120 protein-coding genes, 6 tRNA genes, 1 other RNA gene and 1 riboswitch (2 of these 128 running past the window's edge) are annotated in these 113,935 nt (G+C 41.9%); of the genes, 39 read left to right on the top strand and 88 right to left on the bottom strand.

What is annotated here, in order from left to right; genetic code table 11:
- From SOI84_RS07495 to rpsL, 6 genes are all read right to left on the bottom strand, one after another.
- On the bottom strand, positions 1–85 hold the 5' portion of the coding sequence (locus tag SOI84_RS07495; protein ID WP_320673921.1) for an LON peptidase substrate-binding domain-containing protein. It extends 578 nt beyond the left edge of the window; the window shows 85 of its 663 coding nt (coding positions 1–85); it begins with the start codon at positions 83–85; its stop codon lies beyond the left edge, outside the window.
- Positions 86–143: 58 nt separating this feature from the next.
- A complete protein-coding gene (gene rpsJ / locus SOI84_RS07490; protein WP_320673920.1) occupies positions 144–464 on the bottom strand; it encodes a 30S ribosomal protein S10 in 321 nt (106 codons plus the stop codon).
- A 139-nt stretch (positions 465–603) separates the two neighbouring features.
- The gene (tuf, locus tag SOI84_RS07485; RefSeq protein ID WP_320673918.1) at positions 604–1,803 is read right to left on the bottom strand and encodes an elongation factor Tu; all 1,200 of its coding nucleotides are present in this window, start codon (positions 1,801–1,803) and stop codon (positions 604–606) included.
- Positions 1,804–1,845: 42 nt separating this feature from the next.
- Complete coding sequence (fusA, locus tag SOI84_RS07480; protein WP_320675422.1) at positions 1,846–3,921, bottom strand: elongation factor G; 2,076 nt, start codon at positions 3,919–3,921, stop codon at positions 1,846–1,848.
- Positions 3,922–4,015: 94 nt separating this feature from the next.
- Positions 4,016–4,486: a 30S ribosomal protein S7 gene (gene rpsG, locus SOI84_RS07475; protein WP_320673917.1), complete on the bottom strand. Its 471-nt coding sequence runs from the start codon at positions 4,484–4,486 to the stop codon at positions 4,016–4,018.
- Positions 4,487–4,552: 66 nt separating this feature from the next.
- Complete coding sequence (gene rpsL / locus SOI84_RS07470) at positions 4,553–4,927, bottom strand: 30S ribosomal protein S12 (protein ID WP_320673916.1); 375 nt, start codon at positions 4,925–4,927, stop codon at positions 4,553–4,555.
- Positions 4,928–5,483: 556 nt separating this feature from the next.
- On the opposite strand from rpsL, the gene gltB reads away from it, so the two are divergent.
- Positions 5,484–10,067 carry a glutamate synthase large subunit gene (gene gltB, locus SOI84_RS07465; RefSeq protein ID WP_320675419.1) on the top strand — a complete coding sequence of 1,528 codons (4,584 nt, stop codon included), beginning with the start codon at positions 5,484–5,486 and terminating at the stop codon, positions 10,065–10,067.
- A gap of 17 nt (positions 10,068–10,084) precedes the next feature.
- Positions 10,085–10,390, top strand: coding sequence for a YciI family protein (locus SOI84_RS07460; RefSeq protein ID WP_320673915.1), 306 nt, complete (start codon positions 10,085–10,087; stop codon positions 10,388–10,390).
- A gap of 6 nt (positions 10,391–10,396) precedes the next feature.
- Here SOI84_RS07460 and lipA read toward each other — a convergent pair whose 3' ends face one another.
- Positions 10,397–11,281, bottom strand: coding sequence for a lipoyl synthase (lipA, locus tag SOI84_RS07455; RefSeq protein ID WP_320673914.1), 885 nt, complete (start codon positions 11,279–11,281; stop codon positions 10,397–10,399).
- A gap of 69 nt (positions 11,282–11,350) precedes the next feature.
- On the opposite strand from lipA, the gene SOI84_RS07450 reads away from it, so the two are divergent.
- A tRNA-Pro gene (locus tag SOI84_RS07450) sits at positions 11,351–11,424 on the top strand.
- Positions 11,425–11,456: 32 nt separating this feature from the next.
- Here the strand turns inward: SOI84_RS07450 and cobJ are convergent.
- A complete protein-coding gene (gene cobJ, locus SOI84_RS07445) occupies positions 11,457–13,226 on the bottom strand; it encodes a precorrin-3B C(17)-methyltransferase (protein ID WP_320673913.1) in 1,770 nt (589 codons plus the stop codon).
- A 625-nt stretch (positions 13,227–13,851) separates the two neighbouring features.
- On the opposite strand from cobJ, the gene psaA reads away from it, so the two are divergent.
- Positions 13,852–16,128, top strand: coding sequence for a photosystem I core protein PsaA (psaA, locus tag SOI84_RS07440; protein WP_320673912.1), 2,277 nt, complete (start codon positions 13,852–13,854; stop codon positions 16,126–16,128).
- A 21-nt stretch (positions 16,129–16,149) separates the two neighbouring features.
- A complete protein-coding gene (psaB, locus tag SOI84_RS07435) occupies positions 16,150–18,378 on the top strand; it encodes a photosystem I core protein PsaB (protein ID WP_320673911.1) in 2,229 nt (742 codons plus the stop codon).
- A 342-nt stretch (positions 18,379–18,720) separates the two neighbouring features.
- Here psaB and SOI84_RS07430 read toward each other — a convergent pair whose 3' ends face one another.
- From SOI84_RS07430 to SOI84_RS07420, 3 genes are all read right to left on the bottom strand, one after another.
- Positions 18,721–18,858 carry a hypothetical protein gene (locus SOI84_RS07430; RefSeq protein WP_320673910.1) on the bottom strand — a complete coding sequence of 46 codons (138 nt, stop codon included), beginning with the start codon at positions 18,856–18,858 and terminating at the stop codon, positions 18,721–18,723.
- A 187-nt stretch (positions 18,859–19,045) separates the two neighbouring features.
- On the bottom strand, positions 19,046–19,645 hold the full coding sequence (locus tag SOI84_RS07425; RefSeq protein WP_320673909.1) for a photosystem I reaction center protein subunit XI: 600 nt from the start codon (positions 19,643–19,645) through the stop codon (positions 19,046–19,048).
- Between the two features lie 48 nt (positions 19,646–19,693).
- Positions 19,694–19,810 carry a photosystem I reaction center subunit VIII gene (locus SOI84_RS07420; protein WP_320673908.1) on the bottom strand — a complete coding sequence of 39 codons (117 nt, stop codon included), beginning with the start codon at positions 19,808–19,810 and terminating at the stop codon, positions 19,694–19,696.
- Positions 19,811–19,935: 125 nt separating this feature from the next.
- Here SOI84_RS07420 and SOI84_RS07415 point away from each other — a divergent pair, with 125 nt between their 5' ends.
- Complete coding sequence (locus SOI84_RS07415) at positions 19,936–20,409, top strand: HEAT repeat domain-containing protein (RefSeq protein WP_320673907.1); 474 nt, start codon at positions 19,936–19,938, stop codon at positions 20,407–20,409.
- Here the strand turns inward: SOI84_RS07415 and SOI84_RS07410 are convergent.
- Positions 20,367–21,329 (bottom strand): glycosyltransferase family 2 protein, encoded by a 963-nt coding sequence (locus SOI84_RS07410; protein WP_320673906.1) that lies wholly within the window; start codon positions 21,327–21,329, stop codon positions 20,367–20,369. The two genes, SOI84_RS07415 and SOI84_RS07410, sit on opposite strands and share 43 nt — an antisense overlap.
- Before the next feature lie 39 nt (positions 21,330–21,368).
- A complete protein-coding gene (locus SOI84_RS07405) occupies positions 21,369–22,121 on the bottom strand; it encodes a C40 family peptidase (protein ID WP_320673905.1) in 753 nt (250 codons plus the stop codon).
- 17 nt (positions 22,122–22,138) lie between these two features.
- Here SOI84_RS07405 and SOI84_RS07400 point away from each other — a divergent pair, with 17 nt between their 5' ends.
- Positions 22,139–23,029: a serine hydrolase gene (locus SOI84_RS07400; RefSeq protein ID WP_320675418.1), complete on the top strand. Its 891-nt coding sequence runs from the start codon at positions 22,139–22,141 to the stop codon at positions 23,027–23,029.
- Between the two features lie 935 nt (positions 23,030–23,964).
- Here the strand turns inward: SOI84_RS07400 and SOI84_RS07395 are convergent.
- Positions 23,965–24,573 (bottom strand): hypothetical protein, encoded by a 609-nt coding sequence (locus tag SOI84_RS07395; protein ID WP_320673904.1) that lies wholly within the window; start codon positions 24,571–24,573, stop codon positions 23,965–23,967.
- Between the two features lie 110 nt (positions 24,574–24,683).
- Positions 24,684–25,961 carry a hypothetical protein gene (locus tag SOI84_RS07390; protein ID WP_320673903.1) on the bottom strand — a complete coding sequence of 426 codons (1,278 nt, stop codon included), beginning with the start codon at positions 25,959–25,961 and terminating at the stop codon, positions 24,684–24,686.
- A gap of 235 nt (positions 25,962–26,196) precedes the next feature.
- Here SOI84_RS07390 and SOI84_RS07385 point away from each other — a divergent pair, with 235 nt between their 5' ends.
- On the top strand, positions 26,197–26,334 hold the full coding sequence (locus SOI84_RS07385; protein WP_320673902.1) for a hypothetical protein: 138 nt from the start codon (positions 26,197–26,199) through the stop codon (positions 26,332–26,334).
- Positions 26,335–26,429: 95 nt separating this feature from the next.
- Here the strand turns inward: SOI84_RS07385 and SOI84_RS07380 are convergent.
- Positions 26,430–26,518, bottom strand: a tRNA-Ser gene (locus SOI84_RS07380).
- A 59-nt stretch (positions 26,519–26,577) separates the two neighbouring features.
- On the bottom strand, positions 26,578–27,711 hold the full coding sequence (gene alr / locus SOI84_RS07375) for an alanine racemase (RefSeq protein WP_320673901.1): 1,134 nt from the start codon (positions 27,709–27,711) through the stop codon (positions 26,578–26,580).
- Positions 27,712–27,848: 137 nt separating this feature from the next.
- On the opposite strand from alr, the gene SOI84_RS07370 reads away from it, so the two are divergent.
- Entirely contained in the window at positions 27,849–28,355 is a 507-nt protein-coding gene (locus SOI84_RS07370) for an HNH endonuclease (RefSeq protein WP_320673900.1), read from the top strand.
- Positions 28,356–28,364: 9 nt separating this feature from the next.
- Here the strand turns inward: SOI84_RS07370 and prfA are convergent, their stop codons facing one another.
- The 30 genes from prfA to rplC all read right to left on the bottom strand — a co-directional run bounded on the left by prfA (position 28,365) and on the right by rplC (position 45,095).
- Positions 28,365–29,462, bottom strand: coding sequence for a peptide chain release factor 1 (gene prfA / locus SOI84_RS07365; protein WP_320673899.1), 1,098 nt, complete (start codon positions 29,460–29,462; stop codon positions 28,365–28,367).
- 48 nt (positions 29,463–29,510) lie between these two features.
- A complete protein-coding gene (gene rpmE / locus SOI84_RS07360; RefSeq protein WP_320673898.1) occupies positions 29,511–29,831 on the bottom strand; it encodes a 50S ribosomal protein L31 in 321 nt (106 codons plus the stop codon).
- Positions 29,832–29,868: 37 nt separating this feature from the next.
- On the bottom strand, positions 29,869–30,282 hold the full coding sequence (gene rpsI, locus SOI84_RS07355) for a 30S ribosomal protein S9 (RefSeq protein WP_320673897.1): 414 nt from the start codon (positions 30,280–30,282) through the stop codon (positions 29,869–29,871).
- Complete coding sequence (gene rplM, locus SOI84_RS07350) at positions 30,279–30,731, bottom strand: 50S ribosomal protein L13 (RefSeq protein WP_320673896.1); 453 nt, start codon at positions 30,729–30,731, stop codon at positions 30,279–30,281. Before rplM ends, rpsI begins: the two co-directional genes overlap by 4 nt.
- Positions 30,732–30,956: 225 nt before the next feature.
- Positions 30,957–31,817 carry a tRNA pseudouridine(38-40) synthase TruA gene (gene truA, locus SOI84_RS07345; RefSeq protein ID WP_320675417.1) on the bottom strand — a complete coding sequence of 287 codons (861 nt, stop codon included), beginning with the start codon at positions 31,815–31,817 and terminating at the stop codon, positions 30,957–30,959.
- Positions 31,818–31,870: 53 nt separating this feature from the next.
- Complete coding sequence (gene rplQ / locus SOI84_RS07340) at positions 31,871–32,221, bottom strand: 50S ribosomal protein L17 (RefSeq protein WP_320673895.1); 351 nt, start codon at positions 32,219–32,221, stop codon at positions 31,871–31,873.
- A 39-nt stretch (positions 32,222–32,260) separates the two neighbouring features.
- A complete protein-coding gene (locus SOI84_RS07335) occupies positions 32,261–33,199 on the bottom strand; it encodes a DNA-directed RNA polymerase subunit alpha (RefSeq protein ID WP_320673894.1) in 939 nt (312 codons plus the stop codon).
- A 51-nt stretch (positions 33,200–33,250) separates the two neighbouring features.
- Positions 33,251–33,643, bottom strand: a complete 393-nt coding sequence (gene rpsK / locus SOI84_RS07330; RefSeq protein WP_320673893.1) for a 30S ribosomal protein S11 — start codon at positions 33,641–33,643, stop codon at positions 33,251–33,253.
- A gap of 63 nt (positions 33,644–33,706) precedes the next feature.
- A complete protein-coding gene (rpsM, locus tag SOI84_RS07325) occupies positions 33,707–34,072 on the bottom strand; it encodes a 30S ribosomal protein S13 (protein WP_320673892.1) in 366 nt (121 codons plus the stop codon).
- Positions 34,073–34,171: 99 nt separating this feature from the next.
- Positions 34,172–34,285: a 50S ribosomal protein L36 gene (rpmJ, locus tag SOI84_RS07320; RefSeq protein ID WP_007100636.1), complete on the bottom strand. Its 114-nt coding sequence runs from the start codon at positions 34,283–34,285 to the stop codon at positions 34,172–34,174.
- Between the two features lie 46 nt (positions 34,286–34,331).
- Positions 34,332–34,886, bottom strand: coding sequence for an adenylate kinase (locus SOI84_RS07315; protein ID WP_320673891.1), 555 nt, complete (start codon positions 34,884–34,886; stop codon positions 34,332–34,334).
- A gap of 33 nt (positions 34,887–34,919) precedes the next feature.
- Complete coding sequence (gene secY / locus SOI84_RS07310; RefSeq protein WP_320673890.1) at positions 34,920–36,239, bottom strand: preprotein translocase subunit SecY; 1,320 nt, start codon at positions 36,237–36,239, stop codon at positions 34,920–34,922.
- Between the two features lie 108 nt (positions 36,240–36,347).
- Positions 36,348–36,800, bottom strand: a complete 453-nt coding sequence (gene rplO / locus SOI84_RS07305; protein ID WP_320673889.1) for a 50S ribosomal protein L15 — start codon at positions 36,798–36,800, stop codon at positions 36,348–36,350.
- A 5-nt stretch (positions 36,801–36,805) separates the two neighbouring features.
- Positions 36,806–37,453, bottom strand: coding sequence for a 30S ribosomal protein S5 (gene rpsE / locus SOI84_RS07300; protein ID WP_320673888.1), 648 nt, complete (start codon positions 37,451–37,453; stop codon positions 36,806–36,808).
- Between the two features lie 14 nt (positions 37,454–37,467).
- Positions 37,468–37,836, bottom strand: coding sequence for a 50S ribosomal protein L18 (gene rplR / locus SOI84_RS07295; RefSeq protein WP_320673887.1), 369 nt, complete (start codon positions 37,834–37,836; stop codon positions 37,468–37,470).
- 33 nt (positions 37,837–37,869) lie between these two features.
- Positions 37,870–38,409 (bottom strand): 50S ribosomal protein L6, encoded by a 540-nt coding sequence (gene rplF / locus SOI84_RS07290; protein ID WP_320673886.1) that lies wholly within the window; start codon positions 38,407–38,409, stop codon positions 37,870–37,872.
- Between the two features lie 16 nt (positions 38,410–38,425).
- Positions 38,426–38,827, bottom strand: a complete 402-nt coding sequence (gene rpsH, locus SOI84_RS07285; RefSeq protein ID WP_320673885.1) for a 30S ribosomal protein S8 — start codon at positions 38,825–38,827, stop codon at positions 38,426–38,428.
- A 20-nt stretch (positions 38,828–38,847) separates the two neighbouring features.
- Positions 38,848–39,387, bottom strand: a complete 540-nt coding sequence (rplE, locus tag SOI84_RS07280; RefSeq protein ID WP_320673884.1) for a 50S ribosomal protein L5 — start codon at positions 39,385–39,387, stop codon at positions 38,848–38,850.
- 107 nt (positions 39,388–39,494) lie between these two features.
- The gene (rplX, locus tag SOI84_RS07275; protein WP_320673883.1) at positions 39,495–39,851 is read right to left on the bottom strand and encodes a 50S ribosomal protein L24; all 357 of its coding nucleotides are present in this window, start codon (positions 39,849–39,851) and stop codon (positions 39,495–39,497) included.
- 1 nt (position 39,852) lies between these two features.
- A complete protein-coding gene (gene rplN / locus SOI84_RS07270; RefSeq protein WP_320673882.1) occupies positions 39,853–40,218 on the bottom strand; it encodes a 50S ribosomal protein L14 in 366 nt (121 codons plus the stop codon).
- Entirely contained in the window at positions 40,215–40,481 is a 267-nt protein-coding gene (rpsQ, locus tag SOI84_RS07265; protein WP_320673881.1) for a 30S ribosomal protein S17, read from the bottom strand. Before rpsQ ends, rplN begins: the two co-directional genes overlap by 4 nt.
- 16 nt (positions 40,482–40,497) lie before the next feature.
- Positions 40,498–40,710, bottom strand: coding sequence for a 50S ribosomal protein L29 (gene rpmC, locus SOI84_RS07260; RefSeq protein ID WP_320673880.1), 213 nt, complete (start codon positions 40,708–40,710; stop codon positions 40,498–40,500).
- A 2-nt stretch (positions 40,711–40,712) separates the two neighbouring features.
- Positions 40,713–41,189 (bottom strand): 50S ribosomal protein L16, encoded by a 477-nt coding sequence (gene rplP / locus SOI84_RS07255; RefSeq protein ID WP_320673879.1) that lies wholly within the window; start codon positions 41,187–41,189, stop codon positions 40,713–40,715.
- 15 nt (positions 41,190–41,204) lie between these two features.
- Positions 41,205–41,933 (bottom strand): 30S ribosomal protein S3, encoded by a 729-nt coding sequence (rpsC, locus tag SOI84_RS07250; RefSeq protein WP_320673878.1) that lies wholly within the window; start codon positions 41,931–41,933, stop codon positions 41,205–41,207.
- A gap of 20 nt (positions 41,934–41,953) precedes the next feature.
- On the bottom strand, positions 41,954–42,319 hold the full coding sequence (rplV, locus tag SOI84_RS07245) for a 50S ribosomal protein L22 (protein WP_320673877.1): 366 nt from the start codon (positions 42,317–42,319) through the stop codon (positions 41,954–41,956).
- Positions 42,320–42,323: 4 nt separating this feature from the next.
- Positions 42,324–42,599 (bottom strand): 30S ribosomal protein S19, encoded by a 276-nt coding sequence (gene rpsS / locus SOI84_RS07240; protein WP_320673876.1) that lies wholly within the window; start codon positions 42,597–42,599, stop codon positions 42,324–42,326.
- 35 nt (positions 42,600–42,634) lie between these two features.
- Entirely contained in the window at positions 42,635–43,498 is an 864-nt protein-coding gene (rplB, locus tag SOI84_RS07235; protein ID WP_320673875.1) for a 50S ribosomal protein L2, read from the bottom strand.
- Positions 43,499–43,508: 10 nt separating this feature from the next.
- A complete protein-coding gene (locus SOI84_RS07230; protein WP_320673874.1) occupies positions 43,509–43,811 on the bottom strand; it encodes a 50S ribosomal protein L23 in 303 nt (100 codons plus the stop codon).
- Positions 43,804–44,439 carry a 50S ribosomal protein L4 gene (rplD, locus tag SOI84_RS07225; protein ID WP_320675414.1) on the bottom strand — a complete coding sequence of 212 codons (636 nt, stop codon included), beginning with the start codon at positions 44,437–44,439 and terminating at the stop codon, positions 43,804–43,806. The genes SOI84_RS07230 and rplD overlap by 8 nt, the downstream gene beginning before the upstream one ends.
- Entirely contained in the window at positions 44,439–45,095 is a 657-nt protein-coding gene (gene rplC / locus SOI84_RS07220) for a 50S ribosomal protein L3 (protein WP_320673873.1), read from the bottom strand. Before rplC ends, rplD begins: the two co-directional genes overlap by 1 nt.
- A 407-nt stretch (positions 45,096–45,502) precedes the next feature.
- On the opposite strand from rplC, the gene SOI84_RS07215 reads away from it, so the two are divergent.
- The 5 genes from SOI84_RS07215 (at position 45,503) to recA (ending at position 49,335) form a co-directional block, all read left to right on the top strand.
- Entirely contained in the window at positions 45,503–45,964 is a 462-nt protein-coding gene (locus SOI84_RS07215) for an NAD(P)H-quinone oxidoreductase subunit N (protein ID WP_320673872.1), read from the top strand.
- A gap of 21 nt (positions 45,965–45,985) precedes the next feature.
- Positions 45,986–47,002 carry an LdpA C-terminal domain-containing domain gene (locus tag SOI84_RS07210; RefSeq protein ID WP_320673871.1) on the top strand — a complete coding sequence of 339 codons (1,017 nt, stop codon included), beginning with the start codon at positions 45,986–45,988 and terminating at the stop codon, positions 47,000–47,002.
- A 180-nt stretch (positions 47,003–47,182) separates the two neighbouring features.
- A tRNA-Gln gene (locus tag SOI84_RS07205) sits at positions 47,183–47,254 on the top strand.
- A 16-nt stretch (positions 47,255–47,270) separates the two neighbouring features.
- Complete coding sequence (locus tag SOI84_RS07200) at positions 47,271–48,047, top strand: HAD family hydrolase (protein WP_320673870.1); 777 nt, start codon at positions 47,271–47,273, stop codon at positions 48,045–48,047.
- Positions 48,048–48,195: 148 nt separating this feature from the next.
- Entirely contained in the window at positions 48,196–49,335 is a 1,140-nt protein-coding gene (gene recA, locus SOI84_RS07195; RefSeq protein WP_320673869.1) for a recombinase RecA, read from the top strand.
- A 69-nt stretch (positions 49,336–49,404) separates the two neighbouring features.
- Here the strand turns inward: recA and SOI84_RS07190 are convergent, their stop codons facing one another.
- Together SOI84_RS07190 and SOI84_RS07185 are read right to left on the bottom strand one after the other, a co-directional pair.
- Positions 49,405–49,647 (bottom strand): DUF2839 domain-containing protein, encoded by a 243-nt coding sequence (locus SOI84_RS07190; RefSeq protein ID WP_320673868.1) that lies wholly within the window; start codon positions 49,645–49,647, stop codon positions 49,405–49,407.
- Between the two features lie 41 nt (positions 49,648–49,688).
- Positions 49,689–51,107, bottom strand: coding sequence for a helicase (locus tag SOI84_RS07185; RefSeq protein ID WP_320673867.1), 1,419 nt, complete (start codon positions 51,105–51,107; stop codon positions 49,689–49,691).
- A gap of 111 nt (positions 51,108–51,218) precedes the next feature.
- On the opposite strand from SOI84_RS07185, the gene SOI84_RS07180 reads away from it, so the two are divergent.
- Positions 51,219–52,085 (top strand): prephenate/arogenate dehydrogenase, encoded by an 867-nt coding sequence (locus SOI84_RS07180; protein ID WP_320673866.1) that lies wholly within the window; start codon positions 51,219–51,221, stop codon positions 52,083–52,085.
- Between the two features lie 4 nt (positions 52,086–52,089).
- On the opposite strand, the gene crtD is transcribed toward SOI84_RS07180, so the two are convergent.
- Complete coding sequence (crtD, locus tag SOI84_RS07175; protein WP_320673865.1) at positions 52,090–53,604, bottom strand: C-3',4' desaturase CrtD; 1,515 nt, start codon at positions 53,602–53,604, stop codon at positions 52,090–52,092.
- A 34-nt stretch (positions 53,605–53,638) separates the two neighbouring features.
- On the opposite strand from crtD, the gene SOI84_RS07170 reads away from it, so the two are divergent.
- Positions 53,639–54,532: a fructosamine kinase family protein gene (locus SOI84_RS07170; RefSeq protein ID WP_320673864.1), complete on the top strand. Its 894-nt coding sequence runs from the start codon at positions 53,639–53,641 to the stop codon at positions 54,530–54,532.
- Positions 54,533–54,556: 24 nt separating this feature from the next.
- Here SOI84_RS07170 and SOI84_RS07165 read toward each other — a convergent pair whose 3' ends face one another.
- Positions 54,557–54,973: a CAAD domain-containing protein gene (locus SOI84_RS07165; protein WP_320673863.1), complete on the bottom strand. Its 417-nt coding sequence runs from the start codon at positions 54,971–54,973 to the stop codon at positions 54,557–54,559.
- Positions 54,974–54,987: 14 nt separating this feature from the next.
- On the opposite strand from SOI84_RS07165, the gene SOI84_RS07160 reads away from it, so the two are divergent.
- Positions 54,988–55,530 carry a M67 family metallopeptidase gene (locus tag SOI84_RS07160; protein ID WP_320673862.1) on the top strand — a complete coding sequence of 181 codons (543 nt, stop codon included), beginning with the start codon at positions 54,988–54,990 and terminating at the stop codon, positions 55,528–55,530.
- 20 nt (positions 55,531–55,550) lie between these two features.
- Entirely contained in the window at positions 55,551–56,717 is a 1,167-nt protein-coding gene (moeB, locus tag SOI84_RS07155) for a molybdopterin-synthase adenylyltransferase MoeB (protein ID WP_320673861.1), read from the top strand.
- Positions 56,718–56,740: 23 nt separating this feature from the next.
- On the opposite strand, the gene SOI84_RS07150 is transcribed toward moeB, so the two are convergent.
- Complete coding sequence (locus tag SOI84_RS07150; RefSeq protein ID WP_320673860.1) at positions 56,741–57,949, bottom strand: cob(I)yrinic acid a,c-diamide adenosyltransferase; 1,209 nt, start codon at positions 57,947–57,949, stop codon at positions 56,741–56,743.
- 68 nt (positions 57,950–58,017) lie between these two features.
- Between SOI84_RS07150 and larE the strand changes: the two genes are divergently transcribed.
- Positions 58,018–58,872 carry an ATP-dependent sacrificial sulfur transferase LarE gene (gene larE / locus SOI84_RS07145; RefSeq protein WP_320673859.1) on the top strand — a complete coding sequence of 285 codons (855 nt, stop codon included), beginning with the start codon at positions 58,018–58,020 and terminating at the stop codon, positions 58,870–58,872.
- A 71-nt stretch (positions 58,873–58,943) separates the two neighbouring features.
- Here the strand turns inward: larE and speD are convergent, their stop codons facing one another.
- Both speD and recF read right to left on the bottom strand, forming a co-directional pair.
- A complete protein-coding gene (gene speD, locus SOI84_RS07140) occupies positions 58,944–59,420 on the bottom strand; it encodes an adenosylmethionine decarboxylase (protein WP_320673858.1) in 477 nt (158 codons plus the stop codon).
- 26 nt (positions 59,421–59,446) lie between these two features.
- A complete protein-coding gene (recF, locus tag SOI84_RS07135) occupies positions 59,447–60,625 on the bottom strand; it encodes a DNA replication/repair protein RecF (RefSeq protein WP_320673857.1) in 1,179 nt (392 codons plus the stop codon).
- Between the two features lie 23 nt (positions 60,626–60,648).
- Between recF and SOI84_RS07130 the strand changes: the two genes are divergently transcribed.
- A tRNA-Arg gene (locus SOI84_RS07130) sits at positions 60,649–60,722 on the top strand.
- Between the two features lie 29 nt (positions 60,723–60,751).
- Here the strand turns inward: SOI84_RS07130 and SOI84_RS07125 are convergent.
- The 8 genes from SOI84_RS07125 to SOI84_RS07090 all read right to left on the bottom strand — a co-directional run bounded on the left by SOI84_RS07125 (position 60,752) and on the right by SOI84_RS07090 (position 71,249).
- A complete protein-coding gene (locus tag SOI84_RS07125) occupies positions 60,752–61,204 on the bottom strand; it encodes an N-acetyltransferase (protein WP_320673856.1) in 453 nt (150 codons plus the stop codon).
- 6 nt (positions 61,205–61,210) lie between these two features.
- Positions 61,211–64,237 (bottom strand): phosphoenolpyruvate carboxylase, encoded by a 3,027-nt coding sequence (ppc, locus tag SOI84_RS07120; protein WP_414153631.1) that lies wholly within the window; start codon positions 64,235–64,237, stop codon positions 61,211–61,213.
- 2 nt (positions 64,238–64,239) lie between these two features.
- Positions 64,240–65,379 carry a glutamate--cysteine ligase gene (gene gshA, locus SOI84_RS07115; RefSeq protein WP_320675412.1) on the bottom strand — a complete coding sequence of 380 codons (1,140 nt, stop codon included), beginning with the start codon at positions 65,377–65,379 and terminating at the stop codon, positions 64,240–64,242.
- A gap of 2 nt (positions 65,380–65,381) precedes the next feature.
- Positions 65,382–66,896: an anthranilate synthase component I family protein gene (locus SOI84_RS07110; RefSeq protein ID WP_320673854.1), complete on the bottom strand. Its 1,515-nt coding sequence runs from the start codon at positions 66,894–66,896 to the stop codon at positions 65,382–65,384.
- Positions 66,897–66,961: 65 nt separating this feature from the next.
- Positions 66,962–67,393 (bottom strand): photosystem I reaction center subunit II, encoded by a 432-nt coding sequence (locus SOI84_RS07105; RefSeq protein WP_320673853.1) that lies wholly within the window; start codon positions 67,391–67,393, stop codon positions 66,962–66,964.
- Positions 67,394–67,510: 117 nt separating this feature from the next.
- A complete protein-coding gene (locus tag SOI84_RS07100; RefSeq protein WP_320673852.1) occupies positions 67,511–68,851 on the bottom strand; it encodes a sensor histidine kinase in 1,341 nt (446 codons plus the stop codon).
- A gap of 35 nt (positions 68,852–68,886) precedes the next feature.
- On the bottom strand, positions 68,887–70,077 hold the full coding sequence (gene rodA, locus SOI84_RS07095) for a rod shape-determining protein RodA (RefSeq protein ID WP_320673851.1): 1,191 nt from the start codon (positions 70,075–70,077) through the stop codon (positions 68,887–68,889).
- Between the two features lie 86 nt (positions 70,078–70,163).
- Positions 70,164–71,249 carry an Mrp/NBP35 family ATP-binding protein gene (locus tag SOI84_RS07090; protein WP_320673850.1) on the bottom strand — a complete coding sequence of 362 codons (1,086 nt, stop codon included), beginning with the start codon at positions 71,247–71,249 and terminating at the stop codon, positions 70,164–70,166.
- A 219-nt stretch (positions 71,250–71,468) separates the two neighbouring features.
- On the opposite strand from SOI84_RS07090, the gene hemF reads away from it, so the two are divergent.
- Positions 71,469–72,488: an oxygen-dependent coproporphyrinogen oxidase gene (gene hemF, locus SOI84_RS07085; RefSeq protein WP_320675411.1), complete on the top strand. Its 1,020-nt coding sequence runs from the start codon at positions 71,469–71,471 to the stop codon at positions 72,486–72,488.
- Here the strand turns inward: hemF and SOI84_RS07080 are convergent.
- Positions 72,478–73,245, bottom strand: coding sequence for an N-acetylmuramoyl-L-alanine amidase (locus SOI84_RS07080; protein ID WP_320673849.1), 768 nt, complete (start codon positions 73,243–73,245; stop codon positions 72,478–72,480). The genes hemF and SOI84_RS07080 overlap by 11 nt on opposite strands.
- A 16-nt stretch (positions 73,246–73,261) precedes the next feature.
- A complete protein-coding gene (locus SOI84_RS07075; protein ID WP_320673848.1) occupies positions 73,262–73,816 on the bottom strand; it encodes a cofactor assembly of complex C subunit B in 555 nt (184 codons plus the stop codon).
- 279 nt (positions 73,817–74,095) lie between these two features.
- Here SOI84_RS07075 and SOI84_RS07070 point away from each other — a divergent pair, with 279 nt between their 5' ends.
- Positions 74,096–74,740 (top strand): ribonuclease D, encoded by a 645-nt coding sequence (locus tag SOI84_RS07070; RefSeq protein WP_320673847.1) that lies wholly within the window; start codon positions 74,096–74,098, stop codon positions 74,738–74,740.
- Positions 74,741–74,752: 12 nt separating this feature from the next.
- On the opposite strand, the gene SOI84_RS07065 is transcribed toward SOI84_RS07070, so the two are convergent.
- Together SOI84_RS07065 and SOI84_RS07060 are read right to left on the bottom strand one after the other, a co-directional pair.
- A complete protein-coding gene (locus tag SOI84_RS07065; protein WP_320673846.1) occupies positions 74,753–75,019 on the bottom strand; it encodes a hypothetical protein in 267 nt (88 codons plus the stop codon).
- A 56-nt stretch (positions 75,020–75,075) separates the two neighbouring features.
- Positions 75,076–76,335, bottom strand: a complete 1,260-nt coding sequence (locus SOI84_RS07060) for a lipid-A-disaccharide synthase-related protein (protein ID WP_320673845.1) — start codon at positions 76,333–76,335, stop codon at positions 75,076–75,078.
- Between the two features lie 15 nt (positions 76,336–76,350).
- On the opposite strand from SOI84_RS07060, the gene SOI84_RS07055 reads away from it, so the two are divergent.
- Both SOI84_RS07055 and SOI84_RS07050 read left to right on the top strand, forming a co-directional pair.
- Positions 76,351–76,421, top strand: a tRNA-Cys gene (locus tag SOI84_RS07055).
- 327 nt (positions 76,422–76,748) lie between these two features.
- Positions 76,749–77,294, top strand: coding sequence for a hypothetical protein (locus tag SOI84_RS07050; protein ID WP_320673844.1), 546 nt, complete (start codon positions 76,749–76,751; stop codon positions 77,292–77,294).
- 5 nt (positions 77,295–77,299) lie between these two features.
- Here the strand turns inward: SOI84_RS07050 and SOI84_RS07045 are convergent, their stop codons facing one another.
- Positions 77,300–77,839, bottom strand: coding sequence for a recombinase family protein (locus SOI84_RS07045; RefSeq protein ID WP_320673843.1), 540 nt, complete (start codon positions 77,837–77,839; stop codon positions 77,300–77,302).
- 430 nt (positions 77,840–78,269) lie between these two features.
- On the opposite strand from SOI84_RS07045, the gene SOI84_RS07040 reads away from it, so the two are divergent.
- Positions 78,270–78,497 carry a hypothetical protein gene (locus SOI84_RS07040; RefSeq protein WP_320673842.1) on the top strand — a complete coding sequence of 76 codons (228 nt, stop codon included), beginning with the start codon at positions 78,270–78,272 and terminating at the stop codon, positions 78,495–78,497.
- Positions 78,498–78,985: 488 nt separating this feature from the next.
- Here SOI84_RS07040 and SOI84_RS07035 read toward each other — a convergent pair whose 3' ends face one another.
- Positions 78,986–79,630 carry a histidine phosphotransferase gene (locus SOI84_RS07035; protein WP_320673841.1) on the bottom strand — a complete coding sequence of 215 codons (645 nt, stop codon included), beginning with the start codon at positions 79,628–79,630 and terminating at the stop codon, positions 78,986–78,988.
- Positions 79,631–79,783: 153 nt separating this feature from the next.
- Positions 79,784–80,818 (bottom strand): phosphoribosylformylglycinamidine cyclo-ligase, encoded by a 1,035-nt coding sequence (gene purM / locus SOI84_RS07030; RefSeq protein WP_320673840.1) that lies wholly within the window; start codon positions 80,816–80,818, stop codon positions 79,784–79,786.
- A gap of 281 nt (positions 80,819–81,099) precedes the next feature.
- Here purM and SOI84_RS07025 point away from each other — a divergent pair, with 281 nt between their 5' ends.
- A complete protein-coding gene (locus tag SOI84_RS07025; RefSeq protein WP_320675410.1) occupies positions 81,100–82,644 on the top strand; it encodes a bifunctional pantoate--beta-alanine ligase/(d)CMP kinase in 1,545 nt (514 codons plus the stop codon).
- Here the strand turns inward: SOI84_RS07025 and SOI84_RS07020 are convergent.
- The 5 genes from SOI84_RS07020 to SOI84_RS07000 form a co-directional block, all read right to left on the bottom strand.
- On the bottom strand, positions 82,634–83,113 hold the full coding sequence (locus tag SOI84_RS07020) for a low molecular weight protein-tyrosine-phosphatase (RefSeq protein ID WP_320673839.1): 480 nt from the start codon (positions 83,111–83,113) through the stop codon (positions 82,634–82,636). The two genes, SOI84_RS07025 and SOI84_RS07020, sit on opposite strands and share 11 nt — an antisense overlap.
- An 85-nt stretch (positions 83,114–83,198) precedes the next feature.
- On the bottom strand, positions 83,199–83,969 hold the full coding sequence (locus SOI84_RS07015; protein ID WP_320673838.1) for a phycoerythrobilin:ferredoxin oxidoreductase: 771 nt from the start codon (positions 83,967–83,969) through the stop codon (positions 83,199–83,201).
- A 12-nt stretch (positions 83,970–83,981) separates the two neighbouring features.
- Complete coding sequence (locus tag SOI84_RS07010) at positions 83,982–84,710, bottom strand: 15,16-dihydrobiliverdin:ferredoxin oxidoreductase (protein WP_320673837.1); 729 nt, start codon at positions 84,708–84,710, stop codon at positions 83,982–83,984.
- Positions 84,711–84,823: 113 nt separating this feature from the next.
- Complete coding sequence (locus SOI84_RS07005) at positions 84,824–85,540, bottom strand: heme oxygenase (biliverdin-producing) (RefSeq protein ID WP_320673836.1); 717 nt, start codon at positions 85,538–85,540, stop codon at positions 84,824–84,826.
- 86 nt (positions 85,541–85,626) lie between these two features.
- Positions 85,627–86,055 (bottom strand): hypothetical protein, encoded by a 429-nt coding sequence (locus SOI84_RS07000; protein ID WP_320673835.1) that lies wholly within the window; start codon positions 86,053–86,055, stop codon positions 85,627–85,629.
- A gap of 160 nt (positions 86,056–86,215) precedes the next feature.
- Between SOI84_RS07000 and SOI84_RS06995 the strand changes: the two genes are divergently transcribed.
- A complete protein-coding gene (locus tag SOI84_RS06995; protein WP_320673834.1) occupies positions 86,216–87,505 on the top strand; it encodes a ChbG/HpnK family deacetylase in 1,290 nt (429 codons plus the stop codon).
- 9 nt (positions 87,506–87,514) lie between these two features.
- Here SOI84_RS06995 and SOI84_RS06990 read toward each other — a convergent pair whose 3' ends face one another.
- Positions 87,515–88,492 carry a glycosyltransferase family 2 protein gene (locus SOI84_RS06990; RefSeq protein ID WP_320673833.1) on the bottom strand — a complete coding sequence of 326 codons (978 nt, stop codon included), beginning with the start codon at positions 88,490–88,492 and terminating at the stop codon, positions 87,515–87,517.
- 138 nt (positions 88,493–88,630) lie between these two features.
- Between SOI84_RS06990 and SOI84_RS06985 the strand changes: the two genes are divergently transcribed.
- Both SOI84_RS06985 and SOI84_RS06980 read left to right on the top strand, forming a co-directional pair.
- Positions 88,631–90,055: an NADP-dependent isocitrate dehydrogenase gene (locus SOI84_RS06985; RefSeq protein WP_320673832.1), complete on the top strand. Its 1,425-nt coding sequence runs from the start codon at positions 88,631–88,633 to the stop codon at positions 90,053–90,055.
- 177 nt (positions 90,056–90,232) lie between these two features.
- Positions 90,233–91,588: a (Fe-S)-binding protein gene (locus tag SOI84_RS06980; protein WP_320673831.1), complete on the top strand. Its 1,356-nt coding sequence runs from the start codon at positions 90,233–90,235 to the stop codon at positions 91,586–91,588.
- Here the strand turns inward: SOI84_RS06980 and SOI84_RS06975 are convergent.
- A complete protein-coding gene (locus SOI84_RS06975; RefSeq protein WP_320673830.1) occupies positions 91,553–92,908 on the bottom strand; it encodes a four-carbon acid sugar kinase family protein in 1,356 nt (451 codons plus the stop codon). The genes SOI84_RS06980 and SOI84_RS06975 overlap by 36 nt on opposite strands.
- Before the next feature lie 13 nt (positions 92,909–92,921).
- Between SOI84_RS06975 and SOI84_RS06970 the strand changes: the two genes are divergently transcribed.
- Positions 92,922–94,151, top strand: a complete 1,230-nt coding sequence (locus SOI84_RS06970; protein ID WP_320673829.1) for an FAD-binding oxidoreductase — start codon at positions 92,922–92,924, stop codon at positions 94,149–94,151.
- Here the strand turns inward: SOI84_RS06970 and SOI84_RS06965 are convergent, their stop codons facing one another.
- The 3 genes from SOI84_RS06965 to SOI84_RS06955 all read right to left on the bottom strand — a co-directional run bounded on the left by SOI84_RS06965 (position 94,152) and on the right by SOI84_RS06955 (position 97,451).
- Positions 94,152–95,000, bottom strand: a complete 849-nt coding sequence (locus tag SOI84_RS06965; RefSeq protein WP_320673828.1) for a galactose mutarotase — start codon at positions 94,998–95,000, stop codon at positions 94,152–94,154.
- Between the two features lie 38 nt (positions 95,001–95,038).
- A complete protein-coding gene (locus SOI84_RS06960; protein ID WP_320673827.1) occupies positions 95,039–95,989 on the bottom strand; it encodes an alpha/beta fold hydrolase in 951 nt (316 codons plus the stop codon).
- A gap of 88 nt (positions 95,990–96,077) precedes the next feature.
- A complete protein-coding gene (locus SOI84_RS06955) occupies positions 96,078–97,451 on the bottom strand; it encodes a cation:proton antiporter (protein WP_320673826.1) in 1,374 nt (457 codons plus the stop codon).
- A 244-nt stretch (positions 97,452–97,695) separates the two neighbouring features.
- Between SOI84_RS06955 and SOI84_RS06950 the strand changes: the two genes are divergently transcribed.
- Positions 97,696–100,218 (top strand): glycogen/starch/alpha-glucan phosphorylase, encoded by a 2,523-nt coding sequence (locus SOI84_RS06950; RefSeq protein ID WP_320673825.1) that lies wholly within the window; start codon positions 97,696–97,698, stop codon positions 100,216–100,218.
- A gap of 28 nt (positions 100,219–100,246) precedes the next feature.
- Here the strand turns inward: SOI84_RS06950 and SOI84_RS06945 are convergent, their stop codons facing one another.
- The 3 genes from SOI84_RS06945 to SOI84_RS06935 form a co-directional block, all read right to left on the bottom strand.
- Positions 100,247–100,702 carry a hypothetical protein gene (locus SOI84_RS06945; RefSeq protein ID WP_320673824.1) on the bottom strand — a complete coding sequence of 152 codons (456 nt, stop codon included), beginning with the start codon at positions 100,700–100,702 and terminating at the stop codon, positions 100,247–100,249.
- 36 nt (positions 100,703–100,738) lie between these two features.
- Positions 100,739–101,068, bottom strand: coding sequence for a hypothetical protein (locus SOI84_RS06940; protein WP_320673823.1), 330 nt, complete (start codon positions 101,066–101,068; stop codon positions 100,739–100,741).
- A 98-nt stretch (positions 101,069–101,166) separates the two neighbouring features.
- A tRNA-Arg gene (locus SOI84_RS06935) sits at positions 101,167–101,240 on the bottom strand.
- Between the two features lie 39 nt (positions 101,241–101,279).
- Between SOI84_RS06935 and rnpB the strand changes: the two genes are divergently transcribed.
- Positions 101,280–101,666: RNase P RNA component class A (rnpB, locus tag SOI84_RS06930), an RNA gene on the top strand.
- Positions 101,667–101,741: 75 nt separating this feature from the next.
- Positions 101,742–102,512 carry a ribonuclease III gene (gene rnc / locus SOI84_RS06925; RefSeq protein WP_320673822.1) on the top strand — a complete coding sequence of 257 codons (771 nt, stop codon included), beginning with the start codon at positions 101,742–101,744 and terminating at the stop codon, positions 102,510–102,512.
- A gap of 59 nt (positions 102,513–102,571) precedes the next feature.
- Here rnc and SOI84_RS06920 read toward each other — a convergent pair whose 3' ends face one another.
- Entirely contained in the window at positions 102,572–102,757 is a 186-nt protein-coding gene (locus SOI84_RS06920) for an NAD(P)H dehydrogenase subunit NdhS (RefSeq protein WP_320673821.1), read from the bottom strand.
- 51 nt (positions 102,758–102,808) lie between these two features.
- Here SOI84_RS06920 and rimM point away from each other — a divergent pair, with 51 nt between their 5' ends.
- On the top strand, positions 102,809–103,342 hold the full coding sequence (gene rimM / locus SOI84_RS06915; RefSeq protein WP_320673820.1) for a ribosome maturation factor RimM: 534 nt from the start codon (positions 102,809–102,811) through the stop codon (positions 103,340–103,342).
- 57 nt (positions 103,343–103,399) lie between these two features.
- Positions 103,400–104,854, top strand: a complete 1,455-nt coding sequence (locus tag SOI84_RS06910) for a mannose-1-phosphate guanylyltransferase/mannose-6-phosphate isomerase (protein WP_320673819.1) — start codon at positions 103,400–103,402, stop codon at positions 104,852–104,854.
- Between the two features lies 1 nt (position 104,855).
- On the opposite strand, the gene glmS is transcribed toward SOI84_RS06910, so the two are convergent.
- Together glmS and psaC are read right to left on the bottom strand one after the other, a co-directional pair.
- Positions 104,856–106,760, bottom strand: coding sequence for a glutamine--fructose-6-phosphate transaminase (isomerizing) (gene glmS, locus SOI84_RS06905; protein ID WP_320673818.1), 1,905 nt, complete (start codon positions 106,758–106,760; stop codon positions 104,856–104,858).
- 82 nt (positions 106,761–106,842) lie between these two features.
- The gene (gene psaC, locus SOI84_RS06900; RefSeq protein WP_320673817.1) at positions 106,843–107,088 is read right to left on the bottom strand and encodes a photosystem I iron-sulfur center protein PsaC; all 246 of its coding nucleotides are present in this window, start codon (positions 107,086–107,088) and stop codon (positions 106,843–106,845) included.
- A 138-nt stretch (positions 107,089–107,226) separates the two neighbouring features.
- Here psaC and acpP point away from each other — a divergent pair, with 138 nt between their 5' ends.
- The 4 genes from acpP to SOI84_RS06880 all read left to right on the top strand — a co-directional run bounded on the left by acpP (position 107,227) and on the right by SOI84_RS06880 (position 111,903).
- A complete protein-coding gene (gene acpP / locus SOI84_RS06895) occupies positions 107,227–107,469 on the top strand; it encodes an acyl carrier protein (protein ID WP_320673816.1) in 243 nt (80 codons plus the stop codon).
- Positions 107,470–107,477: 8 nt separating this feature from the next.
- Positions 107,478–108,725 (top strand): beta-ketoacyl-ACP synthase II, encoded by a 1,248-nt coding sequence (gene fabF / locus SOI84_RS06890; protein ID WP_320673815.1) that lies wholly within the window; start codon positions 107,478–107,480, stop codon positions 108,723–108,725.
- Between the two features lie 67 nt (positions 108,726–108,792).
- Positions 108,793–110,802 carry a transketolase gene (tkt, locus tag SOI84_RS06885; RefSeq protein ID WP_320673814.1) on the top strand — a complete coding sequence of 670 codons (2,010 nt, stop codon included), beginning with the start codon at positions 108,793–108,795 and terminating at the stop codon, positions 110,800–110,802.
- 123 nt (positions 110,803–110,925) lie between these two features.
- Positions 110,926–111,903, top strand: a complete 978-nt coding sequence (locus tag SOI84_RS06880; RefSeq protein WP_320673813.1) for a UDP-glucuronic acid decarboxylase family protein — start codon at positions 110,926–110,928, stop codon at positions 111,901–111,903.
- Between the two features lie 84 nt (positions 111,904–111,987).
- Here the strand turns inward: SOI84_RS06880 and thiC are convergent, their stop codons facing one another.
- From thiC to SOI84_RS06865, 3 genes are all read right to left on the bottom strand, one after another.
- Positions 111,988–113,388, bottom strand: a complete 1,401-nt coding sequence (gene thiC / locus SOI84_RS06875) for a phosphomethylpyrimidine synthase ThiC (RefSeq protein ID WP_320673812.1) — start codon at positions 113,386–113,388, stop codon at positions 111,988–111,990.
- A gap of 45 nt (positions 113,389–113,433) precedes the next feature.
- Positions 113,434–113,539, bottom strand: a riboswitch (TPP riboswitch).
- A gap of 140 nt (positions 113,540–113,679) precedes the next feature.
- Complete coding sequence (locus SOI84_RS06870) at positions 113,680–113,910, bottom strand: DUF3188 domain-containing protein (protein WP_320673811.1); 231 nt, start codon at positions 113,908–113,910, stop codon at positions 113,680–113,682.
- Between the two features lie 12 nt (positions 113,911–113,922).
- On the bottom strand, positions 113,923–113,935 hold the final stretch of the coding sequence (locus SOI84_RS06865; RefSeq protein ID WP_320673810.1) for an amidohydrolase. Its footprint extends 1,166 nt past the window's final position; the window shows 13 of its 1,179 coding nt (coding positions 1,167–1,179); its start codon lies beyond the right edge, outside the window; it ends in the stop codon at positions 113,923–113,925.

Raw genomic sequence — 113,935 nt, 5'->3', positions numbered from 1 at the left:
CATGAAGTGGTAGCACCTCCTCAGGGAAAAGAACCACATCAGGCAAAGGGAAAAGAGGCAATTCCCTCACTGAGAGGTCTGACACGGAAATCTGATTAAAGAGGCCTTAATGCTAGATAAATGATTGCCAAAGTGACTGATTTTCAAAGCTTAACTTCAATATCTACACCACTAGGGAGATCCAACTTCATTAGAGAGTCAATTGTTTTTGCCGAGGGGTTGTAAATATCAATTATCCTGCGATGAGTTCTTGTCTCAAAATGCTCCCTTGAGTCCTTATCTACATGCGGGGAACGAAGAACACAATATATTTTCCTTTTAGTTGGCAAAGGTATCGGCCCAATTGCAGTAGCTGCAGTATTGTCGGCTGTCTCAATAATCTTGTCGCAAGATAGATCAAGTCTTCGGCGATCAAATGCCTTGAGACGAATCCTGATCTTCTGCTGTGCTATTGCCGTTGACATGACGGGTCCTGGAGAATCCCCTATCAGGGGTAAGAAAATTAATTGTCTAGGTACTTGATCAACAAGGCCAACTAGTCAGCCTTGTTGATCACTATAAGAGATTCAGCACTCTAATAGAAATAAATGACGCTTTGATGCATCAAGCAAGAATCTTAGAAACGACTCCTGCACCGATTGTGCGGCCGCCTTCCCTAATTGCAAAACGCATATTCTTCTCAATGGCAACAGGACAAATTAACTCCCCTGTCATGTTGATACGGTCACCGGGCATCACCATTTCGACATTGCTGCCATCATCAGCAGTAAATGCTGTGATTTGACCTGTTACATCAGTTGTCCTGATATAGAACTGAGGACGATAGCCCGCAAAGAAAGGAGTATGGCGACCACCTTCTTCCTTCTTGAGAACATAAACTTCGCCTTCAAATTTTGTGTGAGGAGTAATCGAACCTTTCTTAACTAAAACCATTCCTCGCTCTATATCCTCTTTTTGAACACCTCTAAGTAATAAACCAACGTTGTCTCCAGCCATACCTTCCTCAAGGAGCTTTCGGAACATCTCAACACCAGTAACGGTAGTCACACGAGTGTCTTTAATACCTACGATTTCAACTTCCTCTCCAACCTTTACCTTTCCTCTTTCAATACGTCCAGTAGCGACTGTTCCCCGTCCAGTAATTGAGAAAACATCCTCTATAGCCATCAAGAACGGCTTATCAACCTCTCTTTCGGGCTCGGGTATTGACTCATCTACAGCCTTCATTAAGGCTTCAACCTTGCCTTCCCACTCAGAATCTCCTTCTAAAGCTTTAAGAGCAGATACTTGAACAACTGGGATATCATCCCCAGGAAAATCATAACTACTTAATAACTCGCGAATTTCCATTTCTACGAGCTCAATCATTTCCTCATCATCGACCATGTCGCATTTGTTCAATGCAACAACCAAAGAAGGAACACCAACCTGCTTAGCTAACAGTATGTGCTCTTTAGTCTGAGCCATAGCGCCATCTGTAGCAGCAACAACAATGATGGCTCCGTCCATCTGTGCGGCCCCTGTGATCATGTTCTTTACATAATCAGCATGCCCGGGACAGTCGACATGGGCATAGTGACGAGAATCAGTCTCGTATTCAACATGCGCTGTATTAATGGTGATACCACGTTCGCGCTCTTCAGGCGCTCCGTCGATATCTCCATAATCTTGTGCTTTGGCCTGTCCCTTCTTAGCTAGCACATTTGTTATTGCTGCTGTAAGGGTGGTTTTGCCATGATCAACATGACCAATAGTGCCAATGTTGACGTGAGGCTTGTTCCTCTCAAACTTCTCGCGAGCCATTTTGTTAAAGAATCGGGGGTTAAAAAAGTTGGGGTTTAAAGATCAGGAATTGCCCTGATTCTTAGAGATGATTGCTTCAGCCACATTACGAGGAACTTCCTCGTAATTGCTGAACTCCATTGAAAAGATGCCGCGACCCTGTGTCATTGATCGGAGCTGAGTGGCGTAGCCAAACATTTCGGCCAGAGGCACTTTGGCACCCACTTTAGACAGTCCATCGTCAATGGACTGTCCTTCCACCTGTCCTCGACGTGAGGATAGGTCCCCAATAATGGCACCAAGGAAGTCCTCTGGCACTTCCACTTCTACCTTCATCATTGGCTCCAGTAGTACTGGATTACATTTTTTGACTCCATCCTTGAAGGCCATTGAGCCAGCAATTTTAAAGGCCATTTCAGAAGAGTCGACGTCATGATAAGACCCGTCAACAAGCGTCACTTTGACATCTATCAAAGGATAGCCAGCAATTACGCCTGACTCAGAAGTCTCCTTCATGCCCGATTCCGCTGGCTTGATGTATTCCTTAGGGACAACACCTCCAACAATTTTATTGACGAACTCGAACCCTGAACCAGGCTCACCTGGTTCAACTTCAATCACAACATGTCCATATTGACCTTTTCCTCCTGTCTGACGAGCAAACTTGCCTTCACCAGATGAGCTAGCACGAATAGTTTCCCGGTAAGACACCTGAGGAGCTCCGATATTTGCTTCAACCTTGAACTCGCGCAACATTCGATCAACAAGAATTTCAAGATGCAGTTCTCCCATTCCTGCAATCACTGTCTGATTTGTCTCTGGATCAGTACTTACTCGGAAAGTTGGATCTTCTTCAGCTAGAGCAGTTAATGCTTTTGATAGTTTTTCCATATCGCCCTTGGTTTTGGGCTCAACAGCAACGGAAATCACTGGTTCTGGGATAAAGAGTGTCTCAAGGACAATCGGATCATCAGTTGTGCACAGAGTGTCACCTGTGGTCGTATTTTTTAAACCGAGTACAGCTCCAAGGTCACCTGCTCGAAGCTCATCTACTTCTTCGCGATCGTCAGCCTTTAGAACTATTAAGCGAGAAATCCTTTCCTTTTGATCTTTAGTTGAATTAAGTACATAGCTTCCTTTAGAAAGAACACCGGAATACATCCTCACAAATGTAAGTTTTCCATATGGATCGGACATAACCTTGAAGGCCAATGCACTAAAAGATGCATTGTCATCGGAAGGTCGCAAAGCCTCTTCACCATTTGGCAACAAGCCCTGGATAGGGGGGACATCAACAGGCGCAGGTAGATAATTGACTACCGCATCAAGTAGGAGTTGCACGCCCTTATTCTTGAAAGCTGAGCCACAAAGCATTGGAACCAAACCATGCTTCAAAACCCCTTCCCTAATACCAGCCTTAAGTTGTTCCTGAGTTAGTTCACCTGTCTCTAGAAAAGCCTCAATCAATTGTTCATCAGTCTCTGCTACTCCCTCCATCAATTTCCCACGCCACTCAGCCGCAATATCCTCCATTTCAGCTGGTATTGAAGTCTCCTCAATATCCTTGCCTAAATCATCTTTGTAGATAAAAGCTTTGTTCTGGACAAGATCAACAATCCCTTTGAGATCATTTTCAGCACCAATGGGAAGTTGAATTGGAACAGCATTAGCTTTGAGGCGATCCTTGATCTGTGCATGAACCTTCAGAAAATCTGCTCCTGTTCGATCCATTTTATTTACGAAGACCATCCTTGGAACCGAATACCGGTCGGCTTGACGCCAAACGGTTTCTGACTGTGGCTGAACTCCCCCAACCGCACAAAAAACAGCAATTACTCCATCAAGCACTCGCATCGAACGCTCGACTTCAATAGTGAAATCAACGTGACCTGGAGTATCAATAATGTTTATACGATGGTCATTCCAGGTTGTAGAGATGGCAGCAGCAGTAATCGTGATTCCACGCTCACGCTCTTGAGCCATCCAGTCTGTTACTGCTGCGCCATCATGGACTTCGCCCATTTTATGGACTACGCCCGAATAAAAAAGAATTCGTTCAGTGCAAGTAGTTTTGCCAGCATCAATATGGGCGGCAATACCTATATTTCTTACACGTTCCAGGGGAAAGGCGCGATCCACAAGAAACTCTCCGGGTTGAGGCATGAAAAGGCGGGTGAGACTCTACATGTCAGCCCTACATAAATGAAAGTTTCTCGGCATTATTACTAATGATTTAGTACCTGTAATGGGCAAAAGCTTTATTAGCCTCAGCCATCTTGTGGGTCTCTTCACGCTTCCGCACTGCACTACCAGCTTCATTAGCGGCATCAATCAGCTCATTAGCAAGTTTTTGAGCCATACTCCGCCCATTTCTAGATCTTGAGAAATTCACTAACCAACGCAAAGCCATAGCTGTGCCCCGTTCTTGTCTGACCTCCATAGGAACCTGATATGTAGCACCTCCAACTCGACGAGCCCTTACCTCAACTAAAGGGGTGGCATTTTTAACAGCAGTTTCAAATAGTTCTATTGGATCACTTCCAGTACGTTCGTTAATCAAGCCAAAAGCTTCTGAAAGAATTCTTTGAGCTGTGGATTTCTTTCCATGCTTCATCAACCTTGCAATCATCATTGTCGCAAGCCTGTTGTTGAACTGTGGGTCAGGAAGAACTGGTTTTTTTTCTGCTGCGTTTCTGCGTGACATAGTTGGCCAAAAAATTTGAGTGAAGAAACTAATAAAAAAGAAAAATCCCTAATAGATAAGATCAAGCTAACTTTTAGGTGATTTGGCACCGTACTTTGAGCGAGCCTGACGGCGATCTTTAACCCCTGCGGTATCTAGAGTGCCTCGAATAATGTGATATCTCACACCTGGAAGATCTTTAACTCTGCCACCTCTGATCAACACTACTGAGTGTTCTTGGAGGTTATGACCTATTCCTGGGATGTATGCCGTAACCTCAAAACCAGAAGTAAGCCTAACTCTTGCAACCTTTCTTAAGGCCGAATTAGGCTTTTTTGGAGTAGAGGTATAGACACGGGTACATACACCCCGTCTCTCAGGGCATGCTCTCAATGCTGGAGATTTTGTCTTTCTGGTCAGACGCTGTCTCTCAGTTCGAATTAGCTGTTGGATTGTTGGCATTTACGATAGTCATAGGGTCGGAACTCCGACCTCATATCACAATCAACCAGATTAGCTGTTCACCTGGCCAAACCAAATAAATCAGCTGCTTTATCTTGTGACCTTCTAAGCAAAAATCAAACTGATTTCGTTGTTTTTGAGCATCACGCTTCAAAACAGCGCGCATTGTGCCTGATAAAACAGCATGGGCAGGTTGCTTTGAAGATAAAAATTATTTGATTTCAAGCTCTTTTGCATTCCCAAACTACTTCGATGACTCATTCAATAAAAATAACCCGATGTAAAGATTTTTACAGTTGCTTAAGGAGGTGAACCGACTCTTAATGATGAAAAATCTTCGAAATGTCACTTCCAAGATTCAAGCCATCTTTAAAGTGTTACTGATAGAGATTGGTAGTTTCAAATAATCCTAGAAAATGCTCCACGATAGAAAGTGAATGGAGCAAACCATCTCGATCAAACTTATGGAGGTTCACTACTTAGGATCTTCCTTTGGTTCATTCATGAAGAAGTCCGCAAGCCTTTTTGGCGCAAGGAAAAAGCTCGGTTGAAGGTTATGTCTCAAGTTCCCATTCGCCCTAGTTGGCCTCACTGCGACACCAGCGCTCCAAAAGCAGTGGCTGGCGAGAAGGATTCCTGTGGAGTGGGGTTTTTAGCCAAAATCAATGGCGAAGCAAGTCATTGGTTACTAGAGCAAGCACTGCGAGGTCTGGAATGCATGGAACACAGAGGAGGGTGCGGTGGTGATAGCGATTCCGGAGATGGAGCCGGTTTACTTTGTGCAATCCCATGGAATTTTCTAAGTGAGGTATGGCCTGCAATAGAAAAAAACCGTAAATCTTATGGACTAGGCATGCTTTTCATGCCAAAAGATCCTTCTACAAGAGAGGAAGCTCACAAATTCTGCGAAGAAGAGGCAAGATCACTAGGACTAATACCAAAAGGGTGGAGAAAAGTCCCCGTAGACGAATCAAAGCTTGGCACCCTTGCAAAAGCAAATGTTCCAGCTATCGAACAATGGCTCTTGGAAGGACAATCATCAGTATCCCAAGATTCCTTAGAGGCAACTCTTTTTAGATTGAGAAGGCGTATTGGAAAACGAGCTAGAAAAATCTGGAATCATTTAGACACCGAACTCTATATAGCCTCTTTGAGTTGCCGAACCGTGGTTTACAAGGGAATGGTGCGTTCTTCAGTACTAGCACTGTTCTATGAGGACCTTCGAGATGAAAGGTTTGAAGTACCTTTTGCTGTCTATCACCGTCGCTTCAGCACCAACACACTTCCAAAATGGCCACTCGCTCAGCCAATGAGGCTGCTAGGTCACAACGGAGAAATAAACACTTTGCTTGGGAACTTGAACTGGGCAAGAGCTACTGAAGTAAATCTGGAAGAGGTTTGGGGAATGGACGCAAAAGACCTGCAACCAGTAGTAAATGACTCCTTCAGTGATTCAGCAAATCTCGATGCAACTCTAGAACTACTCGTTCGGAGTGGAAGGCCAATCACTGACAGCCTTCTAACTCTTGTTCCAGAAGCCTTCAGAGATCAACCAGAACTAACCGACAAGCCTGAAATTCAAGCTTTCTACGAATATTCTGCTTGCACCCAGGAACCCTGGGATGGGCCTGCATTACTTGTGTTTTCTGATGGGCGATATGTTGGAGCCACGCTCGATAGGAATGGACTTCGTCCTGCTCGTTATTGCATCACGAATGATGGCTTTGTAGTAATGGGATCAGAAGCAGGAGTGGTAGAACTTCAAGAAGACCAAATCATCGAAAAAGGTCGACTTGGTCCTGGCCAAATGCTCGCAGTTGATCTGGAAAACGCTCGACTTCTTAGGAACTGGGACGTAAAGCATGAAGTTGCGACTAGGAACCCTTATAGAGATTGGCTGACTAAACATCGGAAAACCCTACAAAAACAAGCCTGGGAAGACAAAAAAAATCTCAGCGAAATAGATGTCCTCCACCAGCAAACCGCTTTCGGATTCACCTCTGAAGATTTTGACCTGGTCATCGAATCAATGGCTGGCTCGGCAAAAGAACCTACTTTTTGTATGGGAGATGACATCCCACTAGCCGTCCTATCTAACAAACCACATATTCTTTATGACTACTTCAAGCAACGCTTTGCTCAAGTCACGAATCCACCAATTGATCCACTAAGAGAAAAACTAGTGATGAGTCTTGAGATGCATCTTGGGAAAAGACACTCACCACTCAAACCAAAGGAAGATGCCACAAAAGTTTTACATCTAAAAACACCAATTCTTAATGAAGGTGAACTTGAAGAGATATCCCGAAAAGGGATATCAACTAATACTATTTCCACACTCATCAGTGTGGAAAGAAGTAATAATTATTTTCAAAAAGAAATAGAAACGCTATGTAATAAGGCTGAAGAATATGTATTAAATGACACGCAAGTATTAATTCTTTCAGACAAAGGTGCTGATAAAAAAAATACTTATATCCCGCCCCTTCTTGCAGTTGGTGCAGTCCACCATCATTTACTTCGCAAAGGACTACGTCTAAAAACTTCAATAGTTGTTGAAACTGCACAGTGTTGGAACACCCATCACCTTGCTTGTCTTATTGGATATGGAGCAAGTGCAGTATGTCCATGGCTTACATGGGAAACGACCCGGCACTGGTGGAGCAAGCCTCGAACCCAAAAGCTCATGGAAAGTGGCAAAATAAAGTCCATAACCATTACCGAGGCTCAATCGAATTTGCGAAAAGCCTTAGAAGATGGACTGCGCAAAATCCTTTCTAAAATTGGTATATCAATGCTCTCGAGTTACCACGGAGCGCAAATTTTCGAAGCAATAGGAGTAGGAGCCGACCTAATAGGTCTAGCTTTCAAAGGCACAACAAGTCGAATTGCAGGAATCAGTCTTAATGACCTAGCCAATGAAACCCTGACATTTCATAAAAAAGCATTCCCAGAATTAGAACAAAACAAGCTTGAATTCATGGGGTTTGTGCAACATAGAACTGGTGGAGAGTTTCACCTAAATTCACCCGAAATTTCAAAAGCTCTCCATGCAGCAGTAAAACTAGGACCAAAATACGATCACTTTTCAACATATAAAACTTTACTAGAAGGCCGTCCAGCAACTGTTTTACGAGACCTTCTTACATTAAAACCTGTCTCTGAGCCACTACCACTAGATCAAATTGAAAGTGTCGAATCAATTTGCACGCGCTTTTGTACTGGTGGCATGAGCCTTGGTGCATTATCAAGAGAAGCTCACGAGGTACTTGCTGTAGCAATGAATCGGATTGGTGGCAAAAGTAATAGTGGGGAAGGAGGCGAAGATCCTCAAAGATTCAAACCACTCAATGATGTAGATAAAGAAAAACATTCTTCCACACTCCCAAATATCCATGGCTTACGTAATGGAGATACGGCTTGCTCTGCGATTAAACAAATTGCCTCTGGACGTTTCGGTGTTACTCCTGAATACCTGCGAAGCGGAAGACAATTAGAAATCAAGGTAGCTCAGGGGGCTAAACCCGGCGAGGGAGGCCAATTGCCTGGTCCAAAAGTAGATCCTTATATCGCCAAGCTACGCAACAGCAAACCAGGCGTAGCTCTTATCTCTCCTCCTCCACATCACGACATTTACTCAATTGAAGACCTTGCACAACTAATCCACGACCTTCATCAGGTTCATCCCGAAGCAAAAGTAAGTGTCAAACTAGTCGCTGAAATAGGTATTGGGACTATCGCTGCAGGAGTAGCTAAAGCCAATGCAGACGTCATACAAATCTCTGGTCATGATGGAGGCACAGGTGCATCACCGTTAAGCTCAATAAAACATGCTGGGGGGCCATGGGAACTCGGCCTAACAGAAGTGCACAGAGCTTTACTTGAGAATGGTCTTCGTGATCGTGTTTTACTTCGAGCTGATGGTGGACTAAAAACTGGCTGGGACGTTGTAATTGCTGCTCTACTTGGAGCAGAAGAATATGGGTTTGGCTCGATAGCAATGATTGCCGAAGGATGCATCATGGCACGAGTTTGTCATACAAATAACTGCCCTGTGGGTGTTGCTACCCAACAGGAGAAGTTGCGAAAGCGTTTCACAGGAATTCCAGAATATGTTGTAAATTTTTTCTTTTTTATAGCTGAAGAAGTAAGGCAAATAATGAGTGTATTGGGCGTTTCAAAAATAGAAGACTTAATTGGACGCACAGATTTCCTTGAACAACGAACGGTTGACTTATTGAAAACAAAATCGTTAGACCTTAGCTGCCTTCTTGGACCAATAAAGAAAGTTGAAAAATATGCCAATAGATCTTGGCTAATACATAGCGAAAAAGCCCATAATAATGGAGAAACACTTGAGGAAGAATTACTTAGAAATGTGCAATTAAATCAGGCTATTGAACAACAAAAAAGGATTACATTAACCATCCCAATCCTAAATACTGATCGAAGTGTCTGTGCAAGAATTGCAGGTGAAATTGCCTCTAAATATGGGAACAATGGTTTTAAAGGTGAATTAAATCTAAATTTCACTGGATCTGCAGGCCAAAGCTTTGGTGCTTTCCTCCTTAAAGGAATGAATATTTCTCTTATAGGAGAAGCCAATGACTATGTAGGGAAAGGTATGAATGGCGGTCGAATTAGTCTTACACCTTCATTTGAAAGAGCAAATAATGCTGATCAAGTAATCCTGGGCAATACCTGCCTATACGGTGCAACTGGTGGAGAGTTATTTGCTCTTGGCAGGGCTGGAGAACGCTTTGCAGTTAGAAATAGCGGAGCAGTTGCTGTTATTGAAGGCTCAGGTGATCATTGCTGTGAGTACATGACTGGCGGAGTTGTTGTTGTATTAGGGTCTACAGGTCGCAACATTGCCGCAGGCATGACAGGAGGAGTTGCATTCCTACTAGACGAAGATGGGAAAACTAATAAAAATGTAAATACAGAAATCGTTGAGGTTTACAATCTAATTACCAACAAACAAGAATTCATACTTAAAGAACTGCTTGAAAAACATCTACAAAATACTAATAGTCAAAAAACAAGTCTAATCATTAAGAATTGGCATCACTGGAAAAATAAATTTAAGGTTCTGGTGCCCCCAAGTGAAAAGGAAAACTTATGCTTAAATGACAAGTGACATTTAGTAAGTAAAAGATGCCTTGGTTCGCAAAAACTGAAACATTTACCAGATCTACAAGGGAGCTTTCCAGTCAGTCTCGAAGAAAACATATAGATATGCATATTATATGGATTAAAAGAATGCAATCAAAAGGAATCCAAATATATAGTGGTTACCTAACTGATCATAAGCAGACACCTGGAGGAGGAGGATTGCTAATATTTAAGGCAAAATCTTTTAGTGAAGCGAAAAAAATAATAGAAAAAGATCCTATGATAAGCGCAAAATTAGTCACATGGAAGTTACACGAATGGAATCTAATTGCTGGAGATAATCTGTAACTTAACCTACCTAGGGTTCTCTCTCATTAGTCTTTTAATCTGACCCGCATGGTAACTACTACGAGTCAAGGGTGAGCTAACTACCTGCAAGAAACCTAATTCCTTCTCACCATAGTCCTTGTAAAGCTGAAAAATCTTTGGAGGAACATATCTTTGAACCGGGAGATGCTTAGAGCTTGGTGAAAGATATTGCCCAAGAGTCACAATATCTACCCCTCTTCTTTTTAAATCTATCAAAACCTTGAAAACTTCATTATCCTTTTCACCTAAACCAACCATTAGCCCAGATTTAGTATAAATCTTATCAGAAGATTTCCTTACTTTCTCTAACAATTCCAATGATCGACTATAAACACCTTGTGGCCTGACACGACTATAAAGTCTTGGTATTGTTTCAATATTATGGTTCAGTACATCGGGTGAGATGTTCATAATTTTCGTTAACGCCTCCCAGTTACCGCATAAATCAGGTATTAGAAGTTCGATTGTGGTAATTGGTGATCTTTCCCGAATTATTTCAACACACCTAACAAACTGACTAGCACCACCATCGGAAAGGTCATCCCGATTTACGGAAGTAATAACTACATGACTAAGATTCAACCGAACGACAGCTTCTCCAACTCGCTCAGGTTCAGAAAAATCAATAGGGCGAGTGCTTTTATCAAAATCTATATCACAATAAGGACATGCTCGGGTACAACCTGGGCCCATTATTAAGAAAGTTGCAGTGCCACCTGCAAAGCATTCACCAATATTAGGGCAACTAGCTTCTTGGCAAACAGTATTTAAATGAAGATCTAAAAGTAAGTCTGAAACCTCGCCAATCCGTTGCTTTTGAGGAGCTTTAACCCTCAACCAGCTAGGTTTTTTAAATGCATTAGATCTCATAAATTAAACCTTAATCCAACTTGCCTACAGTTTTCCAGCCCTTATCAAAATCTTCTAGAATTAGCAGAACGGGATGTAGCGCAGCTTGGCAGCGCACTTCGTTCGGGACGAAGGGGCCGCAGGTTCGAATCCTGTCATCCCGATATGTCATAAAAAAAACAATACATTAGAAATGTTATTTATAGCCCCTTGGAGTAATCATTTGTCCATTTTCTTGCCTGCTTTCACTATTGCCAATAATTACAAGAGAAAGCATATCGACCTCCTCTACTGGGAGACTATCAAGAGTATATAAATGAACCTTTTCACCTTCTCTCCCTAGATTTCTAGCTAGTAATGCTGGAGTATTTGGGCTACGAAATTCCAATAAAAGATCAAATACTCTGTTTAACTGCCATAAACGATCTTTAGAGCGAGGGTTATAAATTGCAATCACAAAATCTCCTTCTGCAGCAGACCTAACCCTAGCTTCGATCTTTTCCCAAGGTGTAAGGCGATCACTAAGGCTAACTGTACAAAAATCATGCATTAATGGGGCTCCAACTCTTGCTGCAGCCAATTGCAAAGCTGATATACCAGGATGAACTTGAAAAACAGGCCTCTGAGAAACTTTTTGTTCTAACCAAAGCTCTAAAGCTAAGCCTGCCATTCCATATATCCCAGAATCTCCTGAGGAGATAAGTGCAACTCTAATCCCCTGTCTAGCTAACTTCAATGCATAAATGCATCTATCACGCTCCTGTGTAATTTGACTTTCTATTCGCACCTGATCTGGTCTGCGTAAAGGCTCTAACAAATCCAAATAAAGACCATATCCAATCCAAACAACACTTCTAGAAAGAGCCCGCCTTGAATCATACGTAAGAAACGATAAGTCTCCAGGTCCACTTCCTACCAAATGCAATTCACCGCGATTAGGCGCAAAAGCTTCCGCTGATTCTGCAATGGCAATAGTTACAGCTCCAACTTCATCATCCTGCGCAGAAAAAACTCTTTTTTCGAAAAGCAACTTTCCTAAATGTCCAGCAGCGAGTAATGCAGCGCTTTCGGCAACAGATGAAATTCCTATGGCATTCGCCACTTGAACTGAAGGGTTTGGCACATTCACTTTTGAGAGTTCTTGATTAGTAAAAAGCCTTATCGGACATCCAAGTGAGGCTGCCATGGACAAAATACAAGCCTCATCAGCCTTAATTTCAACACTGGCCAAGCCTGCAATAGCTTCGATGGCAATGCCAACAGTATCTAGTGAAATGCCTAAAGCTCTTTTCACTATGCTCAGGCTTGTATTTCTTTCACATCCAATCCCAATCCAAATATTGGGAGGATGCCAACAACATTCAACCCCTCTAAATGGACCTATATAAAAATCACAAGCAGAAGAAGAACTTCTGGATGATAGAAAACAGCCATTGGAAGCAGCTTTTGCAAGTTGCCACTCAGTTGTGCCTGAATGCTGCTCAAAATCAAGTTGTCTTCCTTGCGAAAGTAGATGCATCAACTTATTCCAGGCAATAGTTTTGCCGCCACGTCTCCATCCCCAGGCCTCCCCAAAACTATCAATCGCTAATCGTTCTTGAGAGTTTGAATCATTAGTAATTACAGGATCAGCCCCTATATCAGCCGCTATTTCAAACGCTAACGCCTCTCCTCCAGAAGCATGTCCACCAATCAAGGGCACTACATGTTTGGCCTTTGCATCAAGAACTAAAACTGCAGGATCAAGATCCTTGCCAGTTAAGAAAGGAGCAATTAGTCGTGTAGAAGCACCCAACGCACCAACGATGCAAATGATTGTTTCTTTAGACCAATATTGCCGAAAAAGGTCAGCAGCTGGAGCAACCAACAAATCTGCTGGCTGCGACTTCAAGGCAGAAGCCGCGCCAGGAGTAAGAGCTATATGCTCAAAATGCTTCCTAGTTCTAAGCCTCTGAAGCAATGGCAATGAACTAGGAGAGAGGCCTAGGGCAAGTCTCTGAATTGGAAATTCCGAAGAAAATTAGCTTGAGAATAAATTAATGCCAATTTTTACTTATGGATTCATTGTCGTGATATCGAAGGATGAAGCACGTGAATCTCTGGAGTCTCCTCACACCTATCTAGCTATCTAAATTTAAAGACTAATCAAACCTAACTGGTCTTTGCTAAATAATTTTCAGGAGAAACACCCAAGAAAAGATTTTTCAAGCCGCCCTTAGCAGAAAGAAGCAATCTTTAAATGCCGAAGCAGCCTGAAGGTAATTATTGTTAATTTTATGAAACTTAAGCTACTTAGATAGCTTCACTTTGTAGCTCTAAAGAGGATTTATTTGGTGAATCAGTCCTGATAAAGAGCCTTCAAGAGAGTTAAAGCCCAGACTAGTTATGAACTGTATAGAACATTATGTTACTTGCATAGGTAGTGAATGGCTCTCGGATCTATGCTTCCTGAAGCGGTCCCCTTGTGGGGGCCCACTCTCTCCAGTGCAAACAAAGGTCTAAACCTCTGATTTCGCTGGTCCTGCCAAGCTTTAGAGCTTGCACAAGGGGTGGCCCTCCACCTCGATACCCATACCTCGAGGAAGCTCTCGATGACTATTAGCCCACCAGAACGTGGGGGAAAAGTGAAGCCTTCAGGAGGAGTTCCTACTCCTTATGACCAACCAGTTGACAGGGATCATGTCCCTGCCGATATAGAAAAAGCCGGACAACCTGGCTTTTGGTCACGAAGCCTCGCTAAAGGTCCCAAAACCACTACCTGGATTTGGAACCTCCACGCAGACGCACACGACTTTGACACCCACATAGGTGATCTAGAGGAAACAAGCCGAAAGATTTTTTCGGCCCACTTCGGACATCTAGCGGTAGTTTTTGTTTGGATGAGTGGTGCCTTTTTCCATGGCGCCCGCTTCTCTAACTACACCGGTTGGCTGGCAGATCCAACGCACGTAAAACCAGGTGCACAAGTGGTCTGGCCAATTGTCGGCCAAGAAATTATGAATGCTGATCTAGGTGCCGGATATAGCGGCATGCAGATCACATCAGGTATTTTCCAAATGTGGAGGTCCTGGGGCATCACCAACGAGACACAGCTCTTGGCTTTAGCTATTGGAGCTCTGGTGATGGCAGCTCTAGTACTTCACGGAGGTATCTACCACTATCACAAGGCTGCACCAAAACTGGCTTGGTTCCAGAAGGTTCAGCCAATGATGCAGCACCATCAAATTATTTTGTTTGGTCTTGGCTCAATTGCCTGGGCTGGACACCTAATACATATAGGTGCCCCAGTAGCTGCAATGCTTGATGCAATTGATGCAGGCAAGCCTCTTGTTATTGATGGAGTAACCATTGCTAGTGCAGCAGACATTCCTACTACTACGCTTTGCAGCCCATCAGTAGCAAGTCAAATTTTCCCAAGCCTTGCCGGCAGAACAGTGGAAAACTTTTTCACTCTTAACTGGTGGGCTTTCAGTGATATTCTCACCAACAAAGGTGGCTTAAATCCTGTAACAGGAAGCCTTTGGATGACTGATATATCCCACCATCATTTGGCCTGGGGTGTATTTGCTGTATTTGGTGGTCACATGTGGGGCAACTCCGTTCATGGTGTTGGTCACAACATGAAGACAATTTTGGATAACGCAAAAGGCGATCCAATCCTTTTCCCAGCACCAAAAGGTCACGAAGGCATCTTTGAGTTTTTGAGCAATAGCTGGCATGGACAGCTAAGCATCAACCTTGCCATGGTTGGTTCTGGATCCATTGTGGTTGCGCATCATCAGTATGCTCTTCCCGCGTATCCATACATTTCCCTAGATCACGCAACAGTATTAGGACTATTCACTCACCATATGTGGATTGGTGGCCTAATGATCTGTGGAGCCGCTGCTCATGGTGGCATTGCAATGATTAGGGATTATGACCCTGCAATTCACGTAGACAATGTCCTTGACAGGATTCTCAAGGCTCGTGACGCCATAATCAGTCAACTTAATTGGGTCTGTATGTTCATCGGCTTCCATAGCTTTGGTCTTTACATCCATAACGATGTAATGCGCGCTCTTGGACGTCCTGGTGACATGTTTAGCGATACAGCTATTCAAATCCAACCTGTCTTCGCTCAGTGGACTCAGCAGTTGTGGCAGAACTCAATTGGAACAGCTTCTATGGTTGGAGCAGGAAACTTACCTGGTGGAGTTAGTGAGGCGTTCTCAATGCCTCTTGGGACTGCGGATCTGATGATTCATCATGTCCACGCTTTCACCATCCACGTAACTCTCCTAATCCTTCTTAAAGGTGTTCTTTACGCAAGAAGCTCTCGTTTGATTCCTGACAAGGCTCAGCTTGGATTCCGTTTCTCTTGCGATGGACCAGGCCGTGGTGGTACATGCCAAGTTTCTTCTTGGGACCATGTATTCCTTGGCTTGTTCTGGATGTACAACTCCATCTCAGTAATTATCTTCTACTTCTCATGGAAGATGCAAAGCGATGTATGGGGTCTTACAGGTGGAAACTTTGCTCAAAGCGGTATAACCATCAATGGATGGTTACGTGATTTCCTATGGGCTCAGTCCTCTCAGGTTCTCACTGGCTACGGCAATGCCATAAGTGGCTATAGCCTTCTATTCCTTGGAGCACACTTTATTTGGGCATTCAGCTTGATGTTCCTGTTCACCGGTCGCGGTTATTGGCAGGAGCTCTTTGAGTCAATTCTTTGGGCTCATAACAAGCTGAAGTTGGCTCCCGCCATCCAGCCCAGGGCTCTATCAATCACCCAAGGCCGTGCCGTGGGTGTAACCCACTTCCTCCTAGGCGGTATTGTTACCACCTGGGCCTTCTTCCACGCCCGCCTTCTTGGGCTCGGCTGACCTTTCCTGACCTTTCCCTAAATGGCAACGAAATTTCCCTCGTTTAACCAGGGTCTGGCACAGGACCCTACAACCCGTCGTATTTGGTACGGCATCGCCACGGCTCACGACTTCGAGAGCCATGACGGAATGACTGAAGAAGCTCTTTACCAAAAGATCTTCTCAACACACTTCGGCCATCTGGCGATAATCGGCCTTTGGGTTGCAGGCAACCTGTTCCACATCGCCTGGCAGGGCAACTTCGAGGCTTGGGTCGCCGACCCAACTCATGTTCGCCCAATCGCGCACGGTATCTGGGACCCTCACTTTGGACAAGGCATTACAGATGCTTTGACCCAAGCAGGTGCTAGTGGACCCGTAAATATTGCTTATTCAGGTCTTTACCATTGGTGGTACACCATTGGAATGAGGACCAATACTGAGCTTTACCAGGGTGCGATTTTCATAAATATCATGGTTTGCTGGCTCCTTTTTGGAGGCTGGTTACATCTTCAGCCAAAGTTCCGTCCTTCATTGGCCTGGTTCAAAAACGCTGAAGCAATGTTGAACCATCACATTGCAGTCTTGTTTGGCTTTACAAACATCGCCTGGAATGCCCACCTTATACACGTAGCTATCCCTGAATCTCGTGGCCAACATGTTGGCTGGGACAATTGGCTCACAGTTTTACCTCATCCGGCCGGTTTAATGCCGTTCTTCACAGGTAACTGGGGTGCATATGCCCAAAATCCAGATTCTTTGGATCACGTTTTTGGAACCTCTCAAGGTGCAGGTACAGCTATCTATACCTTCATGGGTGGATTACATCCAGATAGCGGTTCTCTTTGGCTAACTGACATTGCTCATCATCATCTCGCCTTAGGGGTAGTGATGATCATTGGCGGACATATGTATAGAAATACATTTGGCATTGGTCACACACTAAAAGAGATCACCGAAGGTCACAAAACAGACCACCCAAATGATCCTCATAAAGGTCATTTCGGCATTAACCATGACGGTATCTATGAGACCGTTAATAACTCTCTGCACTTCCAACTTGGCCTAGCTTTAGCTTGCCTAGGTGTGGCTTGCAGTTTGGTTGCTCATCATATGGGTGCCCTGCCTTCCTATGCATACATAGCGCAGGACTACACGACTCAAGCAGCCTTGTATACCCATCACCAATACATAGCCATCTTGCTTATGTGTGGTGCGTTCTCTCATGGAGCAATCTTCTTCATAAGAGACTATGACCCTGAGCTCAACAAGGACAATGTTCTGGCAAGAGTTCTAGGCACAAAAGAAGCTCTTATTAGCCACCTAAGCTGGGTATGTATGCTTCTTGGCTTCCATACACTTGGTCTATACGTCCATAATGACGTTTGTGTGGCTTTTGGAACTCCAGAAAAACAAATACTAATTGAGCCAATCTTTGCTCAATTCCTAATGGGTGTTTCTGGCAAGACAATCTATGGCTTCGATGCTTTGCTTTCCAACGCAAACAGTGCAGCCAGTCTTGCTGCCGCCAATATGCCAGGAAATCACTACTGGATGGACATGATCAATGCACCTGATGCATCGACCAACTTCCTTCCTATAGGACCAGCAGACTTCTTAGTTCACCATGGCATTGCTCTTGGGATTCATACCACTGCTTTGATCTTGATCAAAGGTGCACTTGATGCCAGAGGATCCAAATTGATCCCAGACAAAAAGGACTTTGGATATTCCTTCCCTTGTGATGGACCTGGAAGAGGTGGTACCTGTGATGTTTCTGCTTGGGACGCCACCTATATGGCACTGTTCTGGGCTGTTAACACAATTGCATGGGTGCAGTTCTACTGGCATTGGAAGCATCTAGCTATCTGGCAGGGCAACATTGCGCAGTTCAATGAATCTGGAACCTATCTGATGGGATGGTTTAGGGATTACTTGTGGCTAAATAGCTCTCAGCTAATTAATGGCTACAACCCCTTTGGCGTTAACTCGCTAAGTCCATGGGCATTTATGTTCCTTTGGGGCCACCTTGTCTGGGCAGTAGGATTTATGTTCCTCATCTCCTGGCGTGGTTACTGGCAAGAGCTGATTGAAACTCTGGTATGGGCACATCAGCGCACTCCAATTGCCAATCTTGTTGGGTGGAGAGACAAGCCTGTTGCTCTATCGATCGTTCAAGCCCGCCTTGTTGGTGTAACTCACTTTGTAGTTGGCACCGCGGTCACCTATGCGGCATTCGTCATAGGTTCCACTGCAGGCAAATTTGGATAACAACTTCTCCCTTCTCTTTTAGGGAGGAAATTAATCCAATAAAAAGGCCCCATCAGATTAATCTGATGGGGCCTTTTTATTGAAAAGGAATAAGCCTGAAGATCAAAGGTTAGTTCAAATAATCTGCTTCACTCAAGAAACAAAATTTTCTACAACCAAAATACTTATTAAAAAAAGAAAAATCTTTTTATGAACTCTTCTAATAAAAACGACTCAACAAAATTAGGTAAAAGGACTGAAGGAATAGCTTTTAAGGGAAATAAATGATCTCATAAATACATATAAGCTCATTGTCCTAATGAAAGTCTTGAAAATAAATTTCTTTAATTTGCTAAACACAATTCATTTACTTTCTTTTGCTGAAATGCGATCAAGAAAACCATTCCATGACTTTGGCCATCTCCAGCGAAAAACTATAGCCAAAATCACCAGGTAAAGAATCCCTTCTAAAGGATGCTTAATGTTCGAAATAGGTGGCATCAAGTAAAAGTAAAATTCTTCTTGAATAAAGAAAGGTTAGTGCAATTATGTAAAGCTGTGAGAATTGATTATTCCAAAACCGAAAAAACTTTGCAATTGCTGTTCTTACATAAAAAAATTGTCCAAGCCTAAATTTTAGGCTTGGACAATTTTTTTTAACAAATAAGCTACCTAAAACTACCTAAAATCAACCTACCCAAGGGAAAAATGCACCTTGTTGCATCAAGGTATCAACATGAAGAGTTCCGCATAAAAGCCATGCAAAAACTGCTCCACCGCATCCACCTAGCCAAAAACCGCTAGTAAAATCTGCCCATCCCTGCCTGGTAAATAAATCAGCAGGAGGATTTACAATTGTGCAATCAGGTGGCTGAACATTTGGAGCCTTTCCAGGAGCGTTATAAAGCACAAGAAGGGCAGTAAGAATATGCATTGCACCAACTGCACTCAAAAGACCTGCTGTCAAAGCAAAATCAGTATTACGGAATGGGCCCGTAATAGCGAATGGACCAAAAAGGAAATACCCAAACATCGCGCCTACTTCTAGGCCACGGAAATTAGGGGACAAGCCTTCACGATAAAAAGGAAGGTTATTCAGCCATGCCTTCGTGAAATAGCCACTGTTTACAGGAGTAGCCAAATCTCCAACACAAGGGTCTTTGGCTGGATTAACTGCCCACTGCTCAGCTATCCCAATATCAGTTGGTCGAGCTGACTGGTCGAGATATTTCTCGGGGAACCTGACAGGAGCATTGGAGCGAAGAAACGGATCTTGGAATTCAGTCATTTTTGTTTAATAGAACTGTGTTAGCTGAGGAGAAATTGGGCAGATCCCTCAGTCAGTTGCTGTGATGTGGCGTCCAACCAGCACAATAAAGATCGCGGGTGTTATAAGCCCAATTAAAGGGACAAAAACTCCAGGCAACCAGTTGGCTGCAAATTCACTTTCCATGGCATATACGAGTAATCAATACATACTGTATAGATAGCCGATGTTGTGGTCTCACTTTGACCCCATGGGCGAAATAAAAGTTCAATCCATTACCACTTCAAAAATCTTCCAAAACGATCAAATCCATGAATCAGATTTTTGCAGGATCAGCTGCTTTTCTAGTTGTGCTAGTGATGTGGAGCCTAGGGAGACGTCCAAACCAGAAAATCTTTGGCAATACTGTCGCTAGCCAAATAGTGGACATGAATCGCACACAAATCTCCTTAATGAATTCTCCGAAGGGGAAAAAATCAATTGATTTTCTATCCCAAAAAGCTTCGGAAGATGTTTTTGAAGCACCGCAAACAGCTCGAGAGAGAGCCCAACTCCAAAGGCAACTTCAACAATTAATGAATAAAGGGCCTGAAGAGCGACTAAAGGCAATTCAGATTTGTACCAAATGGGGACATAAATCCGTTTTACCTTTTTTACGTAGAGGTTTAAAAGACTCTGATCCACATGTCGTTTTTGCTGCTGCGAATGCAATTAAAGAGCAAAAAAACAACATCCCATTAATTCAAGAGAAAGTATTGCCCCGTAATGTCTCTCTAATGCGATAAATCGGTCTTGCTTGGCTTTCATGATATGTACGCATCTGAAGCTCCCCTAAAAGGCCAAAGCAAAACAGCTGAACGCCAGCAAGGCCTAACACTAAGGCCAATGTGAGAAGAGGACGATTCCCAATATCAGTTCCCATCAGTTTGATTACAAACAAATAAAAACTTGCCAAAAGACTTCCTGCTATTGCAAGCAACCCTCCAAACCCAAAGACATACATTGGTCTAGTCAAAAAACTCTTCAAAAACCAAACCGTAAGCAAATCCATCAAAACCCTAAAAGTCCTATCAATTCCATATTTGCTAGTTCCATATCGTCTGCCACGATGATTCACTTTAACTTCGGTTATACGAGCCCCTTCGATGTTTGCCAATACAGGAAGAAAGCGATGAAGCTCCCCATAAAGCCTCATATCAGCAAGAACTTCTTTTCGATATGCTTTTAAAGAGCAACCATAATCATGCAGTCTTACCCCTGTAACTCGACCAATAAGTCGATTCGCAATCTTTGAAGGCAACTTTCTTTGCAAAGCAGAATCTTTACGCTTGTAACGCCAACCGCTAACCAAATCATATCCCTCACGTAATTTGTCAACGAGAAGTGGAATATCAGCAGGGTCATTTTGAAGATCACCATCTAAACTCACTACTATCTCTCCAATGGCAATATCAAAACCAGCTGCCATAGCAGCAGTCTGCCCATAATTTTTTCTTAAAAGCACTCCCACTATTTCCTTAACTTGATTACTTAACTCGGCCAAAACTTCTGCCGTGCGATCTGTCGAACCATCATTTACCAGAACTATTTCAAAAGTTGCAAAAGCAGGTCTCAAAGCAGCTAAAAGCTGATCCACCAACTCTGGCAAACTCTCTTCCTCGTTGTAGATAGGCACCACTACTGAAAGCTCTTTGGGCGAAGTCATCCCGATAATTCCCAGTATTTTGCAAGATAGATGGAAGCATTACGGAAGAGTGGTGCCATCGTGACAACACTCAACTCTTCCTGCACCACGAAAATGTTCACGATAGTAGCTGGCAACACTATCAGCTTCCACAGAAGTCAAACTGTCTAATGCAATCCCATTGTGTCCATGCTCCACACCAGAACTATGCCAATAGAAGCCATTTCCTTTGTAGATACCAACATGATTACACCTTAAAGAAGTTCCAAAAAACACAAGGTCTCCAGGGCATAGCAAATCTAAGTTATACAGAGAAGCTTCCAATGAAATAGAGAATTCTTCCTGCTGATAAGCATCGCGTGGGACCCAAATACCTTGACTGGAAAATGAAGCCTGAACAAGGCCTGAACAATCAAAGTCAGGACCAGTTGTTCCACCCCACAAATATTTATTTGGTTGATTGGAACATTCTTGAATCCAATCAAGAATAAGAAAATTTCTTGAACGTATTTGCTTAAAAGAAAGCAAAGTTGGTTCAAACTTTACGCTTTGAGAAACTTGTCCCAAAAGGTCTGTAATTCTAAACCAACAAATGTAGCCATCTTCTAATAAACGAACTTTCAGGTAATCACATAAAAACTGATTATTAAAATTTTCCCTGTATTCCAAAACCTCAAAACTCCTACCTTCTAAAGCCTGGGTGGCCAGAACATCCCCATACACACTTGAAAAACCGTTAACACTTTTTTTTAATTCCCAATAACTCCCTAAGGGGAACAAGTCTTTTGAAGATTGCTTGAGTAGTGTCGACATTATCTTTAGCGAGCGCTATGGCGTTCTACTTTCCCGACGAGACAATGCATGCCCAACTGGGCAACCTTTTAGACCGACTTGAAAACAGAGGGAGGCCTGGCCTCCATGAAACCATCTCCATTACTTGGGTTAGGTATAAATCCACTACCCCTGCACCAAATAGTGGTTATGGCGCTTCCTGGGCTAGCAAAAAACCTCTCTATCCAGCAAGTGTCGTGAAAATGATTTATGCCGTCGCTACTGAAGCATGGATTCAAAAAGACCTAATCCCAGAAAGCATTGAAATGAGAAGAGCTCTTGCTTCAATGATCAAAAATTCAAGCAATGATGCAACAGGATTCATCGTTGATCTACTTACAGGAACCACAAGTGGCCCATCACTTGCTGGAGAGGGATGGAATAACTGGAGACTTCAACGTCAACTTATTAACCAATGGGTGTCTAGTCTTGGTTGGCCAGAGCTAAAAGAAAGTAATTGTTGCCAAAAAACTTGGGAAGATAGTCCATATGGCCGGGATAGTGATTTCTATCAAGAAAACAACAGCAACCGAAATACTCTCACAACATCTGGAACAGCTCGCTTCCTAGAAGCCATTATGACCAATGGATTTCTATCACCCAATGCCTGTAAAAGGACAAGAGAACTTCTATCAAGATCGATTGATCCCCTCCAAAGACAAGATGACCTAAATAATCAAATTGATGGATTTATCGGGGCGGGATTACCTCAAGGGTCTCAACTTTGGAGTAAAGCAGGCTTAATGAGTACTGCAAGGCATGATGCTGCTTGGTTCTCAATACCCGGAGGCGATCCAACGCTATTGGTGATATTCAGCGTGGGCAGGGAGCGTTCAAAAGACACATCTCTACTTCCTGAAATCGCAAGCGAACTAATTAAGGACCAATAGCCTTCCAATGTGATAGACCATATATATGAGTTTTGAACTAATTCGATATGCCATTCAAAATCCCAAGATGCAGTAACTGCATGAACTTTTCTGGTTGCAGTCAAACAGGGGGATTCTGCAGAGTGTGGAACCTACCGCTTTTGACCAGTGAGATTAGGAAGTTTAGTTGCCAGCATCATTCTCCGAAAGGGGACTGAAAGCATCGTTTTTTATAGGAAAGGTCTCATTTCAATGAAAAAATAGTTCTAACTTAGAAAGCCAACAATCCATCGCAAACAACTGCAAAGGCTCCTGATGCAACAAAATATCTTTTATCTACTTTTGCAAAAACAAGCAGTTTTGCCTATTGGTTACTTCGCCCAATTTGATTAGAACAAGATTAGGACCCAACGAGATCGAACGTAGAAATCAAATCAGATCTCAAGGGGTGAGGGGGAGCAATGCTCCCCCTTCTTCATTTAGAAGGGCCAATACAGAGGATCTATCTAATACAGATTTGAAGCAGAGAAACACTGTCTTTCCTGCCTTGATTTCCTAAAACCAGTGCAAAGCCTCCAAGAAAGTTTGCTTTATAAACCAATCATTTCATTGCAATCTTCTAGACAGAGCAAGGCTATGCCTAAAAAAACCCAAACTAATGATTTTGGCGTTACCTAGCAATCAGCATTACGCCAGCAAACAAAACTGAGCCAACGATGAACCCTACCCCCAAAAGCACCGCCGCTATTGGCGTATTCAGATAAACGGATATGGTCGCCAACTCATTGCCTTGTTTTTCTGCCACTTGATCACCCTAAATAATCACCACTATTCAAGCACCACACCTTGGCAGAAGGTACAAATTGAGTATTCGTAAAACAATTCCTACAAAAAATTCGGCAATCCCTGACAAAACCCATGATTGGAAAAGGAAACATTTCTATGTCTAGAAATTCCTATCGCTTTTTAGTCTGAAAAAGGTCCACAGCTGTAACTCTCGTTACCTGCGACAAATCTCTCGCAGGAGTTTTCATGGTAGGTTTTGCAACTGAAATCCCTGTGGGTTTTAAAACAGTCAAGCTCTCCTCTTGAAGTGGTTTTAAATCAGCGTTAACAATCTCAACAGGAGCCGAGGCCTTGATTTCGATAGAACCGGCATTGGCCAGTAAGGAAGCCTCATTGAGTGTGTCTTGTGGCGAGAAATCAGGAGTTTGTTCTTTCTCTTTTAAGGAAATAACCTCAACCTGGGCTACGTCATTTAAAGCTATTTCCCCTTTTGACCATGAAGAGAAGTCAAGCCTTCCATGAGTAAAAGAAACTGCCAAAAAAACCAAAATTGTGGCTAACAAAATCACCGAAAAAAGAATCAAAATAATTTGGTTTATCGGGTTCCAATAAACCGATATGTCTAAAACCTCATCTCCTTGTTTTAATTCTGCTTTAGAAGGTGAACCCCACTCCAAGAAGACATCATCAGTAATCCATCCTTTATTTGCAGATCGATATGGAGACTCAGCTCTAGCAAAATCGAGAATTTCTTTAACCCTCTCTCTAACGCGTACCACTATTTTCTCCTGGAAATAGGAGCGTATTCAAGCACCCAGGGCGAACTTAGTGCTGGAATTAAAAAACTTCTTCTTTAAACGTCCAAGAAAGAACGCCCACAAGAGTTGCATTAACGTGCAATGAAAGTCAGCGCAGTAATCAGTACAGCTGAAGCAACAACCCCGATTGAAACAATACCAGCGATTTTGCCTGTATTTAGATAGACCGAAACACTCAAGAATTCATTCCTTCCTTCTCGTTTCTTCTCAGAAACCGTCCTATTTTCCTTTGCTTTAGAAGGCTGATTGGACCGTCCTGATTTCTTTAAGGCATCAGAAGTCTTCTGCTTCTGAGCGGCTGCCTTCTTGGCTTCGGCTGCTTTGCGTTCTGCTGCCTTCTTGGCTTCTACAGCCTTACGGTCCTCAGCTGCTTTGCGCTCAGCTGCCTTCTTGGCTTCGGCTGCTTTGCGTTCTGCTGCCTTCTTGGCTTCTACAGCCTTACGGTCCTCAGCCGCTTTGCGATCTGCTGCCTTACGGTCCTCAGCTGCTTTGCGTTGTGCTGCCTTACGGTCCTCAGCTGCTTTGCGTTCTGCAACCTTCTTGGCTTCGGCTGCTTTGCGTTGTGCTGCCTTACGGTCCTCAGCTGCTTTACGTTCAGCTGCCTTTTTGGCTTCCGCTGCTTTGCGTTCTGATGACTTCTTAGCTTCTAAAGCCTTACGATCTGCTGCCTTTTTGGCTTCTACAGCCTTACGGTCCTCAGCCGCTTTGCGATCTGCTGCCTTACGGTCCTCAGCTGCTTTGCGCTCAGCTGCCTTCTTGGCTTCTAAAGCCTTACGATCTGCTGCCTTTTTGGCTTCTACAGCCTTACGGTCCTCAGCCGCTTTGCGATCTGCTGCCTTACGGTCCTCAGCTGCTTTGCGATCTGCTGCCTTACGGTCCTCAGCTGCTTTGCGATCTGCTGCCTTACGGTCCTCAGCTGCTTTGCGATCTGCTGCCTTTTTGGCTTCTACAGCCTTACGGTCCTCAGCTGCTTTGCGCTCAGCTGCCTTCTTGGCTTCTAAAACCTTACGATCTGCTGCCTTTTTGGCTTCTACAGCCTTACGGTCCTCAGCTGCTTTGCGTTCTGCAACCTTCTTGGCTTCGGCTGCTTTGCGTTGTGCTGCCTTACGGTCCTCAGCTGCTTTGCGTTGTGCTGCCTTACGGTCCTCAGCTGCTTTGCGTTGTGCTGCCTTACGGTCCTCAGCTGCTTTGCGTTCTGCAACCTTCTTGGCTTCGGCTGCTTTGCGTTGTGCTGCCTTACGGTCCTCAGCTGCTTTACGTTCAGCTGCCTTTTTGGCTTCCGCTGCTTTGCGTTCTGATGACTTCTTAGCTTCTAAAGCCTTGCGATCTGCTGCTGTCATTTCCGCCACTAAGATTTGATCGAAAAATATCCATGTATTCAAGCACCCCCTAGGAACAAAAATCCCTAAACTCTCATCCTTGAAATCAATTCCAGGTATTGATCTCTATGAGTGATAAGAAAATTCATTCTCTAGGTCCAAAACATTGAAGTTTCAAAACAAAAAGCAACCAATATAGAGAATAATCTCCTATTGATTTAAAAAAAATTTACGCGAATGTATAGTCTCTACTTAGATTTGACTCATGAGTTTTTTATCAACTTTTGCATTAGACCTTATCAGTGGCCAAGCTTATGAAGCAAAAAATATAGAAGTTAATGCACTAAATGAAGAGGACATCGTCGAAGCAGAAGAACAAGCAATTTATGGATACACCAAATAATCTTCGTTAACAGCTAATTCCAGTGAGTGACTTAAACATCAGGAGTTGATACCTTCAATTTTATTGAATAGCCACAAATAAAGGATTTGTTTGAACGGAGAGGGAGGGATTCGAACCCTCGACAGGAGTTGCCTCCTGTAACTCCTTAGCAGGGAGCCGCTTTCAACCACTCAGCCACCTCTCCAGAGGTCTGCCCACCTTATCAACTGCAGGCTTACCGGGAAGAAAATAAAAGAAAATGCTTCAGATCACAATCCGAGGCAACCTGTTTTTGAACCCACAAAGCACCTCCCAAGGAATGGATCCACTTACGTCACTCCATTGCTTAGGACTAATCAACTGATCTCCATCTTGACCAAGCATAGTGACAATGGTTCCAACCTTTAAATCTGGATAATCAGTAATGTCGAGCATTAATTGATCCATAGTGATAGAGCCCACCTGGGGCAAGAACTTTCCATTCACCAAAGCTGAAATCTGACCGGAAAGGGCTCTACTAACACCATCCGCGTAGCCTATTCCCACTACAGCCAAGCGACTAGAACGTTGAGTAACAAATGTATGTCCATAGCTAACCCCTACTCCTGAAGGGACATCTCTAATAAAGGCCACACGAGCCTTCACTCCGAGCGCAGGCTTGAGGCTCAAGTCAAGCTCTAAATCCTTTATTGGGCTATGTCCATACAATGCAAGGCCTACACGGACCATGTCGTAATGCAAAGAAGGATCTCTTAAAGTTCCCGCAGAATTAGCAATATGAACACAAAATTCTTTTTTCATAGGAGGAAGCATTTCCAAAACACTTTCAAAACGTCTCTTTTGCTCAGAAGTAATTCTTTCTGACTTCCCATATCTCTCACCATCAGCCATGGAAAGATGGCTGTAAACACCTTTAAGATTCAAATTGCTGAATCTCTGAATAGTATTAACAATAGAGAAAACCTCTTTCATATCACATCCCAACCTGGTCATACCTGTATCAACCTTTAGGTGAACTTTGAACTTGCTTCCTGTCCCTTCAGCCAAATCTTGGCAAAGCATTGCCTGTTTCAAAGTGCTTAGTGTGGGCATTAATCGCCAATCAAGGCAAGCACTTAATTCTTCAGGGCTTGAAAGATTTCCAAGTAAAAGTATCGGAGCATCTATAGAAGCCTGACGCAATTGAATCCCCTCATCCAAAGTTGCTACTCCTAGATCACTAGCTCCTCCTCGTAGAGCTGCCCTAGCAACTGTTTCTGCACCATGTCCATACCCATCTGCCTTAACAACTGCCATCAACTCACAACCTTTCGAAAGCACTTGCTTGATAGCCTTTGTATTGGCTTCGACAGCAGATGGATTTACCTCTAACCAGGCTCGCTGACGCGGATCATGCATTGAAATGTGTTTTTGAATCAGCTCTTTTAAAGAAGATCACCTTAAGAGCGATCAGATTAATCATAATTTTGAAAGCCTAAGCTGAACTAATTGTCAATTACGATGCAATTACCAATCCTCTTAAAACAGGGGCTGGCATGGGCCAGGTTCTAGTTCTAAATGCTTCATATGAACCTTTGAATATCACCACTTGGCGGCGTGCCATGGTGATGATGATTAAAGGGAAAGCCGAGAGTCTTGAGCAAGATTCAAGTCGCAAGATTCGACATGACATAATGCTCCCAACAGTTATTCGTCTTAGACAATTTGTAAGAGTACCTTTTAGAGAGCTGCCCTTAACCAGGCGAAACATATTGCAAAGGGATAATCATTGTTGCCAATATTGTGGATATAGAGGGCCAAAACTTTCTATTGATCATGTAATCCCACGAAGTCGCGGGGGCGAAGACACTTGGGAGAACGTGACCACTGCCTGTCTTGGCTGCAACGTCTCAAAAGGAAGCAGAACACCCAACGAAGCCAGGATGAAACTCAATACACAGCCGAGAAGACCTCATAGCAGTCTGACTTTTGAGGCCAATCGACAAATCCACGCAGGCAGATACACCGAATGGAGAAAATACGTGATCGGATGGAATAATTGACCAATGCTTTTAACTGTCGTCTGAATGGCTTATCTCTTCCATCTGCCGACGTTGTTCTTCTGCAATACATGAGCCTATAACTTCCTCTAATTGACCTTCAAGTACAGGTTCTAAGGCAAAGTTTTTACCTAATCTGTGATCAGTAGTGCGATTATCCTTGTAATTATAAGTTCTAATTTTCTCACTACGATCACCAGTACCTACTTGAGCGAGTCGTTGAGATCTCTCACGGGCATTAGCTTCAACGATTTGTCTCTCTAACAACTTAGCTCGCAAAATTTCCATCGCACGTTCACGATTCTGCAATTGAGAACGTTCCTGAGTACAGAAAACTCTTATTCCAGTAGGTTTATGAAGGAGGTCTACCGCGGTTTCTACTTTGTTGACATTCTGACCACCTGCACCCCCAGAACGAGCAGTACTCAGTTCAATATCTTTTGGATCAATCTGAACTTCAACAGGATCAGCTTCTGGCATTACAGCAACAGTGGCTGTTGAAGTATGGACTCTTCCTTGAGACTCAGTCGCAGGGACACGTTGCACCCGATGGACTCCTGCCTCAAATTTCAACTGACTAAACACAGAATCTCCCTTTACAGAAATTATCAATTCTCTAAAGCCACCCAGGTCAGCCTCAGTAGAACTAACAGGCTTAACAATCCATCCTGTTCGCTGTCCATATCTCTCATACATTCGAGCTAAATCTCCAGCCCAAATACAAGCCTCATCCCCTCCTGCACCTGCTCTAATCTCCAACATTACACTTCGATCATCTCTAGGATCTTTAGGGAGTAAAGCTACAGTGATCCGTTGCAAAACAGATCTCTTTTTTTCTTCCAATTGATTTAACTCATCTTGTGCGAGTAACGCCATTTCCTCTTCACCTCTACTCTCCCGTAATAAATCTCTCACCTGCTGCCATTCGACTTCTAGTTGCTTAAGCAACCCATAATCCAAAACTAAAGGCTCTAATCTTGCACGTTCTCTAGCTATGCTCTGAAGCCTAGAAGGATTTGAAGCTACATCAGGGTCCGCAAGCTGACGTTCAAGACTATTGAAGCTTGCTGTGGCCGTTTCAAGCCTTGTTTTCAAGGTAGAAAGGTCCATTCCGAGAAAATACTTCTGGTGCTATTAAGCAGCAGTTATTTCTAAAAGTTAGGCAGACTCAACAGAATCAACCTTAGAATCTCCTTCTACAGTTGAATCAACCTTAGATTGATTTGACGCTGGCTTAGAAGGCGTTTTTTTCTTCTCTGAAGGATTATCAGGACTTGCCATACCATATTTCCTCATAAAGCGATCAACACGTCCTTCTGTATCAAGAATTTTCTGAGTTCCAGTAAAGAAAGGATGATTACCACTCCAAACATCAACATGTATCTCCGGTTGTGTTGACCCTGTTGTCATTACAACCTCACCGTTGCAAATAACCTTTGCTTCTGGGTACCAAGTGGGATGAATGTCTGGTTTTGGCATTGAAAAAAAGATTGTGGAAAAGTTTTACTAGAAGGGATCAGCGTTTTGAGTATTGAGGGGCTTTCCGAGCTTTCTTCAATCCATATTTTCGCCTTTCTTTAGCTCTTGGGTCTCTACTCAAATGACCTTCAGTCTTTAAAGGTTTTCTGTTATCAGCAGAAAGTTCACAGAGTGCTCTAGCAGCTCCTTGCTTAATTGCATCCGCTTGACCTGTTAAACCACCTCCATAAACATTGACGAGAATGTCATATTGTCCATTCAACCCAAGAGTTTGCAGAGGAGCATTTACAGCAGCTAAATATGCTGGATTGAAATTCAAATAATGATCACCTGGCCGTCCATTAATAACTATGGATCCTTTTCCAGGAACAAGTCGAACTCGAGCTACGGATGTTTTCCTACGCCCAGTGCCCCAATAAACGGCATTATTACTAGAAGAGCTTGAAGTCATTGTGAGGTGGTGGCTGTATCTATTGATATTGGCTGTGGCTTCTGAGCCGCATGTGGATGCTCAGAGCCACGATAAACCTTTAGTTTTCGGAACAATTGTCGGCCTAAAGCGTTATGAGGAAGCATACCCTTAATAGCTTTCTCAACAATTCTTTCTGGTAGGCGCTCTTGCAAAGCTTGAAAAGTCTCAACCTTCATGCCTCCAGGACGCCCAGAGTGGCGACGGTAGAGTTTTTGCTGAGGTTTATTACCAGTAACCCTAACCTTTTCAGCATTGACCACAACAACAAAATCACCGGTATCTAGATGCGGGGTGAAATTCGGATTTTTCTTGCCTCGCAACACTGAGGCTACTTCTGTAGCCAACCTGCCAAGAGTCTGATTCTCGGCATCTACCAAGTACCACTTGCGGTCTAAGGAATCGATTGAAGGAACTGAGGTCTTGTTCATCACGCCGGCATGCCGGTTAGATATAAACCATCGCAAGCGATGGGGCTGGACAGTTAAGACTCCAAGCCAATTTCTAGGCTTTTTAGAATCTCGAATATAAAGCTTACACTTTCGAGTGATCCAACTCAATCAAAGAATTTTGGCTAGCAAAAGATTATTGATTATTTGAACTGGAAAAAGAGTGTATTCATTGCTCATCTATTTACTTCAACTCTAGGAATATTCTTAAGGAGATGGAGGGTTTGAAGTATTTAACAAGAACTTTGGAGCGGAATCAAAGCACATGGGTTCAGAAAAAATCTTTTCTGAATATCCAACCCTGATCAGACATAAGCCTTTTGCTGGTGCGGATTCCTTAACTTCAGATCTCCTTTTCTCTTTCCAACGCTTTTCAAAAATCTTAAGAGACAATTTATGTTCTCCTACCGAAACCAATTGCCCTACCAACAACCTAACCATTCCGTATAAGAAACCTGACGCCTGTATTTCCAGTATTAGAAGATCACCATTCCTTTCTAATTGAACTTCCTGAATTGTTGTAAATGAATGAGCCCTCTGGCTACCTGCGCGTTCAAAAGCACCAAAATCATGAGTTCCCACAATGCCTTCTAAAGCCTTTCTCATAAGAGATTCATCAAGATGAATCCGATATCTATGCCAAGACCAGTTTGTTAGAAAAAGGTTAGGTCTTCGCCCATTGTAAATGGTGTATCTATATCGACGAAATTTTGCTGAATAGCAAGCATGCCAATCCTTCGGAGGTTCTACTGCTTCAATTACACGAACCGTTTGTGGCAATCTTCCATTTAATGCAGAGGCCCATCTATACGAAGGGATCTGCCTAGAACAATCAAAATGTACAACCTGACCAGAAGCGTGTACTCCTGCATCAGTCCTCCCAGAAGCAACAGTCTTGATTGGTCTGAAAGGGTCCAATGAAGCAATCGCTTCCTCCAAAGCTTGCTGAACGCTGAAAGCATCTGATTGCCGTTGCCATCCGCAAAAGTGAGTGCCTTCATACTGGATGTTTAGTGCTATCCTGCGTGGCAATTTTGAATTATCTATCTTTAAAAATTGTTTTTCAATAGAGGTTTTTTCACTTAGATAGCAAGAAGCTCAATCAATTACTTTCAATAAATTCATACCAGTTCAATAATAGACATCTGAGCATTGTCACCTCGACGAGAAACAGTACGAACAATCCGCGTGTAGCCACCCTTTCGATCACCATAACGCTCCTTAGCCTTATCAAATAAGGCATGTACTAATTGTTTGTCATAGATATAACCAATTGCTCTGCGTCTTGAAGCAAGACTTCCCTCTTTCGCTAAAGAAATCATTTTCTCAGCCTTATCCCTCAATGCTTTAGCTCTAGCTCTAGTTGTAGTTACGCGTCCCTCACGTATTAACTGAGTAGTAAGTCCCCTCAACATTGCTTTGCGTTGGTCAGCAGGGCGACCCAATTGAGGTAATCGACATTGATGGCGCATGATCCTTGTTAGTTTCTAGAAAAAATTCATGGACATTATTCAAGCAGAAGTCCTGCTCTGAGGAATTGAAATACCAATTCTCTCAAGCGCTTCGATTACCTCATCTGCTGACTTGGAACCAAAGTTTTTAATCTCAAGAAGGTCTTCATAGCTGAATCCCATAAGATCAGAGACTGAATTCACCTGAGCACGTTTGAGACAGTTATATGCACGAACAGACAGATTCAGTTCTTCTAGAGGAATCTGAGCCTCGGCTGAAGGTTCAGGTTCAACTGGTTCTTCCTCAATCATGGTAACGGTTGCTAAAGGCTGAAATAGCTCTATCAACTGGTTTGCAGCCTCAGCTATTGCATCATCTGGGCTAGTAGAACCATCAGTAACAACCTCCATCCGTAATCTCTCTCGAGTGGAGCCACCTTCAGCTACTGCAGTTTCATCAATAGTGAAGTTAACCCGTCTAACTGGCATAAACACGGCGTCGATCTGCAAAAGATCAATCGCACTGATTTCTTCGTTATGACGATCCACTGGTCTATAGCCAACACCCCTCTCAACATGAAGCTCTAGCTCAAGGCTATGTCCATCATGAACAGTTGCGATTGGTCTTTCTGCATCTACAACCTGTACTTGAGATGAAAACTGCAAATCCTTTGCTTTGACTTCAGCAGGTCCAGAAACGACTAAACGACCTATCTCTAATTCTGGGCTTCTACTATGAACCGCCAGTTGTTTGCAATTTAAAAGAATGTCCAAAACATCCTCCCTCACTCCAGGGACAGTGGCATATTCATGATTAACTCCTGAAATGCGAACTGCGGTAACCGCACTACCTTCTAGGCCACCCATCAAAACTCGTCTTAAGGAATTGCCAAGGGTGGTTGCCTGACCACGTTCTAAGGGCCCAATAAGAAAGATTCCTGTCTGAGAACGGTCATCAGAAACTTGATGATCAAGTCGATCAATCTGGTATTGGAGCACGATCTATCTAAAGCAGGTGAATAGTTGGGAGGGAAAACAACGTTGCGCTTATCAAACGCGACGTCGTTTAGGACGGCGACACCCATTGTGAGGCAATGGTGTCACATCTCTAATCAAAGTGATCTCAAGTCCGGCCACTTGCAATGCTCTAATGGCCGTTTCACGACCAGAACCTGGCCCTCTTACGAGAACCTCTATCTGTCGCATACCTTGGTCCAAAGCGCGCCTAGCAGCAGCTTCAGCAGCAGTTTGTGCTGCAAATGGAGTTCCTTTACGAGCACCTTTAAATCCACTTGCTCCTGCAGAAGACCATGAAATGACTTCGCCGGAGGTATCTGTTATGGAAACAATGGTGTTATTAAAGGTGCTTTGAATGTGCACCACTCCATTTGGAACGTTGCGCTTGGACTTTTTGGAGCCAGATTTCTTAGTTGGTGTGGCCATATTCTGGGGCCTGTTAAATACAGTGAAGTAAATGGATGTCTAGGCAAAGAAAAAGCAAAAGCGTTATTTCTTCTTGCCAGCAACAGTTTTGCGGGAGCCGCGTCTAGTACGTGCATTAGTTCTAGTTCGCTGGCCACGAACAGGAAGACTCATACGGTGGCGACGCCCCCGCACACAGCCAATATCCTGTAAACGCTTTAGGGCCATCCCCTCCTGACGGCGAAGATCCCCTTCAATGGTGAATGCCTCAGTAGCTGTTCGTAACTTCTGAACATCACCATCCTCAAGATCTTTAACCCGAACGTCGGGATTCACTCCTGTTTTCGCCAAAATAGTCTTGGCGCGAGTTAACCCAATTCCGTAGATGTAGGTCAGGGCTACTTCAACCCGCTTTTCGCGGGGTATGTCAACGCCGGCAATCCTTGCCACTTAAGAATCCATCGAGAGGAACAAAGGCCATGAACATGACCAGGGAATCAATCGTGCTCTTTAGGGTTACTAAGGAGCACAATCAAACAAGCCAGAGGGTTACCCCTGTCTCTGCTTGTGCTTTGGGTTGGTACAAATGACCATTACCCGGCCGTGGCGACGAATCACCCGGCACTTCTCGCACATTTTTTTAACCGAGGCTCGCACCTTCATTGGGTGTGGCTCTCCAATTCACCAAATAAAAATCCTACTACATTACTCATACACATTTCAAAACACTCTCAATCAACTGAGTGATCTCTTCAACGCTGCCATCAGCTTGAATGGAATGAATCAAACCCTTGGACCTGAAGTAGTCAATCAAAGGTTCGGTCTTAACTCGATAGACATCAAGTCTATTAGTTATAACTTCTTGATTATCATCATCACGCCCCCGCAAGAGCAGCCTTTCTATTAGCAAATCATCATTTAGCTCTAGAAGTACAACTGCCTCAATTAGCTGATCGATTTCAACAAGGATGCGTTCAAGTGCTTCAGCTTGGCCTACGGTTCTAGGAAAACCGTCTAATAACCACCCTGAAGAAATAGCCTTTAATTTAGTTTCTACTATTGACAGTACTAAATCATCAGTAACTAACTCCCCATTTGCCATTAATACAGCAGCTTTGTTCCCAAGATCTGTCTTTGCTACTACCTCCGCTCGAAGAAGATCTCCGGTTGATAAATGGCTTAAAGAATATTTTTCGCAAATCCTTTTTGCTTGGGTTCCTTTACCTGCACCAGGAGGACCGAGAAATAAAAGACGTTTCTTCATGAATCTAGAAGCAATTGAAATGAAAAAAACAAATTACTGACGAACAAGACCTTCATACCTCTGAGAAATGACATAAGTCTGAACTTGCTTAGCAGTATCAATAGCAACACCGACCAAAATCAATAAAGATGTTGCTCCTAATCCTTGAAAAGTCTGAACATTTGTCGCTCGTTCGACTGCTGCTGGAATAATCGCCACCGAACCAAGGAATAACCCCCCCAGGAGAGTTAAACGATTTTGAACTCCTGAAAGGTAATTACTAGTTGCACTGCCAGGCCTAACTCCAGGTATAGCAACTCCTCCACGTTTCAGATTAGTTGCTATATCAATGGGATTAACAGTTAATGAAGCATAGAAATAGGCAAACCCAAGAATTAATGCAAAGAAAACAATTGCGTAAGGCCAAGGATTAGAGGCTCCTGGGTTCAATGAACCAGCAGCACGGATTAAAAAAGGATTTTTAGTGAAATTTGCAATTGTAATTGGTAAAAATATTAATGCAGAAGCAAAGATAATTGGCATCACACCTCCAGCATTAAGCTTTAAAGGCAAGTAACTCTGCCTATTAGGAAGCATTCCACTAGCCCCAATCTGTCTTTTTGCACTAACAATTGGTAATCGTCTTGACCCTTCCTGAACAAATATAATTCCAACAATAGTTACAAGAAAAACAAATAATAAAACAACAATACCTATTACATCACCTCGATCACCAGTTTGGGCTTTCTCAATTGTAGAGCCAAGAGCCTTAGGCAAAGTTGCAACTATGTTCAAAAAAATAACCAATGATGCACCTTGTCCTATACCCTTTTCAGTAATTATTTCGCTGAGCCACATTACAATCATTGAGCCAGTTACTAAACCAAGTGCAGATTGAGCTACAAAAATCGTTTCTGATACTCCTTCAATAGCATATGGTCTAAGAATTAAAGCAAAAACAATACTTTGAATTAAGCCCCACCCTAATGCTACATACCTTGTGATCTGTGCAATCTTTCTACGTCCAGCCTCTCCCTCATTCTTTTGAAGGTCCTCTAATTGAGGCAGGGAAGCCGTTAAAAGCTGTAAAATAATTGAAGCATTAATAAACGGCAATATCCCAAGGGCAAATATTCCTAGAGTAGATATGCCTCCACCAGTAAAAATATCCAAGAAACCAATTAACTGTCCTCCTTGCTGAAGAAAACTCTGGAATTCTTGTCTATCTATCCCAGGCAATGGGATGTAAATTCCCAGTCGAATAAGCAAAAGAAGTCCTAGGGTTGTAAGGACTCTTCCGCGGAGCTCACGATTCTGAACTAATTGTGTAAGCACTTCCGCGGCACTAGGGTTGCGGCCTCGACTTACAAGCATCGATTTATAAGCATTGGGTCAGTTGATTTTTGCAGAAATGCTGCAAAAGAATAAGATCTAATAATGCCTTATTGATTCAGCTAAAAGCAAATAACTGAAAAACTCGAATCAATCGAGAATTTCGCAAGTGCCTCCAGCCGATTCTATCTTTTTACGAGCTGAAGAAGTAAAAGCAGCTGCCTGAACAGTCAACTTAACCTTTAAAGCACCATTACCAAGAACCTTAAGAGGATGCTTAGGGCTGGTAACAATCCCCTGCTTTACTAAGGAATCAAGGTTCACTGTACTTCCCTCTTTCAGATCATTTAATGCTGAAACATTCAAGACAGTAAATTGCTTGGGGTTGACTAATGTGAAATGTTTTAGCTTAGGAACCCTTCTATATAAAGGCATTTGACCACCTTCAAAGCCAGGCCTGGTAGGCCTGCCAGAACGGGACTTCTGCCCACGCATGCCAAAACCACAACTAGCGCCTTGTCCAGCTGCAATACCCCGACCTTTACGCAACTTGCGACGGCGAGCACCTGTGTTTGATTTGAGTGACTGGAGTGAGTATGTCATTGAATTCAAGAGTAAATCTGCTCAAGGGAAATGCCCCGTTCCTTTGCTGTTGCTTTGTGCGTGCGGAGGCCTTGTAAAGCAAGCATCGCAGCCCGAGCGTTATTAAGGGGAGTTTTACTGCCAAGTCTCTTAGCTAAAACGTTCTTTATTCCAGCTAATTCAAGAACAGTACGAATAGACCCTCCTGCAATTACACCCGTTCCTGGTGCAGCAGGCCGAATTAATACGCTTGCAGCACCATTGCGCCCATTCGAAAGAGTTGGGATAGAACTATGTCTTGTAAGAGGAACCTTTACAAGATGCTTCTTACCATCCGCAACACCTTTGCGAACTGCACCAATTACATCACTTGCCTTTCCAACACCTACACCTACCTGACCTCGCTCATTCCCAACAACAACAATTGCCCTAAAACTCATCTTTTTTCCACCTTTCACTGTTTTAGATACACGTCTTATTTGAACGACTCTCTCTTGCCATTCAGAATCTCGCTCTTGACCACGTCGATCTCCCCCCCTGCGCCCCTTACGCTCGCGATCGCCACCACGACCACCGCCTCCCCTACGGTTGTCTGATTGACCTTGGGCTGCAGGGGGTACATCAGAACCAGATGCAGCTGATTTTGGATTGTTTTGTTTGTTTGATTCAGTCATTTTTAAAAGCAGGGTCAGAATTCAAGGCCAGCTTGACGTGCAGCTTCAGCTAGGGCTTTTACCCTGCCGTGATAAAGATTGCCACCACGATCAAAAACAACCTGTTTAATTCCTTTTTCCAATGCTCGCTTTGCCACCAAAGAACCAACGGCATTTGATGCATCACAACTATTGCCATTGCCCTTGAGGCTGGTGCGAAGATCCTTTTCTAAGGTAGAAGCTGAACACAATGTGCTTTGAGCTTCATCATCGATAATCTGAGCATAAATATGCTGATTTGAGCGGAAGACAGCCAATCTAGGACGATCAGGGTTTCCTGTTAGATAACGACGCAGACGTTTATGTCGTTTCTGAGTCTGTTTTTTACGATTGAGAGTAGGCATGATGAATAAGTATAAGGATAGTTAAGCAGACAGTTATTTCTTCCCTGACTTACCAGCTTTGCGCATAATGCGCTCTCCCTGATACTTAATGCCCTTACCCTTGTAAGGTTCAGGTGGACGAATAGCTCGGATCTTAGCCGCCTCATTGCCAACTAATTCTTTATCAGGACCAGTGACAATTACATTTGTGTTGTTCTCAACCTTAAAAGTTATCCCTTCAGGAGGAATAACTTCAACTGGGTGACTATAACCAGCATTGACTACCAAAGTTTTACCTTTGACTTGTGCGCGTGATCCAACACCGACAATCTCCAATCTCCGAGTAAAGCCCTTACTTACCCCCTCAACCATATTTGCGACTAATGAACGGCATAAGCCATGTCGCTCGCGAGACTTACGCTTTTGATTGTCAGGCGTGACCACAATAGTGTTTTCAACCTGACTGATACTCACTCCCTCTGGAAGAGTGCGACTCAATTCGCCCTTGGGTCCCTTAACAGTTACTGATAGGCCTTGCAGGCTAACAGCGACCTTTTCTGGGAGTGGGATGGGTGATTTACCAATTCGAGACATGATTTAAAGCTCCTATTCAATACACGTAGCAGAGAACTTCTCCACCAACTCCTTGTTTTCGGGCATCACGATCACTCATGACACCTTTCGAAGTTGAGATAATCGCAACCCCAAGTCCTCCAAGAACCTTAGGCAAACCTCTAGTGTTTTTATAAATTCTCAACCCTGGCTTACTAACCCGCTGCATTGAACGAATAGTTGGCTGGCGATGCTTGCCGCTGTACTTCAATTCAAGTACAAGTTGGGTACGAATACCCTCACCCTCCTCGCTTATCTCAGCAATAAAACCTTCCTGATAAAGCACCTTGGCAATGCTCCGAGACATTCGAGAAGCTGGGATACGTGTTGTCTGATGTCGCTTTTCACTTGCATTTCGAATGCGAGTGAGCATATCTGAGATTGGATCGTGATTAGCCATAGTCGTAGTGGATGGAGGGCTCAGTTACTGCGGAAAGGCATTCCCATCTCGCTAAGGAGGGCCCTGCCCTCCTCATCTGTTCGGGCACTGGTGACAATGGTGATGTCCATACCCCTGATGGAGTCAATTTTGTCAAAAGAGATCTCTGGAAAGATAATTTGCTCCCTTACTCCAAGGGTGTAGTTACCACGTCCATCAAAACTCTTTGGACTCACACCTCTGAAATCCCTAATTCTTGGGAGAGCAAGATTAATCAATCTTTCAAGGAATGCGTACATACGTTCACCTCTAAGAGTTACCGCACATCCAATGGGCATTCCCTGGCGGATCTTAAATCCTGCAATTGCTTTCTTAGCTCTTGTCACAACTACTTTCTGCCCAGTAATAGTTGCCAACTCAGAAATGGAAGCCTCCAAGGACTTCGAATTTTGCGCAGCTTCACCTAGGCCCCTATTTACAGTGACCTTAACTACCTTGGGAACCTGATGAATATTGGAGAGACTAAGGTCTTTCAGCAGTTTGGGCTGAATTTTCTCTCGATAGCGTTTTTTGAGTGACATAACTAAAAAAGGGTTGCTTCTGGTCGGGGTCAGAAGACCTATAAAAAGTTGTAAAGCTGAAAGTTAGTAAGAAATGAAATTGGAGGCCAAAGAGGAAGTTTTAGGGGTTAGTCAATAACTTCACCTGTCTTTTTAAGACGGCGTTTCTTAGAGCCGTCTTTCTCTAAAAACAACTCCACACGACTAGCGACTTTTTTGTCTGTGGAATAAAGCATCACATTTGAAGCATGCACTGATGCTTCTTCAGTGACTATTCGCCCCCCTTCTCCTTCTTGAGTGGGCTTGATGTGCCTTGTACGAAGGTTTACGCCTTGCACAATTACCCTATTAGTTATAGGCAATGTACGTATAACTTCTCCAGTCTTACCTTTGTCTTTCCCTGCAATCACTTGGACAGTGTCGCCTTTTCTTATACGCATCTTTATGCGCTGAGTGGGTCTTGCTTTTTTGGTTGCAGTAGGCATCTCAAATAACCTCCGGTGCTAAAGAGACAATTTTGGTGAAATTACGTTCGCGCAGCTCACGAGCTACAGGGCCAAAAACCCTTGTCCCTCTAGGGTTCTTATCTTCATTAATTAGAACTGCAGCATTGTCATCAAATCGAATTGAGTTACCAGTTTCCCTTCGCATCGTTGCCTTTGTACGTACCACTACTGCCTTTACGACATCTGACTTCTTTACTCCCATATTTGGCATAGCGTCTTTAACCGCAGCAACGATTACATCCCCAACATGGGCATATCGACGATTTGATCCCAATACGCGGATGCACTGGATACGCTTTGCTCCACTATTGTCAGCAACAGTAAGAAAGCTTTCTTGTTGAATCATTGATATGCCTCCTGAGATTTCGGACTATGGCTTAAGACTTCTGCTATAGCCCAACGTTTTGATGCACTAATTGGTCGAGTCTCAGTGATCCTGACTCGATCACCAACACGACATTTATTCGTTTCATCGTGTGCCTTGTAACGGGTCGTGCGACTCACGATCTTTCTATAGATCGGATGAGGAAAGCGGTTTTGAACCGCCACAACGACTGTCTTGTCCATCTTGTCACTGACGACAGTTCCTAATCTTTCCTTAAGTGCCATGGTTTTTAGATAAGTATCAAGAGGAAGCTTGGGAGCGATTCCGCTCCTTCTGAACCGTTAGAAGCTGAGCCAGTTTAATTCGAGCTTCTTTAAAACGATGCGCATTAGGCAACTGCCTAGTAGCTTGCTGAAACCTCAAATCAAACAATTCTCGACGAATAGTATCGATCTTTTCTGTGATATCAGCATCAGAAAGATTGCGAACATCTGCAGCATTAGGTCGGGCCATAATCAAGACTCCACTTTGACGGCTTTTTCACCGGATGGGACAACCCCTCCAGCAAACTCAGTTTGGTTCTCCAAGCTGAGGAATTTTGTTTTCACTGGAAGTTTGTACTGAGCAAGACGCATAGCTTCCTTAGCAATGTCTTCAGTAATTTCTTCACCACCCATCTCGAACAAAATTCGTCCAGGTTTAACGACAGCAACCCAAAATTCAGGATTGCCTTTACCAGAACCCATTCTCGTTTCAGCAGGACGCATAGTTACAGGCTTGTCAGGAAAAATACGAATCCAAATTTTTCCCCCTCGTTTTACATAACGAGTCATTGCTCTTCTACTAGCCTCAATCTGGCGGGAAGTTACCCAACCACATTCTTGAGCTTGAAGAGCAAATTGTCCGAAAGCAATAGTGTTGCCTCGGGTGGCGACACCGCGCATGCGGCCTCTCTGTTGTTTTCTGAATTTGACGCGTTTTGGGCTAAGCATAATTAAACCTCTGAATCACCCTTCGTTAGAGCGGTCTTCAAACTGTTGGGGCCTCCTGTTACCCCGACGCCGCGGAGTCGTCCCCACTGGCAACTGTTTTTCTTCATTAGGTAAAACCTCTCCCTTAAAAACCCAAACCTTGATTCCCAGGACCCCGTAAGTAGTACTGGCAACTTTGGTGGCATAGTCAATCTCGGCACGAAGTGTATGAAGCGGAACGCGCCCTTCGCGAGTCCACTCAGTACGGGCTATTTCGGCACCATTCAATCTGCCACCAACCTGGATCTTTAGACCTAAAACACCTGCTCTCTGTGCTCTCTGAACAGCCATGCGAATGGTTCTGCGGAAAGCCACTCTTTTTTCCAACTGCTGAGCAATATATTCAGCCAAAAGAAAGGCGTCAGCATCAACTCTCTCAACCTCTACTACGTTGATTCGAACCTGACGACTTCTATCACCAATTGTCTTTTGAATGCCTGTTCTCAATTCTTCGATACCACTTCCTTGACGTCCAACAAGTACACCTGGCCGAGCAGTCTTTAATTCAACTTCTAACTGATCTGCTTTACGAGCAATTAAAACGTCACTTATACCTGCAGCGCCATACTTCTTATGGATAAAAAGGCGAATCCGATCATCCTCCTGAAGGAGTATCGGATATGTCTTAGCTGGTGCATACCAACGAGAACGATGTTCCTGGGTAATTCCCAGTCGCAAACCAGTTGGATGGATTTTGTGTCCCATCAGTTTAATGAAATAGGGTTTCAGGAATCGGCAGGAAGCGCCACACCAATATTGATGTGACAAGTCTGCTTTTTAATGGCAAATGCGCGCCCTTGAGCGCGGGGCCTGTAACGCTTCATGGGAGGGCCCATATCAGCTGAAGCCTGAGTTATGACAAGCTTTGCTGGATCTAAGCCCAAATTATTCTCCGCATTTGCAACTGCAGATCTCAAAACCTTTGTGATAGGTCCGGTAGAGCGGTAAGGCATGAACTCAAGCATGATCAAGGCGTCACGGTATGTACGTCCGCGAATTTGATCGAGGACACGACGAACTTTTGAAACGGAACCTCTTAGGAAACGTCCATGAGCCTTGGCTACTGAAGAGGTTGTAGTTGTGCTGGTCATGATATTAACGGCCTCCCTTTTTATCTTTTATGTGACCTTTAAAGGTTCTGGTAGGTGCAAATTCACCCAACTTGTGCCCAACCATTTGCTCTGTCACAAAAACTGGGATATGAGTGCGGCCATTGTGAACTGCAATAGTGTGACCAATCATCATAGGGAGAATAGTCGAGGCTCTAGACCAAGTTTTGATAACCGACTTGTCATCATCTGCATTTTGCTTTTCAATCTTGCGAAGCAAGCTGTCAGAAATAAAAGGGCCTTTTTTGAGTGAACGTCCCATGGGGTATTAAATAAAAAAAGTTGGAGTAAATGGAATCATGAGTCTCGACCACCTCGACTCCGTTTTGACATACGACGTCGCTTCCTAAGAACAAGCCGATTACTAGGCTTATTCTTCTTCCTGGTTTTTAAGCCTAAAGCCGCTTTGCCCCATGGAGTAACAGGGCCAGCACGACCAATTGGTGCACGACCCTCGCCACCTCCATGTGGATGGTCACAAGGATTCATGACACTACCTCGTACTTGAGGACGCCTACCTAGCCACCTTCGTCGTCCAGCCTTACCTAGACTAGTGTTGCGAATTTCTGAATTACCTACTTCGCCAAGAGTTGCATAACACTCTTTACGAACCAATCTGACTTCAGTTGAAGGAAGCTTAAGAGCTACATAATCTCCTTCCTTAGCCATAACCTGAGCACTTGCTCCTGCAGTCCGTGCTAACTGGCCGCCGCGCCCAGGATAAAGCTCAACATTGTGAACGCTTGAGCCTAAAGGGATATCTGAGAGTGGCAAAGCATTCCCTGTTTCAAGCGGAGAACCTGATCCGGAAGAAACTACTTGACCTATAGAGATGCCAGCAGGGGCAAGTATGTAGCGCTTTTCTCCATCTACGTAGTAAAGCAAAGCTAGTCTGGCATTCCTATGAGGGTCATAGTGAATGGCCGCTACCTTTGCTGAGACCCCATGCTTATTTCTTCGGAAATCTACTAGTCGATATAACCTCTTGTGTCCTCCACCTCGATGGCGACAAGTAATAACTCCCCTGTTATTTCTACCCTTTCGGCGGTGTTTTGAAACAACAAGGGATCTTTCAGGTTTACGCCCTGTTACCTCAGAAAAATCAGTAACAACTCTGGTACGAGTTCCTGGTGTATATGGTCGAAAAGAACGAATTGCCATTTGTTTTACCTCAGGACTCAGGGAAAAGTTGTATTGAGTTGCCCTCAGCAAGCCTTACTACAGCTTTCTTTACCTGAGAACGTTTCCCAGCAAAGCGTCCCATTCGCCGACTACGGCGTGGAGGGTTCATAGTGCTGATACCAACAACACGAACCTCAAAAAGCTGCTCAACTGCGGCTTTGATGTCTGGCTTTGCAGCGCGATGATCAACCTCAAAGGTGTACTGATTCAGCTCCAAAGCATTAGTTGCCTTTTCAGTAATTAAAGGTCGACGAATTACGTCTGCCAAACGATTCTTAAAGCGTTCAGTCATTGCCATACACCTCCTTAATAGTTGCGAGTGCCTGCTCACCTAGGACCAAGGAATTGGCATGAAGCAAGTCGAAGACATTTAATTGATCTGCCGCTATCAACTTAACCTTTGCGAGGTTTCGGATTGATCGTGAAATCACATCCGAAGGGTTTGAAAGAATTATTAGAACTTTTGAATCTTGGGTAATCCCAAGTCTGGTTAAGGCTTTTGTTATTTCACTTGTTTTTGGTGACTTAATGCTCTTTCCAAAGTCCTTAACAACTACAGCATCCGACATTCGTGCCATAAGAGCTGTACGAAGTGCTAAGCGACGTTCCTTTCTATTCATAGCCAAACCATAACTACGGGGCTTGGGACCAAAGATTATCCCCCCACCAGGCCTCAAGGGCGTTCGAATCGATCCTTGACGTGCGCGTCCAGTACCTTTTTGCTTGTAAGGCTTACGACCTCCACCTCTTACTTCAGCTCTTGTAAGAGTACTAGCTGTTCCTTGACGTAAATGAGCTCTTTGTCGCAAAACTGCTCTATGCATTAAATCAATAGCAGTTGTCTCCTTAGCAACCTTTAATTGAATACTTGCTTTCCCAGCTTCCTTACCTTGCCAATCAAGAACAGTACATTCCATGATTACTTACCTCCCTGAGCGATCAAAGCCCCAACCCGCTTAGCAGGCCGAATATTCAATAAAGAACCAGGCTTTCCGGGGACAGAACCTTTAACTACTAGGAGATTTCGCTGATTATCAACCTGAATAATTGTTAGTCCTCTTGTTGTTATTTGCTTCCCCCCATATCTTCCAGCCATCCGTTTGCCGGGATAAATGCGACCTGGTGTAGTTCCAGCACCGGTTGAACCAGGTTGTCTATGGTTCTTCGAACCATGCGTCATTGGGCCCCGACTAAAGCCATGACGTTTTTGATATCCAGCAAAACCTCTGCCCATTGTTTCACCACTGACGTCTACCTTCTGTCCTGCTTCAAAACCATCGACAGTGATGGGTGAACCAAGTTGGAAATCTCCAACATTATGAACTCGGAATTCAGCTAAATGCCTAAGGAGTGGCTGCCCCGATTTTGCTAAATGACCCTTAGAAGGCTTATTAAGTAATTTCTCACGAACATCACCAAAACCTATCTGAACTGAAGAGTATCCATCAGTTTCAGAGGTCTTTAATTGAGTAATTCTGCAAGGCCCTGCTTCGATCAAGGTGACCGGAACAGCTCTGCCTTTTTCGTCAAAGAACTGGGACATTCCCAATTTCTTCCCGAGGATGCCTATAGACATTGGAGATAAAAACGCCAGCAAGAACAGCCTCAATTAAGAGAAGAGGCTTTATTGAAATGGCTGATAATTGAAATGCTTCGACCGTATTGAACTAAATGACGCCTTAATTTGACGAATCTAGTTAGCTATCGGGTTTGGCTAGCAAGTTATCAGCTGGCTGAGACTTTTCCGACACTTGTAAAAGTCAGTGAGTTTCTCGACAGTTTTATAAGAGAAAATAAAATCCCTAAACTGCTCTGGCCTAAGGATCCAGCGCTATCGCCGAACCTGTTTTGCTCTCTGGAGGCCCGGCTAGCGGTCGGGCATAGAAAAGCAGAACAAACAAAAACCTTACACCACTGACCCGCAAAAGATGAAGTTTTGCCCACCAACTGGCAGAATTAAGTCCATATCGCAAATATATAAAAATGCCGCTTTTGCTCTCTGGGCGAAGGTTTATAAATGACCTAGAGGCCGCTGGCTGCATTGCAATCAATGTTCCTCCAGAAGGAGGCTCGGAAACACGACTGCTTAGAAGGCTGCGTGCTAAAGGCTATCGAACTCAAATAATCACAGCTAGAGGACTTGGGGATCCAGAAGCATTTCTCTTTAAATTGCATGGTGTTAGGCCTCCGCATCTTGGTCATCAAAGTGTTGGGCGTGGAGCAGCCGTAGGAGAAGTACAGGAAGTAATGCCACAACTAACAGAATTCCTGGTGAATGATTCCGCCGTTGTTCTTTGGCTTATTGAAGGGCAAGTCTTATCACCCTCTGAACTACTTGCACTCTGTGATTTATGTAATCGTGAAGCCCGTCTAAAAGTGGTAGTAGAAATGGGAGGGGCTCGCAGCCTTCAGTGGGAACCCATGCTAAATCGTCTTAATTCATAAAAACTTTTCCCAAGAGGCTTCATGACAAATGTCGCTTGGGTGGAACAAGCTATACAAAGGGGCTCTTGGGTCAAATTGATATGTGGTGCAAGCAATGAAGATCTTGCATCTATAACTGATCTTTGTGCTGTTTATGCAGTAGCTGGAGTTCACTGCATTGATGTTGCTGCTAATGAAGCTGTTGTATTAGCAGCCCGAAAAGGACTTAAGTGGGCAAGGTTAAATCATGGTGTAAACCCTTGGTTAATGGTAAGTATCAATGATGGGAAAGATATTCACTTCCGAAAAGCATATTTTGATCCTAGATATTGTCCTTTAGATTGCTATCGTCCTTGCGAAAAAATCTGTCCAACTCAAGCTATAAGACAAGAAAAAGGTGTTGAATCATCGTTATGTTATGGATGTGGTCGGTGTATTCCAAACTGTCCTTTTGGATTAATCAAAGAAAATAATTACGAGCTCAAAATTAAACATATAGGATCTCTGGTAAATGCACTTAAACCTGATGCATTAGAGATTCATACTGCACCTGGTCGAATAGAGACTTTTCAACAAATAATCTCGGAAATAATGATTAGCAAGGTTCCCCTTCACCGCATTGCAGTGAGTTGTGGCTTAAATAAACAGTTCACCTCACCCGAGCAACTTGCTAAAGAACTCTGGCAGCGGCATTCCTGTCTAAGGAGCCATGGGCAACGTCCCATCTGGCAGCTCGATGGACAACCAATGAGTGGAGACCTAAACCCTCTTACAGCAAAAGTGGCTGTAAAACTTTGGGAAAAGATTCATCATCTCGCCCCACCAGGGCCACTTCAACTAGCAGGAGGGACAAATGCAAATTCAATTCAATTAATTCCTCCTACAAAAGGACCCTCTGGCATTGCATTTGGAGGAACTGCTCGAGCCCTTCTTAAGCCTTGGCTACAGGAAGCTCAGGCAAAACAAAAAAACTTGTGGGAATGGGATGCAGGTTGGCAAGCCTCCATAGAGAAAGCTCGGACCCTTATAGGCCCCTGGCTATCTCGAAATAACCAATAACAGCAGAAACTCTTAGTCAAGATCTCATAGACCACCCTGGCAACTCAGGTCAACCAATAAACTTCTGACTTCAATAGAGGAATAACGTCTTAGTAAGAGTGGATTGACGAAGGTCACTCCTATATGTGTAACTATTTGAATACAGTAAAAGTAACTTTCAAAAGTTGCATCACTGATCATTGGGGCGTCGCCAAGCGGTAAGGCAGCGGGTTTTGGTCTCGCCATTCCTAGGTTCGAATCCTAGCGCCCCAGTTTTTTCAAATATTTAGTGAGTTCTTCACAGCTATTAGTTTTTGATTTCGACGGGGTCATCCTCGACGGAATGCAGGAATACTGGTCTAGTGCGCGTCAAGCATGCCTAATGCTTCTGGAAGATCAAGCAGACTCAATAACCCTCCCAAAAGAAATTCCAAACGAATTCAAATTGCTCAGGCCTTTGGTTCATCACGGCTGGGAAATGGTTGTTATTGCAGCAGAACTAAAAAACACACACAGCCAAATTTACAAGAAAGGAATCCAGGAGTTCTCTCACCAGTACCCGCGGTATTGCAAACAAATTCTTGCCCAGCACGGATGGAATCCATCACAGCTGCAACAAGCATTGGAAGAGGTCAGGAAAAAAGCCCTAAAACATAATCCTGAGGTCTGGTTAGCTCAGCATCAACCATTTCCTGGAGTTCTTAAGCGACTGGAATGCCTTTTATCAGAAGGGATAAATTACGTCGTACTAACTACAAAAGGAGCTTTATTTACAGCTGAGCTACTGAAAAGGTATCGACTTAAGCCTTATCTACTGTATGGGCATGAAGCTGGCAGTAAGACCGAAATTCTTGTTGAGCTATCTAGAAAATACACTCTGCGCGGATTCATCGAAGATCGTAGAGCGACACTAGAAAAGACAATTGCAGTACCTCAACTGAAATCTCTACCTTGCTATTTAGCTAATTGGGGATATCTAAAACCTAATGACCATAAGGATTTACCACAAGAGATTCAACTCTTGAGCCTAAAAGACCTTGCGAACCCCTTGGCGATGTGGCCTTAGTTCGTTAGGGTACGCCTGTACTACCGAACAACTTTGCGCGAAGAGTGGCAAGCATCATCTCCTGTTTTCGCGAATCACAGCAGAAGGCTGCAATTTGCCGGCCAAGTAGCGGTCAAGGGTTCCTAATCGTTCTTAATTACCAATTGTCATGCCAGTCGAAGTAAAAACATCACAACCTTCCAATTCGAATTCACGTCAAAACGAATCAGGCTCAGGGGAAAGGGACAAAGCACTAAGCCTTGTGCTCAGTCAAATCGAACGAAACTTTGGGAAAGGATCCATTATGCGATTGGGGGATGCTTCCAGGATGCGTGTGGAAACAATCTCCACCGGAGCTCTCACACTTGACCTTGCATTAGGCGGAGGGTACCCCAAAGGACGAGTGGTAGAAGTTTATGGCCCTGAAAGCTCAGGCAAGACAACCCTCACGTTGCATGCAATTGCAGAAGTACAAAAAAGAGGTGGCGTAGCAGCATTTGTCGATGCAGAACACGCTCTTGACCCCGTTTACGCGGCTTCCTTAGGGGTTGACATCGAAAACCTTCTGGTCTCTCAACCAGATACAGGCGAAATGGCACTGGAAATTGTCGACCAATTAGTTCGCTCAGCCGCCGTGGATCTAGTGGTTGTCGACTCTGTTGCAGCACTCACCCCACGATCAGAAATCGAGGGGGAAATGGGCGACCACGCCGTCGGCAGCCAAGCGCGTCTCATGAGTCAGGCAATGAGAAAAATCACTGGCAACATAGGAAAATCAGGGTGCACCGTCATTTTTCTCAACCAATTACGTCTCAAAATCGGAGTAACTTATGGAAATCCAGAGACAACAACAGGTGGCAATGCGCTGAAGTTTTACGCCTCCGTCAGACTAGATATACGTCGTATTCAAACCTTAAAACGCGGGACAGAGGAATATGGAATTAGAGCCAAAGTCAAAGTCGCAAAGAACAAAGTTGCCCCTCCTTTCCGTATTGCTGAATTCGATATCCTTTTTGGCCGTGGGATCAGCACCTTGGGCTGTTTACTAGATTTAGCAGAAGAAACAGGTGTAGTTACACGCAAAGGCGCGTGGTACAGCTATGAAAATGACAATATTGGCCAAGGACGTGATAACACAATCACATGGCTCGAAGAGAACCCGAAATCTCGTGACCAGATTGAAATGTTAGTCCGGAAAAAGTTAACTGAAGGATCAGAAGTAACAGCTAATTCGATGAGACCCTTAGCAGCAGCAGCACGAACAGCAGCTACAAAAAAAGCTTCTAACCAGGTGTCTCAAGCTGCTTAATTAAAACAACCAAAATATCCTCCGAAGAAAGTTCGCAGGTTAATGAGGCACCTATGACATTCGGCTTGTTCAACCTCTTGCGTCAGCCGGTACCCACCAACCAGCAGCTGGTCCTACAAAACGTACAACCACCCAAAGTAAAACAAGAGCACCAATACCGAACCACGCTCCACGGGTAGTAATTGAATAGAACTGATTTTTCTGCTTTTCAGTGATTGGCAGCCATGAAACGATTTTTGGAGAATCGTCCTTTCTAGGCTTGTCATTGCGAGGGGGTAACCCCTGAATAGCTCGACGACGGGCTTCTCCCATTGCCTTAAATAAAAACTTTGTACTAAGAGAGATTAGAACGTTTAATCGGGTAAAAGACGATGCAAAGGAGTCCAAGGCTCAAGAATACGCAAAAAGTCTTCTCCCCAACTTCTAGATGTCAGTCGGCCATCAAGTATTGCTAAACGACCAGAACCTTTTCTTAGAGGGGCAACTGCTAGTGGCAATAGAGACAACGCCTCTGGTAACAAGAAATCTCGAAACCAATCTCTGCCTTGTCTTTTAAGAGATTGAACACGAGCAAAAACATAGGGAGATTCCAAACTCGCCAAAGGAAGTAAAGCAATAATCAATTGTTCGGGTAAAGGAACGCGATGGTGGTGCTGCAACCACCAAGACCATCGACAACAAAGAGCACCATTTGATTCAACAGCTGTAGTTTCATGAACAACTCTGCTCCCAAATTCCGCTGCCAATGCTGCCGTAAGTTGAAGTCTCAAGTGAAAGTCATCTAACAGAATCACAGTCAATCCCCTCCTGCCCAAAACCAAACGACGGCTCTGAGCTAACAAATGCTCGGAAAAAACTTCAGTATTAGGTCGAGGCTGACGCTTAGGTAAAAATAACTGGATAGGTTCCTGACACTTGAGCTCATTGATTGCTACTACAACAGGCGAAGGGAAAATTTCAGGAACCAATTCAGATACAAGCAATGAACTTTTGCCAGATCCACTAAAAAGGATTGTTGGCTGATCTCTTAAAAGACCTTGAAGTAAAAATAAAGGTTCGAATGGTTTAAATTTCCAAACCCAAGTCAACATTTTGTGGTCTAACTCAGCCCAAGTAGCCCATTTATCCAAGTCAATCTCTAGAACGGATTGCCATGGCTCAGGCAATTTCCCAAACCCAAAAGATAAGTCCTTAAAAGCTAAAAAATCACTGTAATCAATAGTGACATGAGGGTTTAGCCGAGCTTTCGATGCAAAAAGCCTAAGGCTAATGTCTTCAAAGAAATTTAAATATGCTTTTTCTCCGGACGGATTAGCTCGACATAAACTTTCCCAATCATTTGGTTTAATTTCAATCAAAATACTTTCTCTAAGCCGCGCATTAAGAAACTCTGCTTCAGGGACTATTAGCTGTCTGCCTTGTAAGTAACCCTTTCTATAAGCATTTACAAACCCAGAAAAATCTAATAGCCATAGTTGCTCTTGAGGCGGAGGGTCCAACTCTTCCCAACAACTAATCGAAAAGCCATGTCGTCGAATTCTTGGAAGCTCTAGTGTGACAAGTTTGGATCGCAATCGATTAGAAACAATTATGACTGCTCCACATTGCTCCAACCCCAGTGAAACCATGAGGCCGAATAACCATTCATCTTGACTAGAAGGCTCAAGTTGAATCAGAGTGTGATCCTTACGTCGCAAACTACGTGCTACAAGACGACTAACAGTAAGGTGATGTGGCCAAGAAGAAGCATCCTGCAAAAGCAGTTGCTTCATTTTTTTATGTGCATAAGCTTCCAACATAAAAAAAGCCTAATTAATTAATAACAATGGAACATCGATAGCCATGCCTTACCAATATGCAAATCACCTCCTTTTTCAGAAAATATGAATCACAAAAAGCAACCATTTCAAAACATTGGTGTTGTAGGACTAGGGCTGATAGGTGGATCCTTAGGACTTGATCTACAAGAACTTGGCTATAAGGTCTACGGGCTGGTTCATAGGCAAGAAACAGCTTCAAGAGCAAGGGAACTAGGCCTGGCAACAAAAATAAGTACTAACGAGATAATTCTAGAAAACTGTGATCTAGTAATACTCGCCCTACCTTTGGATGAATTGCTGAACCCAAAAAAAGAACTCTTAAATGCCTTGCCAAAAAAAGCAGTAATAACAGATGTGGGATCTGTAAAAGCTCCCATCTTAAAAATTTGGAGCAATTTGCATCCTCGTTTTATTGGATGCCATCCTATGGCTGGTACATCTCAAGCTGGGGTAGAAGCTGGTAAGAAAAACCTTTTCAAAGGTCGTCCTTGGGTAAGCACACCAGATTCAAAGACTGATCTTGAGGCTTTGGAATTAGTCCGTAAATTAGTTCTCAGTCTTGGTAGCAAATGGATAACTGCAGATGCCACAAATCATGATGAGGCAGTTGCACTAATATCGCATTTACCAGTTCTTATTAGTGCTGCATTAATAGAAACTGTTGGGGAGGAGAAAAACAATAACGTATATGAACTCGCCAGCAAGATTACTTCCAGCGGTTTTGCTGATACAACCAGAATTGGCGGCGGCAATCCCAAACTTGGTGCCACAATGGCATCCACTAATAGCAAAGCAATTTTACAGGGATTATCCATCTATAAGCAATGTCTCGAAAAATTTGAAAAGACATTAATTAAGGAGGATTGGTTTGCTCTAGAAGAAAAACTAAGGCGTACTAAAAAAGTACGTTCAAAAATTTTATCTTCTTAAAAACTCACAAGAACATTGTGAACTCTTTTCCCCTGTTTTCTAACAGCTGTCTGCTCGCCATTACGGCTGATTGCGTAACCCCAGCAGTTCCTTCCCCTGGATAAATTGAATCTCCACAAAGCCAAAGACCCGGTATTGGTGTCCTACTCGCCAGTCCAAAGGGACCAAACTTACTGGGAGTCTGGCCCAGGCCACCAACTATTCCTTCTGGACGACCAGTCCATTTGGCAAAACTTCGTGGAGTTGCAAGTTCTTGATGCTCCCAGTTAGCAGAAGATATTTGCAATCTATCTTCCATAGCCCCCAAAATTCTCGCAAGTACAATCTGTTTTCGTTGCCGATAGATTTCATCAGTTAAATTTGACCAAGCAGATACATCCGTAAAGCTACTGGCAATAACTGTCGCGAATCCTTCTGGTGCACGACCATCACCTTCATCACTAATTGAAATAAATAAATCGCCTGGGTCTTGGAGTGGGAACTGAATATGTCCAAAACATTCATCTGGAAGACATGAGCGTCTTATTGCGCCATAAAAGACTAATGCTCCTTTTGGTTTTGCGAGGGTTTTTATGTATTCAATATAAGCCTTATTATGGTTTATATCTTTCACAAGAAGTTCAGGTAAGCATTGAGGTGGAAGAGTGCAGATAATATCTGAAGCATGCATATAAATTGGTTTTTTGCCGGGTGATCTTAGTATGTCTACTTTCCATGAGCGACCCCTTAATTGTCTTTCTATATGCATTACACGATGTCGAAGGTAAATTCGACCCCCTGATCTTTTCACAGAATCTTCCAATTTATCACTAAGCTTTTTCATCGACCCATCAAGATGCCAAAGGCCTAAAGGTGCTTGAGCTATATTTAAAACAGTTGCTCCATATAGGGCTGCTGTTCTATCAGCATTCTCTTGAGAATAAAGCTTAAGCTGTAAATCTAAAAAACGTTTCAACCGAAGATCATTTTTAGATCCACATAACATTAATAGATCAGCAATCGATAATCTACTTAGTATCCCAAAGCCCAAATTAGCTGGACGAATTGCCTTTATTAGTTGAATAAAATCCCACGAGTCTCTCACAGGGAGGATAGGATCTCGTTTCGAAAAGTCCCAATTTGATCGATGAATATGTGCAATTAAGTTCCAAAAAGAATCAGAATCAGGAAAATGTTTTTTTCGTTCTTTTTCCCATTTAATTGGATCATGCCAAATCCTAATAGGCTCATAACCATCATCCAGGTCTACCACGCAAGCAGGATCTAGAACATGGGCCTTTGGCAATGGAATGTTTAAATGTCTAAAGATTCTCTCGTGACTACCTCCAACTTCCAAACCTGCAACCTGAGTAGCGCCAGCATCAAAAATAAAACGACCGCGAGAAAAAGTACCTGCACACCCACCTGTCTGGGAATGAGATTCAAGCAAAGTTACCGCTATGCCCTCTCTTGCCAACAAAGCAGCAGAAGTTAGGCCAGCAATTCCACCTCCTATGACAATGACAGATTCATTACTCATGACAACATATTGACAAAACCCATCCAGAAAGAAAATGCCCGATCATTGGACTAATTCACTGTTCATCCAAAACGGTCCTTTTGCAGGCAATACATTAGAAAATATCTCACCCGTCTCTGGTGGTTGTATTCATCAAGCTTGGAGAATTGAATTAAGTGATGGACAAAAAATTTTCGCCAAAACAAACCATAAAGATCTTCTTAATGTTCTTGAAGTAGAAGCAAAAGGCTTAAAAGCATTAAAAAAATGGACAAACAATTCTCTAATTACAGTCCCTGAGCCTTTACTAGTAGAAGAGCTCTCTGGCAGAGCAGTCTTACTTCTACCTTGGCTAGAGTTGTCAGGGGATGATCAAACAGCTCTTGGCCAGGGTCTAGCCTTAATGCACCAAAAATCTGCTAAGCATAATCCTGAGAAATTTGGTTGGGAAGAAGATGGGTATATTGGGAAAGGAATACAACCAGGTGGCTGGCTAGCCAATTGGGGCGAATATTTTGTAAATATGCGTTTAATACCCCAACTAAAAATCGCTTCACAATGGGGATTAAGAATTGAAGATTATCAAGCAATACTTATAGCATTGCCTTCATTTCTAAATGAACATCAACCATCCCCCAGCATTGTTCATGGAGATCTATGGGGTGGCAACGCAGCCATTCTTCAAGATGGTCGAGGGGTTCTAATAGACCCCGCAGCTTGGTGGGCAGATAGAGAAGTGGATATTGCTATGACAAAACTTTTTGGAGGGTTTTCTAAAAAGTTCTACGCTGGGTATGAAAAGGTTTGGCCACTACCCACTTCAGCTCAAAAAAGAGTAGAAATATACAACCTATACCATCTAATCAACCACGCAAACCTATTTGGAGGCTCCTATAAAGAACAATGCCTAAGAACTCTTAAAACACTAAAAGGGTCAATAATCAACTAGAACACTATCAAACTTGAATATGAATCAACCTAAATATTCTTTACGCAAATTCTGAACCCTCTCAATAACCGCATTCCTCTTATCGCTTGTTTTAAGGTTCTGCCAACTCCATTGACCTACGACCACAAGCCCTAACAACTCAAGCAAACCAGGAATGACAGGCAGAAGATTAACGGTGTCAATAACACCCTTGATAATGATCTGAGCAACAATAACAAGTGTGATAATCCCAGCCGCCTTGCCATATTTACCCATTTGAGTCCAATCGACCTTACTCAGTGTCTCGTTAACAGTTCTCATCAATTGGCTGAACTGCTCTGAGTAGTTGATTGTGTCGTCTTGATTTCCAGAATTGGCCACAGCTTTTTGGGGAGTGTTGTTAGTGGTTTGAGTAGTGTTGTTAGTGGTGCCGTTATTTGCCTCAGAGTTTAGTTCACTCATGTAAAAAACCCTGAATGCAATTATGTAATGAGAATATCGAAAGTATCTATGTAATGCCAGGTTTGCTTAAATTCGAACATGATTGCCTAACAATTCTTAGTCGGAGCCTCCTCTCAGTAGCACCTGAAGAAGGTTGTGCATTGTTACTAGGAACTCAAAAACCAGCTAATAATGACCAGAAAACTCCTGCTTGGCATATTCAAAAAATTTGGCCTTGCCTCAATGCTTGGCATCCTGGCCTTATGAATAATTCTGGAGAAGAGGAAAATGAAGTTGTAAATCACCCAAAAAAGCTATCAAAGAAAAATCGATTCGCTCTAGACCCCAAAGATCAACTTGAAGCTCAACGATGGGCAAGGAAGAATCATCTTCAAGTATTAGGAGTTGCTCATTCCCATCCGCAAGGGAGAGCAAAGCCTTCAGCAACAGACCTTTGCTGGGGAATGTCTCCAGGGTTAATGGTAATCGTTTCCAATACAGAAGGCATAAAAGCTTGGTGGCAATACGGCCGGGGACCCGAGCAACATCATGAAGTGCTTCTAGTTAGTGATGAATAATTAAAAAATTTTCTAATTTCATGAACACCAAACGGAAACCTCACCAAGATCTAAGCCCAGAAGAGATCAAACGTTTTTCACGTCATATCAATCTTCCTGAAGTCGGTTTAGAGGGCCAAAAACGTCTTAAGAATGCTTCTGTACTTTGTATAGGCATTGGAGGACTGGGATCACCATTACTTATTTACCTCAGCGCTGCTGGTGTGGGGCGCATAGGGATAGTTGACTTTGATGTAGTTGAAGAATCAAATCTACAAAGACAAATAATCCATAGAAGCAACTCGGTTGGGGGGAAAAAAACCTCTTCAGCAAAAGATCAGCTCCTTGAAATCAATCCAAATTGCCAAGTCGATGTCTTTGAAACAAAAATCACTGAAGAAAATGTCCTGGAAATCATCAAACCCTATGACCTCGTATGTGATGGATCAGATAATTTTGCAACTAGATATTTAATAAATGATGCTTGCGTAATTCTTCATAAGCCAAATATTTATGGTTCCATTTCACAATTTGAAGGGCAAGCAAGTGTATTCAATTTATCTTCCAACAGCCCTAATTATCGAGATTTATTGCCAGAACCACCTCCAAATGATCTAATTCCATCATGTGCCGAAGGCGGAGTTTTAGGCGTATTGCCAGGAATAATAGGCGTCATACAAGCTACTGAAGCAATCAAAATTATCACAGGCATAGGTGATCCACTCGATGGCAGGTTGCTTGTATTTAATGCACTATCAATGAAATTTCGTGAGCTAAGGCTATCTAAAGATAAAAGTAGGTCTTTGATCAGTAAATTACCTAATGAGAAAGATCCACAGCAGAATCCAAACAATAGGCAGAAGAAGAATAGATATGAAATAGAAACTATTTCCACAAGAGAATTAAAAATGCTTCTTGATCATAAAAAGGATGCTATTGCTCTTCTAGATGTCAGGAATCCATGTGAAGCAGAGTTATCATCTATCCCTGGGGCAAAATTAATTCCACTTAAGCAAATAGAAAGTGGAGAATCCATTAAAGAAATAAAGAAAATTGCAGAAAATCGCAAGATATATATTCACTGCAAGAAGGGTTTCAACTCTGCAAAAGCGATCAGAATTCTTAGAAGCTATGGCATAGAGAGTATTAATGTTAAAGGTGGTATAGAATCATGGGAATACCAGATAATCAAGAAAAGAAATGCCTAAGCATAATATTTTCTAAGCCTAATTTAATAATCAACTCCTCTCTTAAGATCTACTCCTTGCTCCGCATAATGCTTATGGCAAACCATCTCGGAGTGAATACTTGCCAAGTCAAAATAGGCTGGTGGATTTTTACACCTGCCAGTAATTATAACCTCAGTCTCAGCAGGTTTTCTTAGCAAAGTTTGTACAATTGGCTCAACTGGCAAGAGCTCAAGGTCAACACATGGGTTCAACTCATCAAGGATAACTGTTTTATAAAGTCCGCTAGAAATCGCTGCTCTTGCGATTTCCCAAGCGCGTTCTGCTTCAACATAATCAATAGGTTGTTGCTGACCTCGCCAAACAATCGCATCGCGACCAGAGCGAAGATGATCAACTAAATGTGGATAACTTTCTCTCAGCGCTGCTATTGCTGCATCTTCTGTATAACCACTACCACCTTTTAACCATTGAAGAATTAACACTCTATGACTCTTATCTTGACTAATCCCTCGACCGATTGCCTGAAGAGCTTTCCCGAGAGCACTCGTTGATTTACCTTTACCCTCGCCGGTGTAAATCTCTATTCCTCCAGTTGAATTAAGACTTAGCAAATTGTCCTCCTCTTGAGGTGGACGACGATGAGCACGCATCTCAGAATGCAAATCAGCCACATCAATCAAAGGAGTAGGAGCTGCACGCCCGGTAACAATTATCTCCATTCCCTCTGGCCTTGAATTAAGTGTATTCACCACCTCTTCAACATCCAGTAAACCCAAATCCAAAACAGGGTTTAGCTCATCTAAAACTACAACTGAATAGAGAGCACTAGCAATAGCTCCCTTTGCAATATCCCAACCTCTTTGCGCTTCCAAATAATCAAAATGGGAAGCCCCCTCGGCACTAAAAAAATCAGCACGACCGGTCCTGACTTGATCGATTAAATGTGGGAAGCCTTTTTGAAGAGCTTCAATTGCCGAATCCTCGTCATATGACCTTCCAGGCCCTTTCAAAAATCGAAGTAGTAATACCCTTGTTCGTCTCTTCTCACAAATTCCTAACCCAATAGTCCGAAGAACCACTCCTAAAGCAGCCTGACTTTTTCCTTTACCTTCCCCGTCATAAATGTGCAATTGACCATGACTACGTTCCTGGCGGTCTGCAGCTGTAACAATGCCAATACCTTGCCCTTTGCCATTGCGAGTTTGTTTTCTCTCGCGCAATGTCTTCGCTGCTTCCGTCTGTGAAGACATATACAAGACTCACTATGAGTGGAGCTTAACTAGTTCTGCAAGCGTCTTGTTTTTTAAGGGAAAAACAAGTGTCAAATTTTGAACTTCTTGAAGAACTCTCTGAAGAAGAGTTCAGCCAGCTCACTGAGCTCCGCAACTTCATTGGAGGGCTTCAGCGTGTATGCATTGCTTATTCTGGAGGTGTAGACAGTTCTTTGGTTACTGCCATAGCTAAAGAACAATTGAATAAAAACGCTTTTGCTGTTACTGGAGTTTCGCCAGCATTAGCGCCTACACTTTTAAGCGAGGCAAGACAACAAGCAGCTTGGATAGGAATAAACCACAAGGAATGCTCTACCAAAGAACTAAAAGATCCCAAATACAACAGTAATCCCACGAATAGATGTTACGCATGTAAAAGTGAATTGCATTCTCATCTAAAACTTATTTCCCAAAAAGCAGGCAACTTCCAAGTTATTGATGGAGTCAACTATGACGACCTAAAAGACCATCGGCCTGGAATTTCTGCAGCCAAAGAAGCTGGAGTCATTTCACCACTTGCAGAATTAAAAATTGGTAAATTATCTATCCGTAAAATTTCTAAGGCACTTGGTTTCCCATGGTGGGATAAACCAGCAGAGCCCTGTCTTGCATCTAGGTTCCCATATGGAGAATTAATTTCCTCAAATCGGCTAATTTTAGTTGGAAAAGCGGAATCATGGTTAAAAGAAAATGGATTTACTCATGTGAGAGTAAGGAATGAAGGATTAAATGGAAAAATCGAAGTTCCTTCCCATCAAATAAAAGAAATCACAGAAGATGTAATGAGAGAAAGGATCATCAAAAAATTCATTGAGCTTGGGTTTGATTCTGTAACTATTGATCTAGAAGGCTTTTCTAGTGGCAAATTAAACAAGCATATAAAAATAAATTCGAATCATTAAACTTACTCAATAAGCTCAAAGAGGTTTATTGACTTACTTTATTTCTCTAAAAATTTACCCTTAAAAATTAACTAAATATCAACTGGTTTTCTAATTGCGGTTCTAATATCTTCAGGAATTTTTCTTTGCAAGCTTTTCAAGGAAAAGCCTTTAGCCTCTAATTCATGGCCTAAAAACTCACAAGCCCTTTCAGGCAAGGTGTTCTCTCCACAAGTAAAAACATCAACAGCAGCATATCCATGCTCAGGCCATGTATGAATAGATATATGTGACTCTGCCAAAAGAGCTAATCCAGTAACACCCTGAGGAGCAAAACGATGAGTCATCAAGTTGAGAAGTTGGGCTCCTGCATGCTTGGCTGCCGCAGTCAATAAGGTCCTTACAAAAGCCTCGTCATTAGTCTTCCCTTGATCACAGTCATACAACTCAAGAATGCAATGCTTGCCAGCAATGTTGGTATTTGCGAAAGACCGAACCTTATTAAGGTCTTTAGCTTCCGAATCGATCCACCCAGGATTAGGGTGCAAGCAAGTAGGAATAGGATCCATGTATTCGGGAAAAATTGATCAGCACATTACTTGACGTTACCCAAATCTCTAAAGAGCTGAGCCTCCACAATTTGTGAATCAGCTTGCCAATCCCTTGCGAATCCATCTAAATGGGTTGCTGTAATAAGACTTTGATGTTGCTCACCAACAGCCTCAAGCAATAACAACTGTCTGGTTTTATCTAATTCTGCTAATACATCATCCAACAACAAAAGCGCTGGCTCTCCATAAATTTGGCTTACAAGGTCCAACTCTGCCAGCTTTAAAGCAAGCACAATTGTTCTTTGCTGACCAGCAGAAGCAAAGCGACGTGCCAACACACCATTTATCAAAAAGCCAATCTCATCCCTATGAGGGCCCACAGAACAATGCCCAAGTCGTTCTTCATTCACTCGCTGGCCAAGAAGCTGTTCTTCTATCGAAATTCGCCAGGCCTTCTCCTCTTCCTCTCCCTCCAAAACACTACCTGCCTCATAAGTCATAGTAAATTTCTCCTTCCCATTACTAAGAGTTTCTTGCCATTTAGCCGCCAAGGGTTGCAAATGTCCCAATGCTCTTTTCCTTCGTCGATGAATTCGAGTACTTACTAAAGCCATCTGAGTATCAAAAGCATCAAGCATCGCTAAACGATCCTGAGAAGAATGATTAGCCAGATTTCTCCAAAAATGACTTCTTTGTCGCAAAAGCTTGTTATAACGACCTGTCAACTCTGAATAAACAGGTTCTAACTGCTGAACAACCCTATCCAGCCAATTCCTTCTTAAAACAGGTTCACCCCGAACTAAATCAAGATCCAACGCACTGAAGCATACGCATCTCAATGGACCTATAAGATCCAACTGCCGAACTAAAGGTTTTTCATTGAGATATGCCTTCCGCCCACCTCTTCTTCGAAGCTCGAGTTGCAGTTGATCACCATCATTAGCGATAGCTCGAAGAAGCGATTGGGTTTTATTCCAATGAATAAGATCTTGATCACGGCTACATCGATGAGATCTCAAACTACCTAACAATTCAACCGCCTCTAGCAGGTTTGATTTGCCTACACCATTTGATCCAATTATTAATAGCCGCTTTTCAATTACATCCAGTTCCAACTGGATGTAATTACGGAATCCCTCTAGTTCAAGCCTATGGAGCCGGATCGGTCGAAAAGCAACTTGCAGATAAGCTACCGTGATGAAGGGACGTGATAGTCGAGTCATTTATAAGCTAGATGCTTATAAATGGGCATGTAGCTCAGTTGGATAGAGCATCAGATTCCGGTTCTGAGGGTCGGGGGTTCGAGTCCCTCCATGCTCGTTAATAAAGGGTTTGAAAAAAGGAATGACTTAAAAAAGCTTCAACCCCATTGCCCGAATACCACCGGGGTCAAGCAAAAAACCATTTTCTTGCAATGCTTGTTGCGAGGCTTTTGAAGCAGCAATTGAAATACTGCAACCAGGAATATCCCTTCGCAAAACACGCAGTGTTTTATTCACTAATACCGACAACAAGCTTCCCTGATCATCACCAGGTTGAGCGACTAAGTTCCATAAATTCGCATTTAATCCATAGTCAGTCGTTGCACGCACAAACCCTACTAAAGATCCAGTAGATTCTTTATAAATGCTGAGATAATAAATACTACGTTCTATAGCCAATGAAAGTTTCTTAGGGTGATACATTTGCTCTCTACATTTCCAGAAAAGTCGATTCAGAGAGCCTGATTCAGGAACATTCTCATCATCTAAAAAATGTCCTGGTGGAAGACTTAAAGAGGAAGACTTGATTCTAAAAGGCATAAAAAATCAGCCCGTATTTCTCATACCTGCAGCAATACCATTAATAGTTAGCAAGGCACCTCTTAATAATTCACTTCGACTATAAGTACGTCCATCTGAATCGCCTCCAGCTAATTCACTAATTGGTGGCTGCCTATTTTGATCACGCAAGCGTCTTAATAAAGCAACCTGAAGAAAACCCAAAGGGACAATAGTACGATTCCTAAGATCTACAGACAATTGGAGTGCATGATCAGCGCCTAACAATCTTTTATGACCAGTAATATCTAAAATCAATTTACGTGTACAAGTATATTCATTAGAGATCGTCTCGAAAATCAGACCAAACGCTTCGCGATACTCTCTCCCACCAAGAACACTTACATAATGATTAGCTAAATCTAAATCAACTTTAGATAAAGTCATTTCAACCTTAGATATCAACATCCTGAAGAAAGGCCAGCGCTGGTGAAGCATACGTAATAGCTCCAGTTGAGCAGGGTCAGCATCAACCTCTGCTGCCAAAGCAGTGCCAACTCCAAACCAACTAGGTAATAAGAAACGACTTTGCGTCCAACCAAATACCCATGGAATAGCTCTAAGACTAGATAAGTCCTTAGCTCCACTTTTCCTACGAGCTGGACGACTGGAAATCTGTAACTTACTAATTTCTTCAATAGGAGTCACTTGCTGAAAGAAAGCTACTAAATCTGGATTGTCGTGAACAAGAGCTCTATAATGCTCTCGGGATCTTGCAGCTAAACGAGTCATTAGCTGATTCCACTCAGGGGTAGCATCTAATTGATTTCTGACGAGACTGTTCTGTAATACTGCAGTAGTTACTGTCTCTAAGTTATAAAGAGCTAATTCAGGTAGGCTATATTTTGATGCAAGTACTTCTCCTTGTTCAGTAATCTTTATTCGACCTTGAAGTGTTCCACTTGGTTGAGCAAGAATTGCTTGATATGCAGGCCCGCCCCCACGACCCACCGATCCTCCACGACCATGAAATAAACGTAAAGCAACGCCTTTTTTAAAGGCCAAATTTTGCAATGCAATTTGTGCCTGATGAATCTCCCAATTACTCGAAAGAAAACCTGAATCCTTATTACTATCTGAATAACCAAGCATCAACTCTTGAAGCTGCTGCGAATTTTCACCAATCCTGGGAAGCAAATTCCTATAAATAGGCATGTCGAAAAGTTCTTCCATCACCGAAGGCGCATGCTGAAGATCCTCAACTGTCTCAAAAAGAGGAACCACAAGAAGCTCAGAATGTTTCCCAATTGGATCAACCAATCCTGCCTCTTTTGCAAGCAATAAAACCTCTAACAAATCAGAAACACTATGGCTCATTGAAATCACATAAGTTCGACAAATCCTGCTTCCAAATTCTTCCTGAAGTCTATTTAGCATTCTGAAAACTGAAAAAGTCTCGGATGTACTTTGAGACCATGACACTTCTGAAGGGATCAATGGTCTACGAGTTTGAAGTTCTTGCTTTAGCCATTCAACTTTTTCATTCTCCTGCATCTCTTGATAGGACTTTGGAAGATTTAAATAACACGTCAACTCATCAATAGCATCACTATGCCTCGTACTTTCCTGGCGAATATCTAAACTGGCTAATGAAAAAGCAAATATCCGAACCTGTGTAAGTAAAGTTTCTAGAGGCTCGCAACTCAAATCTGTACTTACCAAACTGTTCCTAATCAACTCCAAATCACTTCGAAACTCTTCGACAGATGCATAGTGAGGTGCTTCACCTACATTAATTGAATTTCTTTTTACATCTGTGCCTTCAGGTGAACTCTCCCACCAACGCATTTCAGCTAATTGTTTATTACGTTGTTTCGTCAATCTCAGACGCTCTAAGGTATAACTTAACTTCAACCGATATGGCTCAAGTCGATAACGAGCTGCCCGCTCCTCGTAGACCTCTGGGAAACGCAATCTATCCATTTCAAGTGACTCAAGTAATGGAGCACTAACCTGACTCCATTGCATAGAAATGCTCAATTGATCCCTTAATTTTTGTACTGCTGAGCAATAACGTTCCAACATTAATTCACGTTGGTAGCAAGCTGTTCTCCATGTGATCTCTGGAGTGACAGAGGGGTTCCCATCACGGTCAGAACCAACCCAAGAACCAAACGTACAAAACGCAGCTTGTGGGAGATGAACATCTGGATAACTAGATGTCAAAGCCGTAGAAATTCTTCTTCTGAGTTGAGGCATTGCATCAAATAAAACTTGCTGAAAATAATGAAGTGCATAATCAACCTCATCAAGAACAGAAGGTTTAAACTGATGCAACTCATCAGTACGCCACCAAAGTCTTATCTCTTCCTCTAACTGAAGTCTCAAACTTTCTTTTTCTGATTCGGAGACAACCGAATTAGACTGAAGTTGTTGTAAAAGACTAGCAACTCTTCTTTGTTTGTGTCTAACAGTATGCCTAACAATTTCAGTTGGATGTGCAGTAAATACAAGACGAATATCTAATTCTTGCAAAAGAGTCTCAAGTTGAGCTGGAGGAACATTTAATCGACGTAATCTCTCAAATAGCTCTCTAAAAGTGGCTGGATCTGTTTGACTAGCAAGTGGAGGAGCAAAAGGATCAAAAGACTCCTCAGATCCACCCTCCCTAACACTTTTTATACTTGCAAGATAACTATCTTCCTCAATTCTTTGCTCCAGAATATTAACCAACTGAAAATACAAAGAAAATGCACGTGCTGCAGCTATTGCCTCAGCTAAATCCATTTCACGAATCAGTAAAACAATTGCAGCGCCGGTTCCAAATTTATCCGTGCCCTCATCAGTCAACGGATCACTTAATTTCTTCAATCGCAAAAGTCTTTCAGCTTGTTCTGGGGGGCATTCACTCCGTAATACCGTCTGCCAAAGATCTTCGACAAGCTCAAGACGTTGTTCCAATAATCTGCCAGCATTTTCTTGCTGTACTGGAACAGATCTCAGCTCATCTGCTTTGATAGACCCGTTCTGGGAGGAACGCTGCATTGAATTGCTTGAAGAATCAGATTTAGGCATCATCAAAGCATCATCTCAGCACGAGAAGCCTGCATCTCTTCTATAGCCATCGCTGAAATTCCTTCTTTAAGAACACTTTGAATACTCTTACCTTGAGAATAATCCTGAAGCCATTGCATGGACTGATTTCCAGTTCGCAAAACAGAGGCCAATGGAGATAGCTGATCGAGCATAGACAGCTCTTTTGCTAAAGGTGTTACCTCTTCAACAAGGTCTTTAATCCAATCTCTACAAATAATCAAACTTCCATCTCTCCAGTGTGACAAAGCTGCATCAAGGCTATCTTTTGAAGCTGCTAAATCATTCTTGTCACTTAATACAGCTAACTCTATTTCAGATAACTCACTACTTTTTAAAGGATCTAACTTCTCTGGTTCTTTAATAAGGCTAAGTACTCTAAGTTCTAATAAAGCAGTCACTGCAAGCAGAACGGAAGGGTCCGTTATCAAATCACAGATCCTAAGCTCAAGACGATTAAGCTCGTAGGGACGACGAGGTCCATTTGGACGTACTGAAGTCCACAAATGTCTCTCATTTCGCATCACCCCACTCAAAAGAGAATTTTCAACCCACCTCACATAATGCTCATAGTCCAAAAACAATGGGACGTCATTAGGATTTAAAGGGAATTGACTCCATCTTTGTGAGTGCATCCCAGTAGGAACATTATCCAGGAAAGGAGAACTAGCACTCAGAGCAAGTAATAAAGAAGCCTCACATCTAACTAATCGCAAAGCTGCAAAAAGCAAATGCAAATCTTCCAACCCTAAATTGATATGAATACTTGCTGTAACTACTTTTGTACCATATGAAGTCTCAATTAAATCATGATAAGGATTACTCAGATCCGACCGTTCAAATCTTTTACTGTCTCCCAAGCTTAGAGTACTACCAGGTAATAAGGTTAATCCCTTAGGTCGCAACCAAGAACGCAACTTTCTTCTAGGTGCCAATAAAGATTCTCTAAGTAAAGAATAATCAGAAGAAGGTTTGGTTATGTACTCAAGATTCCGTTGATCAGGCTCCTTAACAAACTCTTGTAACTCCTGACTAACTTCAACTGCAACCCCTACATGCTCTCCATTAGGCCTTCCAGTAAAAAGCTCAACCTCAAAACCTTTCAGAAGTAATTTCATATCCATAACTAACTTACGTCCAAACAAGCAATAGCTGAGAGCATCCCTCGAGCCTTATTCAGGGTCTCCTTATATTCAGACTCTGGATTGGAATCTGCTACCACACCAGCCCCTGCTTGAACCTGAACTCGCAAGCCCCCTTTTGAATGAGGGCTAACAATCATGGTGCGAATAGTAATTGCAGTATTTAATGCACCTGTCAAATCCACAGAACCATAGACTCCCGAATAAGGCCCGCGTGATTGAGATTCTAATTCGTTAATTAACTGCATAGCTCGTATCTTTGGCGCTCCACTAACAGTACCTGCAGGAAACGAAGAGATTAATAAATCCCAAACATCATTCTCTGGAGAAAGAAGACCTTCAACTTCACTAACCATGTGCATTACATGTGAATACTTCTCAATTACCATTAATTGCTTTACAGAAACACTTCCAGGCCTACTAACTCGACCAAGGTCGTTGCGACCAAGATCAACAAGCATCACATGCTCTGCTATTTCTTTAGGGTCAGCCAATAACTCTTTTTTTAACTGCTCATCCTCATCCTGGGTTAAACCCCTAGGACGAGTACCAGCAATAGGCCTAAGGCTTGCAAGAATTCCATCCTGGCTAGGCTCTGCCCTGACCATAACCTCAGGGCTGGAACCAATTAACTGCCAATCTCCAAAATCAAAAAAAGCCATATATGGAGAAGGGTTAACCATGCGCAAACTGCGATACAAATCAAGAGGTTGCTTTTCAACTCTTGCTTCTAAGCGCTGACTAAGAACTAATTGAAAGACATCGCCTGCAGCAATATGTTCCTTTGCCAATTTGACAGCACTTTCAAACTCCTGTTGTGTGCAATTGCTAGTGACCCCTGGATACTCCTTAACTGCTTCTTGCCATCTCAAAGGTTGACTAAAAGGAATGGGGTCGGACATTTTTCTTTCAAGCTCGTCAAGCCTTTTAAAAGCTTTTGTATAGGCTTCATCTGGAGTTTGCCCATCAGTTAGATCTCCATATACGACAGCAGTTATTAGTCTTTTCACTTGATCGACAATGAGAATGCTATCCATCAACATCCAAGCACCATCGGGTGGATCCTTAGGACCCCGTTCATGTGAAATGACCTTTGGCTCCATCCAACCAATCAATTCAAATCCCCACATTCCATAAAGCTGTCCTAAAGGAGGAAGATTTGGAAGGGTAACTGTCTTATATCCAGACAACCAGGTTCTTAGACCTTCAAAAGGATTCCCTACATATTCTTCTTCTTTTCCACAACGCCATATCCTTTGCATACGATCGCCTCTACATTTAGCAGTCCATAAAGGATTACTAGCCACAACACTCCAACGTCCAACAATTTCACCACCTTCAACTGACTCAAGCAGTACACCTGGAGGATTACCTTGCCCAACCTTCATCCAAGTTGAGAGAGGTGTCTCCAAATCAGCTGGCCAACTCCTGGCTAAAGGAATGAAATTTGAACCTTTAGAAGCTGCCTCATAAAAAGAGGAACGATCAGAACTAACCATTAAGGAACCTTCGCAGCTATTGCCGTGAAGTTAGTAATCCCTTAAAGGATTATGAGTAAAAGGGCTCAAGCGTCGTAAGTATTTCTACCGCTGAACTTAAGACTTGAGGGATTGGGGTTCTGACCAATTCGACGAGGATTGTGATTGACGACTGGACGTCCCTCATTGACTTTTTCAGGGAAAACACCATCCTTTGGATGAAGAAACTCAGTATCGCCACCAGGAAAGATGCGATAAATCTTGTAATCTTCAATCCTTGGCTTAAAGGAAGTTCTTAATTGAGTTCCCAAAGCAAGACACTGTTCCTTGCGAGCGAAATACATGATGTTTTCACCCTCATTCATCACCGCAGCACCACCAGTGGGCAACTCAAAAGCCTGAGCCTTCCCGCTTGACCAAGTGATGGCGTACTTTTCCTCAGTTTCAGCAGAATTTAAAAGCCCACCTGTACTGGCAATGCTCTTTGGGAGATTACCTTTCAAAGCCTCAGAAGCCATGGCTGTCCTCTAAATCCGTAATTCCGGTACCTATGAAAATTAGCACCGTGTTTTTCCCCTAGAACACTACAAGGGGTCAACCGTCACACCCGTCAACATTAAAAGAATTTAAAAAAGTCAAACATTACAGTCCGCAACTGGGAAAAACACGGTCAAGCCATTATCACGTCGATCTGTTAAGCGACCACCCAAACTAGCCAACAATTGTTGCGTAGCGGCCTTGGTAAGTTCCAAACTGCCAGTATTTGGGTTCCAACTTAATACCGGCCCAAGCTGTGCGTTTTGTTGTTTGCTTGCACAACCATTGATATATGGATCAATTTCTTCAATAAGTATTTGAAGTTTCAATCGATGTCCTGCTGGGCGCAGCTTCAAAGTAAGACTAGAGCCAGGAGGAAGACCCCGACTCGTTCTATCTATAAGACCGCCTAGCATCAATTCAAGCCGCTCTGGATCACTTAATACATGGGAAAGGTCAGGCGAAATGTCGAGTCGAAGTCGAACACCTCTCCTTTCTAATTGATAACTTGCAGAGGGATATAACAATTCCAACATTTTCCCTAAATCAGTTCTTGCCAGTCTTGAAGTCTCTTGAGGCTGACGCTGTAATTCTGCCGCATTAAAAATCAAACCAAACCGATCAATTTGCTCTGTACACTCCGTATCAATCTGTTTTAAACGATTTTCAACAATATCTGGGAGATCCGTTCGTCTTAACAGAGAGCGAATCAGTGTTCTGATAGTTGCTAAAGGTGTTCGTACCTCATGCGTAATAGCCTCCAAAAGTGACAGTTCCGCAGTTTGCTCATTAATAGGCTCAGACTCATTTGATTTATCCGGGATTGTTTGCAACGTAAGGCTTGGAGCAATCGCTGCAAGCCTCTCAGCCAATCTTGGCCAGAACAACTGTTCAAGGCCAGGATTACTTTCTAATTGCCCTAAAGCTGCTAACGCGAGACGCAATTCATTTGCCTGAGCATGATCTTCATCATCAATTCTCAAATCCAAAATCTTTAACAAATCAGCAATAGCATCAGGATCACTCCTCATAAGGAGGTGTCTTTCGCCTTTTTTCCCTGACAAAGCAAGTGCAACCTGAATATCAGGAGTAATTATTATCAACAATGGATCTTGTCCATCATCTTGTCTTAAAGGCATCCTTTTAAAGTGGCCTTCATCTGCAATGCTTTGCTGAGATATTGATCTGGTTTTGCTAGGGAGCAAAAAGCCTCCAAAAGGAACATGTAAATTGCTTAATTGTTCAGGAGCCCAAACCCATCCTTTAAAACGTTTTAATAAACGAGGTTCATAAAGTGCTGGTAGTGGAGCGGCTATCCAAATCCCTGAAGATGGATTCATTGGTAGCAAAACATCTTCCTGAAGAGTCTCTAATGCAGCCCACCAAAGACGTCGAACAGTCTCTTCATCAACCTTTCCAGGAGTAAGCCCTTGAGCCATTCTTTCGTGAAAAGCACTTAAGCACCTAGAACGATTCACAAGTTCTCAGAATTCAAAAATGATTGGCGAGCAACGGAAAGACAGATTCCTATTGCCATAAAATTAATCACTAATGCTGTCCTCCCATAACTCATAAAAGGAAGAGGGATCCCAGTAACTGGACCCAGCCCGATTGTCATGAAGATATTAACAATAACCTGAAACATCACCATAGTTGCTATGCCAATTACAACCAATGATTCATAATCAGTTCTAGCTCTTCTTGCGATCTTCAAGAGTTCAAAAATCAATAAAGCAAAACTAAAAACCACTATAAATGTTCCCAAAAACCCAGTTTCTTCTCCTAATGCACTAAATATAAAATCAGTATGCTGCTCAGGAATAAATTGCAGTTTTGTCAATTCCCCTTGCAAAAGACCAGATCCAAACAAACCTCCAGAACCTATCCCAATTGTACTTTGAAGTAAATGATAACCGCCTCCAAGAGGATCTTTGGAAGGATCAAGAAACAAAAGTAACCTATCTCGTTGATAAGCTTTTAACCCATTTTCCCAAATCCAAGGAGTGGCGAATGCAATAAGAATCTGAAACAGAAATATTAAAGAAGCAAAAGTAACCCTAAAAGGCAATGTTCTATAAGCCAATAGTGAAATTAATGGAATCCAGAGTAAAAGGCCCCACGGATATCCTGCAGTAAATATGGCAGTTATTAGCCCCGAAAAGAAAATAACGACCCACTCCAGTTTCATGCCAGACCAATAAAGCATTGTTATCAGAACAGCTCCAAATACCAAAGATGTGCCTAAATCAGGCTGAACAAATACAAGGCCCCAAGGGATAGAAATGACGACTAATGGTCTAATTAAGTCAACAGGTTTGCTAATTGGGTGGCGTTCAAGAACTGCAGCAAGTAGAAGTATCGCTACAATTTTTGCTAACTCAGAAGGTTGAAAATGTATACCTCCAAAACTTAACCATCTTTGGGAACCTAAAGCAGATACACCTATAACGCGAACTGCAATAAGACTGAGAACAGTTACACAATACATTGGGAACAAGAATGGCTTGTATCTCCGCAAAGGTAAACGTGCTAACCCCAACGCAACTAACACACCAACACATGCTGTTAGCCAATGTTGATACCAATCAGCAAAGTCAGAATTTCTCTGAGTGCTCGCAATCAAACAACCTGACAGTATGACCAAACCAATAGGAATAGCCCACATTATGAAGTTAGTATTCCTGGGTTTATTTATCCGAACTAATGGGTGCAAAGTCTTTTCTTTACTACTCCGTCTAAAAATTCTTAGCATTATTCACTACTTAATCCAGATTTCTGAGATATAACCTTTGCCAATTTGATAAAGGCATCTGCACTAAATGATTCAGGTTTATCTATTACAATTGGACACCCTTTATTCCCACCTTCTTGGACAGGCATTTCCATAGGTATCTCAGCCAATAGATCTACATCTTTCTCAAGTGCCAGCTGCTTTCCACCACCAGAGCCAAATATTGCGTAACGTTTTTCTGGCATATCAGGTGGCACAAAAAAAGACATATTTTCTACAACTCCAAGAATAGGAATACCCATCTGGACAAACATTGCAAGGCCTCTTCTGGAATCCTGTAATGAAACCCTCTGGGGTGTTGTCACGATGACTACTCCAACCATTGGCACTGCCTGCGCTAAAGACAATTGGGCATCACCAGTTCCTGGAGGTAAATCCACAATTAATACATCCAGTTCTCCCCAATTACACTGATAAAGAAATTGGCGAATAATGCCATTTAACATTGGCCCACGCCAAATTACTGGCTGGCTTTCCTCTATAAGAAGGCCCATCGAAATCATACAAATACCAGAACTTTGGATTGGAGAAATGATTTGGCTAGTCCCTGAACCAGTTACATGAGGAGTTTGGTCAGCCACTCCAAGCATGGTTGGAGTATTTGGCCCATAAATATCTGCATCTAAAAGACCTACCTTGAAGCCCTGCTTAGCTAATGCACAAGCCAGGTTTACTGCAACCGTGCTTTTGCCCACTCCACCTTTTCCGCTGCTAACAGCAATTACTTTCTTCACTCCAGGGATAGATTGCGGCTCTGCAACTTGACCATGCCCTGCCTGGCCTATTGGTGAATCAGGTGGCGATTGAGAATTAGCCAATTCTATCTGTACATCGCTAATGCCATCCAAATTAGACAAGGAATCTCTTATTTCTTGAGCAATTCGCTCCCTTTGAGAATTTGCAAAGGCTGGAAGATTCATTCTCAATATCACTCTTGGAGGGATTACACGAACTTGATCAACCCACCCCAGCTCAGCAACAGGACGCCCACTTCCAGAATCCTTTACTTCGCCGAGAATATTATTTACTTGATTGGTAAGACTCATGACTTAATTAGCCGAAGAAGGACTTTGATCTTAATGGTGTAAAGATATTGTTCTAGTGTGAGAAAAGGGAATTTGAAAAGCCCTCGACGAAAAGCTAAACGATTAACTTCTCTCCACAAGACCTCCATGTTCCGCTCTTTTATAGACAATCTTATAAAACCAGGCAGAATTTCTACCTCAAACAAAAAGGAGGCAACTTCTACATCCCAAATCTCTTCAATGCCACCCGAAAACTCCAGGGATAGAGCACGTGAATTAGTTCTCAATCTTCAAGATAAAATCTGCTCTGGTCTTGAAGAAATTGACGGAACAGGGAAATTTCAGGAAGAATCATGGGATCGCCCAGAGGGAGGCGGGGGCAGATCCAGAGTAATGAAAGACGGAACAATATTTGAACAAGGAGGTGTAAATTTTTCTGAGGTCCATGGTGAAGAACTACCTCCTTCAATCCTGAATCAACGCCCAGAGGCTAAAGGCCATCAATGGTTTGCTACTGGAACATCGATGGTTCTTCATCCCCGGAATCCATATGTTCCTACTGTTCACCTTAATTACCGTTATTTCGAAGCAGGACCAGTGTGGTGGTTTGGAGGAGGAGCAGATTTAACACCTTTTTATCCTTTTCTTGAAGATGCTCGTCACTTTCATCAAACACATAAAGATGCATGTGATTCAATTGACCCACATTTTCACAAGGTTTTCAAACCATGGTGTGACGAATATTTCTACTTAAAGCATCGTGAAGAGGCACGAGGAATAGGAGGAATCTTCTATGATTATCAAAATGGCTCTGGGAATTTATACAAAGGTCAGAATTTTGACGGAAAGACTGCAAAGATTTCTAGAGAGATTGGAGAAAAAAATTTTCATTGGGAGACATTATTTAATCTAGCTACTTCATGTGGAAACGCATTTCTCCCATCATATTGTCCAATAATTGAAAAGAGAAAGGATCTTAATTTTGGTGAGAAAGAGCGTCAGTTTCAATTATATAGAAGAGGCAGATATGTAGAGTTTAATCTTGTCTGGGACAGAGGAACTATTTTCGGTCTACAAACAAATGGTCGCACTGAGTCAATCTTGATGTCATTACCACCCCTGGCGCGCTGGGAATATGGTTATTTGTCAGAGTCTGGATCACGTGAAGCACTTTTAACTGATATCTTCACTCAACCTCAAGATTGGCTAAATGATAATAATCTTGAGAAACTATGCCGAAATAATAATGCTATAACTTAACAGTTATAGTATCTTTGTTTAGACCTTTTAAAATAGAATTAGTAATTCTAATAGCTATAGTCCTGATTGTTTTATCTCTAGTAGATGCATCTCGAAGTCTATCTTCAAGTTCACCTTCTAATTTTCCTATTTCAAGAATTCGAATTTGTCTCCTTGGTGCACCGAGCCCTCCCCTAAATAGTAAAGGATATCGACCAAAGTCACTGGCCAAGCTTTCATCAATACTATTCAAATCATCAGTAACAGCAGGTATTAAACCTGAGCCATAGCCATCAGGTCCATATGCATCAAAGTGTATTTCCAATGGATAACCTCCATTCAAAGCATGCCTATACCCATTTGACCAATTGGTTCTAGGGTCATTAGCATCAACCAATGTACGAATTTCGGGATCATAAAAACTAATATTTAATCCATAACGTCTACCTAATAACACAAGTTCTTTACAGACAAGTAAATTCCAATACAATTCATCTCGCATGGAACTATCCATTGGGGCAGCACCTTTTAAATCAACTACATAACCAGAAGTGCCAGCACCATTCATTCCTTGAGAATCAGCATGTCCAGCCATAACTAAAATATGGACGTCATGATTAATTTGACCTTTCCCTATCCAGAAACTAGGTAGATTTACACGTGAACCGATTAAAGAATCTACTTTTAAGTTTGAGAGTTGCTTAGCAAAATTAATAGGTGTAAAAGTCAACAAAATGCCAATCAAAGTAAACGAAAGTCTCTTGCTTAAACTAATCATGGTAAAGGCAAGAATTTTAAATAGGAGAGGACAGTAATGAGCCATCGCTTGCTAAAGCTAAGCTATTAGAAAGCTCTAACTCCATAGCAATCAACTCATCTCTATGAGCCCTAACCCTTAACTGACTATTATCACTTTCGGGAGAACTAATCAAGCGCAATTCGACAGCCTCAATTCGTGATGCTTTGCGCTGATAAAAAGCACCGGCAACAGGTCCAAGGGCAGAAAGCAAAAGTGGCCACCAACCTAAAAATGGATAAAGCTGTACCAGTACTAAGCCCAAGCAAGCTGAACCAACCATTCCATAAATTGACAATAAAATAGCCAGTCCATTGCTAGAAGAAACGCTCCCTCTAAACCGCAACAATTTCTTTTCTAAATCCCCACCATCTCTAATCCATCCCCTTCCTTCTAGCCAAAGACTTATTCCATCTAATACTTCAATTGGTGGCTTTGAAGAAAAAACATCAACAACGGTTGTACGATCCTTACTCGCTGCCCGAAGAAAAAAGACCAACCCAATTGCTAATAATAGGGTCAATAAAAGAGTTGAGGAGAGGACTTTAGACATTTGAAAAGAGAAGGAAATCTACCTTTATAGTGCTTTTAGAAGTAAAGAAAATTCTAGGCCAAGTCCAAACTAAGCCATGCCGGATAGAAGAGGCAAAGTAAAATAAAGTTTTTTCTAAACTTAATAGAGACTGAAATATAATTTTCTTATTAGAATGCCTTAAGAATACTCCTGCTAGCTAGTCCTCCAAAAAACCATCACAAAAAACATTCTCAACTAATATAGATAATCTTTTAGTCTAGGAACTAATCTAAGTGTCTTTTTAAGCTCTATGAAACTATGTCACAAGTAAATTCTACCCCAGCAAATTTCAAGGTATTTGATCAAGACCTTGATCTGACCTGGGAAAATCGCTATGAGAAAGCATCAACTCTTGCTGTAGATACTGAAGCCATGGGACTTATCCATGGGCGAGACAGGCTTTGTCTTGTACAAATTTGTGATTCTCAAGACAATGTTGCTTGCGTAAGAATCAACAAAGGCCAACGATCCGCACCAAGACTGAAGAAAATCTTAGAGTCAAGCTCGATAGAGAAGATTATGCATTTTGCGCGATTTGATGTTGCCGCATTGGCGCAAGGATTAGATATAAAAATGAACTCGATATTCTGCACAAAAATTGCAAGTCGACTTGCTCGTACTTATAGTCCGAGACATGGATTAAAGGAAGTAATACTTGAACTAGTAGGAGTGGAATTAGACAAACAAGCTCAAAGCAGTGACTGGGGTAAAATGGAGAATCTGAATGAATCACAACTGGCTTATGCAGCAAACGATACTAGATACCTCATACCAGCAAGAATGCGCCTTGAAGAAATGCTTCGTAGAGAGGGAAGGTGGGAAATTGCACAAGAATGCTTCAGATGTATTCCTGTTCTCTCAAACCTAGATCGAATGCATTTCAATCATATATTTGAACATTAATACTTTTCTTTCTCAGTCCTCAACCATAAAGTTTTCATCCTCAGCTAGAGCTTCTAACAGATTATCTAATTGCTTGGATGATGAATCTTCATTGGCCATTGCTAAACGTGCTTCTTCTAAAAGACGCATCGCGATATTCTTTCTTGACTGAATATCCCTTGCTCCCTCCTTTGCCGCAACCAAATCAACACGCCTGCGAGCCGAGGAAAGACTAATACTTAAGTGCCTAGCCAACAAAGCACAAACCTTTAAGTATTCATGATCTTGTATTGCGGCCATAAAAAAACCTCTCACAACTAAAATACATCTTGCTTGTCTTTTTCGTAAAAGCTTTATTAAACTCCCAAAAGACAACTCGAGACAAGTTCTGCCAAGGCTTTACTTCCCCCAGACGGCCCCATGCGCCTAATCCCCCTAAGGCCTAAGCGCTGCCTAAGTTTATGATTCTCCAAAAGTAATTTTAATTTTTCTGAAAGAGCCTTTGAATCAGTAAATGGTTCTACTGCCCCAGCCAAAAGACGGCTCTGACGCAATGCGAAATCACGATTAAATTGAGGCCCAGGACCGATTAAAGAAACTGCCGGTTTTCCAAGCCCAACTAATTGTTCGGTAGCCGTACCAGCAGCTGTAATACCAACCTCTGCCCAACCAGCCCAAGAAGCAAATTTCCCAGAGCCAAGCAATACAAGCCTAGAGTTCTTCCCCCAACAAAACCGCGATTCAAAATCATCAGATTGGATATTTACTGGGGCATAACCCTGGGCCTTTAAGACAAGGGCTAATTGGCCAATGGTTGGTTCCGAACCTAGAGCAACTAAAACAGCAGTTGGCTCATTCAGGTTCAAATCTTCCAAGCAAATCAGCAATCTCTCAAAATTACGCATTGCTTCAGGAATACGGCTCCCGCAAAGCAAAAGGACTCTTCGATAACTCCTCAACGAAGGAGGGCAAGAGTTCCTATGCAACTCATCCATCATTGGATTACCTGGGGCAATAGCCATCACATTGAGCCGCCTTAAACCACGAGCTGTCAATGCGTCTCTGACTGCAACTAGCTTGCAACGTGAAGATCTCATCAATGCACATTCCCAAGGATCCCATTCACTCCCTTTCCAGTTGTGGTAATAGTCGCTCAAAGAATATCCAGGGCCACTTCTCCAGGTGTAATCACTTTTTGGAGTACCAACAAATCCGTAAGAAGAGCCACTACTCCAAGCCATGAACAAAGGTAAGCAGTCTCCTATCGCGAGAATTACATTTCCTTTGCGCGCTGCTCTGCGGATTGTCTTCCATTGATCTATGCAAATAAGAGTTAAACCCGCAAATAAATCCGAGACAAAAGCCTTGAGACTCTGATTACTAAAGCCCCCACTAGGCAAAGAGGCTTCCGGACCAATTTTTCGAAGCCAGCCCTCTGATATTGGCAATTGAAAAATTTTACCTTGACCAACTAATGGCATTACTTCAAGCTTCAAGCTAGGTTCCAATCTATGGATGGATTCCAAAACTCTTAGAGCTATTAAATCCTCTCCATGTCCATTTGAAAGAACCAATAGTGCCTGGTTACTCTGCCTGATACGATCCGCAGAGACCACCTGAAACTCACTCTGGGCGGCATGGCCAAGTGGTAAGGCAGAGGATTGCAAATCCTTTATCCCCAGTTCGAATCTGGGTGCCGCCTTCTTACCTTTCTTAAGACCGATCCCTATGATCAGTTGCAAGAACTCAATTAATAGGTCCCTTTTTCTCATAAACGGATCTTTTACCTCTTAAATTTGGTCGGGAAGTACCCTTCTCTCAACCATCATTGGGCTTAACACTCTTTTAGTGTGCCATTTCCTAACCAAGTAGTCATCTATTAGGATCTTTGTTATTTCTTGACCAGGACTTAAGAATTCTCCCCAAAATACACTCTGTGCAATGTCTTTCTCAAAGAGAATATACTTGTATAAGCTCACAAAATCTAGACAGGTCTCTTAAAATAAATCTTAAATATGCATGTAATTACATGAAAGGGAACTATATCTCCAAACAAATTTCTAAATGTATAAAAAGGTCATCACCTCTATATGAATATTGGAACTCAGAACAAAATTCAAACGATGAAAAAAACAGGTTAGCAAAAATAAATAGCGAAGAAATATATAAACCTGGTTTGCTGCTTTACAGGGAAGAACCTTATAAATGGGAAATCTTATACCAATGTATTATTAGAGAACTAATCCTAGATAAAACTCATTCAACAAGAGCCTTGAAGAAAATGCTATTCACCTTAAATTCTGCTTGCAGGTCTCAACTAATTAATTCGCTAGAGGAAAATGATATTTTAATAAAAGACATAATCGAAGATCTCAAGCAATTATCAACAGAAAAGATGCAAGTTATTGTTAATAAAAATAATGAAAACAGTTACAGTATATGGACCTTCCTAAGAATACTTATTTGTATTTTTACAAATCCTTTTGATTTACATATCAAAAAAGAAAAAGTAAGAATCTATGAAAAGACAGGCTCATTAATATATTCAATAAAACAGGTAACTAATAACATCTAAACTCATTAACCAGCTGATTTCTCCTCAGCTATAATTCTTCTAATAGTTGAAAGCGAGATACTAGTCTGATCTCTAATAGAGCGATATGAGAAACCATCTGCTCGAAGACGTAAAACCAACTTTTCTTTCACTTCACTCGTCCTTGGCCTTCCCCCTAAATTCCTATTTTCTAGTGTCTTACATACATCTTTTTTGGGCTGATTTTTCTCATCATGATTACTTCCAATTGCCAATAGCGCTGTAACAAGGGCAAACAACTTTTCTGAAGCTTCGCTCAATTCCCTACTATCAAAATCTCCTTTAATGGTTCTCAGAGAAATCCCTTGGTTATGTAATAAATGCAATCTCCTAGCTGCTTCTGCTGACGTTAAGCCTAAGGAATCTAGTTTCTCGACAACAAGCTCGTCTCCCTTTTTTAAACGATTGAGAACCATTAAAAATCCTGGTCTTTCGGTTACAGAATCATCTTCATGAAGAGAATCATTCAAAACATACGAACATCTACCAATATTCAGCAGGCTATCTTCTACCTTCTGATCACTCACAGATCCTTCTTGAACAAAATAACCAATCGATTTTGCCCTATGAAAACCCTTAAAAGATCGCCTACCAGAAAGGAAGTTCGATTGCTTAAAAAGATAGCTTGTCAAGCTGTTAAAAACTATAGTTAAAACTATAGTAGTGATAATTAAGAGGAATGGTCAAAAGTTTTACAGAAAATTCCAAATTCCTTTTCTTCATTGTTTTTTTTAGTTTAATCAATCGAATCAATGTTCTAATAACTGTTCTAATAACTGTTCTGTAAAGCTTATTTTAACATGTGTTTAAAGAAATCGAGTGAACACTTTTCCTGCTGAAAAATAATGTCTCATTTTTGCCATGACTTTTCAAGGAAAGAACTATCATTCAAAAACAGCAAAGAAGATCCTCATCATGCCTGTCCTTAACAACTGGACAAAGATCTTGTTTCTGTTGATGTTGAATATTTTTGTTGCTCAAGCTCCTCTTTCTGCAGAGATAAAAATCTGCGAAATTAAATATAATGAAAAAAATCTAGATAATAAAAATAAGGCAAATTCTCTCTCACGAATTCTGCAAAACCAAGAGAAAAAAGAATGTCATTTGATTGGTAGAGAATTTGACAGGTTTGGGGAAGAGATTCCTGATAAGCCAATATATGCTTGTTGCAAAAAAAGCTCATAATGAAAAACCCTCTTTCAGAGCGACTTTGTTATATCATTCATATTAATTAAATCAAAAAATAATTTATCGTCTCTAGAAAGGCTCTCCCAGCAAGCGATTATATTTTTTTTTAGAGATTGAATTAGCCTGGTTTTTGGGGATCTAAATAATATACAACATAAAAGATAAAAGAAGTGAACTCTTTATATGTTCATTTACATGCCTATTCTAACTCTACTATCTATAAGAGATTAATATTCACTATCTTCAACACATCGTCCTATGCATCGATTTCCATTTGAGGAAGTTCGCAAACAATAGTTGCATAGTACCCTGTTAGCTCCTTTGATATCAACCTCATTGTCCTGGAAAACTACTCCATCTAATGGTTTATACAACTTTGGATTCGTTTCTGACATTTTGATTTCTCTCTTATTTATCAAATATTTCAATTAATTTAAACACCTTGATAATAGTGTTGTTTATTAAGTGAGTTATTTGGATATTAGTTAACTTTTATGGTTAGGATCCGGACTAACAACAACTGGGATAGAAGTAGAGTTTTTAGAATGCAATGAAACAACCTTTTTAGGCTTTGGAGGTTCTGGAGCTGGAGCTCGTGCTGGAGGCGCTTCTTCAACTTCCTCTTCCTTTGAGCAAGCAGCTAAAGCTTCTCTAAGTAATGAATCAAAAGTTGCACCAGGAAGTCTATGTCGTGCGACTTCAAGAAATGTTCTTGGTAAGGACTCGGATGCAGCCGTTCTCAAAGCAGGATTATTACTACGGTGCTCTTGCTCATCTTGTATTGCCTTAATAAATCTGCGAGTTACATCTCGCTTTGTTGACGCCTTGATAAAGGTGTCATTATCACCAAATCCATTACCAACCTCATGTTCAAGATCACTTAACCGTCTTTCCAAACTTTCAAGGACCTCTTCCGCTTCCTTTCCAATATGAGCCAACTGACCATCAGAAAGATTTGGCATGTCTGCGACATAGACCTTGCCATGATCACGAAGAGTCAGAAAAGTTGGTCTAGCCCCTGAGCGGTTTGGACCATTCAAATCATAACCATCACCCAAGGGTCTCTTGGGAGGTACAGGGCCAGCCGAACTACGTCGCCGTGTTAAACGTTGAGAACTCTCGTAAGGCATCGATCTAAAGAAAATGTAACGACGCTGATGCCGATCAAGTAAATCGGATTGTCTCTATTTATTTTACTAGTCGAAATACAGAAATGCGTTTCAAAGAAGAGGCTCTTACAACTCCGAAGCAAAATTTATTAAGAAAAGGGCAGACTGAGTGCTTTAAACAAGGCCCCGCAATAAAAGCTCCTCATTACCCTGCAAAGACTCAATACTGCCTATGCAAAAAGAAGAGTAACCCTCATTAGTAGAAGTCTGAAGAACCCTCTCGACATCCCTCTCAGAAACTACAAGGCAAAACCCAATACCCATATTAAATGTGTTCCATAAGTCTGCTTCTGGAACTTGGCCAAAGTGCTGGAGCCATTGAAAAATCTCTGGTCGCTGCCAGGAACTCTGATCTACATAAGCCCTCATACCATGAGGTAGACATCGAGGAAGGTTTTCAGGAAGGCCTCCACCAGTTATATGTGCCATTCCCTTGATAAAGACCTCATCCTTTAAAAGAGATCTTACCAACTGAACATATAACTTAGTAGGCGCCAAAAGCGAGGTAATTAATGGTAATTTTTTTTCTCCAAAAATAGTTTCCTCATTGACATCTACCATTTCTAATATCTTCCTTACCAAACTAAACCCATTACTATGAACTCCGCTACTTTCAACGCCAATAATCTTATCTCCTACTTCAATTTTACTACCATCAATAAGAGAACCTTCTTCTGCAACTGCTACGCAAAAACCTGCCAGGTCATAACGCCCAGGCGAATAAAACCCGGGCATCTCAGCTGTCTCACCACCTAGAAGAGAGCATCCACTTCGTCTACATCCATCCGCAATCCCTGCAACGACTTCTTCCATTGCCTCCGGAGTAATTTTCCCAGTGGCCATGTAATCCAAAAAGAAAAGTGGTTCTGATCCTGTGGTAATTACATCGTTAACGCACATCGCAACAAGATCTACACCAACATTGCGATGTTGCTTAAATTTTTGCGCTAGTTCTAATTTGGTCCCCACACCATCGGTTCCAGCTACTAAGACCGGGTTCTTCAAGCCCTCTGGGAGACGCATTAGTCCACCAAAACCTCCTAACCCCCCTATAACCTCCTTCCTGAAGGTTGCTTCAACATTCGATTTAATGCGACTAACGAAGGCTCTTCCAGCCTCAACATCAACCCCAGAAGTCTTGTAATCCATAGCTCCAAATAGCTGGGCAAATAGTCCTACTCATTTGATTGTGGACCAACAAACCTTAGTTAATTCAAGCCATTAAGGCTCCCAAATAAGAAACAGTTTTAATCATCTTGAAAGTTCTGCATCATATCAATGGTTCGATGCCAAATATGAATGATTGAACTGAACAAACAGTAGCTCCGTTACTGAGATGAAAAATTGATCTATCAAAACTGATGAAGGCCAATAATGCACTTTTGCAAGATTTCAATCCACAATGAAGCTGAAGCTAATGAGGTGTTGAACTGGGCTTTTCCATCCTACGAACAAATGATGAGTTACGTCACTGGCGCAATGCTCAAAAGTTTGACCTTTACTTTGTTCCCACTATGGGAGCTCTGCACAAAGGTCATAGTGAGCTGATTAAAGCAGCACATAATTTTGACGAAGCAAAACCTATTTCCGTCCTAACAAGTGTGTTTGTAAACCCATTACAATTTGCGCCTGGAGAGGATTTCAAAAAATATCCACGAAACTTTCAAAAAGACTGCAAAGTAGCTCAAGAATCTGGATCATCGGCAATTTGGTCGCCTTCTATTCAAGATATTTTTCCTGAAAATGAGAAATCATTATCGAAAACGAACGCACGAGATAACTTAGCCTCTAGTCTTTGTGGTCTCAGTCGCCCTGGACATTTTGAAGGAGTTGTCAATGTAGTTGAACGTCTTTTAACGCTTGTCAAACCAGAGGTTTTAGTTCTTGGCGAAAAGGATTGGCAACAGCTACTAATTATCCGAGAACTCATAAAAGATCTTAAACTTCCATTAAAAGTTAGGGGAGTTAAAACTTTTCGAGAAAAAGATGGTCTCGCATTTAGCTCTCGAAACTCATATCTTACGGCAAAGGAACGTCAAAAAGCTCTTGCAATCCCAAGATTATTGGCTCAAGCAGAAAAAGAGTTTAAATCTTCTAAAAAGATAAAACTTCAAGAGTGGAGAAAGAGACTCAATCAAGAAGGTTTAGAAGTCGAATACCTTGAGTTAGTAGATCCCTGGACACTTCAAACAGCTCAAAAAAGCCATACAATCAGTCTGCTAGCTGCTGCAGTGAAATGTGGCAAAACCAGACTTATAGATCACAAATTCCTCATGGAACGCAAACCCATAGTTGCAATTGACGGTCCTGCAGGGGCTGGAAAAAGTACCGTTACTAAAATCTTCGCAAAAAAAGTCGGGCTTCTTTATCTCGATACTGGAGCAATGTACAGAGCAGTAACTTGGTTTATACAACAAAAAGGCATTGACCCAAAAAACAAAAATGAAGTCAAAGATGCAATTCAAATGCTTCAATTAGAACTTAATTTGAACCAATCAGGTTCACAATCAATTCTTGTAGATGGGAAAGATGTAAGTGAAGATATACGTTCACAATCTATTAGTAATATTGTTTCTGAGATAGCCAAACAAGAAGCAGTCAGAAAAGTGTTAACCACGCACCAAAAGTCACTTGGTATAAATGGAGGTCTAGTAGCCGAAGGAAGGGATATCGGCAGTACAGTATTTCCAGATGCTGAATTAAAAATCTTTCTTACAGCTACCACGAAAGAACGCGCAAGGCGGAGATATGAAGATCTAAAAAATAGAGGCTATACACACGATAGTATTGAAGAAATAGAAACACAAATCAGGCAGAGAGATGAAATAGACAGGACAAGAGAGATCTCACCACTTATTAAGTCTCATGATGCAATTGAACTAGTTACTGATGGCATGAATATAGAAAAAGTCGTAGATTCTATTGCTGATCTATTTAAAGAGAAAGTCCCTCAAGAAGTATGGCCTAGCAATTAGAAGAATAATTCTTTAGTAAACCATCACAAGCATCCTCAAGTAGATCAAGAACTCTTTCAAATCCCATATCACCTCCATAATAAGGGTCTGGAACTTCAGTAAGGTTAGGATTAGAACCAAAACTTAGAATCGGTATAATCTTAGCTTTAGGTGGACAATCCAACTCTGATGCGAGAGCCTTAACAGAACAAAGATTTTCATTATCCATTGTTAATATCAAATCGAAATTAATTAAATCATTTTTATTAATCTTTCTAGCAAGACTAGGCAACTCAATCCCTCTGTTATTTGCGGCCTTTTGCATCCTCCTATCAGGAAGGCTACCAACATGCCAACCTCCTGTACCAGCAGAATCAACTTCAAATTCTCGAGAAAGCTTCTTCAACTTAAGCAAGTGAAGAAAGACTCCTTCCGCAGCAGGAGATCGACATATATTCCCTAAGCATACAAATAATATTTTTGTAGCCACTAGACAAAACGCTTATTAGTTCAAATATTAGTTGACGCATGCGTACGTTTGCCAGAGATATATTATTAATCAATAATTCAGGAAGCTAAAGCTTAAATAAAACCTCATGAATATATTCTTCGGTCCAAGAACTACCAAAAAAGCGGGTCAGCATAGCCCTAGCTGGATCTTTTGCAGCGCGATATTCAAGATACTCTTTTTGACCTGAATAAAGCAGTTCAGATCTTTTTGATGAAACCAATTCTGATTTCTCAAGTAAATCTATATACAAACTCAAATATGCATTAAAGGCGGGTAGAAGTTTACTTTGAATAAGTTGATCAGAGTTCACATCTAAAGGAAGTTTTGTCCATAAGAATCCTGGTGAAAAATATTTCTTTGCTTCATCTGGAATCCTTCCACCAAATGGAAATTCTTTACTCCATTGGTTGAATATTGGAGCCAAACCTTCCCAAAGTAATCGAAAATGGGTTAGGTCATTCCTCAAAACAGGTTGTAAATCGAGTGCTATGAGGTGACCAGAAGGAAGGCTTACAAAATCTGCTCCAAAAAAAGGTAGATCATATTGAGGTGAAGGTATTAAAACAAAATTAAGCACATCAGTATGATCACCTGCCTTAATGCAAGCTGCTCTAGCAAGTTTCAATTTATCTGTTGAACCAGCCCAAGTCTGAACTGAAACATGAAAAGGTTTATTTCTTGGTCCTGATAACACTTTCTTATCTAAAAACTCACTAGAAAGAGGGCATGGAGAAAGATTAAACTTTGAAACAGATGTAATTGCATCATCTATAAATTTTTGCCAATACCATTGATGAAGGCAGATATGATCCAAACTTCTATTTCGCAATTTCATACTTTCTTAAATTCACTCTCTCTCAAAAGAAGAGTCGTCATTATTACTATCAGGAAAAAGGAAAGTATGTACAAATTTATCAGTCCAAGCCTTACCAAAATAACTTGTAAATAATCCATGTGCAGGATCTCTCTCAGAAGAATAAATATCATAATGAGTTTGCAATTTACGAACTTCTTGAGATGACAATCGCGAAGATTTATCCACCATCTCTTTACTCAAATCCCAATAACACGTTAAAAAAGAGCTAAAAGCTTTAGGGAGTGAGTTGTTAGCTTCTTCAAGTCCCCCTCTACAAAATAACAACCATGGAGAAAAATATTGCTCTGGGTCAAATGAATGCATATTTTCATTCTTACGAAGTTCTGGGAACTTACTATTTAAAGAAATCAATCCTTTATAATGTCTTGAGAAATATTCCTGGTCCTGAACTAAAGGCTGAAAGTCAAGGACAGCCACCAACTTTCGTGTAACTCCAAACCATAAAAGATCAACTCCCAGAATTGGCTGGTCATTATCATAATTAGGGTAAGCGACTGTATTCAAAACCTCCAATTTCTCTCCTGCGGTTAACTTAGTGACACGCCAGCGGCGAAATCCCGGAACATTCCAAAGCCAGTTTCTAATAAACCCATCTCCCTTATTACTATTACAAGTTTGAATATCATTTGGAAGCTCGATAAGCTCTCCACCACGAAATAGAATACCAGTATTTAATTCCTCTAGCATGGTATCAAACATAACTCTCGCTTAGTTAGATAACTGTATATTCAAAGAGCGGTTGAGACAGTCTTAAGCATAGGCTCTAAAAAAAATTGAGCAATCTATATTAAAACTTTTTATTAAATGAAATTCTAGGTTTTATCCTCAGTACTACCTGGACGTTTCCTATTCGTCAACAAACGGAAAACAACCTTCCCTATCGCAGCAATCAAGTTCCCTTCAAGCTCCTGAAAAATATTCATATTATATTTGAATGCATTATTAGCTTCCTCTACTATAGATTCCACCATAGGCTGATCAATCTTCAATGAATTGAGTGTTTGACTGTATTGTTGCTTAAATTCTTTCTCATCATTTATCAAATCAAAATTATAAAAACTTAGGCCTCCATTTTCAGAAAGATTCAAAGCTTTCTTGGCAATTGTCTTTAAAATTTGCCCCCCTGAAAGGTCGCCAATATATCTCGTATAATGATGACCGATAAGAAGCTCGGGAGATTCTTTAGCAAGATAATGAATACGTTCCACATACTCTTGGGCTGAAATTGTCGGTTTAACTACTTCTGACCATTGACTGCCAAAGAAAAAAATCAAATCTTGTTCAAGAGCCTTAGTTCTACTCAACTCAGGGAAGTCGATAGAAGAAATAATTGTATTTCCTAAATCAGACAACCTTCTAATCTCTTCTTCCATTGCTGAATAGACAAAATATAAATCCGCAATAAGTAGTCTATAACTGGTCTTGTCAACTACACCTTTAAGAAAGCAGCTTACAAACCCAGTATTTTCAGCCATTGTGTGGGCCTTTCGGGTCCCTTCTCGTAATTGCCTCGCAAGGTCAAGCGGCATTGAGCAGCATGCAATAGGTATTTAGATTGAAGCTAGAAGCCAATGAAGGCTTTAGGAACACTTTGGTTAGGAAGGGTTAGAAAGAGTTAATTAGAAGGTGGGAAAAGAGAGAACAGATCTCGGCAGATCTCCTTCAAAAGAATCAGCTGTGATGACTCAGGCAAATAAGGACCCGTAGGGTTCCATTCACCAACAGTAGCCAATCGCCATCTTTCTCCTTCAAATGTCATGCCCCGTATTAAAACACCCAAAAGATAAGGCTTACTGAAATCGAGCTTTTCTGTACTAAACCTCAACTGCAAAAGGAGGCTGCGACACTGCAAACGAGGAGTCCATCCTGGAAAATGAAATGAAAAATCCAGCGTTTCTGCTTCTGACCACTTACGCGTCTGAGGATCATCACGCCATGGAGCCAAATTAACTGAAGCCGATGGGAAATGTCGCCTGACCAAGGTGACTGACGATGCAAGAGCTTGGGCTAAATCAATACTATGAACATGATCTGAGGCGTTCACAAAACTCTCCTACCCTCAAAAGCTTCTAAGGAAATATCATGTTTAAGGATCTTCCAAATATTCATAGCAAAATCCTTAAAAAATCTCTTGAAATTTGTTTTACCCTAAAAGTAAGCTTTTTCGCAAGGGCAAGAATCCCCATCAAGAAGAATCAACAAGAATGATCATTTTTGAACGAGTAGTCAAGGTCTCCAAGTACTCCATTGTTGGACTATTTGCTGCTGGAACACATGCAATAGTGCTAATTATCCTTAGTAAAGCGATAGCTTTGTGGGCTAGTAATCTAATCGGATTTTTAAGTGGATCACTAGTCAGTTATCTGGGTCATTCTCTTTACACATTTCGGAAGGCCACTGGTGGTAAACGCTTTGCGCGCAGATGGCTTCTAATTCAATTCACCATCAATACAAGTATCTGCACTTTGTTACCTATCTTGCTCTCCTCGGTAGAACAACTTCGATTAACAGCATGGATATTTATTTTCACACCAACAGTGATAAATGCATTTATCTGGTCATTTGCAGCAAAATTCAGCTTTAACAGGATTCACAGGCCTCGGTCCACACCTGTTATTCATGCAGATGACTTAGGACTCACGAACGCAACAAACAAAGCTATTTTCGCTCTTGCACAAGCTGGTGCGCTTCAAAGTGCAAGCCTTTTAGTAAATGGAATTGCCGTCAATGAAGCCATTCATGCATGGAAAAACAAACTACAAATTCCACTTACATTACACATTTCTCTAACTGAAGGGATTGCAGTTAGTAATAGCAGACTAGTAAGAAAGCTTTCCAATCATAAAGGCTCTTTAAATCAAACATTTAGCAAACTACTATTTGCATCTTTTCTTCCAAAAAGAGCATCACTTAGGAGAGAAATAGAACTTGCAATAAAAAAAGAGCTATTGGCACAAATTAAAAAGTTTAAAAGGCTGACAAAGATAGACTCAATATCAATAGATGGGCACCAACATATTCATCTCATACCAATTGTTCTAGATGTACTTCTGGAAATTTCCAAGACAGAAGATGTGTCATGGATTAGAACAACTTATGAGCCCTTACCAAATAATACTTCAACTGAGAATCTCCTCAAAAGTTGCGTAGATGGTGGTTTTTTGAAGTGGCTAACACTTCAAGTTCTTAGCAACCTTGCATCCAATCAAATTAAAAAAGCAAACATCAAAACAAATGCTGGATTTTCGGGTGTTCTTTTCACAGGTAAAATGAGCATGAATGCAATAAAGTCAGCTTGGATGGAATTAAGAATTCTTCAGGTTTATCCATGGCAAACTCAACCTATGATTCTGGTACATCCAGCAGCAAATTTAGAACCTGGAGAAAGTATGGGAATGCATAATGAATTCCCATATTCACAGAAGTTCTTCTCTTCTCCATGGAGACAAAAAGAGTGGAAAGACCTTATCCTTATGAAAGAATCAAGTAATTAGACTATATAGTTAATCTATATTATATATGTGCCGAATAAAGTAATGAGGTCTTGCTCTTGCAGCAACATATACCCTTCCAATATAATCACCTAAAACGCCTATTCCTATGAGTTGGATCCCTCCAAGAAATAAAACAGCGACTATCAATGAAGCGTATCCTGGTACATCAATTCCCTGAACAATTGTACGTAGAATCACTAATAATGCATAAATCAAACTAACAAATGAGACTGTAATCCCTAGAAAAGTCCAAATCTTTAAAGGTAATACTGAAAACGAAAAAATTCCATCTAATGCATAACTAAATAATTTTATAGGGCTCCACGAAGAAACACCTCCAGAACGTATAACTCTTTTATAGCTAATCTCAAAGCTCCGATATCCAGTCCAAGGAACTAACCCTTTTGAAAATCGCCCAAACTCCCTCATTGTCGTAAGAGCTTCAACAACAGGAGCACTAAGTAGTCGATAGTCTCCAGCACCTTCAATCAGTTGAACAGAATCTACAAGTCGATTAAAAATCTTATAAAACCAGGCAGCACTAGTTATCTTAAAAAGCGACTCTTGATCACGATCATCCCTTACCGCAGTAACGATTTCTGCTCCAGAGCGCCATGCTATTACCATCTCATCAATTAACTCTGGAGGATGCTGTAAATCAGAATCGATCAAAACAACTGCTTCAGAGAAATCTTTCGCAAAATCAAGTCCAGCAAGCATTGCTGCCTCTTTCCCAAAATTTCGAGTCAATTCAATCAGAACAACCTTTTTAACATTTTTTTGGTCTCCAGATTTTTTCTGCCACTGTCTAACCCTCTCCAATGTCGAATCAGTAGAGCCATCATCAACTAAAACCAATCCAGCAACATCAGGACGTAAAAGCACCCTTTCAATAAATTGACATATAACGGCTTCTTCATTCCAACAAGCCGCCACAACCCATACTTCGTTTATTTTTTCAGTCTCAGAGGAAGAGGTATCGATCATATTCTTTAAAGGAACCAATTCAGTTGTTGAAATGCAATCATCTTTTTGGCTGAGAAAAGCTATAGAGCTAACTATCAAACATAATTGATCCCCAAAGACATAGGCTCGAAAGAACGCCTGTTAATCAATCAAGAAGTTATGACGCAATTCGAGAAGCTCACAAAACCCTCAAAAGGACAAGCTATTAGATTCCTGAACGGACAGCCACAAGTACCTGACAACCCAATTATCCCGTTTATTCGGGGAGATGGTACAGGTGTTGACATTTGGCCTGCCGCCCAAAGAGTGCTCGATGCAGCCATAGAAAGAGCATATGGCAAAAAACGAAATGTCGAATGGTTCAAAGTTTATGCAGGAGATGAGGCTTGTGATCTATATGGGACCTATCAATACCTTCCAGAAGACACCCTAAAAGCTATTCAAACCTACGGTGTCGCAATTAAGGGCCCACTTACAACACCTGTAGGAGGAGGGATTCGATCATTAAATGTTGCTCTTCGACAAATTTTTGACCTGTATTCCTGTGTCCGCCCTTGTCGCTATTACAAAGGCACTCCCAGTCCTCATAAAAGACCAGAGGACCTTGATTTAATTGTGTATAGAGAAAATACGGAAGACATTTATATGGGAATCGAATGGGAAAGTGATGATCCCATCGGGATCAAGCTCAAAGAACATCTAAATAAAGTTGTCATTCCAGCAAACGGCAAACTAGGAAATCGACAAATTCCTGCAGATGCAGGCATAGGAATAAAGCCTGTAAGTAAGAGTGGCAGCCAACGACATATTCGCAAAGCGATTCAACATGCTCTAAAACTGAATGAAAAAAAACGCCACGTCACCCTTGTTCATAAAGGCAATATCATGAAATTTACTGAAGGGTCTTTTCGTGACTGGGGATATGAATTAGCAACTACTGAATTCAGAGAAGTTTGTGTTACAGAGCGAGAAAGCTGGATTCTTGAAAATGATTTTTCCAGCCCCCATCTTGGAATCGAAGGAAATGCAAAACTGATTGAACCTGGCTATGAATCATTAACGCCAGAGAAACAAAAGACAATTTGCGAAGAAATAAAAGAAGTTTTAAATGCAATAGGCAAAAGTCATGGGCATGGAAAATGGCGTGAAATGGTTTTAGTCGACGACAGAATTGCTGACAGCATCTTCCAACAAATCCAAACCAGACCACAGGAATACTCAATCCTTGCAACGTTAAATCTCAATGGTGACTACATATCTGATGCTGCTGCTGCTGTTGTAGGAGGTCTAGGCATGGCTCCTGGGGCAAACATTGGCGATAAGGCAGCGATCTTTGAAGCAACTCATGGAACCGCTCCAAAACATGCAGGTCTAAACCGAATCAACCCAGGTTCGGTGATTTTGAGCGGGGTAATGATGCTTGAGTTTCTTGGGTGGCAAGAAGCAGCAGATCTAATTACAAAAGGGTTAAGCAAATCAATCTCAGATAAAAAAGTTACATATGACCTTGCTCGCCTAATGGATCCACCTGTTGAAGCAATTAGTTGTAGTGGATTTGGAGAAGCTGTGATTGAAAGGTTTTAGATAAAAAACTGCTCAACAGATCGAGCCTCTATTCGATAACCAAAAAAACACTCCCTAGAGAGGCTTGAGAACAGTATTAAAGGAATGAAACACAGAAAAAAGTAACAATCAGGAATGCATCTTAAAGATCTCAGATAAAATTTTAATTTATCTAAACCTAATACATACAAATAAATCATGGACGGAAAGAGAGAATCATCAAGTGCCACAAATAAATACTTCGATTCAGACGTACTAGACCCTTGCATACATTGTGGCTTCTGCCTTCCAACATGTGCAAGTTACAGAGTCTTGGGCACTGAAATGGATTCACCTAGAGGAAGAATACATACTGTTAAAGCTATTGAAAATGGAGAAGTTCAACTAGATGCAACCATTGCACATCATTTCGACACATGTTTAGGCTGTTTTGCTTGTGTAAGTGCATGCCCATCAGGAGTACATTATGACGAGTTAATAGAATCAATAAGACCAAAATTGAACGAAGTAGGAATGCGAGATCCTTGTCAAAATCTATTTAGAAAATTACTTCTACAAGTTCTGCCATATCCGAAACGTTTACGAACTATTCTATTTGCTTTGAGAAATTATTCAGGCAGTAGTTTTCAAAAAATGCTTCGTGAATTTGGTCTTATAAAGCTTTTTGGCAAACAACTTGAGGCGATGGAAGCTTTAATGCCTCCTCTAATTGAGGCAAGCTTTGCAGACAGTTTCCCAGAAATTAATCCATCAAAAGGACCTTATAGAGGCAGAGTGGGCCTTGTTCTAGGTTGCGTTCAACGCTGCTTTGATCCGGAGGTTAACCAAGCAACGCTTGCAGTCTTACAAGCCAATGGTTTTGAAGTTGTCATTCCTAGACAACAAGGCTGCTGTGGAGCTGTTGCCCACCATCAAGGCCTCATGAAGGAGACTATCGAGCTAGGTAAAACACTTGTAGAAAATTTTGGAAAACCAGATAATCAATCAGAGTCAGACCCTTTACCAGCCATAGATGCTGTTTTAATCGCAGCTTCCGGATGTGGACATACCATGAAAGCCTATGGGAAACTTCTCGGTGTAGAGAATACTTTCAAAGTCCCTGTATTTGATATACATGAATTTCTAACTAAAAAAGGACTGCAAAAAAGTTTTCTTGAAAGTCTTCAACCTCTGGGAGATTCAATCGATATCAGCGAACCATATGAAGTTGCATATCATGATCCATGTCATATGATTCATGGTCAAAAAATCTCTCAGCAACCAAGGAAATTATTAGAAGCGATCCCTAATCTTTTAATCCGTGAAGTTGAAGAAATAGGGGTTTGCTGTGGGAGTGCAGGAATCTACAACCTGGTACAGCCTAATGAAGCTAATGAACTTGGTAAAATAAAAGTAAAAGACCTTAAAAAGACAGGTGCAAGTATAATATCAAGCGCAAATATAGGATGCACACTACAAATTCGTCGTCATTTGAATAATAGTTTAAAAGTGGTACATCCCATGCAATTACTTGCCAAATCAGCAGGACTCTATAATTCGCCAAGCATGAATTAATGTCTCTCTATTCCCCAGGTTCCCTGGGAATGTCAAAATAGGTAAATCCGATACACTGCCTTTACTAGAAGCCATAACAATTGAAAGTCCAGGCAAGATCTGACCACTCAAATGAACTAATTTTAAATCCAACCCCTCTTTCAACAATACATTTGTAGTAACACCACCTTTACTAATCAAATAGCCCAACTTAGGAGCTATAGAGCCTGCAACTCTAGCCATCATTCTTGCCAGGAAATATCCAAAATCTAATCTTTGTTTGACTTCAGAAAAATATATCTCTCCACGAGTAGTATACAATACAGGTGTCTTGCCTTCTGTCAGAAGTTCTTGAATTCTTGTTGTAAAATATAACTCTAAATCCTTCACAAGTAATTCTTTCTTTTCGGTCTTAAATATAGTGGCAAGCTTAGCAACAGGCAATTCAATCCCTATGCATTGATTACATTCAAGAAGTGTTTCTAGCTGTAAGTCAGTCAAATTCACATGCGAACCAACAAGAACCATTCCTGGCAACGAATTGCCAAATGAATCATGGCGTCGAAGAGAAGAGATTTCATTTTCCGGCAAAATGCTTGGAACTAATTCCGAAAGGGAGTTGATAAAGCTAGCTGCAGATCGAAATAAAAATTGTTTTTTGCCTATCAAACTTCTAACTACTTCTGCCAAAGCACAAAGTTGTTCTGATCTAAGGGCATCTACAACCACATGTTCATTATCAGTAAAAGAGTCCAAAAGTCTTTTTAAATCTTGCTTTCCCTTGGAACTATTAACAGCAGAATCAAGCTGAGTAAGAGTTATCTTCTTGACAGTTGAAGAAACTATTGAGCCTTGACTTTTTTCTTGCAACCAATTTGCGAGGTCACTAGTGCTATATCCGAACAGTTGATCTGAAGCAAATTCAGTCATATGAACAGGAACGCCATCAAGGAAATGAACGCCATTAATTGTTGTACGACCTCCCTCAAAAAAAGCTGGCACATGTAGCGTTGCATCAAAGGGTCCAAACTCCTGAGCAATCACTTTTGGCTCAAGAACCCAATGACCTCGCAAAGTAGAATCACCTCTGCTAATTAACAAAACCTCGCTTTGAGATAAGTTTTCTGCTCTAATTGCCTCCTTCAAAGCAAAACAAATATCTTTAATACGCTTTGAGGCTTCTTCTGCAAGCAAAGCCCGTGAATTAGCTAATACAAACATTAATGGTGTATTTTTTCGCAATCCCTCTCTAAGAACGTTCAACTCCCAAGAAAGCAACAAAGGGCATCCATAAACCGTCTGAGATCCAGTCGGATCATCGTCAATCACAACAATCTTCATAACACCAAGTGCCTTGAATCAAGAATCACAAAAAAATGCCATGGCAATGGCACCTACATCATCACAGGAGCTAGCTGAACTTGTTGCAGAGCTCCATAAAGAAAACAAGCCCTGGCATCCTTGTGGAATGAATACTCGAATGAATTGGGGGCCTCCCATCAATGGAGATTCACAAGCAATCAGCTCTCGAGGAATACATCAAATTATCCATCATGCAATAGATGATCTAACAATTACGGTTGAAGCAGGCCTATCGCTAACTGAGCTGCAAAAAACACTCTCTGAAAAAGGTCAATGGCTTGCAGTTGACTGGCCATGGGGTAGTTCTCCCATATTGAAACCCAAAAGCACTGGCACTATTGGTGGATTAATTGCTAGGGGCCTTTCAGGAAGTTTGCGGCAAAAACATTTAGGAGTGCGCGATCAATTGATTGGGATAGGGCTAATACGTAGTGATGGATTAGAGGCACATGCTGGTGGCCAAGTAGTCAAAAACGTTGCTGGATATGACTTAATGAGATTACTTTGTGGAAGTTGGGGAAGCTTGGCATTCATTACACAATTAACTTTAAGAACTGAACCAATCAAATCCGCTCATAGCTATTTAACTATTAATGGCAAATTGCAAAACATCGAATCCTTCCGTTCTGAGCTACTTAATTCAAGTTTCACACCTGAATATATTGACTGGAAAAAAGAAACTATCAAGATATGGCATTTGCAATTAGGCTTAGCAAGTGTTACCAATAAAGCGTTAGAAGATCAAATAGAAGGTATACAAAGACTAGCAAATAAGCACGAACTAAAAACTCAACATCAAGAATGGGATGGGCCTCCCAATCTAGATAATACAAGCGAAAACCTTTCAACTAGAAAAATTAACTTTCTTTTACGTATAAATATGCCCCCATCGATGATCATAGAACTCATAAACAGTGAAGAACTGAATTCTCTAAGTTGTTGGGAATGGCGTTTCGGAGCAGGAACAGGTCTGGGTGAAGGTTGGGAAGTTAATTCGCAAACATCCAATTACTTAAAGTCAACAAATGATATAAGTAGACTCAGGAATAAAATAACAAAGTTAGGCGGTCAAGTTGTCATTTTAATTCAACCATTTAACACGATTAATAGAATAAGCGCTTGGAGCAATTCACCATCGGCAGCTTTGATTAAAGCTATTAAAAAACAATTTGATCCGAAGAATCAAATTGCAATAGGTAGACTGCCTGGAGTAAGTAGTTAATCAACATTCAAGAAAGCTACATCTCATTTCTTGCTTACAGCCAGGCTTAATAAATTGAAGGCGGTCGCCAGTGTTTAATGAATTCCTTGGACTAGTCCAAGGTTCTATACAAACCATACTTCTTGGAGGATCTGTCCATATAACACCTAGGTCCATTGGCTTTTCAAAAAGAACTTTTATCTTTTTATTCGCCAAAAAGTCAACCAGAGTAACTGTCTCTAGTGGACTAGAAAGAAAATCGATTCCCTTTTCTAAATAAGAAAGTTCAAGTTCTGTATCACTTTCGATCATAGTTAAATGATTCATACACTTAGAGCACAAACCTTCGATTTTTATTTCTTTCAAGTCCATTACCTTAAAATAAGGGTGTAAACCAAAAGAAAAAGGCATCATATCTTCACTTCTATTAAAAATTGTGATCTTAAAGTCAATAGAACTCTGCATTAGGAATATCTCCATCTCAATTAAGAAATGGTACGGGAAAAGAGATAATGTCTTTTTATTTTCAGTCAAGCTAAGCAGAACACCTTTTTGATCTTTCGTAGGAGTCAGCTCCCATTTACAATCCCTCGCAAATCCATGCTGTGGTATTGAAAAAGATTGATCCAGTAATTGCACAGATCCATCGACAAGACTTCCACAAATAGGAAAAAGAATAGGAATCCCACCGCGAACACTTTTAGATTTTTGTAAAAACCTATTTCCATCAAAATAAATGACATCACGACCATTGCAAAACCACTGAGTAATTAAACCGCCACGTTCAGGCACTATTCTTAATCGGTTACCAGTATCCTCTTGTGATATTTCCCAATGTTCGTAAGGTAAATCTTTCTTCAAAAAAATCATAATTTGGTTCTGAAAGTAAAAAAATTATTCGAATTACTTTATTTCTGATAAAGCCAAAGAAGCATTTCTTCATTAACTCTGTCGGGCACTTCATCATGTGGGCAATGTCCTGCATTTATAAGGACTTCTTTAAATTCTAAAGAGGCCTTTTGTGCAAACAAACGAAATTTATCTTGTTTAGATTTAGCATTCCTCAACCATGGATCATTATCACCCCAAAGCAATAAAAGAGGAGCTTTCAAATCATTAAACAATGCATCCAAGGGCTTTCCCTGTAAACCCCTTGCTTGAAAAACCTTTCGAAAGACTTGAAATGCTCCAGGATCGAGAGAGGGCCTATGGATTGATTCAACAAGATCATCATCAACATTGGTTGAATCAATGTAAACCTGCTGAAGAGTTCTCCTAATCGCCGCAGGTCTACGTAAGTTCTCAAAAATCAGACGTTGTATTAATGGATAAATTAACCAATTCACCAAAATATCTCTAGACAAACCTTTCAGAATCATTCGGCGAATTCTCGAATTCAGGTCCTTCGGCTTAGGCGCAAACTTTTCATCACTGAAATAACCTGCAGCATTAAGCAAAACAACACCAGCGGATTGTGTATCAAGTGCAGCCCCTGCTGCAAGTGCTGCATATCCGCCTAGAGAGTTCCCGACAATTACAGTTGGTCTTCCAATCCGTTCTTTTACATAAGCAACAACCTGATCCTTCCAAAGATCTCCTCCATAATTCAATTCAGAAGGCTTAGCGCTCCTACCAAAACCGAGTAAATCAATTGCATGGACCTCATGGGTTCTTGCTAAGAATGGAATGTTATGCCGCCAATGGTCTGTGGATGCTCCAAAACCATGTACTAGCAAGACTGCTGGGTTAACTTTATAAGGTCTATCTAAAGTGAGATTTTCAGAGGTATTACTAACTGAAAAGACGTCAAAACCTAAATAACTCCAAGGGGAATTTGGACTGGCAACTAAAGAAGACATTCAAAAATGAGCTAACTGTGAAAAGGGTGAAAAAACTATGGACCAAAGTCCCGGAAGACCACAGTAAATCCACTCAGAGATATGGACTTTAGACAAGACCAACAGGATTTGCGGCTACATCGTCAGGAATGGAATTACCTCCTCCAGGGGTTTTATCCTTTAAAACAACTCTTAGTAAGACTGGTGCCAGAAAAGTGGTACCTATAACCATTAATAAAACTGCTGCCTCAAGAGAAGGTGTTAATAAGCCAGCACTAGTCCCAAGTCCAAGAAAAATCAAACCAACCTCTCCTCTGGGCATCATTCCTAGTCCAACAACCAGCCGATCTGTAGGTTTATCAATAATGAAAGACCAACCTGCAGCAATTTTGCCCACAATCGCAACAATCAACATAAATCCAGCCACCACAAGTGCTGAACGACTAGTTGGATCAAGAGGATTGATCACAGACAGATCCATTCCAGCTCCGACTAACACAAAAAAGATTGTTGCGAAAAGAGAAACCAGTGGAAGCACCGACTGTTGAATCGCATGGTTGTTCTTTGAGCTACTCAAAATCAAACCAGCAGCGAAGGCTCCTAATGCTGCCTCCAATCCGATAGCCGTCGCGACAAAACAACTCAGTACAAGAATGACAAAAGAGGCAACAACCACTGCCCCTGGAGCTTTCAACCTCTCAAGTAACCAATCAAAGCCAGGTGCAGCAGTTCTACTGAGAGCGATTGCTCCAATCACAAATAAAGTGGCTGCACCTACCAGCTTGAGAATAGGCGCAATCTCCAAGGCTCCGCCAGTCGCCAAGGCCACAACTACTGCAAGAATAACTATTCCCAAAATGTCATCAAGGACTGCTGCACCAATAACTATCTGCCCTTCACGAGTTTTGAGAAAACCAAGTTCACCAAAAACACTAGCTGTAATTCCAATGCTCGTAGCAGTCATCGAAGCCCCAGCAAACACTGCCGGAATCAAATCAACCTGAAAAATAAACATCAACCCAAAAGTTCCCAAAGCAAACGGGAGAATCACTCCAGCCATTGCAACTGTGAATGCCTGAACACCAACTGCAACAAGCTCTTCGAGCTCACTTTCTAAGCCCGTAAGGAATAACAATGCATATAAACCAAGAGTTGCTACAGCCTGAAGTGATGGGAAAGTTTCAAAATAAAGATCTGGTACTGCTTCAGGTGGCACAGATGCCAATGAACTTATCAAATTTACAAACCCTTCATTCAATTGTGCATTAGTAGTAGGTGGCATAAGTAAATGCAATCCAGAAGCACCTATAACAACCCCTGCCAACAATTCACCAACAATCGTAGGCAAGCTGAGCCTTACTAAGACCTCTGCAAAGGTTCTTGCGGCTACAAAAATAAGTAAGAAATTAATCACCCCAATCAGTGTTTCAGCGACCTCTACATCATGGGTGCTTAGTACTGAAAGGAATGGAGGAAAACACATGAGGTCTGTTCTTGAAATTCTCAGTTAAGAAACATACGTGACCGAGTGACTTGAAAATGGTAGTCAGTTGATATTCCGATAATCATCAACATCTAATCAAGTGTTGATCTGATGTCACTTGCCAACTGATTACGAAAGTAGAGCTAGCGTCTTTTGAAAATTACCGATTGATCTAATAGAAAGCATTCTCTAAATCACACCACCCTTCAAGTGAATCAACCCTGCGAAAACTTCTAAGCATTTCATGAGCAATTCCGAGCCATTAGACCTGCGTCTTCCAACCCCAGGCTGCTACGCAGACCCAGAGAGAGCAGGAATCGATGCAAATGCCGTCTTTGATGGCATGACAGAACACCTTTTTTTTACCTTAGGAAAGCTTGCCCCAACAGCAAGTCTTCATGATCTATACATGGCTTTGAGTTATGCCATAAGAGATCGTCTGATGACGCGCTATTTGGCAACTCTTGAAGCAATTAGAGCAAGACCTCAAAAAAGCGTTGCTTATTTATCTGCAGAATTTTTAATTGGTCCACAACTAAATAACAACCTTTTGAATCTTGGTATTCAAAAAGAAGCAGAGCAGGCACTCAACCGTTTTGGTATTGAATCACTTAATCATATTTTAGAGGTAGAGGAAGAACCTGGCCTGGGCAATGGTGGCCTTGGACGTCTAGCAGCTTGCTATATGGAATCTCTTGCGAGTCTTCAAGTGCCTGCGATCGGATACGGAATCCGTTACGAATTTGGAATCTTTAATCAACTAATACGGAATGGCTGGCAAGTGGAAGTAACTGATAAATGGCTCAAAGGAGGATGGCCATGGGAGCTCCCCCAACCAGATGAATCATGTTTAGTGGGCTTTGGAGGACATACTGAAAATTACATTGACGAGAAAGGAAAATATCGTTCTCGCTGGGTAGCCGCTGAACATGCAATTGGGGTTCCACACGATGTGCCAATGCTTGGATATAAAGTCAACACTTGTAATCGGCTAAGGCTATGGAGGGCCGATGCAACAGAAAGCTTTGATTTTTATGCCTTCAATATTGGAGACTATTACGGAGCAGTTGAAGAAAAAGTTGGATCCGAAACACTTTCTAAAGTCTTATATCCAAATGATGGAACAGATGAAGGACGAAGACTTCGATTAAAACAACAACATTTCTTTGTGAGCTGCTCTTTGCAGGACATGTTGAGGAGCATGGACAAAAGATCTCTTCCACTAGAAGATTTTCCAAAGCATTGGACCGTTCAACTTAATGACACGCACCCAGCAATTGCAGTTGCAGAACTAATGCGTCTTCTTATCGATATTCATCACTTTGAGTGGGACAAAGCTTGGGACATAACAACAAAATCAGTCGCTTATACCAACCACACTCTTCTACCAGAAGCATTAGAAAAATGGGATTTAAATCTCTTCAAAAGTCTTTTACCTCGTCATCTAGAAATAATTTATGAAATCAACCGAAGATTTCTACAACAAGTCAGGCTAAGATATCCAGGAAATGATTTAATCCTTAGAAAATTATCAATTATTGATGAAGATAATTGCAAAGCAATTAGAATGGCAAACTTAGCAACAATTGGAGCTCAAAAAGTAAATGGTGTAGCAGCTCTACATTCTGATTTAATTAAAAGACAGTTATTTCCTGAATTCGCAAAGTTATGGCCCAATAAATTTACAAATGTCACTAATGGTGTTACTCCCCGTAGATGGGTTGCTTTAGCAAATCCAGCTCTTTCTGAATTACTTGATAAACAATTAGGGGAAGAATGGATTACTAACATGGAACTGCTTAAAAAGCTTGAAGAAAAAGTGAATGACACAAATTTTTTAACTGATTTTAGAGCAACTAAACTTCTAGGTAAAAGACAGCTAGCAGGTTATATTCATAGGCAAACAGGAGTCTTAGTAGACCCAGCAAGCATGTTTGATGTACAAGTAAAACGAATACATCAGTACAAGCGGCAACACTTAAATGCTCTACAAATAATTGCTCAATATCTTAGAATTAAAAATGGTATTTCAACAGCTATAGCTCCTCGAACCATAATTTTTGGCGGCAAAGCCGCACCTGGTTATTATATGGCTAAGTTAATAATCAGACTAATCAATGGCATCGCTGATATTATTAATTCAGACCCAGATATGGATGGCCTATTAAGAGTTATCTTCCTTCCAGATTACAATGTAAAGCTTGGCGAGAAAGTATATCCAGCTACGGACTTATCTGAACAAATTTCAACCGCAGGAAAGGAAGCTTCAGGGACTGGAAATATGAAATTTGCAATGAATGGTGCCCTTACTATTGGCACACTAGATGGCGCAAATATTGAGATCCGTGAGCTTGTTGGCAAAGAGAACTTCTTTCTATTTGGAAAAACAGAATCTGAGATCATGCAACTTCGCAGTAGTGGTTATAACCCAAGCGAATATATCAAAGCTTTACCAGAACTCGCTGAAGCAATTCGTCTAATTGAAATTGGCCACTTTAGTAATGGTGATGGAGATCTATTTCGTCCAATTCTCAATAACTTAAAAGGAGAAGACCCATTTTTTGTAATGGCTGATTTTGCAGATTATTTAAGGGCTCAAGACAATGTCAGTCAGGCGTGGAACAACCCAGAACAATGGAACAGAATGGCATTACTAAATACTGCTAGATCGGGTTTTTTCTCATCAGATCGATCGATTCGTGAATACTGCGAAAAGATTTGGAAAGTAGAGCCTCTTCCAGTAGAAATTACCTGTGATGTACGTTGACTGAAAAGAGTTTTAAAAAATAGAAAAATCAACCTCTATCTGGCAAGTCAGGAGTCTGATGCAAAAGCCTATTCAATCGCAATCGATCAACATTCAATGGGTCTGGAGCTAACTCACCCGCTAATTCCCGAAACTTTCCTTCAACCTCTTCAGGAACTTTTACATCAAAAACTCTCTCCATAAGTGCTTCCACTGAATAGAGGTGAGCATTAATATTTTCAAGATCAGCAATAGCTTGCTGCAAGACATCTACATCCTGCGTATTTGAGTCGTCAGAAGAGGGATCATTCCCAGATTCACTACTTTCGAGTGAATGATGTTTCTGGAGATCTTCAAGCACTCTTCCTGCAAGAGTTCTGAAGGACTGCAAAGCAGCCCAATTGAGTTCTTGTTGCTGCCGCAAGGTTGGGAACTCTCGAATTAATCGATCATGCTCCCGATAAAACTTTTGACAGTCAGGGCATTGGCAGGGCTCTTGAGGCACCGAAGTCCCTATAGCTCTTCACTATCATGACATCTACTATGCCGCCATCGAGGAATCATCAAAAGAATCGCCCTCTGATGGATCACCTTCAATGGAATCAGGCAAAGGGATCTCAATGGTAGTAACAACTTGAATCACATCTCTAAGTCGCATTGAATCTGCAAACCAACCCATGGCTTGCTCAGTGTCCCCCCTGCGTTCAGCATCGCTGGCCTGATCCTCATGAGCCTCAGCCAAAAGGGCAAGCCAACAAAGACACCTTGCCTGGACCACTGAAAGATCCAAGTCTGAAGGTTGAGCATTTGCAATGTTCTCACTTTCTTGTTGAACAAGAAGACGTAGCCGTAAATCGTGAAGCTGTGTCATGGAGACTGATTCACTAATCCAACGCTAGCGGCAGTGTAGAAATTGACCACTCCCCCAGATGTAGTACCGACCACTCAAACGAATTAAATCATCCATTACGGGGCTGGCGGGACTCGAACCCACGACCTACGGTTTAGGAAACCGTCGCTCTATCCAGCTGAGCTACAGCCCCATTGAAAGAAAGTTTCTTCAGAGGGCATTATGGACCTTGAAAGCAGGAGAGGTGATCACGATCGAATGTTGCTGTTTTTTAACAGCAAGGATCGATTGAGGAAAGTCCGGGCTCCCCGATGGCCAAGCTTGCTGGGTAACGCCCAGTGCGGGTGACCGTGAGGATAGTGCCACAGAAACACACCGCCGATGACCATTTCCATGGAACAGGCAAGGGTGCAAAGGTGCGGTAAGAGCGCACCAGCAGCATCGAGAGGTGCTGGCTAGGTAAACCCCGGCTAGGAGCAAGGCCTAGGAACGAAGAATCGCCATCTACCTCGTTCCACAGTATGAGCCGCTAGAGGCTACTGGAAACAGTAGTCCCAGATAGATGATCACCCGCTCCTTTGTGGGGCGAACAGAACCCGGCTTACTACCTGCTTTCTCCCTATTCAACTCAAAAAAAGCCAAAGATACATAATTAGAAACACTCTGCTAATGGGAACTATTAATAAAAAATCTCATGAAAGACTCAAGCTCAAGAAGAATGACGATTCAACGTGTAACCGCATTAAGAGAGTTTTTGCGTCGACTAAAAATTGACCATTTTTCTAGCAACTCTCCTTCAAGAAAAAAAACAGAATCCCTTGATTTAATAGACGAAGCACTCACCCATACCTCTGCCAACCAACCAAAGAATCATGAAAAATTAGAATTTCTTGGCGACGCTGTGTTGAGACTTGTGGCTTCAGAGTTCATTGAACGTCACTTTCCAAAAATGAATGTAGGCGAAAGATCCGCACTAAGGGCCCAACTAGTTAGTGACAGATGGCTCGCGGAAGTGGGCGAACAAATCAAAATTGAAGAAGTACTAATTATTGGGAAAAAAGCAGCAGGTGATAGTTTTGGGAAATCAACACTGCAAGCAGAAGCGACAGAAGCCTTGATTGGAGCTATATATCAATATTGGGAAGATCTAGAACCTATCCATACATGGTTGACCCCATATTGGATCAAGGAAAGCGAATCTATACTAGCTAATCCCGAAAATTATAACTGCAAATCAGCCCTACAGGAATGGTGTCAATCGAAAAGAAAATCGGTTCCGGTTTATAGAAGTGAAGAAAAGAATCTTGATCATGGAAATCCAAAAAGATTCTTTTCCAGAGTATATCTAAATGAAGAGTCATTAGGCTTTGGCTGGGGTAGATCTAAGCGTGGATCTGAGCAAGAAGCAGCTCGTCAAGCCCTGGAGAAACTAAAAAGAAATAACACAAAAAATGATAAAGATTAATTTAAATAAAAAACATAATCATATGGAATCAATGAGAAAGTCGTCCAGGCAAGAGAGAACTAGGACAACTCTAAATCCTCTAGAGGAATAGTAACTAACTTGTCCCAATTACCGCCCTCAAAAAGAACTGCGGCTCTTCCAGAACTAATTCTTTGCACAAAACCAGTGTAACCCTTATAGATAGAAGATAAATCTTTCACAATCACAGTTGAACCAGGCAGAATTGGAACTTCCTTTTTTGGCATGGAATCTACTCAAAACATCATTCAAGACATTATCGTGTGAACCTAGTGAAAATGTCTCAAACTGAAAACTGGCTGACAATTGGCAAGATTGTTGCTGCCCAAGGCTTGCAAGGTCAAATTCGAGTCAATCCTAGTACTGACTTTCCAGAACGCTTTACAAAAGCAGGAAAGCGCTGGATATCAACAATGAAAGGATCCCCACCAAAGGTAATCGAATTAATTTCTGGAAGACTTATCCCAGGTAAATCCCTTTATGTGGTGAAGCTCGCAGGAATCAACAATCGAGATCAAGCTGAAGGCTTAATTGGTAAAAGCCTCTTAGTGCCTACTGGTAATCGTCCTAAACTTGCACCAAATGAGTTTCATTTTCTAGATTTAATTGGTCTTAAAGTCTGCCTCAACAAACATGAAGCCTCCATAGGCGAAGTTAAAGGCCTTGAAAGTGCGGGGAATGACCTCTTAGAAGTCGAGCTTTTAAATGGGAAAAAAGTATTAATCCCCTTTGTTAAAGAAATAGTTCCAGAAGTGAACCTTAAAGAAGGCTGGCTAAAACTCACTCCACCGAAGGGTTTATTAGATCTATAAAGAGATCGACAAAATGAAGTTTTTTGCGCGATTCTTAAGAGACTAATCCCTTAAAGAGTGGAAATCAGACCCCTAATCCCTGTAATCCTCTGCGGTGGAACAGGTACACGTCTTTGGCCTCTTTCCAGAGCAAGTTATCCAAAGCAATATTGGGCTCTTGGAGGAGTTGAAGGTGAAACGCTTTTACAACAAACGCAAAAAAGGCTTCAGGGCCTAAAAGGGCTCACTGATCCAATATTGATTTGCCATGAAGATCATCGCTTCATCGTTGCAGAACAAATGCGCCAAATCAGCGTTTCTCCAAAAACCATTCTCTTGGAGCCCATTGGACGTAATACAGCCCCTGCTATAGCCGTTGCTGCCCTTCAAGCAACCGAAAGAGGCAATGATCCTCTTCTTCTAGTGTTATCAGCAGATCATTTAATTCAAAACTGCGAAGAATTTCGTCAAACAATCCAAGTCGGTCGTAAACCTGCAGAAGAAGGACGCCTAGTTACATTCGGGATAGTCCCAACATGCCCTGAAACTGGCTACGGATATATAGAAGCTGGAAAAGCCCCTAATGGACATGAGCGCATCGACATGCCTATTGAGAACTTTTTCGAAAAGCCTAATAAAGAAAAAGCACAAGAATTTCTTTCTGATAACAGATTTACGTGGAATAGCGGAATCTTCCTCTTTAAAGCCAGTGCAATTCTCAGTGAACTAGAGCGACTAGCGCCAGAAATTGTTAGTTCTTGTAGAGCTGCACTTGAAAACGAAATGCCAGATATGGAATTTCTTCGACTTGAAAGAGAAGCTTTCGCAAATTGTCCAAATGTTCCAATTGATGTTGCTGTTATGGAAAAAACTCAACTAGGAAGTGTTATTCCACTAAATGCAGGATGGAGTGATGTTGGAAGCTGGAATGCATTATGGGAAACAGCAAAAAAAGACTCCAATGGTAATAGTTCCTTAGGTCGAGTTATTTCTGAAAACATACAAAATTGCTATATCAGAAGTGAGCATCGACTTATTGTTGGTCTTGGTCTGAAAGACCTTATAATTGTAGAGACTGATGATGCTATTTTAATTGCTGATAGAAGTCAATCACAGCATGTCAAAAATATCGTAAAACAACTAGAGGAAGACGGCAGCCCAGAGGGAAAAGCTCATCGCAAAATATATCGTCCATGGGGCTATTACACCAGCGTTGTAGAAGATACTCGATGGCAAGTTAAAAGAATTGTAGTTAAGCCTGGTGAAAGTCTTTCACTGCAAATGCATCATCATCGAGCAGAACACTGGATAGTAGTAAAAGGAACTGCAATGATTGAACGTGATGGCGAACAACAATTATTAGGAGAAAATGAAAGTACTTATATACCGCTAGGGTGTAAGCATAGATTAACAAATCCAGGAAAAATGCCTATGGAATTAATCGAAATACAAAGTGGTGCCTACCTAGGTGAGGATGATATCGTTAGATTCGAAGATAGGTATAAAAGGATAAACCAAGTGCGTCTAAGTTGACTTATTCAACAGTAACGCTTTTAGCCAAATTCCTCGGTTGGTCTACATCAAGTCCTCTATGAGCTGCAATGTGGTAACTAAGTAATTGCATTGGAATAATAGAAAATAATGGGCTTACCCATTCACTAACCTTAGGTAAAGCTAATAACTCGTCAAAAATCTCTGTATCAGGACCTTCTGGTGCAATGCCAATTAACTGTGCATCTCTCGCCTTTGCTTCTTGAGCATTACTTAGAACCTTATCAAAGACAACACCGGGCATCGCAATTGATATTACTGGGACATAAGGATCAAGCAAAGCGATTGGACCATGCTTCATCTCTCCAGCTGGATAACCCTCTGCATGGATATAGCTAATTTCCTTCAATTTCAAAGCTCCTTCAAGAGCAATAGGGTAGTTTATTCCTCTTCCTAAGAAAATTACATCTTTTGTCTCAGCAAAACGAGGAGCAATAGCTTCTGATAACTTGTCATGTTTTTGGATTAACCCCCTCAATTGATCTGGAACAGATCTCAGTTCATTTATAAGTTCTAATATTTCATCATCAGTACGGCTTTTTCTGCGAGCAGCAAACATTAATGCAAGACCATAAAAAGAAAGCAATTGACCAAGGAATGTTTTAGTGGCAGCTACGCCAACTTCAATACCAGCTCCAATATCAAGAACATTCGATACTTGCCTTGCCAATGAACTTTCAGGTCTATTTGTTACTCCTAACTGACGCGAAGCAAAAGCCTTATCCCCATGTGCATCCCTTCTATCAGCTTCCATCAGAAGAGCTGCAAGGGTATCAGCTGTCTCACCAGACTGAGTGACCCCAATTGTCAACGTATTTGGCTCTAAAGGGGGAGGAGCATATCTAAATTCACTCGCGTAAAACACAGAAGTTGGTATCCCTGAAAATTGCTCTAATAAATGAGCACCGACCAATGCTGCATGGCGACTAGTCCCACAAGCTAAAATTTGAACACGATCTATACCTTCATAAAAAGCCTCGTCAAAGGGCAAAGCAACAGGGTTTCGTGGAGAAAGTCCTTCAGGAAGGTTTCTTGTAACCCATAATTCGGCTATTTCAGGTTGCTCGTGAATTTCCTTCAACATGAAGTGACGAAAATGTCGCCTATCAGCAACATGCTCATAACCTCTCAACAAAGTCGGGCTTCGCTGTTTTCTATTCCCCTCAGAATCGTATAACTCAATTCCTAAAGGAGTTAACAAAGCAATTTCACCATCCTCCATTGGAAGAATTGTTCGAGTAAACCCCGCAAGAGCTGGGGTATCACTTGCACAAAGGAATTCCCCTTCCCCTAAACCAATAAGTAAAGGAGCTTGCCTTCTTGCAACAATTAAAGCTTCAGGAGCTTTTGACCAAACAACTGCAAGAGCATATGCACCGGTCAATTGCATAGAAGCCCTCTGAACTGCAGCTAATAAGCTTGCTCCACTTGCAATTCGGCCTTCCATTTGCAAACGGTCCAATTCCCTTGCAATAAGATGAGGAATTACTTCAGTGTCCGTTTCAGAAGTAAATGTAACTCCTTCAGCTTCAAGATCTTTTCTCAAAGTTCGATGATTTTCGATAATGCCGTTTTGTACTACTGCAATATTCCCTGAAGTATCTCTATGCGGATGAGCATTCCTCTCCTCAGGTTTGCCATGTGTAGCCCATCTTGTGTGGCCAATGCCTAAATGACCTGCAGAACCCTTTTGCTCAACAAGAGCAGTAAGATTAACTAACTTCCCCTCTGCTCGTTGACAGGTAAGAATTCCATCCGTCCCCTTTGAGGAAGATGTAACAGTTGCAAGACCAGCGGAATCGTATCCACGGTATTCCAACTGTTTTAGTCCCTCCAGAAGCAAAGGTGCCGCTTCCCTTGAACCAATAACAGCAACAATTCCGCACATAACAAAAAGCCCGGCAGCGCCGGGCTGAGCTTATGGGGTAAACCGAAAAAAAGAACCCCCCTTTATCCAAAGAATTGGAAAATCAATACGCTAAACCCATACTTCGGGTTGTTTCATCTCCCAAATAAACCCTAATACTTATGAAGTCTGTGGGGCACGCAGTTTCACAACGCTTACAACCAACACAATCTTCTGTTCTTGGAGAGGCTGCAATTTGACCAGCCTTACAGCCGTCCCATGGAACCATCTCCAAAACATCAAGAGGGCAAGCTCTAACGCACTGTGTACAACCAATGCAGGTGTCGTAAATCTTGACTGAATGAGACATGATTCCTTTCCGGATCATATGCGGATGTATCAACGCTAACCCTCAAATGTCCCTCTGGGACAATTTCACAGCTCTGCCGTCACTGTTGTTAACTACAGACCATGAGCTCGTAGGATGCGGAGTCCTATCTTCACGGATATGTCCCAGGAAGAGATTCTCGAAAAAGTACGTTCCATCGTTGCTGAGCAACTCAGCGTAGAAGCTGGCGAAATCAAGCCTGCGTCTAACTTTCAAAACGACCTAGGTGCCGACTCCCTCGACACTGTTGAACTTGTAATGGCTCTTGAGGAGGCATTTGATATAGAAATCCCTGACGAGGCTGCCGAAGGTATCGCCACTGTCGGGGATGCTGTCAAGTACATCGAAGACAAGCAATCCTAAGGAGCACAATGGTGGAGGGTCTCCATCGCGTTGTGGTCACAGGCCTCGGTGCGATAACGCCGATCGGGAATAGCGTCAAGGCCTATCTAGATGGCCTTACTTCAGGTCGCAATGGCGTAACAGCAATCACCTTATTTGATGCTGCTGCCCATGCATGTCGTTTTGCTGCAGAGGTCAAGGACTTTGATCCAACAACCTTTATTGAGCCAAAAGAATCGAAAAGATGGGATCGATTCTCAAAATTTGGCGTAATTGCTGCAAAACAAGCTATCCAAGATTCAGGGTTAACTATTAGTGACAAAAATGCTCCACGTATTGGAGTCATTATTGGATCTGGCGTGGGTGGCTTATTAACGATGGAAAGTCAAGCCCATGTCCTCGCCGAAAAAGGTCCTGGTCGAGTAAGCCCTTTCACCGTGCCCATGATGATCCCAAACATGGCCACGGGTCTTGCCGCAATAGCATTGGGAGCGAAAGGTCCTAGTTCTGCAGTTGCTACTGCATGTGCTGCTGGTTCCAATGCTATTGGCGATGCTTTTCGATTGCTTCAACTTGGAAAAGCAGATGCAATGATTTGTGGTGGTGCCGAAGCAAGCATTACCCCTCTTGGGGTAGCAGGTTTTGCTAGTGCCAAAGCCTTATCTTTCCGAAATGACGATCCTTGCTCGGCTAGCAGACCTTTTGATGCTGAACGAGATGGTTTCGTGATTGGAGAAGGAGCAGGTATTTTGGTCCTCGAAACCCTTGAAAATGCACAATCAAGAGGAGCAACAATTCATGCAGAAATTGTTGGCTATGGGACCACTTGCGATGCTCATCACATCACATCCCCAACACCTGGTGGAATCGGTGGTGCTGAAGCAATGCGTTTAGCCCTTCAAGACGGAAAACTCAACCACCAAGAGGTTGATTACATCAACGCTCATGGAACGAGTACTCCTGCCAATGACAGCAATGAAAGTGCCGCTATCAAAAAAGTCTTCGGTGATAAAGCCAAACAACTTCCAGTTAGTTCAACAAAATCTATGACTGGCCATCTTCTTGGTGGGTCTGGTGGGATTGAAGCAGTGGCATGTGTGCTTGCGCTAAAGCACCAAGTAATCCCACCAACAATCAATTACTCCAATCCTGATCCCGACTGTGATCTGGACTACGTGCCTAATACTGCAAGAGAAAGCAGCCTAAAAGTAGTGCTGTCGAACTCATTTGGGTTCGGAGGCCACAACGTCTGCCTTGCATTCCGAAGGATGTCCTAAGCGGGCTTCAACCGCCGCCATCCCTCTCCATAAACCTCATCTATCTACGCATTCCCCCATTAAAACCATGGTCGCAGCGCCCGCTTCCCTTGACACACTCTGCGTTAACAGCATCAGGATGCTCGCAGTAGATGCTGTAAACAAGTCCAATAGCGGCCATCCAGGCCTTCCTATGGGCTGCGCTCCAATGGGTTATGCCCTCTGGGATAAATTTCTTAGCCACAATCCCAAAAATCCTAATTGGTTTAATCGCGATCGCTTTGTCCTATCCGCTGGTCATGGCTGCATGCTGCTATATGCACTGCTTCACCTAACTGGCTATGAATCAGTCTCAATAGAAGACATAAAGCAATTCAGACAATGGGGGTCTCGCACACCAGGCCACCCAGAAACATTTGAAACAGCCGGAGTAGAAGTTACAGCGGGTCCACTAGGCGCTGGCATATCTAATGCTGTGGGCTTAGCCATTGCAGAGGCACATCTCGCTGCAAAATTCAACAAAGTTGACTCAACAATTGTTGATCATTTCACATACGTAGTAATGGGAGATGGATGCAATCAAGAAGGTGTATCGGCTGAAGCATGCTCATTAGCTGGTCATCTTAAATTAGGAAAATTAATAGCGCTTTATGATGACAACCAAATAACTATTGATGGACGTACAGATGTATCATTTACGGAAGATGTTTTAAAGCGTTATGAAGCCTATGGCTGGCATGTTCAACATGTAAAGGATGGAAATAGTGACATCAATTCGATTGCAAAAGCTATTTCAGAAGCAAAATCAGTCATCGATAAACCTTCGATCATAAAAATAAGTACAACTATTGGATATGGTTCGCCTAATAAAAGTGATACTGCAGGTGTACATGGTGCTCCCCTCGGAGAGGAGGAAGCAGCCCTTACAAGAAAACAACTGGATTGGAATTTTCCACCATTTGAGATTCCTCAGGAAGTCTATGATCAATTCAGGCAAGCAATTCAAAAAGGTGAATTAGCTGAGTCTAAATGGAATGAGTCCCTAGCTAATTACCGTCAGAAATATCCTCAGGAAGCAAAAGAATTTGAAAGAATGCTACGTGGAGAACTACCAAAAGACTGGGATAAAAATCTTCCAACCTATACCGAAAATGACAAAGGGCTTGCAACCCGTAAACACTCGCAAATATGCCTTGGAGAATTAGGGCCAAATCTACCCGAATTAATCGGCGGATCAGCAGATCTTACTCATTCAAATTACACTGACATTAAAGGTGAGACAGGATCTTTTCAAGCAGAAACTCCGAACAAACGTTATTTACACTTTGGGGTAAGAGAACATGCAATGGCAGCAATTCTCAATGGAATTGCATATCACAAAAGTGGGCTAATTCCTTATGGGGGAACATTCCTTGTCTTTGCTGACTACATGAGAGGTTCTATGCGCCTTTCAGCTCTCAGCGAATTAGGTGTTATCTATGTACTAACTCATGACTCAATAGGAGTGGGGGAAGATGGTCCAACTCATCAACCAATAGAAACAATTCCATCGCTCAGAGCAATTCCAAACATGCTCGTTTTCCGACCTGGTGATGGCAACGAAACAAGTGGGGCGTACAAAGTAGCCATCAAGAATCGAAACCGTCCTAGCTCTCTTTGTTTAAGCAGACAAGGTATGGCAAATCAAGTGAATTCTTCTATAGACAAAGTTGCACTAGGTGGATATGTACTAGTTGATTGTGAAAGCAAGCCTGATCTAATTTTAATAGGAACAGGAAGCGAGCTTGATCTATGTGTTCAAGCAAGCAAACAACTATCTTCTGAAGGGCACAATGTAAGGGTTGTTTCAATGCCTTGTGTTGAACTTTTTGAAGAGCAATCTACAGAATACAAAGAGGCAGTATTGCCAAATTCAATAAGAAAAAGACTGGTTGTTGAAGCTGCAGAATCATTCGGCTGGCATAAATATATTGGCCTTGATGGTGACAGTATTACGATGGGGAGCTTTGGTGCATCTGCTCCAGGTGGAACTTGTATGGAAAAATTTGGATTCACTGTAGAAAATGTAATTACCAAAGCCAAAGCTCTTCTTGGTTAATTAATTAATGATTAATTATCAGAATTATTCTGATTCAGCATACCTAGCCAACGTCTACTTAGAATTGGCTAGGTATGCTTTTTCTTATCGAAGCAAATTGAAAAACACAAATCAAACCTAAACATGCACAGTCAAAAACAAGATAAAATTATGGCAAACAAAAATACCTATCATAGAAATCTTGTAACTGGAGGAGCAGGATTTCTAGGTTCACATCTAATAGATAAGCTAATGCATCAAGGCGAAGAGGTTATCTGTTTAGACAACTATTTTACTGGTATAAAAGCTAATGTCTCGCAATGGATTGGACATCCGCGTTTCGAATTAATCCGTCATGATGTAACCGAACCAATTCGTCTGGAAGTTGACAGAATTTGGCATTTAGCCTGTCCAGCATCTCCTATCCATTACCAATTCAATCCAATTAAAACTGCCAAAACAAGTTTTCTTGGAACATACAATATGCTTGGCCTAGCAAGAAGGGTTGGAGCGAGGCTTTTATTTGCCAGCACAAGCGAAGTATATGGTAATCCTGAGATACATCCTCAACCAGAAACCTATAAAGGGTCAGTCAATACTCTAGGAACAAGAAGTTGTTATGACGAAGGGAAAAGAATCGCTGAGACTCTTTGCTTTGACTACAAAAGAATGCACAATACAGAAATAAGGTTGATCAGAATCTTTAATACATATGGACCAAGAATGCTCCCCAAGGATGGACGAGTTATCAGTAATTTTGTAACCCAAGCCTTGAGAAATGAGCCAATTACTATCTATGGAGATGGAAATCAGACAAGATCATTCTGTTATGTAGATGATCTTATTGAAGGTATGGTTCTACTTATGAATGGTCAATATGAAGGTCCTGTCAATATGGGTAACCCTGAAGAATTTACAATTAGAGAATTAGCTGAATTAATACGTTCAAAAGTTAACCCACAACTACGCCTTATAATGAAGCCCCTACCAAGCGATGACCCACTGAAAAGACAGCCTATTATCGAATTAGCGAAAAAAGAGCTGGAGTGGGAGCCTAAGATCAATCTTAATGAAGGTTTAAATAAAACTATAAAGTGGTTCAAAGAACACTTGATTGACTAAAAGTCAAAAGTAGCTTAAGTAAATAAGTGCCAGTATTCAAGCTGCTAATCTCCGATATCAAAAATTCAATCTATCCAAAACAGTTTATCTCTCGGTACTCATCTTAAGGGAAACCGAATCTAAGTCGCAATCAGCCTTAAGAACTTTCTCTAACTCATCAATATCATCATCGGAGATCTTGGTCTGCATAGGACAATGCTTTGGTCCACACATCGAACAAAATTCAGCCTCTTTATAAATATCAGCAGGTAAAGTCTCATCATGGTATTCCCGTGCCCGCTCAGGATCTAGAGATAAATCAAACTGCTTATTCCAATCAAAAGCATAACGAGCTCGACTTAATTGATCATCACGATTGCGTGCACCTGCCCTATGTCGTGCAACGTCTGCCGCATGAGCAGCAATTTTATAAGCAATCAACCCCTCTCTTACATCGTCAGGATTAGGAAGACCTAGATGTTCTTTTGGAGTGACATAGCACAACATTGCTGTGCCATACCACCCTGCCATCGCCGCCCCAATAGCACTAGTAATGTGGTCATAACCGGGAGCAATATCTGTAACTAAAGGTCCAAGTACATAAAAAGGAGCTTCATCACACTCCTCCATTTGCTTACGAACGTTGAACTCAATTTGATCCATTGGAACATGTCCAGGACCTTCGACCATGACCTGCACATCATGCTTCCAGGCAACTTTTGTCAATTCACCTAAGGTTTTCAACTCTGCCATTTGAGCTTCATCTGAAGCATCATGAAGACAGCCTGGACGAAGTGAATCTCCCAAGGAAAAAGAACAGTCATATTGCTTGAAGATCTCACAAATATCCTCAAACCTTGTAAACAGAGGATTTTGTTTATGGTGATAAAGCATCCATTGCGCAAGGATTCCTCCACCCCTACTAACTATTCCAGTAAGACGGCCTTTAGTTTTTGGAAGATGTTCAATAAGTAATCCTGCATGAATAGTCTGATAATCAACTCCCTGCTTGCAATGTTTTTCAATGATATGAAGGAAATCATCTTCAGATAATTTCTCAATCGAGCCATGCACACTTTCTAATGCTTGATAGACAGGAACAGTGCCTATAGGAACAGGTGAAGCCTTGATAATGGCCTCTCTAACCTCGTCAAGATTCACTCCCCCCGTTGATAAATCCATAACAGTATCAGCTCCATACTTCACAGCAAGTTGAAGTTTTTTGAGCTCCTCCTTCACATCACTCGCATTTGGAGATGCACCAATATTTGCATTGACCTTGCAGCTAGAAGCAATCCCAATTGCCATAGGCTCAAGATTTATATGATTGATGTTGGCAGGAATAATCATCCTGCCTCTAGCCACCTCTTCCCTAACTAGAGATTCTGGCAATTGCTCTCGTTGCGCCACATAAGACATCTCTTCTGTGACCATTCCTTGTCTTGCGAAATGCAATTGAGAAACATTGGCTTTACCTTTCCGTGCAGAAATCCAGGATGCTCGCATGTCTTTAAGGCGCTTGAAAAAATGAAAGGGCTAATTCTTTACAAAGATCACGCCCTTTCACTTCCCTTCGCCGGCGTAACCCAGATCAGGTTCAGAGGGTGTGATCTCAGCCAGAGAGGCAATGCTTCTCTTAGCACCCCTAGTGTGTTTAAAAGCTAGCGACTTTTTGAACCCCAAGCAGCAATTATGTATTTGAATTTTTTTATCGGATCTTCAAAAAATATCAACATTGATTGCAATGACTTTCCATACGACACAAATGAAAAACTACATATGGAGGGGGGATTGAACTCATAGACCCTTTCCATCAACATCTCTTAATGCCAACAAGATTTTTGAACGTCGAAGCTTTCTACTAGCTGCACTACTAACAATCAACCCAGTTCCTACCAAAAACGCAGGCAATGATTGCAGTCGATTGGTCTCATGCCTCTGAGTTAAGCCAAAAATAGAAATCAAAATGAGCAGAGGTGCTGCAAGTGAGAGCCAAATGTTACTCAGGAGTTTGAAAGATCGCGACAAAGTAATTTAACGTTAATTTATTTTC

This window comes from Prochlorococcus sp. MIT 1341 (assembly GCF_034092415.1).
Classification (GTDB): domain Bacteria; phylum Cyanobacteriota; class Cyanobacteriia; order PCC-6307; family Cyanobiaceae; genus AG-363-P08.
This window is presented reverse-complemented; position numbering and strand designations above follow the sequence as displayed.

What these genes read in the sequence shown, in the direction of transcription:
- SOI84_RS07035 (WP_320673841.1), bottom strand. Translation starts at nt 79,630, where the DNA reads ATGCCTTACGAGAGTTCTCAACGTTTAACACGGCGACGTAGTTCGGCT.
- SOI84_RS07400 (WP_320675418.1), top strand. Translation starts at nt 22,139, where the DNA reads ATGGCGTTCTACTTTCCCGACGAGACAATGCATGCCCAACTGGGCAAC.
- SOI84_RS07080 (WP_320673849.1), bottom strand. Translation starts at nt 73,245, where the DNA reads ATGATTAGTTTAAGCAAGAGACTTTCGTTTACTTTGATTGGCATTTTG.
- SOI84_RS07015 (WP_320673838.1), bottom strand. Translation starts at nt 83,969, where the DNA reads ATGAAATTGCGAAATAGAAGTTTGGATCATATCTGCCTTCATCAATGG.
- rimM (WP_320673820.1), top strand. Translation starts at nt 102,809, where the DNA reads ATGTCTCAAACTGAAAACTGGCTGACAATTGGCAAGATTGTTGCTGCC.
- crtD (WP_320673865.1), bottom strand. Translation starts at nt 53,604, where the DNA reads ATGAGTAATGAATCTGTCATTGTCATAGGAGGTGGAATTGCTGGCCTA.
- SOI84_RS07190 (WP_320673868.1), bottom strand. Translation starts at nt 49,647, where the DNA reads ATGGGAGAAGCCCGTCGTCGAGCTATTCAGGGGTTACCCCCTCGCAAT.
- SOI84_RS07010 (WP_320673837.1), bottom strand. Translation starts at nt 84,710, where the DNA reads ATGTTTGATACCATGCTAGAGGAATTAAATACTGGTATTCTATTTCGT.
- rpmJ (WP_007100636.1), bottom strand. Translation starts at nt 34,285, where the DNA reads ATGAAGGTGCGAGCCTCGGTTAAAAAAATGTGCGAGAAGTGCCGGGTG.
- SOI84_RS07430 (WP_320673910.1), bottom strand. Translation starts at nt 18,858, where the DNA reads ATGCCACCTATTTCGAACATTAAGCATCCTTTAGAAGGGATTCTTTAC.
- SOI84_RS07385 (WP_320673902.1), top strand. Translation starts at nt 26,197, where the DNA reads ATGAGTTTTTTATCAACTTTTGCATTAGACCTTATCAGTGGCCAAGCT.
- rpsS (WP_320673876.1), bottom strand. Translation starts at nt 42,599, where the DNA reads ATGGGACGTTCACTCAAAAAAGGCCCTTTTATTTCTGACAGCTTGCTT.
- SOI84_RS07005 (WP_320673836.1), bottom strand. Translation starts at nt 85,540, where the DNA reads ATGCCGCTTGACCTTGCGAGGCAATTACGAGAAGGGACCCGAAAGGCC.
- psaB (WP_320673911.1), top strand. Translation starts at nt 16,150, where the DNA reads ATGGCAACGAAATTTCCCTCGTTTAACCAGGGTCTGGCACAGGACCCT.
- SOI84_RS07230 (WP_320673874.1), bottom strand. Translation starts at nt 43,811, where the DNA reads ATGACTGAACGCTTTAAGAATCGTTTGGCAGACGTAATTCGTCGACCT.
- rpsE (WP_320673888.1), bottom strand. Translation starts at nt 37,453, where the DNA reads ATGACTGAATCAAACAAACAAAACAATCCAAAATCAGCTGCATCTGGT.
- rpsQ (WP_320673881.1), bottom strand. Translation starts at nt 40,481, where the DNA reads ATGGCACTTAAGGAAAGATTAGGAACTGTCGTCAGTGACAAGATGGAC.
- fabF (WP_320673815.1), top strand. Translation starts at nt 107,478, where the DNA reads ATGGTGGAGGGTCTCCATCGCGTTGTGGTCACAGGCCTCGGTGCGATA.
- SOI84_RS07370 (WP_320673900.1), top strand. Translation starts at nt 27,849, where the DNA reads ATGGGCCAGGTTCTAGTTCTAAATGCTTCATATGAACCTTTGAATATC.
- SOI84_RS07065 (WP_320673846.1), bottom strand. Translation starts at nt 75,019, where the DNA reads ATGGCCGCAATACAAGATCATGAATACTTAAAGGTTTGTGCTTTGTTG.
- SOI84_RS07180 (WP_320673866.1), top strand. Translation starts at nt 51,219, where the DNA reads ATGAATCACAAAAAGCAACCATTTCAAAACATTGGTGTTGTAGGACTA.
- SOI84_RS07110 (WP_320673854.1), bottom strand. Translation starts at nt 66,896, where the DNA reads ATGGTTAGTTCTGATCGTTCCTCTTTTTATGAGGCAGCTTCTAAAGGT.
- lipA (WP_320673914.1), bottom strand. Translation starts at nt 11,281, where the DNA reads ATGAGATCTAATGCATTTAAAAAACCTAGCTGGTTGAGGGTTAAAGCT.
- SOI84_RS07165 (WP_320673863.1), bottom strand. Translation starts at nt 54,973, where the DNA reads ATGAGTGAACTAAACTCTGAGGCAAATAACGGCACCACTAACAACACT.
- SOI84_RS07075 (WP_320673848.1), bottom strand. Translation starts at nt 73,816, where the DNA reads ATGTCTAAAGTCCTCTCCTCAACTCTTTTATTGACCCTATTATTAGCA.
- SOI84_RS07040 (WP_320673842.1), top strand. Translation starts at nt 78,270, where the DNA reads ATGTTGAATATTTTTGTTGCTCAAGCTCCTCTTTCTGCAGAGATAAAA.
- SOI84_RS07425 (WP_320673909.1), bottom strand. Translation starts at nt 19,645, where the DNA reads ATGACTGAATTCCAAGATCCGTTTCTTCGCTCCAATGCTCCTGTCAGG.
- rpsI (WP_320673897.1), bottom strand. Translation starts at nt 30,282, where the DNA reads ATGACTTCAAGCTCTTCTAGTAATAATGCCGTTTATTGGGGCACTGGG.
- SOI84_RS06880 (WP_320673813.1), top strand. Translation starts at nt 110,926, where the DNA reads ATGCACAGTCAAAAACAAGATAAAATTATGGCAAACAAAAATACCTAT.
- rplB (WP_320673875.1), bottom strand. Translation starts at nt 43,498, where the DNA reads ATGGCAATTCGTTCTTTTCGACCATATACACCAGGAACTCGTACCAGA.
- rpsL (WP_320673916.1), bottom strand. Translation starts at nt 4,927, where the DNA reads ATGCCAACAATCCAACAGCTAATTCGAACTGAGAGACAGCGTCTGACC.
- SOI84_RS07405 (WP_320673905.1), bottom strand. Translation starts at nt 22,121, where the DNA reads ATGTCGACACTACTCAAGCAATCTTCAAAAGACTTGTTCCCCTTAGGG.
- rpsJ (WP_320673920.1), bottom strand. Translation starts at nt 464, where the DNA reads ATGTCAACGGCAATAGCACAGCAGAAGATCAGGATTCGTCTCAAGGCA.
- SOI84_RS07170 (WP_320673864.1), top strand. Translation starts at nt 53,639, where the DNA reads ATGCCCGATCATTGGACTAATTCACTGTTCATCCAAAACGGTCCTTTT.
- secY (WP_320673890.1), bottom strand. Translation starts at nt 36,239, where the DNA reads ATGCTTGTAAGTCGAGGCCGCAACCCTAGTGCCGCGGAAGTGCTTACA.
- SOI84_RS07050 (WP_320673844.1), top strand. Translation starts at nt 76,749, where the DNA reads ATGAAAGGGAACTATATCTCCAAACAAATTTCTAAATGTATAAAAAGG.
- rplR (WP_320673887.1), bottom strand. Translation starts at nt 37,836, where the DNA reads ATGCCTACTCTCAATCGTAAAAAACAGACTCAGAAACGACATAAACGT.
- thiC (WP_320673812.1), bottom strand. Translation starts at nt 113,388, where the DNA reads ATGCGAGCATCCTGGATTTCTGCACGGAAAGGTAAAGCCAATGTTTCT.
- rpsH (WP_320673885.1), bottom strand. Translation starts at nt 38,827, where the DNA reads ATGGCTAATCACGATCCAATCTCAGATATGCTCACTCGCATTCGAAAT.
- rplQ (WP_320673895.1), bottom strand. Translation starts at nt 32,221, where the DNA reads ATGCGCCATCAATGTCGATTACCTCAATTGGGTCGCCCTGCTGACCAA.
- acpP (WP_320673816.1), top strand. Translation starts at nt 107,227, where the DNA reads ATGTCCCAGGAAGAGATTCTCGAAAAAGTACGTTCCATCGTTGCTGAG.
- rpsG (WP_320673917.1), bottom strand. Translation starts at nt 4,486, where the DNA reads ATGTCACGCAGAAACGCAGCAGAAAAAAAACCAGTTCTTCCTGACCCA.
- purM (WP_320673840.1), bottom strand. Translation starts at nt 80,818, where the DNA reads ATGGATTACAAGACTTCTGGGGTTGATGTTGAGGCTGGAAGAGCCTTC.
- SOI84_RS07125 (WP_320673856.1), bottom strand. Translation starts at nt 61,204, where the DNA reads ATGCCTTTTAGAATCAAGTCTTCCTCTTTAAGTCTTCCACCAGGACAT.
- ppc (WP_414153631.1), bottom strand. Translation starts at nt 64,237, where the DNA reads ATGCCTAAATCTGATTCTTCAAGCAATTCAATGCAGCGTTCCTCCCAG.
- SOI84_RS06995 (WP_320673834.1), top strand. Translation starts at nt 86,216, where the DNA reads ATGATCATTTTTGAACGAGTAGTCAAGGTCTCCAAGTACTCCATTGTT.
- SOI84_RS06975 (WP_320673830.1), bottom strand. Translation starts at nt 92,908, where the DNA reads ATGAAGATTGTTGTGATTGACGATGATCCGACTGGATCTCAGACGGTT.
- SOI84_RS07150 (WP_320673860.1), bottom strand. Translation starts at nt 57,949, where the DNA reads ATGTCTTCACAGACGGAAGCAGCGAAGACATTGCGCGAGAGAAAACAA.
- SOI84_RS06980 (WP_320673831.1), top strand. Translation starts at nt 90,233, where the DNA reads ATGGACGGAAAGAGAGAATCATCAAGTGCCACAAATAAATACTTCGAT.
- SOI84_RS07100 (WP_320673852.1), bottom strand. Translation starts at nt 68,851, where the DNA reads ATGGCTCAAGGGCTTACTCCTGGAAAGGTTGATGAAGAGACTGTTCGA.
- prfA (WP_320673899.1), bottom strand. Translation starts at nt 29,462, where the DNA reads ATGGACCTTTCTACCTTGAAAACAAGGCTTGAAACGGCCACAGCAAGC.
- SOI84_RS07215 (WP_320673872.1), top strand. Translation starts at nt 45,503, where the DNA reads ATGCCGCTTTTGCTCTCTGGGCGAAGGTTTATAAATGACCTAGAGGCC.
- SOI84_RS06985 (WP_320673832.1), top strand. Translation starts at nt 88,631, where the DNA reads ATGACGCAATTCGAGAAGCTCACAAAACCCTCAAAAGGACAAGCTATT.
- SOI84_RS07105 (WP_320673853.1), bottom strand. Translation starts at nt 67,393, where the DNA reads ATGGCTTCTGAGGCTTTGAAAGGTAATCTCCCAAAGAGCATTGCCAGT.
- recF (WP_320673857.1), bottom strand. Translation starts at nt 60,625, where the DNA reads ATGACTCGACTATCACGTCCCTTCATCACGGTAGCTTATCTGCAAGTT.
- tkt (WP_320673814.1), top strand. Translation starts at nt 108,793, where the DNA reads ATGGTCGCAGCGCCCGCTTCCCTTGACACACTCTGCGTTAACAGCATC.
- SOI84_RS06960 (WP_320673827.1), bottom strand. Translation starts at nt 95,989, where the DNA reads ATGTCTTCTTTAGTTGCCAGTCCAAATTCCCCTTGGAGTTATTTAGGT.
- rplF (WP_320673886.1), bottom strand. Translation starts at nt 38,409, where the DNA reads ATGTCTCGAATTGGTAAATCACCCATCCCACTCCCAGAAAAGGTCGCT.
- rpmC (WP_320673880.1), bottom strand. Translation starts at nt 40,710, where the DNA reads ATGGCCCGACCTAATGCTGCAGATGTTCGCAATCTTTCTGATGCTGAT.
- SOI84_RS06965 (WP_320673828.1), bottom strand. Translation starts at nt 95,000, where the DNA reads ATGATTTTTTTGAAGAAAGATTTACCTTACGAACATTGGGAAATATCA.
- SOI84_RS07185 (WP_320673867.1), bottom strand. Translation starts at nt 51,107, where the DNA reads ATGAAGCAACTGCTTTTGCAGGATGCTTCTTCTTGGCCACATCACCTT.
- SOI84_RS07420 (WP_320673908.1), bottom strand. Translation starts at nt 19,810, where the DNA reads ATGGAAAGTGAATTTGCAGCCAACTGGTTGCCTGGAGTTTTTGTCCCT.
- moeB (WP_320673861.1), top strand. Translation starts at nt 55,551, where the DNA reads ATGAACACCAAACGGAAACCTCACCAAGATCTAAGCCCAGAAGAGATC.
- rplO (WP_320673889.1), bottom strand. Translation starts at nt 36,800, where the DNA reads ATGACATACTCACTCCAGTCACTCAAATCAAACACAGGTGCTCGCCGT.
- SOI84_RS07410 (WP_320673906.1), bottom strand. Translation starts at nt 21,329, where the DNA reads ATGACTTCGCCCAAAGAGCTTTCAGTAGTGGTGCCTATCTACAACGAG.
- rplP (WP_320673879.1), bottom strand. Translation starts at nt 41,189, where the DNA reads ATGCTTAGCCCAAAACGCGTCAAATTCAGAAAACAACAGAGAGGCCGC.
- psaA (WP_320673912.1), top strand. Translation starts at nt 13,852, where the DNA reads ATGACTATTAGCCCACCAGAACGTGGGGGAAAAGTGAAGCCTTCAGGA.
- SOI84_RS06990 (WP_320673833.1), bottom strand. Translation starts at nt 88,492, where the DNA reads ATGATCGATACCTCTTCCTCTGAGACTGAAAAAATAAACGAAGTATGG.
- gshA (WP_320675412.1), bottom strand. Translation starts at nt 65,379, where the DNA reads ATGGATATGAAATTACTTCTGAAAGGTTTTGAGGTTGAGCTTTTTACT.
- SOI84_RS07090 (WP_320673850.1), bottom strand. Translation starts at nt 71,249, where the DNA reads ATGAGTCTTACCAATCAAGTAAATAATATTCTCGGCGAAGTAAAGGAT.
- SOI84_RS06920 (WP_320673821.1), bottom strand. Translation starts at nt 102,757, where the DNA reads ATGCCAAAAAAGGAAGTTCCAATTCTGCCTGGTTCAACTGTGATTGTG.
- recA (WP_320673869.1), top strand. Translation starts at nt 48,196, where the DNA reads ATGCCAGTCGAAGTAAAAACATCACAACCTTCCAATTCGAATTCACGT.
- SOI84_RS06940 (WP_320673823.1), bottom strand. Translation starts at nt 101,068, where the DNA reads ATGACACAGCTTCACGATTTACGGCTACGTCTTCTTGTTCAACAAGAA.
- rplX (WP_320673883.1), bottom strand. Translation starts at nt 39,851, where the DNA reads ATGCCTACTGCAACCAAAAAAGCAAGACCCACTCAGCGCATAAAGATG.
- SOI84_RS07315 (WP_320673891.1), bottom strand. Translation starts at nt 34,886, where the DNA reads ATGAAGAAACGTCTTTTATTTCTCGGTCCTCCTGGTGCAGGTAAAGGA.
- rpmE (WP_320673898.1), bottom strand. Translation starts at nt 29,831, where the DNA reads ATGCCAAAACCAGACATTCATCCCACTTGGTACCCAGAAGCAAAGGTT.
- SOI84_RS07460 (WP_320673915.1), top strand. Translation starts at nt 10,085, where the DNA reads ATGCCTTGGTTCGCAAAAACTGAAACATTTACCAGATCTACAAGGGAG.
- SOI84_RS07415 (WP_320673907.1), top strand. Translation starts at nt 19,936, where the DNA reads ATGAATCAGATTTTTGCAGGATCAGCTGCTTTTCTAGTTGTGCTAGTG.
- SOI84_RS07160 (WP_320673862.1), top strand. Translation starts at nt 54,988, where the DNA reads ATGCAATTATGTAATGAGAATATCGAAAGTATCTATGTAATGCCAGGT.
- SOI84_RS06955 (WP_320673826.1), bottom strand. Translation starts at nt 97,451, where the DNA reads ATGTGTTTTCCTCCATTCCTTTCAGTACTAAGCACCCATGATGTAGAG.
- SOI84_RS07070 (WP_320673847.1), top strand. Translation starts at nt 74,096, where the DNA reads ATGTCACAAGTAAATTCTACCCCAGCAAATTTCAAGGTATTTGATCAA.
- rplN (WP_320673882.1), bottom strand. Translation starts at nt 40,218, where the DNA reads ATGATTCAACAAGAAAGCTTTCTTACTGTTGCTGACAATAGTGGAGCA.
- rplV (WP_320673877.1), bottom strand. Translation starts at nt 42,319, where the DNA reads ATGACCAGCACAACTACAACCTCTTCAGTAGCCAAGGCTCATGGACGT.
- hemF (WP_320675411.1), top strand. Translation starts at nt 71,469, where the DNA reads ATGCCACCCGAAAACTCCAGGGATAGAGCACGTGAATTAGTTCTCAAT.
- tuf (WP_320673918.1), bottom strand. Translation starts at nt 1,803, where the DNA reads ATGGCTCGCGAGAAGTTTGAGAGGAACAAGCCTCACGTCAACATTGGC.
- rpsK (WP_320673893.1), bottom strand. Translation starts at nt 33,643, where the DNA reads ATGGCCACACCAACTAAGAAATCTGGCTCCAAAAAGTCCAAGCGCAAC.
- rplM (WP_320673896.1), bottom strand. Translation starts at nt 30,731, where the DNA reads ATGAACAAGACCTCAGTTCCTTCAATCGATTCCTTAGACCGCAAGTGG.
- SOI84_RS06950 (WP_320673825.1), top strand. Translation starts at nt 97,696, where the DNA reads ATGAGCAATTCCGAGCCATTAGACCTGCGTCTTCCAACCCCAGGCTGC.
- rpsC (WP_320673878.1), bottom strand. Translation starts at nt 41,933, where the DNA reads ATGGGACACAAAATCCATCCAACTGGTTTGCGACTGGGAATTACCCAG.
- SOI84_RS07210 (WP_320673871.1), top strand. Translation starts at nt 45,986, where the DNA reads ATGACAAATGTCGCTTGGGTGGAACAAGCTATACAAAGGGGCTCTTGG.
- gltB (WP_320675419.1), top strand. Translation starts at nt 5,484, where the DNA reads ATGTCTCAAGTTCCCATTCGCCCTAGTTGGCCTCACTGCGACACCAGC.
- rplC (WP_320673873.1), bottom strand. Translation starts at nt 45,095, where the DNA reads ATGTCTATAGGCATCCTCGGGAAGAAATTGGGAATGTCCCAGTTCTTT.
- alr (WP_320673901.1), bottom strand. Translation starts at nt 27,711, where the DNA reads ATGCATGATCCGCGTCAGCGAGCCTGGTTAGAGGTAAATCCATCTGCT.
- rnc (WP_320673822.1), top strand. Translation starts at nt 101,742, where the DNA reads ATGAAAGACTCAAGCTCAAGAAGAATGACGATTCAACGTGTAACCGCA.
- psaC (WP_320673817.1), bottom strand. Translation starts at nt 107,088, where the DNA reads ATGTCTCATTCAGTCAAGATTTACGACACCTGCATTGGTTGTACACAG.
- rodA (WP_320673851.1), bottom strand. Translation starts at nt 70,077, where the DNA reads ATGTGGGCTATTCCTATTGGTTTGGTCATACTGTCAGGTTGTTTGATT.
- glmS (WP_320673818.1), bottom strand. Translation starts at nt 106,760, where the DNA reads ATGTGCGGAATTGTTGCTGTTATTGGTTCAAGGGAAGCGGCACCTTTG.
- speD (WP_320673858.1), bottom strand. Translation starts at nt 59,420, where the DNA reads ATGGATCCTATTCCTACTTGCTTGCACCCTAATCCTGGGTGGATCGAT.
- rplE (WP_320673884.1), bottom strand. Translation starts at nt 39,387, where the DNA reads ATGTCACTCAAAAAACGCTATCGAGAGAAAATTCAGCCCAAACTGCTG.